This window comes from Saccharothrix sp. 6-C, from assembly GCF_016695385.1.
GTDB classification, from domain to species: domain Bacteria; phylum Actinomycetota; class Actinomycetes; order Mycobacteriales; family Pseudonocardiaceae; genus Actinosynnema; species Actinosynnema texasense.
Window position 1 is genome coordinate 8,244,950 of record NZ_CP064192.1, and the last position, 114,108, is coordinate 8,359,057.

Below are 114,108 nucleotides of genomic sequence, written 5' to 3' on the forward strand. Positions count from 1 at the left end.
CCGGCCAGTCGGCAGAGCCTGCGCACGCGGGTGCGCTACCACTACAGCGGCAACGCCGAGGGGTCCACTCTCCGGTTGACGTTGGGCTGCCACCTCGCCGAACAGCTGGGCATCCGGCTCCGCCGGGTCGGCAGCGGCACCCGGTTGACCTTCACCCCGGCCGGGGAGGCGAAGCTGAACGAGTGGATGGGCGCCCACGCCCGCGTGGCGTTCGTCGCCGACGACGAGCCGTGGAAGCTGGAGCACAGCCTCATCACCGACGAAGTGCTCCCGCTCAACCTCGAGCACAACGCCCACAACCCGTACTACCCGACGCTCAAGGCGCTCCGCGCACAGCACAAAGCCGCCGCGCGGGGCCTCCCCATCGCCTCCTGACCGCCGCGTTCCGAAGACGCCGGAGCACGCTCGTCAGGTCCGAGCGGTGAAGGCGGGTTCGAGCCTGTTATCCGTTCGAGTGGAGGAAGGCCCAGGTCAGTGCCGGTCCGACCGGACGGCCTGGGCCTTCGTCATGAGGTGGTCGGCAGGTGCGGGGCCGCCGTGCCGAAGGAGGGCCGGCCGGTTCGGCCGACCTCCCGGTCCGCGGCGGCTCACACGCCCCGCAGTGGTGGGTAGGGCTCGCCGGGCGGGTGCTGCGACCTGTTGGCGTCCCTGGCTTCCTGGAGCTGGTCCTCCAGGGTGACGATCCGGCAGGCCGCGTCCAGGCCCATGCCCTGGTCGACCAGTTCCCGGACGCGGGCGGCCAGGCGCAGTTGGGTTCGGGAGTAGCGGCGGTGGCCGCCGGTCGAGCGCTGCGGCTCGATCAGCTTGGCCTCGTCGAGGCTGCGCAGGAAGCCGGCGGAGGTGCCGAGCATCTCCGCGGCCCGCCCCATGGTGTAGGCGGGGTAGTCGTCGTCGTCGAACCTCGCGGCCGTGGGCCGCTCGTCCGACGACTGGTCTTGTGTTCCCTCTGGGGTCAACGCGCCTCCGCATCACGAGGGGCCCCGGCGCAGTAGCGCCGGGGCCCCGGGGTGTTGGGTTTCACTTCCACCTAGCCGACCGTGAGACCGGCTTCCTCTGTCCGCGCCACCCGCACTAGAAGCGGGCGCTGCGGGGATCGCTTGTGCGTAACCGAAGACCACCTTCCAATCCGATGGAACCGCGGTACCCGTCCGGCCGAGTTCAGCCGAAGGCGGGCGATCCGATGGTGTGCAACCCTTCCCTTCTCCTCTGATTACTGCTTCTTGCACTCTCACGCGACGGTCGGCACCGGTCCTGATGCACATGCCGGAATCACCTCACCGACCATCCTTGGCCACCCTGCCCGGAACCCCTTCCACTGATCGGCTCCGACAGACCTGGCCGTACTGCACCTTTCGACATCCACTGCAACTGCTTTAACCGTTTACCACTCCGTTCGGTCGCCGGCGCCGGGATCGTTCCCCCGGCATGACCGCCAACCCCTGGTCCACGGCCGCGGAGCCCCTTCCACTGACTGGCCCCAGCACGTCCGACCGTCTTGCCTCACTAGCTCACGGGCAGTTCGTCATCTCCCGTGCTACTGACTTTCTCTCTTCCAACAAGGAGAACTCTACACACAGTGGCGCGCGAATGTCTACTCCCGCCACCACAGATTTACTCATCCGGGTGCCCGAGCGTTCCTACCAGCGGCGATGGCGTCGCACCCCCACCGGGCGGGCGTCGTGGCCGCGGTCAGCGGAGGCGGGTGGTCCAGGACGGCAGCCTGCCCAGCGAGGTGCGCAGGTCGGCCAGGAGTTCGAGGGCGTGGGTGTGGGCCGCCGCGCGTTCGGCCGGTGTGACCGGGCGGTGGCCGAGGGCTCGCCACACCATCCAGGCGGCGCCGCCCAGGTAGACGTGGAGGAGACCGGCGAACGAGGTCGGTGACGCCGGGGGACGTCGGCCGCCGGCGGCTTCGTAGGCCCTGATCACGGTGTCGAAGGCGGCGCGGTCCTCGCCCAGTCGGCTGAAGTGGACCGCCGCACGGGTCACCTCCCACTCCGCGTACTCCGGGCCCGCGCCGTCCCAGTCCAGCAGCAACGGGCCGGCGGAGGTCTCCAGGACGTTGTCCGGCTTCACGTCGCGGTGGGTGCCGACGGGGGTCAGGTCACCGACGGCCGTGGCGATCGACCGGGCCTCGGCGATGTCGGGCAGGTAGGCGCGGACGGCGGCGGTGAAGTCGTCCGGCGCCTCGTCCAGCCACTCGCGCCACTCCTCGACCGGGTGCGGCGCGCGGTCCGGGGGCGTGTCGACGGTGTGGCGGTGCAGCGAGGCCAGGGTGGCGCCGACCCACGCCGACACGTCCCCGGTCGACGGCCTGCCGTCGTGCCACTCGTGCACCAGGTAGCTCGCCACCTCGTGGCCCACGCGCACGTCCGCCAGCAGGGGCGCGGCCGGTTCGAGCGGGTGCACCGGGCGTGGCATGGGGAAACCGCGCGCGTAGGCGTCGAGCTGGATCCCGGCGGCGACCAGGTGGTCCCGCATCCACCAGTCCTCGCGCGACCGGTTCAGGCGTTTGACCGCCCACGTGCCCTTCGCCGTGCGCAGGCGCCACACCAGGTGCGCCCGCCCGCCCGACACCGGCGTCCACGGCTCGACCACGTCACCGAGCCCGAACGCCGCGGCCACCGCCCGCTCCCACCGCACGTCACGGACGCTAGGGCATCCGGCCGTGAAGTCAGGACCCGTTTTCCGACGAGCGCCACACCCGCTCGTACCGCTCCTGGTCCTTCGCCGTCCGCTCCTTGCGCACGGCCGCCGCCGCGCCCGCCGGGTAGCCGTACTTCGTCATCCGGTGGTCCGTGCTCTCGATCGCGTACGACACGCCGAAGTAGACGCCGACCACCAGCCCCAACGACCCGCAGGCGATGGCCAGCGGCAGCGGCGAGCCGAGGCCCAGCACCAGGGCCAGCGTGATGGCCACCGTCAGCGGCAGCACCTGGAGGAACATCCGCACGCCGAACCAGACGAGCCACGTCGGTTTGGTGGCCTGCCGGAACACCCACTCCCGGTGCCGCTGGGGCAACCGGCCGCCGAGCAGGTACCAGATCCGCAGCGGCGCGGACGGGCCGGTCACGTCCGCTCCGTCGCGGCGATCACCTTGGTCAGCACGGCGTGCAGGTCGCGCAGCTCGGCCAGCGACATGCCGAGCTTCGCCACCACCGCCGGCGGGATGGCCAACGCCTGCTCGCGCAGCGCCGCGCCTTCCCGGGTCAGCGCCACGGCGAGCTGCCGCTCGTCCGCCGCGGCCCGCGACCGCGTGACGTACCCGATCGCTTCCAGCCGCTTGAGCAGCGGGGACAGCGTCGCGGGCTCCAGTGCCAGCAACCGGCTCAGCTCCTTCACCGACAGCGGCGCGCGACCCCAGAGCGCCAGCATCACCAGGTACTGCGGGTGGGTCAGGCCCATGGGTTCGAGCAGCGGCCGGTAGACGGCGACCACGTTCCTGGAGGCGATGGACAACGCGAAGCAGACCTGCCGTTCCAGGGCCAGCGGGTCCTCGACGTTTTGTGCGCTAATCATTAGTACACACACTATCTTGTGACGACGGGTCCGCGCACCGCGACGAGGACCACACGGGTCAGCCGCCGGCGCGCCGGGCCGCGGTGATCAGGTGGAGGACGCGCCGAGCACGGACTCCTCCTGCTCGACCTGCCGCAGGACCCACGTGCTGCTGTTCGGGCCACTCCACCACCTGATGGAGCGGGAGGACCGGCTGCGGGCGTGGCGGGAGGCGTGGCGCGTGGTGCGGCCCGGCGGGTCACGGGCGTCGCCCACGACGGCGGTCACCCCGGGCAGGCGCGGGCCACCTCCACGTGCGACGGCATGGCGTCGACGACGACCACGTCGTGCCCGTCCTGCGCCAACCACCCCGCGTGCACGCCGGTCGCGCCGCCGACGTGGAGCACCTGGGCGCGTCGGCCGACGAACCGCCGCACGATCTCCTGCGTCCGCAAGAACTCCAGCCGACCGTTCCCGCCCACGCGCAGCTGCTCCTCCTCGAAGCCCTGCGCGTAGAAGTCCCTGATCTCCTGGTCCATTTCCCGACCGCATGGGCCGGGGCAACCGCTTTACCGGGCTTCCAGCTCCGCCCAACCGCCGCCGCGCGCCAGGACCGCGCGCACCTCGGCGACGTGCTCGACCACGCCCGCGAGGTCGCTGTGCAGCAACGCGGCCCGGTCCACGTCCACCGGCAGCACGTCGTCCCGCCACAGCTCCAGCGGCAGGCTCACCACGAACACCACGGAGTCGACCAGTCGCAGCACCGCCGCCGACGGGTCGCCGGCGTACGCGCCGCGGATCGCGCCGCACCCGGCCAGCACCGCGCGCAGCCCGCCCAGGGCGGTCGCCGGTGTGCCGTCCCACTCGGCCGACGGCCACAGCCGTCCGCTCAGCGCGAGCCACAGCCGCCACCCGGCTTCCGACTCGGCCTCGTCCCGCGGCGCCCACCCGTCCATGACCCCACTGTGCGGGCGCACCGGAGCGCCCGCACAGCGGAGATGACCCATCGCACAAGCAACCCATCACACAAGGCGACCTGCCCCACATGGCCCGCTCAGGCGCGCGTGGGCACCTTCTCCTCGTCGGAGTCGGACCGCAGCGAGTCGACCAGGGCGGAGCGCTCCGCCGACGGCTCCGGCTTGATGACCAGGCCGATGAGCAGGTACAGCACCAGCGACACCAGCAGCGGCCAGGACACGATCACCGCCTGGGTGACGAACTCGACCTTGTTCTGCTGCAGCACGTACAGCACGGCCCACGTGCCGAGGCCGCCGACCACCGAGGCGGTCGCCGCGGTCGGGCCGACCTTCTTGAACCACGGCAGCATGCCCAGCATCAGCGGGATCGCGATCGGGCCCATCGTGGCCGCCACCAACGCGATGACCACCTTGAGCACGAAGCCCTTGGTGTCCGCGGTCAGCGCGATCGTCATGCTCAGCCCGATGAACGCGAACGTGGTGATCCGCGCCAGTTGCAGCTGCGCGGGCTCGCTGAGCCGCTTCACGCCCTTCCACAGCCGGGGCAGCATGTCCCGGGTGATGACCGCGGAGATCACGTTGGCGTCGGAGGACACCATCGCCATGGTGTGGGAGAAGAACCCGGCCAGCACCAGGCCGATCATGCCCGCGGGCAGCATGAGCTTGCCCATCTCGACGTACGCCTGCTCGGCGTTGGCCTCCATGCCCGGCACGATCAGCGGCGCGGCCCACATCGGGAAGAACAGCACCAGCGGCCACACCAGCCACAGCGCGCTGGACAGCAGCGCGGACCGCTTGGCCGCGGCGCCGGACGGCGCGGCCATGTAGCGCTGCGCCAGGTTCCACATGCCGCCGTTGTACTCGAGCGTCTTGATCAGGAACAACGCCATGAAGAAGATCAACGTGTAGTTGCCGGACAGCGGCTCGGAGTGCGACTCGGGCAGCTGGTCCCAGATCTTCCACATGAAGTCGATGCCGCCGAAGTGCGCGGCGACCGCGACGAACATCGCGATGCCCGCCGCGCCCTGGATGACGAACTGGCCGAAGTCGGTCAGCGCGTCGGCCCACAGGCCGCCCAGCACCGAGTAGACCATCGTGACGGCGCCGACGATGGTGATGCCCAGCCAGATCGGGACGCCCGCGAAGCCCTGCAGCAGCAACGAGACCGCGACCCACTTGGCCGCGATGTCCACGACCTTCAGCGCCGCGCCCGCCCACGCCATGATCTGCTGGGTCGGCACGTTGTAGCGGCGGGCCAGGTACTCCAGCGGCGACTTGACGCCGTGCTTGGAGCGCAGCCGGTTCCACGTGCCCGCCCACAGGAACGCGCCGATGCCGACACCGACACCGATCGTCAGCGCCCACCAGATGTAGACGGTCAGGCCGAGGCGGTAGGCCTCGGCGGCGAAGGCCACGAACATGACGGCGCTGTAACCGGACATGTGGTGCGAGATGCCGGACAGCCACCAGGGCATCTTGCCGCCCGCGGTGAAGAAGTCGGCGATGTTCTTGATGCGCCCGCGTGACCAGTAGCCGATCGCCACCATCACGAAGAAGTACCCACCGACGACGACCCAGTCGAGGGTTTCCATGAGGCCTCCACGAGTGTTCGGCCCACGGGTGGCAGCGCGTGTTCGAGCGGCGGCGGTGCGCGGCGTCCCACATGGGTGTGTGACGTACGTCTTACGAGGCCGTTGCGCCCGGCGGAAGGCCACGGACGGTCATTGAGTCACATTCGTGACTGTTGTTCACATACATGACAGAAGAGGGGTCGCGCGCACCCCTCAAGAACTCCCGCGGAACTGCGTCATGGCTGGTCGCCGGCGTGGTCGTACTCATATGCGAACCGGTGTCAACTTGCGTCCGCCCGTGCCAGGCGGGGACGGGCGCGCCCCCAGCCCCGCCCCTGGGCCGGGGGTCGCCCTCGTGGACCCGGTGCCCCTGTTCCGCGAAGGACTGGCCGCCGTGGTCCGGCGCACGCCCGCCATGCACTGGCTGGGCGCCACCGGGCACCTGCACACGGCGGTGCGGCTGCACGAGCGGCTGCGCCCCGACGTGCTGGTGGTGGACTCCGTCCTCGACCCGCAGGGCCACCTGGCCACCCTGCTGACCGGCAACGACTCGTCGCTGGTCGTGGTCTCCCTGGTCCGCGAGCCGCACCGGACGGCGAAGTTCGTGCGCTCGGCGCTGGCCGCGGGCGTGCGCGGGTTGGTGCCGCGCGAGGGCGACGTGAACGACGTGCTCCAGGCCATCGCCCGCACGCACGCCGAGCGCACCTACCTGGACCCGACGCTCGCGCCCCTGGCCGCCGGTTTCACCCCGACCGCCGAGGCGGGCACGCGCCGGACGCTGTCCCGCCGGGAGTACGAGGTGCTGCAGCTGATCGCGGACGGCATGGAGAACCAGGCGGTCGCGAACGAGCTGTACGTCTCGGTGGAGACCGTGCGCACGCACGTGAAGAACATCCTGCGCAAGCTCCGCGCCCGCGACCGGACGCACGCCGTGTCCCTCGCCTACCAGTCCGGTCTGCTCTCCGGTGGCGCCGTCCGCCCGGGTTGACCGGACCGGTCCGGAACACCGCAGCTCAGGCGCGTCTGATTCGCCACAACCCGATGGTCGGCCTTGCCGGGGTTACTGACAGGTAATACCCTGTTGTTACCGGTCAGTAGGGGGACCGCCCCGACCAGCATGGAGTGAGCGACGAGATGGGTCACTACAAGAGCAACGTCCGGGACCTCGAGTTCAACCTGTTCGAGGTCTTCAACGTGCAGGACCACCTCGGCACGGGGCCGTTCGAGCAGTCCGACGAGGACACCGCGCGCGGCGTGCTTGCCGAGCTCAACAACCTGGCGGTCGGCCCGCTGGCGGAGTCCTTCGCCGACGCCGACCGCAACCCGCCGGTCTTCGACCCGAAGACCCACTCGGCCACGCTGCCGGAGTCGTTCAAGAAGTCCTACCAGGCGGTCTGGGACGGCGAGTGGTACCGCCTGTCGCTGCCGAACGAGCTGGGCGGCTTCGGCATCCCGCCGTCGGTCCAGTGGGCGGCCTCCGAGCTGATCCTCGGCGCCAACCCGGCCGTCTACATGTACCTGGCCGGCCCGAACTTCGCCTCGGTCGTGTGGAAGAACGGCACCGAGCAGCAGCAGCGCTGGGCCGAGATCATGATCGAGCGCGGCTGGGGCGCCACCATGGTGCTGACCGAGCCGGACGCCGGCTCCGACGTCGGCGCGGGCCGCACGAAGGCCACGCTCCAGGACGACGGCACCTGGCACATCGACGGCGTGAAGCGGTTCATCACCTCCGCCGACCAGGACATGACCGAGAACATCATGCACCTGGTGCTGGCCCGCCCCGAGGGCCCCGGCATCGAGGCGAAGCCCGGCACCAAGGGCCTGTCGCTGTTCCTCGTGCCGAAGTGGCACTTCGACCCGGAGACCGGCGAGTCGACCGGTGAGCGCAACGGCGCCTTCGTCACCAACGTCGAGCACAAGATGGGCCTCAAGGTCTCGACCACGTGCGAGCTGACGTTCGGCCAGCACGGCGTCCCCGCCAAGGGCTGGCTGCTCGGCGAGGTGCACGACGGCATCGCGCAGATGTTCCAGGTCATCGAGTACGCCCGGATGATGGTGGGCACGAAGGCCATCGGCACCCTGTCGACCGGCTACCTCAACGCCCTGGCCTACGCCAAGGAGCGGGTGCAGAGCGCCGACCTGACCCGGATGACGGACAAGACCGCGCCGCGCGTCACCATCACCAACCACCCGGACGTGCGCCGCAGCCTGATGCTGCAGAAGGCGTACGCCGAGGGCCTGCGCGCGGTCTACCTCTACACCGCCACGCAGCAGGACAAGATCGCCCTGGGCGGCCCCGACAAGGAGCTGGCGGAGAAGGTCAACGACCTGCTGCTGCCGATCGTCAAGGGCGTCGGCTCCGAGCGCGCGTACGAGCAGCTGGCGCAGTCGCTGCAGACGCTCGGCGGCTCCGGCTTCCTGCAGGAGTACCCGATCGAGCAGTACATCCGGGACTCGAAGATCGACTCGCTGTACGAGGGCACCACCGCCATCCAGTCGCTGGACTTCTTCTTCCGCAAGATCATCCGCGACAAGGGCCAGGCGCTGGGCTTCCTCAACGGCGAGATCCAGGGCTTCCTGGACAACGAGGGCGGCAACGGCCGGCTCAAGGAGGAGCGGGCGCTGCTCAAGCGGGCGCTCGAAGACCTCCAGGGCATGCTCGGCGCGCTGGTCGGCTTCCTGACCAGCTCGCAGGAGGACGTCCGCAACCTGTACAAGGTCGGCCAGAACACCGTCCGCCTGCTGATGACCGCGGGCGACGTGCTCGTCGGCTGGCTGCTGCTGCGCCAGGCCGACGTGGCGCTGACCAAGCTGGACGGTCAGGTCTCGGCCAAGGACAAGGCGTTCTACGAGGGCAAGGTCGCGGTGGCGTCGTTCTTCGCCAAGTCCGTGCTGCCGGAGCTCACCGCCCGCCGCAAGATCGCCGAGGCCACCGACAACGCCCTGATGGACGTGGACGAGGCGTCGTTCTGACCCGGTCGACCACCCGGAATCGTCAGACCCTTCGGGCAGAATGAAAGCAGGGGTTCCCTTGGCGGGGACCCCTGCTTTGCCGTTGGGGCCGCACCGCTCCGGCGGTGAGGCATCCCGCTCCGGCGTCACCGGCCTTCGGCCCTCGCGGCGCGGGCGTCCCCGCGTCAGGAGTGCCTGGACGAGCCAAGGGCGACACCGGAGGTGCCGCCCTTGAGCCGTTCGTGCGAGCGCCGATCAGCCCTTGTGGGCCTTCGCGGCGGCGAAGCAGTAGGCGCCGAAGCCCAGGAACCCGACCGCGATGACCGCCAGCGCGAAGACGCCGTACGGCTGCGCGGCGAGCGTGTGCAGCGCCTTGTCCATCCCGCCGGACTCCGACGGGTCGGCGTTGATCGCGGCGAACGCGACCAGGATGCCGATCAGGACGTACGACGCGCCCTTGCCGATCCAGCCGATCCGGCCCAGCCGCTCGACCCACAACCGGGTGGCGGCGGGCAGCTCGGACATGTTCAGGTCGTCCTCGAAGGACTTCTTGACGCCCTTGCGCGCCACCATCACGCCGAGACCGATGACGAACGCCGCCACCAGACCGACCAGGACCTGCCCGAACGGCAGCGCGAGCACGCGCGCGGTCCACGCCTGGGACTGCTCGGTGCCGCTCTTCTGCGACGTGCCGGTCGCGTAGTTGATCGCGGCGATGCCGATGACCGCGCCGGTGACCGCGCGGCCGACCGAGCCGCACCGCCGGTAGAGGCGCTTGCGCTTCTTGGTCACCCACCCGTACCCGCCGGCGGCCATGCTGAGCTGCCACACCGCGAACGCGAACAGGCCGATGGCCAGGACCCACAGCAGGACCGGGCCCAGCGACGTCTGGGCCAGGGCGGAGACCGCGCCCTTCTGGTCCGTCTTCTCCCCGGTGTCACCCAGGACCACTTGCGCCGTCAACGCCGCCAGCAGGACGTGGACGAGCCCGTAACAGACCATCCCGGCGCGCCCCAGGAACTGCACGGCGGGATGTCTTCGCACCTCTTGCCCGGTGGTAGCCACGATCGGGTGATACCCAGTCGTGGCTACCGCGAACCGCGAGCCTCGCTCAGCCGCCCGGGGGCGGCGGCTCGCACACGATCTTGAACTGCGGGTCGTACCGGACGGTCCGGCTCTCCTGGCGGGACTGGCCGGTGCGCCGGTCGGTGATGGTGCGGGTGTCGGTGACGGAGAAGCCCGGCGCGCCGGCGCTCGGCTGGCAGTCCGGCTTGTCGACCTTGCGCTCCTGCGGCTGGGTCGGGTTGAACTCCGCGCTGGTCGACCCGCTCACGTCGTAGTTCTTGGTGCCCCACAGCACGATCCTGATGGTGGACGGGGTCCAGATCGTCTGGATCGCCACCCCGGTCTCGTCCGGGTTGGTGAACTTGATGTCGATCAGGCTGTTGCCCGCGCCGTCCATGAACACCGTGGCCTCGCGCCCCTTCGGGTACCGCGAGATCCAGTAGCTGTGCTCCTTGTGGCCCGCGTCTTTCATGCCCGCGTGGTAGGCCGCGTTGTAGAGCGTGGTGGCGAACTGCGAGATGCCGCCGCCGACCGCCTTGCCGGGCACGCCGTTCTCGATGATGCCCGCCTCGACGTAGCCCTGCGCGGTGCCGCGCGGACCGGTGTAGCTGTTGAGGCTGAACGTCTCGCCCGGCTTCACGATCGCGCCGTTGACCTTCTCGGCCACGACGCGGATGTTGGTGCCGGACGCGGCCACGAAGCCACCGGTCTGGAACTCGCCGATGATCTCCTTGATGCCCATCTTGTTCGCCTGCTCGGTGGTCACCTTCGCGGGCGTGTGCTTGTACTCGGCCTTGATCGCCCGCTCGTTGTCGCGCTTGAGCACGTCGAGGGCCGTGGCCAGGGTCTTCTCCCAGTCGACGCCGAGGCCGTCGACCGACTCCTTCACCACGGGCCGGCCGCCCTCGAACACGATCTGGGCGTCCTTGCCCTCCTTCTCCGTCTCCTTCAGCTGCGGCCCGGCGTGCTCGACGACCTTGGCCGGGTCGACCTTCGCGGTCAGGCCGCCGTCGTCGGCGGGCTCGAACACCAGCACGGTGGCCAGCTGCTCGGGCGTGAGCGTCGCGTCCTTGCCCTCGCCCTGGATGATCAGCGGCAGGGCGGTGGCGGGCTTGGCGACCTCGGCCAGCGCCTTCGCCACGCCTTCCTTGGTGGTCTTGACCGGGGTGGTGGCCACGGGCAGCTCGACCGTGCCGCCGTCGGCCCAGCCCGCGAGCAGCTTCTCCGACGCGCCGGCCACGTCCAGCTTCTGGCCCTGCTTCGGGTCGACCGCGACCGGGGTGGCGCCCTCGAAGCGGATGGCGCCCTCGGCGGGCTCGTGGTCGGTCTCGGCGCGCAGCGCCTCCAGCGCGGCCGACAGCTTGCCCGCGTCGCTGCGCGTGTCGAAGCCGACCTCGCGGGAGGTGAAGAACGAGGTGACGCGGGTGATCGGGGACAGCGGCTGGCTGCCCGCCCGGTCCAGCGTGGCGGTCCAGTCCAGCTCCAGGCCGGCGGCCTTGGGGTCGACGGCGGTCTCGACGTCGCCCGCGCGGGCCTTCACCGGAGCGGCCAGGCGGGGGCCGAGCTCGTCGCGCAGCTTCTGCTCCGCCTCGGGGTGGCTCAGGCCGCCGACGTCGACACCGGCCACGGTCACGCCGCGCGGCACGTTGCCGCCCGAGACGACCAGGTCCAGGCCGTAGAGGACGACCAGCACGCCCAGCACGGCGGCGGCGATCAGACCACCCTTGCGCAAGCGCTTGCGGCGGGCGTCGGCCTCGTCGGCCTCGGGGTCGCCGTCCACCATCACGGGGCCGTAGACGGTGGCCTCGGCGGGCTCCGGCTCGGGCGGTGTCACCGGCGCGGAGAACACCGTGGTGGCCTCCGACGGCGAGGGCGACGGGGCCGGCCTGCCGAAACCGCCGGGCGGCGTGGTGATCATCTGGGTCCGCTCGGCGGAGCCCGGCGGGGTGAGGGCGCGCGTCGGGTCGCCGGGCGGCGTGATGGCCCGGGTGGCGTCCACGCCCCTCGGCGGGGTGTGCGGCGCGTTGCGCGCCGGGTGCTGCTGCGTCACGTCGGGTGAGACGCCGGACGGGCCCGCCGCGTTGTCGCGGCCGTTCGACGGCGGCGTCACGTTGCGGACGGTGGCCGAGTGGTCCGGCTCCGCGTCCGGCTCCTCCTGCGGCCACGCGGCCTCCGCGGGCGCGCCCCCGGTGAGCTTCGTGGTCCGCTCCGAGGCGGTGCCCGACGGGCGGACCGGCTCCATGGCCTTGGTCCGCTCAGCGTCGTACTCCGGTCGCTGGTTCTCCGGCACCGCTCCCCCTCTTGCCACTCGCAAGGTCCTGGGACTGCTTACCCGAGCGCCGTCACGCGTCGATCACGTTTCGGGTGGCTCACAGGTCTCACCGCACTGGTCACAGGTAAAGCCCGGTCCCGTGGTCCGTCCGCTCGGTCGCGGTCGCGTGCACGTCCCGTTCCCGCATGACGAGGTAGGTGCCGCCCTGCACCTCGACCTCGAACTGGTCCTCCGGGTTGAACAGCACCCGGTCGCCGACCTTGACGTGCCGCACGTTCGTGCCGACCCCGAGCACGTCTCCCCAGGCCAGGCGCTTCGCCATCTGGGCGGTCGCCGGGATCACGATGCCGCCGCTGCTGCGGCGTTCGCCGTCCTCCGGCGAGATCCGCACCATCACGCGGTCGTGCAGCATCTGGATCTCGAGCTTGACATCGGGCACCAGCAGAGTCTAGATGCCTTCGTCGAGGCCACCCATCATCAGGGGTAGCCGCCGGGGCCCGTCCTTTACCACGCGGATCGGGACGCCCCAGTCCTGGCGGGCCAGCGTGCACGCCGGGTGCTCGACGGCCGGGTCGTCCGTGCAGCTCGCGGCCTGCGCGACGACGTGCAGGACGCCTTCGGCGAACCCTTCCGCGACGCGCAGCACGCGGACCAGGTCCGTGCCGACGCCCGCGCCTTCGACCAGCAGCCCGGGGGGCGAGCTGGTGATCTCCAGGCGGGTGGACGGGCCGAACCGGTCGTCCAGCTTCTGGCCGGTCGGCGGGGTGAACACGACCACGACCTCGACCTCGCCGGACGCGATCACCGACGGCGGCCGGCGCACCTGGTGCGCCTGCCCGCTGACCAGCTTCGCGCCGGGCGCGACCGGGCGTTCCAGGCGGTGGGCGGCGGAGGCGACGACGACCAGCTCGCCGTCGACCAGGACCGCGTCGGACGGCTCGGCGACGTCCGTGGCCAGGGTGGAGACCTCGCCGGTCGCCGGGTCGTAGCGGCGGATGGCGCCGTTGTAGGTGTCGGCGATCGCGACCTGGCCGCCGGGCAGGGCGGTGACGCCGAGCGGGTGCTGCAACAGCGCCTGGTCGGCCTGCCCGTCGCGGTGGCCGAAGTCGAACAGGCCCTTGCCGATGGCGGTGTGCACGGTGCGGTCGGCGTCGAGCCAGCGCAGCGCGGAGGTCTCCGAGTCGACCAGCCAGAGCCGGTCGCCGTCGGCGGCCAGGCCCGAGGTCTGGGCGAAGAACGCCTCCGCCGCCGGGCCGTCGTGCAGCCCTTCGACGGTGGTGCCGGCGAGGCGCTCGACGCGGCGCTCGCGCGGCTTGAACAGGCCGAGCGTGTGGTTGCCGGCCATGGCGACGACCACCCCGCCCGCGGGCTCCCACCAGGCGACGTCCCACGGGCTGGTGAGGTCGATCGCGTCGGCCGGGCCGTCGGTGGCGCCGTCGCGCCACTGCTCGCCGGTGCCCGCGACCGTGGTGACCTCGCCGGTGACGAGGTCGAGGCCGCGCAGCAGGTGGTTGACCGTGTCGGCGACGACCGCGTGGTAGCCGACCTCGGCGGCGACGTCGGCGGGCAGGAGCGCGATGCCCGCCGGTTCGGAGAAGGTGGGTTCGAGGCCGTCGCGGCGTCCGCGCTGACCGGTGCCGATGCGGCGGATCACGGTCTCGCCGTCGGTTTCCAGCTCGACCAGGCCGTGGTGCGCCGAGTCGCTGACCAGCAGGGTGTTGTGGCCGGTCAGGACCGCTTTCGCGGGGAAGCGCAGCTCGGTCTCGCGGGGCGGCGGGGCGACGTAGGGGCCGTCGCCCCGGTGCAGGGTGCCCTTGGCGTCGTGCTCGGCGACGACCTCGGACACGATCTGGCGCAGCGCGTCCAGGTGGCCCTCGCCGGAGGCGACGTGCACGACGTACCCCTCGGGGTCCACCAGCACCAGCGTGGGCCACGCCTTCACCGCGTAGTTCTGCCACGTCGTCAGCTCGGGGTCGTCCAGCACGGGGTGCTCCACCTCGTACCGCTCGACCGCCGCCTCCAGCGCCGCGGGCTCCGCCTCGTGGACGAACTTGGGCGAGTGCACGCCGACGGTGACCAGGACGTCGGCGAACTCGGCTTCGAGCGGGCGCAGCTCGTCGAGCACGTGCAGGCAGTTGATGCAGCAGAACGACCAGAAGTCGAGCAGCACCACCTTGCCGCGCAGGTCGGCCAGCCGGATGTCCCGCCCACCCGTGTTGAGCCAACCGCGGCCCACCAGTTCGGGGGCGCGGACACGGGCACGGCGTCGTTGTGCGGTCGTCACGTCCCGATCCAACACGACTCGGACACCGACCCTTTTCGGTGTCCACATCGTGGACGATCAGGGCGGGATCGCTAGCCGGGGCGGCGGACCGCGCGGGGGCCGAGCACGGCGGCGCCCAGGTCCGCGACGCGGTGGCGCAGGGCGCGGTCGGCGGTGACCACCGTGCACGGGCGCTGCGGCGGGTTGTCGCGGACCACGTCCACGATCGCGTCGTCGCCCGAACCGGCGGCGGAGACGACGCGGACACCGGGCACGGACTCGACGTGCCGCGCCCTGCCCTCGACCACGAGGACCACGTCCAGCGGGCCGGGCAGGTCCGGCAGGCCGTGCTCGGCCACGGCGACGAGGTCGTCGCGCAGGCGGGCGGCGGCGCTGGCGCGGTCACGCCACCAGCCGTCCGGGACGGAGCCGACGACGTTGGCCGCGTCCACGACCAGGAGCGGGTGCGTCATCGACCCATGCTCTCAGCAAACACTCATGACACTGTCGTACCCCGATGGCACCATGGAGTGGTCCATTGGGGGACAGACATGAACACGCAGGGGGACATAGTGATGATCAGGCGCGCCCGCAGGACGCCGGACGACACCTGGAACGGCTCGGCCACGACCAAGTAGCCGGACATGGGAAACCCCGCGGTGCTGCCAGGTCGGGGGTCCGACAGCATCGCGGGGTCACCTGGAACATCGATACACGATCGTGGTCCGTTACATCCCCTATAGGGTGTGACAGAGGTCACATTGTGACGTGACGAAGCCCTGCCGCGCGGGAGGTGCGGCAGGGCTTCGTCGTTCTCCTTCGCCGGTGCGCGGACGACGGGGCGGCGCACCCGGTGTCGATCGGGTGGTCGTCACGCGCGCCGGAGGAAGGTCCCCCCTCAGCGGAGGGTCGTCCCCTGAGCCTGGGCGATCGCCATCAGCTCGTGGCGCATGGCGGGGGTGGGCGCCATGTCGATCGCACGGGCGACAGCCTTGCGGTTGCGAGCCTCGACACGACGAGCGCGGAGCTTCGCAGTGAAGTTCATCGGGGGTTCATCCCTCTCAAAGGTTCTCTTCGGTGTGTGCCTCAAGTATGCACCCTCGCACGGGCAGATGCACCCGATTATCCGGTGAGGTGCCGCACATACCGGCGAATCGTCGGTGACTACCGCATAGCCCCCGATGATTCGCCTGCCGTACCCCTGCGGGGCCGGATGCGTGCCAGTCAACTCTCTAGCGTGCGCGCCAGATCACCCAATGCAACCGCAGAGAACACCCGACCGCAGGTCAGCGCACTCGTCAGTCCTCGCGGCCGAGCAGGAACCGGCCGAAGTGGGGCACGGTGAACGCGATCTGCCCGCGCTCGGCCGAGTACACGAGCCCCTTCTTGATCAGGCTGTCCCGGGCGGGCGACAACGACGACGGCTTGCGCCCCAGGAGGTCGGCCACCTGCGCGGTGCTCACGCCCGCGTCCTTGCCGTCGGTCAGCTCCGCCATCGCCCGCAGGTACTCCCGCTCCGCCGGCGTCGCCCGCTCGTAGCGCGACCCGAAGAACCCCACCGCCAGCTCGGCGTCCGCCTCCGGCGCGGCCACCGCCACGTCCACCGCGGTGATCGGGTCGGCCGGCGCCGCGTCCCACGCCGCCTTGCCGTAGGCCTGGATGAAGTACGGGTAGCCGCCGGAGGCGTCGAACAGCGCGGCCAACGCCTCGGGCTCGATGCCCGCACCCTCGCGGTCCACCGGCGCGAGCACGGCGCGGTCGGCGTCCTCCCGGCTCAACCGGTCGATCCGCACGTACCGGAACAACCGCTCCGAGTACGACTTCGACGCCGACAGCACGGCGGGCAGGTGCGGCAGCCCGGCGCCGACCACGACCAGCGGCGCGCCCGACTGCGACAGCTCGTGGCACGCCGCGCACAACGCCGAGACGTCGTCCGCCGGCACGTCCTGCATCTCGTCGATCAGCAGCGCGACACCCGTGCCGACGTCCTGCGCCAGCTCCGCGACCTCGGTGAACAGCTCCACCAGGTCGATCTCGATGTCGCCGGAGTCCGCCCGGCCCACCGCCGCGGGCACGTCGATGCCCGGCTGCCACCGGTCGCGCAGCTTCGCGTCCTCGGGGTTGGACCGCAGCGCGAACGCCTTCAGCACGCCGAGCACGGACTCCACCCGGTCCGGCGCGCGGTGCCGCACGGCCAGGTCGCGGATCGCCCGGTGCAACGCGGCCGACAGGGGGCGGCGCAACCCGGCCTCGGGCCGCGCCTCGACCTTCCCCGCGCCCCAGCCGCGCTTGAGCGCCATCGACCGCAGCTCGCCCAGCAGCACGGTCTTGCCCACGCCGCGCAGGCCGGTGAGCACGAGGCTGCGTTCCGGCCGGCCGCGCGCGACCCGTTCCAGCACGACCTCGAACGCGCCCAGCTCCTTGTCGCGCCCCGCCAGCTCGGGCGGCCGCTGGCCGGCTCCGGGGGCGAACGGGTTGCGCACCGGGTCCATCCTCGGACGGTATCGAGGTGTCTAGAGCCGATCCAATACTCACGCCGTGTCGACCGGTATTCGTCAATCTAGTGTTGAAGCTATATAGCGCTATCGAGTGACATCGCCGGTAGCGTCGTGCCATGGCTGAGGTGGTGACGAAGGGCGTCGGCAAGGTCGAGCGGACCGCCGACCGCGCCGAGGTGCAGGTGAGCTTCGAGACGCTGGGTTCGACGCGCGACGAGGCGGTGCGGCTGCTGACCGCGCGGATCGCCGAGGTGGAGCCGGCGCTCGGCCGGCCGGGCGTCGAGGTGCGGTCGCGGCAGCTCAACGTGCACGACAACTGGGACGGCAGGCGTCGCTCGGGCAGCCGCGCCATGCAGAACTACGTGGTGCGGGTCGACGACGTCACCGGGCTCGACGGGCTGCTGGGCGCGCTCGTGACCGCCGAGCCGACGTGGCTGAACGGGCCGACGTGGCAGCTCAAGGACGACGTGGAGGCCGTCCGGGAGGCGCAGGGAGAGGCCGTGCGCGACGCGCGGCGGCGGGCCGAGGGCTATGCGGAGGCCCTCGGCGCGCGGCTGGGTCCGCTGCACCGGCTGACCGACGGTGACGCCGAGGCGTGGGCCGCCGAGTCGAACCGGATGATGGCGGCCGGGTTCGGCGGCGCGCCGGGCGTGCCGCCGCAGATGGACCAGCTCAACCTGGAGGCGCAGCGGATCGTGGTCACGGTCCGCTGCACGGCCGCGTGGACCCTCCTCGACTGACGCCCCGCGGTGTGCTGAGCGTTCAACTCGGGTGTTCCGAACGCAGGACACGCGTGTCCTGAACGTAGGACACGCGCGGTCTGGAGGGTCAGCTGCTCGACTTGGGGTCGGCCAGCTCGACCACGACGGAGCGGTTGCGGGCGGCGGCGTCGGGGATCAGGTCGCCCGCGTCGTCGAGGTCGACGGCCAGCGGCGAGGTGAAGCCCGCACCGAACACCTCGGTGAACGCCGCCCGGCTCACGCCGAGCTCCACCAGCGTCGACACCACCCGCTGGCCGCGCCGCCGGGTCAGGTCGGCCGCCGCCTCGGCCGACACCGTGCTGGCCGTGCGGGCGATGACCCGCGCGGTGGTGCGGCCGTCGAACTTCTTCGCCACCTCGGCCAGCACCTCCCGCGCCCCCGGCGCGAGCTCGTCGCTCCAGGCCTTGAACAGCACGGCGCTCGGCAGGTGCACCAGCCCGTCCTGGTGCACGACCTGGCCCACGTCCACGACCGGCACGTCGGCCCGGCCGATCGACGCGCCGCCGGGCACCGGCTCGGTGTCGTGCGTGCAGCTCTTCGCGCCGAACTTCGCGCAGATCCCGAGCCACACCCCGACCAGCGACTCCCGCGCGGCGGGCGGCAGCTGCGGCTGGTCGCCGGCCACCTGGCCGAGCCCGGAGAAGATCACGTCCTTGCCGGTCAGCTCGGGCAGGGTGTCGTCCGGCACCGACGCCACCACGGCGGCCACGTCGAAGTCCAGCCCGAGCCGGGTCAGGTCGAGCGGCTCGGTGGTCTGCAACCCGCTGCTCTGCAGCACGAGCACCGCCGGCCCCGCCGTCGAGGCCATGTCCGCCAGCACCGACAGCGGGTCGAGGTCGCCGCTGCTGCCGCCGAGCCCGCTGAGCTGACCGGTGAGCCGGGCCAGGTTCTGCTCGAAGCCGAGCTCGCGCAGCGCCGAGTCGCTCTCGACGTCGTTGCCGTCCCGGACGGTGAAGTCCTCGTCCGAGTAGGCGCTGCCCGAGTCCTCGCCCTGCCGGTACACGACGACCCTGGTCGCGCCCTGGTCGACGGCCTCCGACAGCCGCTCGACGACGGTCCTGGTGAGTTCGACCCGGGGCTCGTTGGCCGACGCGGTCACCCCGATGCGCACGGTGGTGGCTTCGCGGGGAGCCTCCCCGCAGGCAGCACAAGCCGCCGCCACCAGCACGACTGCGGCGAAGAGCCGTGAGTGGTTCATGCATTGGAAACGGAATGAGAACGCGTTGTGTTACCAATAACACCCGTTCGGCCTAACGGAGGCGTCAACGCTCCACGATCGCCGTAACGCCCTGACCACCCGCCGCACAGATCGAGATCAGTCCGCGACCCGAGCCGCGCTCCGCCAGGAGCTTCGCCAGCGTGGCCACGATCCGCGCGCCGGTCGCGGCGAACGGGTGCCCGGCGGCCAGCGACGAGCCGTTGACGTTGAGCTTCGCCCGGTCGATCGGGCCGAGCGGCGCGTCCAGCCCGAGCCTGCCCTTCGCGAAGTCCGCGTCCTCCCACGCCTTCAACGTCGCCAGCACCTGGGACGCGAACGCCTCGTGGATCTCGTAGAAGTCGAAGTCCGCCAGCGTCAGCCCGGCCCGGGCCAGCATCCGAGGCACCGCGTAGGCGGGCGCCATCAGCAGTCCCTCGCCGCCGTGCACGTAGTCGACCGCCGCCGTCTCGGTGAACGTCAGGTAGGCCAGCACCGGCAGGTTCCGCGACGCCGCCCACTGTTCCGACGCCAGCAGCACGGTCGACGCGCCGTCGCTGAGCGGCGTGGAGTTGCCCGCCGTCATGGTCGCGCCGTCGCCGCGGCCGAACACCGGCTCGAGCCTCGCCAGCTTCTCCACCGACGAGTCCGGCCGCAGGTTCTGGTCCCTGGTCAGCCCGAGGTGCGGCGTGACCAGGTCGTCGAAGAACCCCCGGTCGTACGCGGCGGCGAGGTTGCGGTGGCTGGCGGCGGCCAGCTCGTCCTGGTCCTCGCGCGTGATGCCCCACTCGCGGGCGGTGATCGCCGCGTGCTCGCCCATGGACAGCCCGGTGCGCGGCTCGCCGTTGCGCGGCACGTCCGGCACGACGTGCCGGGGCCGCAGCTTCAGCGCCGCCTTGAGCTTCGCGCCCGCGCCGCGCGCCCGGTTGAACTCCAGCAGGACGCCGCGCAGGTCCTCGTTCACGCCGATCGGCGCGTCGCTGGTGGTGTCCACGCCGCCGGCCACGCCGACCTCGATCTGCCCGAGCGCGATCTTGTTCGCCACCGCGATCACGGCCTGCAAGCCGGTGCCGCACGCCTGCTGGAGGTCGTAGGCGGGCGTCTCGGCGGACAGCCTGCTGCCCAGCACGGCCTCGCGGACCAGGTTGAAGTCCCGGCTGTGCTTGAGCACCGCGCCCGCGACGACCTCGCCGAGCCGTTCGCCCCGCAGGCCGAACCGGCTGACCAGGCCGTCCAGGGTCGCGGTGAACATGTCCTGGTTCGACGCCGCGGCGTAGGGGCCGTTCGAGCGGGCGAACGGGATGCGGTTGCCGCCGAGGATGGCTACTCGGGCCATGTCGTCCTCCAGGGTGTGGCCGATGGGTGCGTGCAAGGTCAATGCTAGCTACTCATCAGTAGACTTACTAGCGAGTAGGGAGTGTGATGTCCGCATGGATCGTTACCAGTCGTTCGCCAGGTCCGGCCTCGGGCGGTTCGTCGTGGGCAAGCTAGGTCTGCCCGACCCTCACCCGTTGCGCCGCCACTCGCCCGGCAAGCCCCCGTTGGACGGACCCGTCCTGGTCGGCGGTGGCGGCCGGCTCGCCGACGCCGTCCGCGCGGCGGTGAAGTCCGCGGGCCTCGACCTGGCGCCCGACCCCGACGGCACGGGCCGCGGCGCGGCGGACGGCGAGCGGTACGGCGCGCTGGTGTTCGACGCGTCCGGCATCGACTCCGTCGAGCGGCTGCGCGAGCTGTACGAGTTCTTCCAGCCGGTGATCCGCTCCCTCGGGCCGTGCGGCCGGGTCGTCGTCTTCGGCACGCCGCCCGAGCAGGCCGGGTCGCAGATCGCGCAGCGCGCGCTGGAGGGCTTCACGCGCAGCGTCGGCAAGGAGCTCAAGCGCGGCGGCACGGCCCAGTTGGTGCAGGTCGCGCCCGGCGCCGAGACCGCGATCGAGTCCACCGTGCGCTTCCTGCTCTCGGGCCGCTCGGCGTACGTGTCCGGCCAGGTGGTGCGGATCGGACCGGCCGACGTCGAGCCGCCCACGGACTGGGACCGGCCGCTGGCCGGGAAGGTCGCGCTGGTCACGGGCGCGGCCCGCGGGATCGGCGCGGCGATCGCCGAGGTGCTGGGACGCGACGGCGCCGCGGTGGTGTGCCTGGACGTGCCCGCGCAGGGCGACGAGCTGTCCGCGGTGGCCAACCGGGTCGGCGGCACCGCGCTCCAGCTCGACATCACCGCGCCGGACGCGCCCGCGCGGATCGTCGAGCACCTCGTGCGGCGGCACGGCGGCGTGGACGTGGTCGTGCACAACGCGGGCATCACGCGCGACCGCACCCTCGGGCGGATGGACGCCGACCGGTGGGACGCCGTGGTCGCGGTGAACCTGGCGTCGCAGGAACGGGTCAACGAGGCCCTGCTCGCCGCCGACGCGGTGCGGCCCAACGGGCGGATCGTCGGCGTGTCGTCCATCGCGGGCATCGCGGGCAACGTCGGCCAGACCAACTACGCCACCACCAAGGCGGGGGTGATCGGCATGGTCGACTCGCTGTCGCGGCGGGTCGAGGGCCGGGCCACCGTGAACGCGGTCGCGCCCGGCTTCATCGAGACCAGGATGACCGCCGCGGTGCCGCTGGTCATCCGCGAGGCCGGGCGGCGGATGAACAGCCTGTCGCAGGGCGGCCTGCCGGTGGACGTCGCCGAGGCGATCGCCTGGTTCGCGCACCCGGCGTCGGCCGGGGTGACCGGCAACGTCGTGCGGGTGTGCGGGCAGAGCCTGCTGGGGGCGTGATGGCGAACCTGACCCTGCTCTACGCCAAGGCCGCGCTCACCGGGTTCACCCGGCGCGGCGACGCGCTGCCGCCGTCCTCTTCGGACGTCGAGGTGACCGTCGACCCCGGGCGCCTGGCCCGGTACAACCGGGTCTGCGGCTTCGGCGCGCGCGACGAGCTGCCGATCACCTATCCGCACGTGCTGGGGTTCGAGTCGCAGCTCAGGCTGATGACGGGCCCCGGTTTCCCGTTCCCGCTGCCCGGCCTCGTGCACGTGGCCAACCGGATCAGGCGGCGCCGGCCGCTGCGGGCGTCCGAGCCGCTGTCGCTGCACGTGGCGCTGGCCGACCTGCGGCCCCACGAGCGCGGGCGCCAGTTCGACGTGGTGACCACCGCGTCGGTGGACGGCGAAGAGGTGTGGGTCGATGTGTCGACTTATCTCCGCAGGGAAGGCAGGACGGCGAAGGAACCGGCGGCCCGGGCCGAACCGCCCGAGCCGACGGCCCGGTGGCGGCTGCCGGCCGACCTCGGGCGGCGGTACGCGGACGCGTCCGGCGACCGCAACCCCATCCACCTGCACCCGCTGACCGCCAAGGCGTTCGGCTTCCCCCGGGCCATCGCCCACGGGATGTGGTCGAAGGCGCGGTGCGTGGCCGCGTTCGAAGGACGGCTGCCCGACGCCTACGAGGTCGACGTGCGGTTCAAGGCGCCGATCCCGCTGCCGGGCGAGGTCGACTTCTCCGCCGCGCCCGCGGACGGCGGTTGGCGGTTCGCGCTGTGGTCGGACCGACCGCACCTGGAAGGCGTGATCAGCGGCTGACGTTGTCGGCCAGCGTGCGCAGGAGGACGCGCAGCCGGGCGGTGTCCTCCTCGCCCAGGTCCATCGCCTCGCCCATCGCGGGCGGCACGTCCTTGGCGCGCTCCCGCAGCCGGTCGCCCTCGTCGGTGAGCACCAGCCGGACCGAGCGCTCGTCGTCGGGACGGCGCTCGCGGCGGATCAGCCCCGCCGCCTCCAGCCGCTTGAGCAGCGGGGACAGGGTGCCGTAGTCGAGCTGGAGCGCGGCCGCGACGTCCTTGACCGGCACCGGGCCGCGTTCCCACAGCACCAGCAGCACCAGGTACTGCGGGTAGGTCAGGCCGAGGTCGTCCAGCAGCGGCCGGTACCGCGCGGTGACCGCCCGCGAGGCCGCGTAGAGCGCGAAGCAGAGCTGGTCGTCCAGGTCCAGGCTGAAGTCCCGCATGTGCGTCCCTCCCCTTGTGAGCGAGACCACGATACACCTGCACCCATTTAGATTGTGCACGATCTAATCGGGAGCTATGTTTTTGGTAGTCCGGTTCGACCGCACGACACCGAGGAGCCCGAGATGACCGTCCTGGAACCGGCCGCCGCCGAGTTCGCCGCCGCGACCGCCACCCCGCCGTACCTGTTCGACCTCGGCCCGGTCGAGGGCCGGCAGGCCGTGGACGGCGTGCAGGCCGGCGAGGTCTTCAAGCCCGAGGTCGACGAGGAGTGGGCGAGCGTCGGCGAGGTGCCCGTCCGGATCGTCCGGCCGGCCGGCGCGACCGGCGCGCTGCCCGTCGTCCTCTACGTCCACGGCGCCGGCTGGGTGTTCGGCAACGCCAAGACGCACGACCGGCTGGTGCGCGAACTGGCCGTCGGCACGGGCGCGGCCGTGGTGTTCCCCGACTACAGCCTCTCGCCCGAGGCGCACTACCCCGTCGCGCTGGAGGAGAGCTACGCCGTCGCCCGGTGGATCGTCGCCGAGGGCGCCGCGCGCGGGCTCGACGCGTCGCGCCTGGCCGTGGCGGGCGACTCGGTCGGCGGGAACATGGCGGCGGCGCTGACCCTGCTCGCCAAGGAGCGCGGTGACGTGGCGTTCAAGCAGCAGGTGCTGTTCTACCCGGTGACCGACGCGTCGTTCGACACGCCGTCGTACCGCGAGTTCGCCGAGGGCTACTTCCTGCGCCGCGACGCGATGCAGTGGTTCTGGGACCAGTACACGACGTCCGAGGCGCAGCGCGCGGAGATCACCGCGTCACCGCTGCGGGCCACCGCGGAGCAGCTCACCGGCCTGCCGCCGGCGTTGGTGATCACCGCCGAGGCCGACGTGCTGCGCGACGAGGGCGAGGCGTACGCGAACAAGCTGCGCGAGGCCGGCGTGCCGGTGACCGCGGTGCGCTACCAGGGCGTGATCCACGACTTCGTGATGCTGAACGCGCTGCGCGAGACCCACGCCGCCGAGGCCGCCATCGCCCAGGCCGTGGCCGTGCTCAAGAGCGCGTTGGCCTAGGCGTCCCCCTCCGGGTCGGAGCGCCGCGACGGCGGGTGCCACACGTCGCCCGCCACCAGGTCCCCGAAACCCATCCACACCAGGTTCATGAGCCGGGCGGCGACGACGCCGGCCGGCTCCTGGGGGTTGTCGAGCCACCAGTCGGCCAGCGACTCGCCCGCCCCGACCAGGGCCGCGGCCAGCGACTCGGCCTCCTTGTCGCCCGCCCGCGGCACGGTGGTGAAGTCCGACGAGTGCACCAGCAGCGCCGCCACCAGGCTGATCGCCCGGCCGCGCATGTCGGCCAGCTCCTCGGCGAACGGACCGCCCTGCGAGGACGCCTGCCGGTGCAGGACCTGCCAGCTCGCGCGGTTCTCGCCGACGAACCCGAAGAACGCCCGCAACCCGCTCCACAGCTGGACGTCCGGCGGCTCCTCGGCCTCGACGCCGGTCGCGATCGCCTCCATCATCCGGGTCGCCTCACGGCGGATGCAGGTGGCGAACAGCTCCTCCTTGGAGCCCAGGTAGGCGTACAGCATCGGTTTGGAGATGCCCGCGACCTCGGAGATCTCGTCCATGGACGCGGCGTGGAACCCCAACCGCGAGAAGACGTCCACCGCGGCGTCCATGATCTGCCGCTCGCGCACCGCGCGTGGCAGTCTCTTGGCCCGACCCGAGCGAACCGGTTGCTCTGCGTGCATCGCACCCCCTGGATGGCTGGGACAAGATTACTCTGAGCCCCTTGCCGCCTTACCTACTGGCCAGTAGGCTTACCTGCCAGTAGGTAGCGGAGGTGCCACATGACCATCGACCTCACCACCGAGGCGATCGCGAAGCTCGACCCGCAGGAGCTGATCTCGACGCTGCGGAAGGTCGATCCGGGCGACCCGGCGCTCAAGGACGTCGACATCGACGTCATCGCGCGCGGCATCGACCCGAAGAAGCTCGGCCGGGACGAGTTCGCCGACCTGCTCGACGCGCTGGGCGCGCTGGCCGACGGCGGGGCCGACCTCGACCTGGCCCGGATGGACCCGCAGAACTTCGCGCGGATCATCTCGCGCGCGTCCAAGGACCAGGTCGAAGCCGTGACGTCGCGGCCCGGCCTGCGCGAACGCGTGCTGGACGAGGTGTTCCGCCGCATGGAGGCGCACTTCCGCAGCGAACGCGCGGGCGCCACGCGCGCCGTCGTGCACTTCCGGCTGACCGGCGGGTTCGACGGCGACGACGTGTACGAGGCGATCATCGAGGACGCCGCGTGCACGATCAACAAGGAAGAGACCCGTGACCCCAGGGCCGTTGTCACGTTGGGACCGGTGGAGTTCCTGAAGCTCGCGACCGGCAACGCGTCGGCGCCGGTGCTGTTCATGACCGGCAAGCTGAAGGTCAAGGGCGACCTGGGCTTCGCGGCCGGGTTCATGAGCTTGTTCAACATTCCGAAGGCGTGAGGGGACCATGGGCGGTTTTTCGCTGGAGCTCAACGAGGACCAGGTCGACCTGCGCGAATGGGTGCACGGCTTCGCGAAGGACGTGATCCGGCCCGCGGCGGCGGAGTGGGACGAGCGCGAGGAGACGCCGTGGCCGGTGATCCAGGAGGCGGCGAAGATCGGCCTGTACGGGTTCGAGTCGCTGGCCACCTGGTTCGCCGACCCCATCGGCCTGTCGCTGCCGATCGCCACCGAGGAGCTGTTCTGGGGTGACGCCGGCATCGCGCTGGCGTTGATGGGCACCGGGTTGGCGGCGGCGGGGATCTTCGCGTCCGGCGCGCCCGAGCAGCTCGCCGAGTGGGTGCCCGAGTGCTTCGGCACGGAGGACGACCCCAAGCTGGCGGCGTTCTGCGCGTCCGAGCCGCAGGCGGGCTCCGACGTGGCGGGCTACCGGACGCGGGCGGTCTACGACGAGGCCACCGACGAGTGGGTGCTCAACGGGCAGAAGGCGTGGGCCACCAACGGCGGCATCGCCAACGTGCACGTGGTGACGGCGGTCGTCGACCCGGCGCTGGGCGCGCGCGGCCAGGCCGGCTTCGTCGTGCCGCCGGGCACGCGCGGGCTGTCGTCACCGGGGAAGATCAAGAAGCACGGGATGCGGGCGTCGCACACGGCGGACGTGTTCCTGGACGACGTGCGCGTGCCCGGCCGGTGCCTGCTGGGCGGCAAGGAGAAGCTGGACGCCCGGCTGGCCCGTGCCCGCGAGGGGCAGAAGGCCGGCGGGCAGGCGGCGATGGCGACGTTCGAGACGACCCGCCCGACCGTCGGCGCGATGGCGGTGGGCGTCGCGCGCGCGGCGTACGAGTACTCGCTGGAGTACGCGAAGGACCGCTCCGCGTTCGGCCGCAAGATCATCGAGAACCAGTCCATCGCGTTCGACCTGGCGAACATGAAGATGGAGATCGACGCCGCCCGCCTGCTGGTCTGGCGGGCGGCCTGGATGGGCCGCAACAACGTCCCGTTCACCGCGGGCGAGGGCTCGATGTCGAAGCTCAAGGCGGGCGAGGTCTCCGTGTGGGCGACGGAACGCGCGATCCACATCCTGGGCGGGGCCGGGTACACGCGCGAGCACCCGGTGGAGCGCATGCACCGCGACGCGAAGATCTTCACCATCTTCGAGGGCACGTCGGAGATCCAGCGGTTGGTGGTGGCCAGGGCCATTTCCGGGATGCACATCAAGTGAGTTGATCTCCCCAGGCCGTCGTCAGGCCGTCTGGGAGGTGGACGGGGTCTTCGGGACGCGGAAGACCCCGTCCACTGCTTTGCGGGCGCGTTCGTGGCTGGACGGCATCAGGTGCGTGTAGGTGCGGAGGGTGAAGCCGGGGTCCGCGTGGCCCAGGTACTCCGCCAGTTCCTTGATGGAGACGCCCTGCGCCAGGAGGACGGACGCATACAGGTGCCGCATGGCGTGCATGCCATCCTGCCGCTTGGCGTAGGTCAGCCCGGCCTGCTTGAACGCGGGCACCCAGACGACCTTGTTGAACAGGTCGCCGTTCCACGGCTTGCCGTCGTCGCGGACCATGAGCAGGTCGACCGTCGCTGGGTCACCGTTGGGCCGATCCCAGGGCAGCGTCACCGAGGTCGGCGGGAACATGTCCAGGTAGGCGTCAACGGCTGCCAGGACGCCTCTCGACAAGGGCACCTGGCGCGTCTTGTTCCGCTTGGGCAGCGAGAACACCAACGTGCGGTTGATCATCCTGACCTGGCGCTGGACGTTGATCACCATGGCGTCCCGGTCGATGTCGTCCGGCGAGAACGCCAGGATTTCGCCCTGCCGCAGGCCACAGCCAGCACCGAGCGGAGCCGTGATCTTGAAGCGCGGGTCCAGGGCCATCTGAAGCTTGTGGACCCGCGATTCCGCCCACGGTACGACCTTGCGTGACGACCGCTGAGGCCGCTTGATGCTGTTGACCTTGCACGGGTTGCGGTGGATGCGCCTGTCGTCCACGGCCGAGTTCATGATCGAGGACAGCGTCTCGAACAGCACGGCCTGATAGGTCGGCCCGAGGCCCTTCTCCTGCATGTCGCCCAGCCAGTCACGGACGAGCTGGGGAGTGATCGCGCCGACCTGGCGGTGCCCGAAGAACGGGTACACCTGACTGCGGAGCCGACTCTCGATCGTCTGCCTGGTGGCCACATCCGCCGAGTAGCCCTTCAGCCAGCTCTCCGCCTGGGCTTTGAACAGCACCTTTCCCGCGTTGGGGTCGATGTACTTCCCCTCGCGCTTGTCCGACTCCATTTCGATGAGGAAGTCTTCGGCCTTCTTCTTCTGCCGATCTGGGAAGCTCTTGGACCGCTCGACGCCATCCGGGTCGACATACCGCACCTTGTACCGCAGGCCGACGCCGTACAACGAGGTCTTGACCTTGGTGACCTGCTCAGTCACCGGGTCTTTGACCTCCTTCCACCAACGATCTTGAACATGCCCCATGGCACACCTCTCCCGTGTGTCGAATTGCCGAAATAGCTAGGCCGCGTCGAGGTCCAGGCCCTCGAACCACTCGCGGACCTTGGCCGGGTCCCACCGCAGGTGTTTGCCGACCTTCCGAGCCGGAGGCCCGTAGTTCTTGCTGCGCCAGCCACGAATGGTGTGCACCGGCACGCCGAGGAAGGCTGAGAGATCGTCAACGCCCCACAGCCGGTCGAACTCGTTCCCGCTCATTGCCGTCCCCCTCCCCACGTCTCAGGCCGCTTGTGGAACTGCCGAAAGATCGGGCGGTGCACCGCTGGCCGCCAGCAAGGCCCGGTCGTACTCCGCCTTCCAGGTCACGCGCTGGGCGATGGCGTGCATGAGCAGGTGCGCCCGAGGTGGCACGTTGGGGTCACCGGGCCGGACCTTGTGCCACACGAGCTGGGACGCGTCGGGTTCCGGCTTCTCGATGCCCACGGCCTTCAGCGCCTCGATGACGAACCGCTTCCGGTCGGCCCGGTGATCGGCCAGCGTCTTGCCCGACCACTTCCGCGACACCAACACCCGCCGACCAGGCAGGCCGAGCGTGGTCCGCCGATGTGCCCGCCCCTTGCAGTGGCCCGGAGTGGTCCGGGAGCCGACACCGCGCGGTTGGACGCCGTAGAGGAGCCAGACCGGGCAGCGATCGGAGCAGGGCGTCACAGCGAGCTCGTCCGCTAGTCGGTCAGCGTGTCGGCGCTGGCGGTCGGTGGACTGCTCGACCACTTCACCAATGGACTTGGTGAGGTACTTGGTCAGGTAGCCGATGTGGCGTCCGGCCTCTTCCGAGCCGCCGAGAATGCCCTTGGAGTGCACCTGCCGGCCGAAGGTCACCACGTGCGCCGGCTCCTCCACGGCCTCGACCGCATCGGCCCAAGCCGTCAGTGGCTTGCGCGTGTCCGGGTCGACGAACGCTTCCTCCCGCGCGTCCCAGACCGGCAGGTGGTCGCCGCCATAGAGCCGTTCGTCGTGGTTGGGCCACCAGACCTGGTGGTAGGTGGCAGCGGTGACCAGCCGGATGATCTCGTGGGGGATCGAACCGCGGATTGCCGCATGAAGGTGTGGCGCCGCTCGCTTCTGGGGTTCGACCGTGGCGAAGTACTGCACGTCCCACCCGACGACCCGCCGCAGGTTCTGCCACCACCGGTCCACCAGCGAGGCGAAGTGCACCGCGTCCCGAGCCGCCCGCCGGTAGTCATACGTGTCCGGGTCGACCGGAGTCCCGTCATCACGCACGCGCCCGTAGGTGTCCAGAGTGAGCGTGACGAACATCGAGGGCCGGAAGCCTCCCGCGTACTCCCGGCCCACCGTGCGCTTCTCGACCCGCCGCCGAGGCAGGTTCGGCGCGTCTTGCCGCCGCCTCGTGGACCGCTTCACCGGCCGCTTCGACGGTACGTCGGGCGAAGGGAAGCGGCCCCGGACGCCGAGTTGCCGAAGTTCCGCGTCGACCGAGTGAATCTCCTCCCGCAACTCGTCCGCGTCACCGGCCGCCCCGACGTCGACCGCCTCCCGGTACGCCTTGACCAGATCGGCCCGGAACGTCAGCAGCTCCTTCTGGTCCTCGGTCGGCGCGGTCGGGGTGAAGTCGGGTTCCTCGGCCATGTGCCAGCCCTCACGGCACTGAGCCATCCGCAACGCCTTGGCCTTCTTCGCGCACGGCGCACAGACACTCTCGACCGTCGACCCGCAGGGCACGGCGACGTAGCGGACTTCGTAGGTGGCACGGTCCTCGACCTCCATCGTGAACGGCCGCACGCACACGCCGTGCTGCTCCGCCGCAGCCTTGACCACGTCCAGCGCCATCGGCTGACGCATCCGCTCAGCCCGCGTACCCGTCGTCACGCCGCCACCTCCTCGGCACCGTCCGGCTTGGTCGGGAACGGCCGCACCTCGGCAGGCCGGAAGTAGTCGCGCAGCGTCGCCAGGTCCGCATCGGTGACGTGGAAGGCCCGAGCCCGGTCCGGTTCCCGCTGACCGTCCTGCTTGACCCAGGCGACACCGGGCGTGTTCTCGCTGATCTCGTGAGCCGCCGCCCCACGCTGGCGAACACCATCGCCAAGCACCATGTCCACCTGCTGTGGCTCATCGAGCCGCAGGGCAACGCGGGTGCTGAACAGGTGCCGGAAGGAGACGACCTCCTTGCGCGGGTCCTGGACCAGGCCGACGAGCACGTAGCCCGGAGCCCGTCCCTGGGAGGCGATCGTCTGCACAGCTCGTGCCGCACGTTCCCGGAGCTGCTTGTCCGTCTGGTAGGCGATGACGTCCGCCAGCTCGTCCACGATGAGCACGGTCAACGGCTCACCGGTGTCCCGAGCCCACAGCCGCCGAATGCCCCGGTATCGCGCCGCCCGTTCCTTCACCTCAGCGGCGATTTCCTCCAGCAGCTCGACCGCGTCCGCGCCGCTGCCGAACACCAAGCGATCGAAGGCGTCGGGCACCTGGCCCAGCTCCATGCCGCCCTTGGGGTCGATCCCGACCAGGCGAACCAGTCCCGCCCGAACCGCCGGCGCGAGCTGCCACACGATCGACCACAACACCGAGCCCTTACCGGCACCAGGCACGCCGACCACGAGCACCTGAGACCCGAGCAACCGCAGCCGCCACGGCTTACCGGTCTCCGTCCGCCCGACGACCACCCGCTTGAAGTCGACGTCGGCCGAGCCCTCCAACGCGGGGACGGACACCGGCCGCACCAGCGGGTCAGCGTGCACGAAGTCCAGTTCGAGCAGCCGTGGCCGCAGCACCCGAACCCGGCACGAGCGAGCGCCGAACGAGTGCGCCAGGCTGTCCCGCCGCAGCTCCCACGCCTCAGGCGACTGGGCCGGGATCATCCGCACCCGAACCCGGTCCCGCCATCCCTCCGACCGGACCCGCCGCAGCTTGGGCCGGTACTCACGGCCCCGGTCGCGCTTGGCCAGGTCCGACAGCCGCATCACCGAACGCCACTTCGGCACGTACACCGTCGCCCGCCGCCACTCGGTGACCAGCCGGTACCAGCCGTGCCGCAGGAACGACCCACGATCCAGACCAGCCCAGATCAGCAGAGCCGCGACCAGCGACAACAGCGCCAGCACGAGTGGTGAGAGCCCGAACCGCCACCAGCACCAGGCCGCTGACGCGGGCACCAGCGTGACGACCGGGTAGCGCACGACAACGAGCACCAGGCGCACGACGCCGACCAACACAAGCCACACCAGCGCCACCAACGCCGCGATCCACTTGGCATTGCCCGGCACCAACACCCACCACGGCACCCGAGGCCGCACACCCTCGAACGGAGCCGGGTCGACCCACTTGCCGCCATTCACAGCACACCGCCCACAGCGACGGTGAAGATCAGCGGCAACCATCCCAGGCAGGCGCAGCAGTCGAGTTGGTTCGGGGCGTAGACACCGAACCGCTTGCACGACTGGCAGCGCCGACCGTTGGGCAACTTCCACAGACAGGCGGGGCGTCGACTTGACGTACGTCCCCCACGTACCGATACCCTTGACATGACCGGAATCCCTTGTGTGTCAACAAAAACGCATGGCATAGCCAGTCAGGTGAGTCGCAGGGAGACAGCCGAGCCCGCCAAGACCTGGACCGTCTCCCCGCGACCACACCCACCAGCCGCAGACTGTTCAGTTGTCATCAAGGCGTGCGCCATCACCACGCGACCGCATCGATCACGCGTTCCAGAGCAGCGCTATAGCGTCCTACCGACGAGGCGTGAGCGACTCAGCCTTATCCGGTCGCCGCCTCAGACGAGCGTCCGAGCGGAACTCGCCCCATGCCTGCGCGCCCACCGGTGTCAGCCGATACAGGTACGGCCCAGGGGATGATGAGGCAGCGCCCGACATCCGAGCCGCGTGGCCAGCCGCGACCACATCCCGCACAACCATGCGGACGGTGCGCACGTTCAGACCCGACGCGACCGACAGATCCCTCACCGACCAGATCCGCAGCCGCTGCCCGACCCATGCGGCCATCACCTCGGCCAGAGCACCCGCCGAGTAGCCGACGTTCCCGGCCGTACGCGCAACGCCCTCCGGGAGGTGCGCTCCCATCACCACCCGGTCAGGCCGCTCCCCACTCATGACGTCGGCCAATTCGACTCGACCTCGAACAAGTCCTCGAACCGCACCTCGATCGGCGCGAACGCCGCCAGCGCACCGGCGATGAACGCCGCACCAGGCCGCAGCTCACCCGTCAGCACCCGAGAGATGGTCGAGCGATTGACACCCATCGCAGGTGCCAACGCGTAGTCAGAGGTCAGCGCCGACCGCCGCGCCGCCCGCTGGAACTCCGCCACCCGCAGCCGCACCGTGTACTGACTGCCCCGACCGGACGGCCCAGGAGCACCCATCACCTTGGGCTTGGGACCCGCCGTCATTCGCCGCTCCCATCATGACCAAGGGCACCAGGAGCCAACGCCTTCGCGATCTCCTCACCCTTCTCCCGCTCCCGCTTGGCCCAGTACAACGCCTCGTGGTGGTGCCCACGGTCGATCTCCGCGACCCGCCCGTACACCTCGGCCGACCCCAGGTAGAAGTCACGCCACCGCCTTCGATCCGCCGCCGGCGCGGGCATCACCTTCACCAGTGCGTCATGCGCACCCTGCAACGTCGTGACAGCTCTCGCCCTGCGCCACAGCTCGTCTTGCGAAACGCGCTGGTCCTTGCTCATGTCCCGTCCTCGTCCGGGTTGACACGGGCACGCTCGATCCGCGCCCGACGATCGAACTCCTCAGCAGCGACAGCACAGGCGTGACGAGCCCACAACGGCACGCCCAAATCAGCGGCCAGCACCCGCCACGCCCACGCCACCGCCGCGTAGCTGTCAGCCAGCCGAAGCACCGGTAACCGACCGTCCGAACCGGACGCCTCGAACAGGGCCTCGGTCTGCTCCGCGTACGCGAGGTTCCACCGGGCGACCGCCTCACGAGACGGCCGCACCACCTACGCCGCCTTCTGCTCGCCCTGGGGCTTCTCCGCACGCTTCGGAGCAGCACCCACCTGCGGCGACACGATCCCCGTAGCCCGGATCGTGAACCCCTGGTACTTGTACCGATCCCCCATCACCCGCGGCTCAACCGTCAGCCCCTCGAACGCCACCGGCCGCACCTCGACACCCGGCATCACCTGCACGGCCTGCGGCGGCACCGGCTGCACGTCCGCCAGGACCGTCACCGTCACCGACGCGTCCCGCTCCTTCTCTGCGGACGGGTCCGTCACCACGACCTTCCACTGCCGCTTACCCGTGCGCTCGTCCACACGCTGCTTGGCCTGCCGACCGCGCCCCTTGTCCTCCGCGCTCATGTACTCCATGTCCGGCGCGACCTCACCGACCATCAAGGCCCCTTGGGGGAAGACCTGGTCGAACGTCGCCTCGAACCGAGTCCCGTACGGAACCGCCACCAGCCACCTCCGTCACCTTGCCAGCCTGCCTATGCGGGCTAGCCATGTTCCGAGCGTAAGACAGCTTGGCTAGCCAAGTCAAGCAAGTGGGCTGCCGTCAGCCCATCGAGCTAGCTCTCTAGGCGGTCTAGCCAAGTGCGAACTGACGCTGCGAACATGGTGCGAACAGACCGCTTTGCGGCGCTTTGCGTCCCGCTTTGCACTGGACGACACCAGACGAGGAGTCATGGCACTCGACCCGGATGACCCGCGACCGCCGTACGTACAGGTCGCCAACGCCCTGCGCGCCGCCATCCTGACCAAGGTCTTCAAGGCAGGCGACAAGCTGCCGTCTCGCGCTGAGCTCGCGAAGAAGTACGACGTCGCACCGATGACCGTGCAGAGCGCCCTACGCGAGTTGCGCGACGAGGGCTTGATCGTCTCCCGACAGGGCAGCGGCGTGTTCGTCCGCGAGCGCACCGAGCGCCCGGTCGGCCTGCGCCCGCACATCGAGCAGGCGTTCACGTCCGACCGCGTGACGATCGACTTCGCCGGCTTCTCCGGCGAAACCCTCCACGGCATCCTTCAAGAGCCGCTGGACAAGATCCGCATCGGCCGACTCACACCAGAGACGATCCACGTCCGCATCCTGGTCCCAGACCCCACCGTCCCGTGGTCCGTCCCCTGCACCGTCGAGGACCGCTCCGACAGCCCAGCCTTCCGCGAACGCGCCGCCGAGATCATGCGCCGCCACACCCTCGCCATCGTGGACAACGTCACCGAACTGGGCGAGCTCGGCCTGGTCAAGGAAGCCACAGCAGAGATCCGCGTCCACCCAGCGGCACCACTCTTCAAGCTCTACCTCATCAACAACGCCGAAGCGTTTTTCGGCTTCTACCCGGTCCGTGAGCACGTCCTGTCGCTGGGCGGACAGCCTCAGGCCATCTACGACCTGATGGGCAAGGACGCCGTCCTCTTCCACCACAGCACCACCGACGACGACACCAGCACCGGCAGCCAATACGTCGACCAGGCCCGTACATGGTTCGACAGCCTGTGGAACACGATTGCCACGGAGTACCAGCGATGACCGATAGTCGCACCCAGATTGACGACGTTCGTTCTCTGCATGAGGTACTACACAAAGCGAAAGCACTCCTGCTGGATTTCGATGGGCCGCTCTGCTCGGTTTTCGCAGGTGTTCCAGCTAATCGCGCAGCAGGAGACCTCAAGGCTTTACTCGCGACCACTACTCAGGCAGATATCCCCCCGGCGCTCGAACTCTCCGACGACCCGTTCGACGTTCTGCACTACGCGAACACGCTCACAACAGAGGTCGCACGCCTTATCGAAGCTACGTTGACTTCACACGAAGTTGAGGCGATTTCGGTTACGCAACCCACGCCGTACTCCATCGAGTTTGTGAGCCGTAGTAGCCGTATCGGAAAGCTACTTGCAGTGGTCAGCAATAACAGCACCTCAGCGGTATCGGCTTACCTCAACCGGTTCGGACTGGCCCAGTTCTTCTCCGGTACATTTGCGAGGTCTTTCGACAATGCGACACTACTCAAGCCGAACCCGTTTCTGCTGACACAGGCGATCACCTCACTAGATGTGAGACCTGAAGACTGCATCATGATCGGAGACTCTTCTACCGATCTCATAGCGGCGCAAGCCGCAGGGATCCGGGCGATCGCCTATGCTAACAAGCCGAGTAAGCTGGCGCGACTAAGGGAACACCAATCAGCCGGAATCATAACGACGATGTCAACGCTGCTTACATCATGGGACACATAACGACGATCTGGTGCTATGCGGCGCGAGCTTGCGAACGAGCTCGACTTCCTCGCCTTCTAACAGGAAGGCTGGAAATGATCGTTTCACCGATACGTTGCGCTAGAAGTGGAGGGACCGCGTTGCCTACTTGACGCCCTTTCGATGTCAAAGTCCCATGGAACTTGAAGTCGCGCGGAAATGTCTGCAGACAAGCCGCTTCACGGAGACTAATGGCTCGCGGTTGATCAGGATGACCATAACGCCCGTTCGAGTAGCTTAGGCAGCGGGTTGTCATTGCGGAAGCGGGCCGGTCCCATGCCAGACGCCCATACACGTCCGAGTGTCCCGAGTGGCCGCGGTGGCAGTCAAGAAGCAGATCTTCGCCCCAGGTTTCACGGCCTTTACCTTCAGCGGTGGCAAGAATACGCTTAAGATTGATCGCCGATAGCGACATGGCGGCATGATCCGGGTCGTTAGGATCCGTTTCTCCGGCCTCAAGATAAGGAAGACCGCTAGCCCAATCACGGAATGTGGCGGCTTTCCTGCCACTACCCGGCCCGTGTGTCGGCTGCGGAATGAGCGCCATTGTTCCTCTTGCCGCAACTAGGACCAGGCGCTTCCTCATTTGTGGAACTCCGTAGTCAAGCGCCGAAAGCACCTTACATGCAACGTCATACCCGTGGCTTTCGAGAGCCTGGACAAAGCTGTTGAATGGGCCTGTATCACCGACCTTCTGCAGCCCCGGTACATTCTCGACCACGACGAAGTCCGGAGTCAACGCAAGAATAAACCTTTGAAACTCAGAGAGGAGAAACCGACGTGGATCATCCTGGGAAACGGATCTGTTCTGGGCGGAAAACGGCTGACACGGAGCGCAGCCCGAGAATAGGATCGGCGTTCGCTTCGGGAGGATCTTTTTGACCTCTTTAACCGTAAGCGTCCTGATGTCGCGCTCGAAGAAGTGCGCTTCAGGAAAGTTGGCACGATAAGTAGAAGCAGCATCAGGGTCATTATCAATACCCGCTACTATGGACATGCCAGCTTCACGGAAGCCAAGGCTGGTGCCTCCACAGCCTGAGAAGAAGTCCACTACTGCAACCGTCACGCTGGCCTCGTCCGTTCAGTCCCGCTCCAAGAAAGTCTGCACTTGCGTGCGGATGGACTCTAACACACTATCTGAATCGTCAATAGAGGCGAGTGCCCGTTCCTGTTCCAACAGGATCTCACCTGCGTCGACTTTCTCCCATTCAGCTCTGCCGAGCTGCTGGATCGTTCGCTGTACCCACACGGCCTTAGGATCGTCGGTCGGATTTCGGCCTTCCATCTGCAGGAGCAGAGCATCCGGGTTCACGCCCGGGAGGTACCCGACGTGTTCGGGAAGCCAGGCCAAGACCTTGCGAAGTTGGATGTGTCGATCGCCACTCGCCGCTTGATTGCCCTGGCCGTTGAGCGCGAGAACTGGTTTGCCGCCAAGCTGCTTCTGGACAACCTCATCCAAGTCGGCATCAGCAACCGCACTTGATAGAGGTACCGGCTCGCCCGGATGTTGATCCCCATCCAACAGTACTAGGGAGCGCTTATCTTCGGCGATCGCCAGAGCAGGGATGAACCGCACTCTCAGATTCGCCGCGCCTCCAGGATACGGTCGCACCTCGAACCGGGCATTGACTCCGGGACCAAGCGGTCGGGTCGCTCGCTTCACGAGGGCAGCGGCAAGCCGATCCTCGACGTAGATCACCTTGTCACACGTGATCTCAACGCCAAGTCGGAAGAACGCTTCAGATGCGTACGAAGCTTGCGCAACTAGCTCAACTTTCCCATCCACTGTGGACGGCTGGAGAACTTTGATTGCATCCGAAGGAAGATTCTTGATAATTTCTGGCGCGTGTGTAGATATGACCACTTGATGGTTGCGCTTTTTGACCTGCTCCACCAAGAACGCCATCAAGTTACGCTGGGCACCAGGGTGAAGTGACACTTCAGGCTCATCCAAAAGAATGAGTGAGCGCTTCGGTGCTTCCGTGACCTTTTTTACGAGAATTGCTGCGGCGAATTCACCACTGCCAGCGAAGGCTTCCGAGTACCTCAGATCGTGCGACCGTAGGATTACAGTGGACCCCGCGACGTCTAGATAGTTGTGCGTCATTATACGCACTGAACTGTAATCGCGTCCGATGATCCGAGAAAGCCAAACGCGCTGTTCCTCCGTTGCATCCTTCGCGGCTTCCATGACTCTATCCGAGCTGTACAGCTTATGCTTTTCACGACCGGTATTCAGGGATTCTGCCATGTGGCCTGCGCGACGGCGGATGAATGCCTTCTTCTCCGCAGGCGTAGCAAGCCCCTTCTTGTAGGGAACATGGAAGAAAAATTTATCGTATGCCGACAATTCTGATCTAAAATCCAGGTACGTGACGTGTTTCTGGATAGCTTTCCATCGAGTCTTGGTCCGCTCTGGAGGAGGTTCGACCCCCGGCTCCAACTCGGGCATGCGCTTCATGCCGTCACCGAGTAGCGGCCGCGATGGTTCGAAGTAGTCGGGGTTCTCGTCGCGCACAATACGAGTCTTAATGACTTCAACAACTTCCCCGATGCTTTGCGCGAGGTAGCCGTGAATGAATCTGTGCCTATCGACGTTGTCGATTGAGTCCAAGGATGTTGAAAACCAGTAGTTTCCAACATTGTAGTAGTCAGGACAGCCTTGCAAAGCGCGAAGGATCGCAGTCTTGTTCGTACCGTTTGGCCCCACAAGGGCGGTTATAGGATGCGTGAACTCGATCTGCGTGCCCTCACGAATGTTACGGAAGTGCGGAAAGCGGATGTGGCGAATAAACGGCTCGAATTTTTGGGCCGCCATCATTCCGGCCAACTTTCGGTGTTCTTCGTCCATACCGCTCTCCTGCCGATCCGCCATAGGCTCATGACTATGGAGTGATGCTAGAGGACCAGGCGCTGATGCGCGACGTTCTGAACATGAGCGGCGTGTTGTCGACCATCGGTAGGTGGTTGTAACGAAAACCGCTAGGCGTGCGATTTATATCGATCATTCATCGATGTCTTGAGTTAGGTTCGCAGCTATCCAGCTCTCTGTCTCGGCTGCCGAACTTGGCTCTATGGGATCAAGGCGCGCGCCGCCTGCGGCGGCGCGCGGTGCGGGGCGACGCACGTTGGCACCGACTCCCCGCATCACGGCACGCCGGGCTCCCGCTTCGCTCCGCCCGTCGGCCGTGCGCGGAGTCGGTGCACGTGGTCGGGTGGCGGCGCGCGACGACGGACGCCAGGACGACACGCTCCCAGCGGCACCGGTCGGGACGATCGCGCGGTCACGCGGCTTGGTCGGGCTGGGCACGGCGATCGACGCCCGCCGACGCTTCGCGCCTGCGGCCAACGAGGAGTGGTCCGGGCATAGCGGAGGGCACCACCACGGCACGGGAGGCGTCGCGGTTGGCGACAGCGTGCCGGGGTGGTGCCCGCAGTGAGTGATCGACTCTCAGGCCGTCTCCAGGCCGTGAGAGGTCGAAAAGGGTTGGTCAACGACGATGAACGTTGACCAGGTACGCCCAGGTCAGGCGGGCATTCCAGGTGATGTGGGCAGGTCAGGGCAACCCCGGCGCAAGATCTTCACCATCTTCGAGGGAACGTCGGAGATCCAGCGATTGGTGGTCGCCAGGGCCATTTCCGGGATGTACATCAAGTGAGGTGACTCCCAGGTCCGCCTGGGTCCGGGGCGGGGTCTTCAGGACGCGGGAGACCCCGCCTTCTCGCGTTGGCGGAGTGCCACGATGAGGTAGGCCGAGCGATCGGTGCGACACCCGAAGAGCCACCGTGTGGCGATTGCGGTCGGGTTAGGCTCGGGGGATGGTCGGGGTGTTGCAGTGCGTCGTGCTCGATTGTCCTGAGCCCAAGGTGCTGGCCGCGTTCTACCAGTCGGTCCTCGGCGGTGAGGTGGATCGGCCCGACCGGCGGTGGGGGTTGGATGACGAGTGGTCGACGTTGCACACCGACTCGATCGTGCTGGGGTTCCAGCGGGTCGCCGAGTACGTGGCGCCCCAGTGGCCCGACCCGCGCCGGCCGCAGCAGTTCCACCTGGACGTCGGGGTGAAGGACCTCGGCGTGGCCAAGGCCGAGGTCCTCCGGTCGGGTGCGACGTTGCTGGACGACTCGCACGAGGTGTGGTGGGTGTTCGCCGATCCCGCCGGCCACCCGTTCTGCCTCGTGTGGGAATGAGCCTCAGCGACCGGCTTCGGCGAGCCACGCCCGTTCGGCCGTGGTGTCGGGGATCGGCGTCTCCCAGCCGTTGACCGTGGCGATCAGCTGCCAGTAGCGCTCGGCCCTCGGGTCGCCGAACTCCTCCAGGCGCCGGGACAGTTCCGGGCCGACCGGGAGGTCCAGGGCGGACGCCCACACGTCGTTGATCCGGGCGACGATCTCCGCCGCCTCCGGCGAACGCGGGTCGACGCCGGCGTCCACCGCTTCACGCGCCCGCGTGAACGCGTGCTGGAACGCCTCCACCTGCGCCTGCGAGTAGGGCGCCAGGTCGACGCCTTCCGCCCGCATCTCCTGGTGCCGCTCCGACATCCGCCGGATCGACGCCCGGAAGTCCGGGTCGCGCACCAGGTTCACCAGCTCGATCCACGCCTCCAACTGCTCCGGCGTCGGGTCGTCCGGCAGGTCGACCCGGACCGACCTCATGCGCTCCAGGAACGCCTGGTCCATGTCGAACCCGCCGAACACCTCGTCGAAGAAGTCCTCCAGGATCGCCTGCCGCTCTTCCGCCGACAGCCGCGCGAACTCGTGCACCATCTCCACCTCCCCGTTCCGGGCCACGACCCGCAGCACGGCCCGGCGCAACCGGAGCGTGCGCATCTGCGCGTCGATGGCTTCCGCGTGCGTCCGGGCCACCTCGGCCACGGACACCTCCCGTGCCAGGACCCGCTGCGCGGTGGGCAGGTCGACGCCCAGTTCACGCAGGGTCCGCACGAGCTTCAGCCGCGCCAGCCCGTCGACGTCGTAGGTGCGGAACCCGCCCGTCGTGCGCCCCGCCACGGGGATCACGCCGGAGTCGGAGTAGAACCGGATCGTCCGCGTGGACAGCCCGGTCAGCCGCGCCAGTTCGCCGATCGAGTAGTGCGTCACGGGGACCACCTTGAACTTTCCAGTCACTGGAACTTCAACCTGTTTACCGGTGGACCTCGCGTCCCGCCGGCACGACCCCTCCAGCCCGCCCCTCGAACGGGAACGGGCCGGCGTCCGAGTGGACGCCGGCCCGCCGTTCAGCCGTTCAACCGATCAACCGTTCAGTACGTCATCGCCACGCCGGGGTCGGCGAGCAGCGCGCCCACGTCGGCCAGGAACTGCGAGCCCTGCTGGCCGTCGACCACGCGGTGGTCGAAGCTGAGCGCCAGCTGGCACACCTTGCGCGGCACGACCTGGCCGTCCACCACCCACGGCATGTCCCGGATCGCGCCGAAGGCCAGGATCGCCGACTCGCCCGGGTTGATGATGGGGGTGCCCGTGTCGACGCCGAAGACGCCGACGTTGGTGATGGTGATCGTGCCGCCCATCATGTCCGCGGGCGTCGTCCGGCCCTCGCGGGCGGTCGTGGCCAGGGCGTCCAGGGCCACGGCCAGCTCGCGCAGCGACATGCGGTCGGCGTCGCGGACCTTCGGCACCACGAGACCGCGGGGCGTCGCGGCGGCGATGCCCAGGTGCACGTAGTCCTTGTAGACGATCTCCTGCGCCGCCTCGTCCCACGTCGCGTTGACGTCGGGCGTGCGGCGGGCGGCCAGCACGACCGCCTTGGCCGCGAACGCGAGCGGCGTGAGCTTGACGTCGCGGAACTGCGGCGCGTTCTTCAGCCGGGCCCGCAGCTCCATCATCGGGGTCACGTCGACGGTCAGGAACTCCGTGACGTGCGGCGCGGTGAACGCGCTGTCCACCATCGCCTGCGCGGTCGCCTTGCGGACGCCCTTGATCGGCACGCGCCGTTCCCGCGACCCGGGGTCGGCGACCGCCGGGGCGGGGGTCGGGGACGCCACGGCCTGCTCGACGTCCTCCCGCGTGATCACGCCACCCGGGCCGGAGCCGGACAGGGCGTGCAGGTCGACGCCCAGGTCCTTGGCCAGCTTGCGCACCGGCGGCTTGGCCAGCGGCACGTAGCCGCCCGGCGTGGCCACCGGCTCCGCGACCACCGCGGCGGCGACGGGAGCGGGAGCCGGAGCCGGCGCGGGAGCCGGCGCGGCGACCGGTGCGGGAGCGGCGGCGACGGGAGCCGGCGCGTCCTTGCGCGCGCGGCGCTTCGCCGCACCGGCCCGCGGGCCGTAGCCGACCAGCGTGGCGATCCGGCCGCCCGGCATCTCCTCGCCGATCTTGCCGTTCGACGTCGACGCGGGCGCGGCCGCGGGTGTCGGCGCGGGCGCCGAACCGGTCGGGTCCACGTCGATCGTGATGATCGGGACGCCGACCTCGACCGTCTGGCCGACCTCGGCCAGCAGCTCGGTCACCACCCCGTCCCACGGGCACGGCAGCTCGACGGCCGCCTTGGCGGTCTCGATCTCCAGGATGATCTGGTTGACCTTCACCGCGTCACCCGGCTTCACGTGCCAGGTGAGGATCTCGGCCTCGGTCAGCCCCTCCGCCGTGTCGGGCAGGGGGAACTGCTTGAACTGCGGCACAGCTATCCCCTTACCAGGCCAGCGAGCGGTCGACGGCGTGCAGCACCCGGTCGAGGTCGGGGAGGAACTCCTCCTCCAACTTCGACGGCGGGTACGGGGTGTCGAACCCGGTGACCCGCAGCACGGGGGCCTGCAGGGAGTAGAAGCACTCCTGCTGCACCTTGGCCGCGATCTCGCTGGAGATGGAGGACTCGCTGGGCGCCTCGGTCACCACGACCAGCCGGCCGGTGCGCCGCACCGACTCGTACACGGGCGCGAGGTCGAGCGGCGACAACGAGCGCAGGTCGACGACCTCCAGCGAACGCCCCTCCTCCTCGGCCGCCGCCGCGGCTTCCAACGACGTGCGCACCATCGGCCCGTACGTCACCAGGGTGACGTCCGAGCCGGTGCGCAGCGTGCGCGAGGCGAACAGCGGTCCGGGCGCGGCGGTCGTGTCGACCTCGCCCTTCTCGTAGTAGCGGCGCTTGGGCTCGAAGAACAGCACCGGGTCGTCGCAGTCGATCGCCTGCTGGATCATCCAGTAGGCGTCGGCCGGGTTCGAGCACGAGACGACCTTGAGGCCGGCGGTGTGCGCGAAGTACGACTCGGGCGACTCGGAGTGGTGCTCGACCGCGCCGATGCCGCCGCCGAACGGCACCCGGATCACCATGGGCACCTTGATCCGGCCCTGGGTGCGGAAGTGCAGCTTGGCGACCTGCGACACGATCTGGTCGAAGCCGGGGAAGATGAAGCCGTCGAACTGGATCTCGCACACCGGCCGGTAGCCGCGGATCGCGAGGCCGACGGCGGTGCCGATGATGCCGGACTCGGCCAGCGGCGTGTCCAGCACGCGCTGCTCGCCGAAGTCCTTCTGCAGGCCGTCGGTGATCCGGAAGACGCCGCCGAGCTTGCCGACGTCCTCACCCATCACGATGACCTTGGGGTTGGCCTCCATCGACGCGCGCAGGCCGTTGTTCAGGGCCTTCGCGATGGTCAGCGTCTGCACCGCGGGCACGCCCGTGGCGTCGGCGGCGGGTCGGTCCATGGTCGGAGCGGCCATCAGTGCTCACCTCCCGCGAACCCGGCGTGGTAGGCCAGGAACTCGTCGCGTTGCGCCTCCAGGACGTGGTTGCCCTCGGCGTAGACCTCGCTGAAGATCCGCCCGGCGGGCGGGTCGGGCAGGGTGACGCAGTAGTCGCGCAGCTCGACGGCGATCCGCTCGGCCTCGGCCTCGATGGACTCGAAGAACGCGTGGTCGGCCCACTGCTGCTTGACCAGGTGCACCTTGACCCGCTCGATCGGGTCCTTGAGCTTCCACAGCTCCAGCTCGTCGGACAGCCGGTAGCGCGACGGGTCGTCGGAGGTGGTGTGCGCGTCCATCCGGTAGGTGAACGCCTCGATCAGGATCGGGCCGTTGCCCTGGCGGCACTCCTCCAGCGCCCAGCGGGTGACCGCGAGGGTGGCCAGCACGTCGTTGCCGTCGACCCGGATGCCGGGGAAGCCGTAGCCGCGCGCCCGCTGGTAGAGCGGGAGGCGGGACTGGCGCTCGGTCGGCTCGGAGATGGCCCACTGGTTGTTCTGGCAGAAGAACACCAGCGGCGCGTCGTAGACGGCGGCCCACACGAAGCCCTCGTGCACGTCGCCCTGGCTGGTCGCGCCGTCGCCGAAGAAGCAGATGGTGGCTTCGCCGTCGGAGTCGCCCACCTTGCCGTCGAACTTCTGGCCCATGGCGTAGCCGGTGGCGTTGAGCACCTGGTTGCCGATGACGATCGTGTACGGGTGGAACCGGGTCTCGACCGGGTCCCACGTGCCGTTGTCGGTGCCCCGGAAGATGCCGAGCAGGTCGGTCGGCTTGACGCCCCGCGTCCACGCGATGCCGTGCTCGCGGTAGCTGGGGAACGCCATGTCCTCCGGGCGCATGGCCCGGCCCGCGCCGATCTGCGCGGCCTCCTGGCCGAGCAGCGGCACCCAGATGCCGAGCTCGCCCTTGCGCTGCAGCGCGTTGGCCTCGCGGTCGACCCGGCGGACCAGGACCATGTCGCGGTACAGCCCGCGCAGCTCCTCGGCCGTGATGTCGATGTCGAAATCCGGGTGCTGGACGCGCTCGCCCTCGGGGGTGAGCAGCTGCACCAGGTCGGCGCCGCCCTCGTCTGTCGCTCGCAAGCCTGCGATCACCTGTTCCGCTGTCGGTTTGGCAGCAGTGGCCGGCGCGGCATCCGGCCCTGGGTGCGTCCATTTCTCAGGGGACGACATGCGCCTTGTCTCCTCGTCTACGAGGCCGCCCGGTCGCTTGTGGCGATCCTGCGCGGCTGCACCGCCAGTCGCCGTCGTCCCCGGGGTGTGGGGGTCGGGCAACCGTCGGCGCTGACGGTGTTCTCATCCACATCCTGACATGGTGTCACCCGACATGGTGAGCCCCGTCCCAGTTCGTGACCTCTCGTGCAACGTTCTGACGTGCGGTAACGGTTGGACGGCCAATCTTCGGCAGTCCGAGTAGAGCGTCCGCCTACCGAACGGCCGCGTCCCGGTTACCGATCGTTAACCACCATCCGTAGGGTTTCGGACACGCCGGGTCGACCGGAACGGCCCACGTCGGCACGGTCGCGTTGGATGGACTACCGACCATCGGCCGGACAGACCATTTCCACCACGCGAAACCCGTGCGGGGCGCCTTCACGGTGGGTTTCCCGGAGTCCCCGGCCGGTGGAGTCGTGACAGGATCGCGGCGTGGACCGTTCAGCGCTGACCCGTACCGTTCGCGGGCTCTGGGACGACGACATCCTCCCGAGCCTGTCCGCCTTGGTCGCGGTGCCCGCGATCTCCCCCGCCTTCGACCCCGCGTGGGCCTCGCACGGCCACCTGGCCGCCGCGGTGGAGCACGTGCGCGCCTGGCTCGCCGACCGCGACCTGCCCGGCGCGACCGTCGAGGTCGTCCAGCTGCCCGACCGCACGCCCGTGCTGCTGGTCGACGTGCCCGGCACCGCGCCGACGTCCGACACGGTGCTGCTCTACGGCCACCTGGACAAGCAGCCGCCGGTCGGCGGCTGGGGCGAGGGGCTCGGGCCGTGGACGCCGGTCGTGCGCGACGGGCGGCTCTACGGTCGCGGCGCGGCGGACGACGGCTACTCCGGGTACGCGGCGATCGCCGCGATCGAGGGCGTGCGGCGGTCCGGCGGCACGCACTCGCGGTGCGTCGTGCTGCTGGAGACCGGCGAGGAGTCCGGCAGCCCGGACCTGCCCGCCTACCTGGAGCACCTCAAGCCGCGGCTCGGCGACGTGTCGCTGGTGGTGTGCCTGGACTCGGGCGGCAACGACTACGACCGGATGTGGCTGACCACGTCGTTGCGCGGGTTGGCGCAGGTCACGCTGACCGTGCGGGTGCTGGAGAGCGGGCTGCACTCGGGCATGGCGAGCGGGATCGTGCCGTCGTCGTTCCGCATCGCCCGGCAGCTGGTCGACCGGCTGGAGGACTCCGCGACCGGCGAGGTGCTGGTGCGCGAGATGCACGTCGACATCCCGCCCGACCGGGTGGCCGAGGTGCGGGACGCGGTGGCGAGCGTGCCCGGCGTGCTCGTCGGCAGCGTGCCGTGGGCGGCGGGGACCCAGCCCATGGGCTCGGACGAGGTCGAGCTGGCGCTCAACTCCGGCTGGCGGCCCACGCTGTCGGTCACCGGCGCGTCCGGGCTGCCCGAGCCGGACGACGCGGGCAACGTGCTGCGGCCGTTCACCACCCTGGTGCTGAGCTTCCGGCTGCCGCCGACGGCCGACTCCCAGACGTCGATCGAGGCGGTGCGACGGGCGTTGACGACCGACGTGCCGTACGGGGCCGTGGTGGAGCTGTCGCGGGTGGAGCACGCGGACGGGTGGAACGCGCCGGAGCTCGCGCCGTGGCTGCGCGAGACGTTGGACCGGGTCGGCGAAGAGGTGTTCGACGCGCCCTGGCGGACGGTGGCGCTCGGCGGCTCGATCCCGTTCATGGGGCTGCTGCACGAGGCGTACCCGCGGGCGCAGTTCCTGGTCACGGGCGCGGTCGGGCCGGACTCCAACTGCCACGTGCCCGACGAGTGGCTGCACCTGGCGCAGGCGGCCCGGATCACCGAGGCCGTGGCCGTGGTGCTGGACGCGCACGCCCGGCGTTGACGGGCAGCCGGCAGGCGGGCCGGTCGCCGACCCGCCTGCCGGCCCCCCGGGTCGGTCCGACGGCCCGTCCACGGAGCGTGACGAACGCACCGCCCGGACAGGGTTTGCAAACACCGGTCAGGACTGTGACCTAACTCGCGGGTAACCGCTTTACTGAACCGATGCCGCACACTGGCCGAGTGAACGAGCACAGCCGGCAAGCCGAGCGGACGCGGTTGGCGGAGTCCGACTCCCCGACCGCACCCTGGCGCCTCTGGGGCCCCTACCTGGCCGGACGCCAGTGGGGCACGGTTCGCGAGGACTACTCGGCGGGCGGCGACGCGTGGACGTCCTTCCCGTTCGACCACGCCCGCTCACGCGCCTACCGCTGGGGCGAGGACGGCATCGCAGGCATCTGCGACGTGCACGGCTTCCTCAACTTCGCCGTCGCGCTCTGGAACGGCCGGGACCCGATCCTCAAGGAGCGCTACTTCGGGCTCACCAACAACGAGGGCAACCACGGCGAGGACGTCAAAGAGCACTGGTGGGTGACCGACGGCACGCCGACGCACTCGTGGATGCAGGTGGTCTACCGCTACCCGCAGGCCGAGTTCCCCTACGCCGAGCTGCGCGAGATGGCCTGGCGCGCGGGCCGCAACGAGCGCGAGCCCGAGCTGTCCGACACCGGCGCGCTGGACGAGAACCGGTTCTTCGACGTGCGGGTGAGCTACGCCAAGGCGGGCCCGCGGGACATCTGCGTCGAGCTGACCGCCACCAACCACGGCCCGGACCCGGCGCCGCTGCACCTGCTGCCCCAGCTCTGGTTCCGCAACACGTGGGCGTGGGGCCGCGACGACCGCAAGCCGAGCCTGCGCGCCAGCACGCGGGACGGCTGGCGGCGGATCACCGCCGAGCACGGCGCGCTGGGCCGCTACACGCTGCACGTCGAGGGCACGCCGACGCTGCTGGTCACCGACAACGAGACCAACGAGGTCGAGCTGTTCGGCACCGCGCGCAACCCGACCCGCCACACCAAGGACGGCGTCGACCGGTACGTCGTGGGCCAGGACGCCGCGGCGTGCGAGGTCGTCGGCCCGGACGACACCAGCGGTCCCGGCACGAAGGTCGCCGCCTGGTACTCGTTCGACCCGGTCGAGCCGGGCGAGTCGGTCACCGTGCGGCTGCGCCTGGTGGAGGGCGACGGGCACCTCGACGCGTTCGGGCCGAGCTTCCAGGACACGCTGGAGGAGCGCAGGGCCGAGGCCGACGAGTTCCACCACACCGACCTCGACCTCGACCCCAAGCGGGCCGCCGTGGTCCGGCGGGCGCTGGCGGGCCTGATGTGGACCAAGCAGCACTACCGCTTCCGCACCGCCGAGTGGCTGGACGGCGACCCCGCGCAACCGGCCGCGCCCACGTCCCGCAGGAACATGCACGCCCGCAACGCGCACTGGCGGCACTTCGACGTGGCCGACGTGATCTCCATGCCGGACGAGTGGGAGTACCCCTGGTTCGCGGCGTGGGACCTCGCGTTCCACACCGTGCCGTTCGCGAAGGTCGACCCGGCGTTCGCCAAGGAGCAGCTGCTCCTGCTGTGCCGCGAGTGGCTGATGCACCCCAACGGCCAGCTGCCCGCCTACGAGTGGGAGTTCGGCGACGTCAACCCGCCCGTGCACGCGTGGGCGGCGTTGCAGGTCTACCGGTCCGAGGAGGTCAAGGACCGCAAGTTCCTGGCCAAGGTCTTCCACAAGCTGCTGCTGAACTTCTCCTGGTGGGTCAACCGCAAGGACGCCGACGGCAGCTACCTGTTCGAGGGCGGCTTCCTCGGCATGGACAACATCGGCCCGGTGAACCGGTCGGAGCCGATGCTGGGCCAGTGGCGGCTGGAGCAGTCCGACGCCACCTCGTGGATGGCGGCCTACAGCCTGCACCTGATGCAGATCGCGCTGGAGCTGGCGCGGCACGACGAGTCGTACGAGGACGTGGCCACGAAGTTCGTGGAGCACTTCCTGAGCATCGCCGAGGCGTCCACCCAGTTCGGTTCCGGCGGGCGCGGCATCTGGGACGAGACGGACGGCTTCTGCTACGACGTGGTGTCGCGGCGCCTGCCGGACGGGCACGTCGAGTCCAAGCCGGTGCGGGTGCGGTCGATGGTGGGCCTGATCCCGCTGCTGGCGTGCGCGGTGCTGGAGCCGTGGGTGTTCGAGGAGCTGCCCGACTTCGCGCGGCGGCTGGAGCACCTGCTGGCCAAGCGGCCGGAGCTGCAGCAGTTCCTCAGCCGCAGCGGCGGCGGCGCGCTGCTCAGCCTGCTGGACGAGCGCAAGCTGCGGCGCGTGCTGAGCCGGATGCTGGACGAGGGCGAGTTCCTCTCGCCGCACGGCATCCGCAGCCTGTCCGCGGCGCACCGCGAGGGCCTGGAGGTGCAGGTCGCGGACCAGGAGCACCGGATGGGCTACGAGCCGGGCGAGTCGCGCACGCCGATGTTCGGCGGCAACTCCAACTGGCGCGGCCCGGTGTGGTTCCCGACCAACGCGCTGCTGGTGGAGGCCCTGCGCACGATCGAGGAGTTCCACGGCGGAAGGTTCCACGTGGAACTTCCCACGCGCAGCACGCGGCACGTGACGGCCGGCCAGGCGGCGGACGAGCTGGTCAGACGCCTGGTGTCGCTGTTCCTGCCCGACCACGACGGCCGCAGGCCCGCGGACGGCAAGCGGGTCGAGTCGACCGATTCACCCTTGTGGCGGGAGCACGTCACCTTCAGCGAGTACTTCGACGGCGACACGGGCGAGGGGCTGGGCGCGACCCACCAGACGGGGTGGACGGCGCTGGTCGCCAGCCTGTTGACGGATCGTCGTCAAACGGGCGCTCTGGGTGAATCTATTGTGTGATGAAGGCCAAGTCGCTGAACGATTTGCGGCCATTCGGGCCCTGTGACGCAAGATTCATGCACACCGAAGTTCTGTAACACGCACGTGCTGTGCACCCAGTCACCCAAGTGGCAGTATGCCGAACACTCGACCGACACAGTTACGAGGAGTGACGCCGTGGCCCGTCGTACCAGGCACGCTGCGCTCGCCCTGTTCCCCGTGCTCGCCTTGGCGGCCACGATGACGGCGTGCGCGACCAAGGTCAACACCGGCTCGCAGGACAACGGGTCGGGCATCTCCCTGGTCCAGAGCGGCAAGCTGGTCACCTGCACCCACCTGTCCTACAAGCCCTTCCAGTTCTCCGAGGGCGACAAGACCGTCGGCTTCGACGTCGACCTGGTCGACCTGGTGGCCAAGGAACTGGGCGTCACGCAGGAAATCTTCGACACCCCGTTCGAGACCATCACCTCCGGCGAGGTCTTCAACACCGGCAAGTGCGACCTGGCCGCCGCCGGCATGACGATCAAGCCGGCCCGCGCCGAGGTCATCGACTTCTCCGAGCCGTACTTCGACGCCTCGCAGGCGCTGCTGGTCAAGAAGGAGTCGCCGGTCAAGTCCCTGGACGACCTCAAGGGCAAGAAGATCGGCGTCCAGCTGGAGACCACCGGCGAGATCTACGCCAACGAGAACGCCGCGAAGCACGGCTACACCGTCGTGCAGTTCGAGGACCTGCCGCTGATGGAGACCGCCGTGCGCACCGGCGCGGTGGACGCGGCCATCAACGACAACGGCGTGCTCCTGGACTACGTCAAGGAGTTCCCGGACACCGCCGTGGTCGCGGAGTTCGACACGCAGGAGAAGTACGGCATCGGCCTCAAGAAGGGCAACACCACCCTGAAGGCCAAGGTCGACGAGGTCCTGAAGAAGGCCAAGGACAGCGGCGAGTACGACAAGATCTACGAGAAGTGGTTCGGCAAGAAGCCGGAGTCGAAGTAACTGGCTGACCCGCGGGGCCGGTGCCACCGCACCGGCCCCGCGCCTCGTCCACCCCACCCACGAGGTAACCCACACATGGCACTCTCCAAGCGACAACGGGCCAAGGCGTTCCGCGTCAGCCAGTACGCGCTGCTCGTCGTGGTGGCCGCCGTCCTGGCGCTGGTCGCCGACTGGCACGAGATCCAGCGCAGCTTCTTCAACTTCGGCGTCGCCGCGGAGATGTTCCCCAACGTCATCACCGTGGCGTTGAAGAACACGCTCGTCTACACCGCCCTCGGCTTCGCGTTCGGCTTGGCGCTGGGCCTGGTGCTGGCGCTGATGAAGCTGTCGCCGGTCGCGCCCTACCGGTGGATCGCCACCATCTACATCGAGTTCTTCCGCGGTGTGCCCGCGCTGCTGGTGTTCATCGCGCTGAGCTTCGGCGTGCCGCTGGCGTTCGGGCTCCAGTTCGACATCTACTCGACCGTCATGCTGGCGCTGGGCATCGTCGGCGCCGCCTACATGGCCGAGACGATCCGCGCGGGCATCCAGGCGGTGCCGAAGGGCCAGATCGAGGCCGCGCGGTCGTTGGGCATGTCGCAGGGCCGCACGCTGCTGACCGTGGTGATCCCGCAGGCGTTCCGGATCATCCTGCCGCCGCTGACCAACGAGCTGATCCTGCTCACCAAGGACTCGTCGCTGATCTACATCATCGGCCTGGCCCGCGACCAATACGAGCTGACCAAGTTCGGCCGCGAGACGCTGAGCCGGTCGCCGTCGCTGACCCCGATCCTGGTGGTCGGCCTGTGCTACCTGATCATCACGCTGCCGCTGGGCCACCTCTCGCGGTACCTGGAGCGGCGCACCGGCGGCAAGAAGCTCAGCACGCCGGAATCGACCGGGTTGGGGGTGTCCGCGTGAGCGAGCTCGCGGTCGAAGTCACCGGGCTGAAGAAGTCGTTCGGCACGCTCGACGTGCTCAAGGGCATCGACGTGCGGGTCGAGCGCGGTGACGTCGTGTGCATCATCGGGCCGTCCGGCTCGGGCAAGTCCACGCTGCTGCGCTGCGTGAACCTGCTGGAGGAGCCGACCGGCGGCACGATCGTGGTCAACGGCACCGAGCTGACCGACCCGGACGTGGACATCGACGCCGCCCGCACGAAGATCGGCATGGTGTTCCAGTCGTTCAACCTGTTCTCGCACTTGAGCGTGCTGAACAACCTCATGGTGGCGCAGCGCAAGGTGCTCAAGCGGGACGCGAAGCAGGCGCAGGAAGTCGCGTTGCGCAACCTGGAGCGGGTCGGGTTGTCCGACAAGGTCAACGCCATGCCGGCCCAGCTCTCCGGCGGCCAGCAGCAGCGCGTGGCGATCGCGCGGGCGCTGTCGATGGACCCGGACGTGATGCTGTTCGACGAGCCGACCTCGGCGCTGGACCCGGAGCTCGTCGGCGACGTGCTCGGGGTGATGCGGCAGCTGGCCGACGAGGGCATGACGATGCTCGTGGTGACGCACGAGATGCAGTTCGCCCGCGAGGTGGCCGACCGGGTGCTGTTCATGGACGGCGGGTACGTGGTCGAGGAAGGCCCGGCCGAGCAGGTCATCGGCGCCCCGCAGCACGAGCGCACGCAGTCGTTCCTGGCCCGCGTGCTCGACCCGACGCACCAGGGGCCCCGCGGCGCCTGATCCCCGGTGTGCCGATCCCGCCACGTGCGGCGGTCGGTGCCCCTATTGTCGGTCGCATGGCTGAGGTGGGGGCGCGGGGGCTGGACGTGTTCGACCCCAGCCCGCCGCGCTCCGCCCGGATGGCCGCGGCCGAGGTGCTGCGCGGCGTCGGAGAGCCGGACGGGACGTGGCGGTTACCCAGGCGGCGGGCCGGGATGCCGCCCGTGGTGCGGGTGGCGGACCGGTACCTGACCGGGACGCTGGACCTGCGCGCGGTGGAGTTCCCGTACCTGCTGGAGTTCGTGCGCTGCCGGTTCGAGGAGCCGCCGGACCTGCGGCAGGCCAAGCTGGCCGGGATCGAGTTCGCCGACTGCTGGCTGCCCGGCCTGTCCGCGCGGAACCTGGGCAGCGCCAACGAGGTCTCGCTGGCCGGCAGCACGGTCGAGGGCCTGGTCGACCTGGTCGACGCGGACGTGGCCGGCTCGCTGTCGTTGCGGGACAGCGCGCTGGTCGTGCCCGACGGGATCGCCCTGCACGCCGACCGGCTGAAGCTGGCGGGCGGGCTGCTGGCGCAGCGGGTCCGGGTCACCGGCGAGCTGCGGATGGCGGGCGCCCACATCGGCGGGTACTGCAACTTCAGCGGCGGGCGGCTGACCAACCCGCTCGGCCACTCGGTCAACGGCACCGGGCTGCACGTGGGCGGCAACCTGCTGATGAACGGCTGCGCGTTGCGCGGCACCGTGCTGCTCGCGGGCGCGCGGGTCGACTCGGCGCTGACCCTGCGCGGCTCGACCGCCGCCGAGGGCCGGGCCGACGAGGACGCGTTGGACCCGCACTCCGACCCGAACGCCACCCTCGTGTTCGACCGCATCGCGGTGGAGGGCGACGTGCAGCTGGACCGGGGTTTCAGCAGCGCGGGCACCGTGCGCATGGTCAACGCCGCGCTCGGCGGCACCCTGTCGCTGTCCGGCGGGAAGTTCGACGCGATGGGCGAGGCGGTCGGCGAGCCGACCGGCTACGGCCGCGCGCTGGCCACGGACACCGCCGAGCCCACGGGGTTCGGGCGGGCGCTGCACCTGGACGGCACGACGGTCGGCGGCGACATCATCGGCCGCCAGGCGACCGTGCGCGGCCAGCTGCGGATGGTCGACCTCCAGGCGAAGGGCAGCCTCATCCTCGACGGATCCACTTTGGACAACCCGCGTGCGGACGCCGTGCTGGGCAACCGGTCGCGCATCGGCAGCAACTTCGCCGCGCGCGAGGTCGAGGTGGCCGGCGGGCTGGAGCTGCGCGCGGTGCGCGTCGGCGCGAACCTCGACCTGCGCGGCAGCCGGATCACCGAGCCCGGCCGGTACCGGCACCAGCCGGCGGGCAAGCCGTCGCTGGACGTCGGCGGCGCGGTGATCGGGCGGGACCTGATCTGCGCGCGCGGGGCGAAGGAGTTCGTCGCGCACGGCGGCGTGCGGGCCAGGCGGGCGCAGGTGGGCCGGATGGCCACGTTCGCCGGCGCGGTGCTCGGCGACAAGCTCGACGCGCACGCGCTGAACCTGCTCGGGATGGCGGTGCAGGAGCTGGAGCTGACGCCGATCAGCCCGCCGCGCGGTGACGTGACGCTGCGGCAGGTGCGCTGCACGGTGTTGGACGACAACGAGTACTTCTGGGGCGCGACCGGGCGGATAGACCTGGAGGAGTTCCGCTACGACTCGCTGCGGCACCCGATCGACCTGCGTGACGACGGCGAGGTCGACCGGCGGCTGCGCTGGCTGCGGCAGGCGATGCGCCGCGCGTACCGGCCGGGTCCGTACGACCAGTTCGCCGAGATGCTGCGCGCGGGCGGCAACGAGGAGCACGCGGCCACCGTGCTGGTGGAGAAGCAGCGCCTGCGGTACCGGGCGGTCGCCGAGGGCCGCGGCTGGCTCCGGCCGCTGGTGCTGCTGTGGAGCTGGCTGCAACGCGCGATGGTCGGCTACGGCTACCGCCCGGCCCGCGCGCTGGCGTGGCTGGTGGTGGCGTGGCTGCTGGGCAGCCTCTGGTTCGCCGCCGGGCCGGAGCTGGCCGAGATCAACTCGGACGACGAGCTGTCGTGGAACCCGTGGCTGTACACCATCGACCTGGTGGTGCCGATCGTCGACTTCGGCAACAAGAACCGGTGGAACCCGCCGGGCGCGTCGCAGTGGATCGCGTCCGGGCTGATCGTGACGGGGTGGGTCCTGGCCACGACCGTCGCGGCGGGCGTCACGCGGCTGTTGAAGCGCTGACGGCTGACCTAGATGATTGATTCCAAGGGGTCAGTGGTCATAGGCGACCAGCGAGCGCTTGACCGGTTGTCCGGTCTTGTCGTTGTGCCAGATGGCGGTGGTCAGGGCGAGGATGCGCTGCAGGACGCGGACGATCACGCCTGTCGGGGTGCGTCCGCCGTGGCGTTCGAGGTCGAGTTGGGCCTTGAAGGTCTGGTTGATCGACTCGATGGTCTGGCGCAGCGGCTTGAACAGTGCCGCGCCGGGTCGTTCGGCCTCGCCCTTGCGGGCCGGGCGCAGCAGTTCCATCCCGGCGTCGGCCAGTGTCCGTTCGAAGTCGCGGCCGTGGTAGTGGCGGTCGGCGATCAGGGTCTGACCGGGCCGCTGCGCCGTGAGGGTGGGGTCGGCGTCGAGGATGTCGAGCAGGGTGGTGCGTTCGTCGGCCTTGGCGCCGGTCAACGCGAAGGCGACGGGGAGCCCGCCAAGGGTGCAGACCAGGTGGAGCCGCAGGCCCCAGAACCAGCGGGAGTGCGAGGCGCAGTAGCCGTACTGTGCCCATCCGGCCAGGTCCGAGCGTTTCGTGGTCTCGCGGGAGCGGCCGCATTCCACCGGGGTGGAGTCGGCCACCCACACGTCGTCGGTCCACAGCGTGGTGTCCACGGCCAATAATCGGATCACCTGGGTGATCAGGCCGGTGGCGCGGCGCAGCCGCTTGTTGTAGCCGGGCTGTCCGGGCAGGTGGCGGAACAGGTGGCCCAGGTGTGCACGGGCGTGGCGCAGCCACCTGGCCTCGGAGGTGAACCCGAGCAGCGCCTGCATCACCGCCAGGGTCACCAGCTCAGCATCGGTGAGCACCGGTGTGAAGCCCACCCTCGGCCGCCATGGGGCCAGGTGTGGGGCCTGCTTCAACAGGTCGTCGGTTCTGACATAGAGTGCGGTCGCGAGGGTGTCCAGGTCGTTCGTCACACAATGATCATGGACACCCTCGCCTCATGCCGTCAGCCCGGCCACCTCTTGGAATCAATCATCTAGGGTTGCGGCCGTGACGGATCTGGTGCTGGCGCTGGACGTCGGCGGCACGAAGGTCGCCGGGGCGTTGGTGGGCCGGGATGGCGCGGTGCGGCGGGCGGTTCGGGTGGGCACGCCCCTCGGGGACGCGGAGGAGACCTGGGGCGCGGTGGCGTCCGTGGTCGAGGAGGTCTTGCGCGGCGAGGGCGTGGCGGGGGTCGGCATCGCGTCGGCCGGGCCCGTGGACGCCGGCGAGGGCACGGTCAGCCCCATCAACGTGCCCGGGTGGCGTGGTTTCCCGCTGCGGGAGCGGGTGTCGGAGCTGGTGCCCGGGGTGCCGGTGGAGCTGGCCGGCGACGGGCCGTGCATGGCGCTCGGCGAGCACTGGCTCGGCGCGGGCCGGGACAGCCGGTTCATGCTCGGGCTGGTGGTGAGCACGGGTGTCGGCGGCGGGCTGGTGCTCGGCGGGCGGGCGTTCGGCGGGCGCACCGGGAACGCCGGGCACCTCGGGCACGTGGTGGTCGAGCCGGACGGCGAGCCGTGCGCGTGCGGTGGGCGCGGGTGCGCGGAGACGGTGGCCGGTGGGCCCCGGCTCGTGGCCTGGGCGCGTCGGCAGGGCTGGGCGGCGCCGGAAGGGGCGGACGCGGCGCACCTGGCGGCGGCGGCCGGGGCGGGCGAGGACATCCCGAAGGCCGCGTTCGAGCGGGCCGGGCGGGCGGTCGGGTTGGCGATCGCGGCGACGGCCGCCGTGGTCGACCTGGACCTCGCCGTGGTCGGCGGCGGCGTGGCGCAGGCGGGCGACCTGCTGTTCGACCCGATCCGCCGGACGGTCGCCGACCACTGCGGACTGTCCTACCTGGACGCGCTGCGCGTCGAGCCCGCCCGGCTCGGTGGCCGGGCGGGACTCGTCGGCGCCGCTCGGTTGGTGCTCGGCTAGCGGCGAGCCGGTGGGGCTAGTGGACGGCGACGGGCTTGACCCGGTCGCTGTCCTCGTCCACGTGGTAGTCGTCGGCCTGCGTCTCGTCGCTCCCGTTGAACCACCGGGCCTTCTTCGCGACCAGCGTCACGATGACCGCGACCAGCAGGTTCGCCACGACGGCGACCGCGCCGACGTAGATCTGCACGGCCGACCCGGCGAACGGGTGCCAGCCGAACAGGGACAGCTGGCCCAGCGGCAGCGCGGAGCCGGCGAAGTGCGACTTGCCGACGGCCGGGTTGCCGATGTTGTACAGCAGCCACATGCCCCAGCCCATGCCGACGACCCAGCCCGCGATGAGGCCCCACAGGTGGAACCACCGCGTGTAGAGCGCGATCGCCACGGCCGGCAGCGTCTGCAGGATCATCACGCCGCCGATGAGCTGGAGGTCGATGGAGAACTGCGGGTCGATGAACACGATGAACGCGACCGCGCCGAACTTCACCACCAGCGACGCCAGCTTGGCCTGCTTGGCCTCCTGGGCGGGCGTGGCGTCCTTCTTCAGGTACTCCTTGTAGATGTTGCGGGTCCACAGGTTCGCCGCCGCGATCGACATGATCGCCGCGGGCACCAGGGCGCCGATCGCGATGGCCGCGAAGGCCACGCCCGCGAACCAGCCCGGGAACTCCTGGCCGAACAGCACCGGGACGATCGTGTTGGTGTCCGGGCGGCCGGTGGCCTGGTTGGTGATGGGCTTCGCGCCCGCGCTGATGGCGACGAAGCCGAGCATCGCCAGCAGGCCGAGCAGCAGCGAGTACGCGGGCAGCGCGACCATGTTGCGCTTGATCACGTTGCGGCCGCGCGAGGCGAGGATGCCGGTCAGCGAGTGCGGGTACAGGAACAGCGCCAGCGCCGACCCCAGCGCCAGCGTGGCGTACTGGAGCTGGTTGTTGCCGGTGAGGAGGATCCCGTCGGCCTTGTTCTCGGTCGCGGCGTACTTCGCCTGCGCGGTGTCGAAGATCGCGCTCCAGCCGCCGAACTTCGACGGCAGGTAGATCACGGCCACCAGGATCACGATGTAGATCAGCGTGTCCTTGACGAACGCGATCAGCGCGGGCGCGCGCAGGCCGGACTGGTAGGTGTAGAGCGCCAGGATCACGAACGCGATGAACAGCGGCAGGTGGCCGAGGATGCCCGAGCCGTTGAGGCCCATCGTGCGCAGCACGGCCTCCAGGCCGACGAGCTGCAACGCGATGTACGGCATCGTCGCGACGATGCCGGTGACGGCGATGATCAGGGCGAGCCAGTGCGACCCGTACCGGCCGCGGACGAAGTCCGCCGGCGTCACGTAGCCGTGCACGCGGGACACCGACCACATGCGGACCAGCGGCAGGAACACGATCGGGTAGAGCACGATCGTGTAAGGCAGGGCGTAGAAGCCCAGCGCGCCGGCGCCGAAGACCAGGGCGGGCACGGCGACGAACGTGTACGCGGTGTAGAGGTCGCCGCCGACCAGGAACCAGGTGATCCAGGAGCCGAACTTGCGGCCGCCGAGGCCCCACTCGTCCAGGTGCTCGAGGGTGTCGCCCGCCTTCCACTTCGCCGCGAGGAAGCCCAGGACGGTGACCAGCAGGAACAGGGCGGTGAAGACCGCCAACTCGGTCCACTTCATTACTTGGCCCCCTCGTCCAGGTCATCGACGCCGAGCAGGTCGGGCTTGCCCTTGACGACGGGTTCGTCCTTGGTCTTCAGGTAGACGAGGCCCACGCAGACGACGCCCACCGGCACCCAGGCGAACTGGTACCAGTAGAAGAACGGCAGCCCCAGCACCCTCGGTCCGTCGGAGTTGAACCAGGGCGTGATGAGCATGAGCAACGGGATCAGCAGCAACAGGTTCCAGTTGCTCCAGCGGAGGCTGGATTTTCGAGCGGTCGGCATGTGCCCCTCCGTACGGCGGCCCGGTTACGCGGTGTCGCGCATGGTAGGTCGGAGGGGGGACAGTAGTCACCATGTCGGGTGGGTTACCGACGAATGACGTAGTTGGATCGTGACCAACTGGCTACCGCTCCGCGCGGAGGCCGGTGATCAAGTGCTGCTCAGCGCGGTCGAAGTAGGTCAGCAACGCTTCTTCGGCCTGCCGAACCTCGCCCGCGTCGAGCCGGTCCACGATCGACTGGTTCAACGTCAGGTAGTCCCGGTAGAACTCCTCGTGGTCGCCCATCACGTGGAACGCCAGCCGCAGCTCGGCGAGCAGCCGCTTCACCTCCTCGTCCAGCCGGGCGCTGCCGGCCAGCGCGGTGAGGGCCTGGTGGAACTTGACGTTCGCGGTGCCCACGCCGGTCCAGTCGTCGCGCTCGCGGCAGGCCAGGCCGAGGGCGACGGCGTCGCGGACGGCGCGCCTGGCGTCCTCGTCCACGTGCGGCCAGCGGCGGACCGCGCCGCACTCGATGACCCGGCGCGCGGCGTAGAGGTCCACGATGTCGGGCACGTCGGGGCGGCGGACGAACACGCCCTTGCTGTACTCGTGCACGAGCAGGCGTTCGTGGGTCAGCAGGCGGAACGCCTCGCGCAGCGTGTTGCGCGAGACCCGGAGGGCTTCGCCGAGGGCCTTCTCGTTGAGCTGCTGCCCGGGCTTGATGTCGCCGTCGAGCACGCTCGCGCGCAGCTTGTCCGCCACGCGCTCGGCGGTGCTGGAGCGGTCGAGGTCGCCGCGGTCCTTGGCGAGGGCGTTCAGCCAGCCATCCGCCTGAGCTGTGGTCATGGTGGACAAGTCTAGAGCCCGCCCGGTTCAAATGGAGTATTGAGGGATCGTTGAACAATCTCTACGTTGACTGACCGGTTCGGCTACCGGGACCTGCACGGCTCCGGCAGGCGGTTCGGCCTGCCGGTCCGGCACGAGGCGTTCGCGGACCGGGCGTCGGCCGACGCGGCGTGGCGCTGGGGCCGTTCCGGGCGGGGTGGACCGGCTCAGCGCCTGGGGGGTCAGCCCGCCGACGGCGGCCGGGCCGGCGCGACGCCCATCCGGTCGAGCAGGCCGAGGATCGCGTCGACCACGTCCAGGGTGTGGCCCGGACCGATCCGACCGGGCCGCGTGCCGAACACCAGTCCTGCCTCGAAGTGCAGGACGGAGGGCAGGCCGTGCGCCTGATCCAGCAGGTGCTCGGTGGTCTCGGGGTCGAGCAGGCGGGACACGGCGGCCGGGTCACCGGTGAACACGGCGAACTGGGCGTCGAAGGGACCGGGCGGGAACGCGACCCGGTGCCACTGGCCTCCCTCCGCCGCCACGGTGACCGGGACCTCGCGGACCAGTTCGCCGCCCTGGGCGGAGATGTCGTCCGCCCGCCGCGGACGACCCCAGGAGTTCGTGCCGCCGTGGTTGCGACGGCTGATCCTCATCGGCGCGAGTCGCGAGGTGGCCACCTCGATCCGGTGCTCGTGGTCCGTGCGGGTGCCGTTCTGGGCGACCTTCTTCACCGACGCCTCGCCCACCCGCACCGACCACTCGCCCCTGCGGAACTCCAGCGCGGTGTCGAAGCGCGGACGCGACACCGTGCCGAGGCGGTTGACCAGGCCGTCGGTCTCACCCCTCATCGGCGCCAGCAGGCCGGCCGACCAGGCCGCCGACTCGGCGGGATCGACCACCCTCCCCCCGAGCGTCCCGGCGAGCGCGGTCAGCGCATCGACGTGTGCGCGTTCTTCCTTGCGGTCGCTGCGCCACCGCCACCAGAACAGCAAGCCGATCAAGGCCGCCATGATGGCCAGGAGCGGGGAGAGTCGGATCCAGTACTCGTCCATGATCAGATGTCCAGGTACCCCTCGGTCCGCTCTTTCGACTGGTCCTCGCCGGTGCCGTCGTACCGGTTCGCCTTGTCGACCGCGCCGTAGTTGCGGATCGGCTTGTCGACACCGGCGTTCGCCTTCCCGCCGATGCCCAGCTGCGCCCGGGCCGCGTCGACGGCCGCGGTTCCCACGGACTTGCCGAACCCGTTCTGCACCCGGTCGCCGATCATGCCGTTGTTCGCCCACAGCTTCGTCAACGGCGACTTGTCACCGAGGTCCTTGCTGATGTTCGCGAAGTCGCTGTTGACCCGCTTGCCGGCCATGGAGCGCTGGAAGGCGGCCTTCACGTTCCCGGCGCGCTTGCTCAGGTTGCGCAGGAAGTCGAGGACCTTGGTCAGGAACTGCTTCAGCTTGGCCACGATCCGGGCCACCTTGCCGCCGGTGGTGGCGACCCGCACGCCCGTCGCGGCGCCCGCCGCCGCGGTCGACGCGCCGAAGCTGGGCACGGCCGCCGCCAGGGCGGGGATCCAGATCATGACCAGCCAGGTGATCAGCTCGGTGAGGATCGCCTTGATGAAGTCCTCGACGATCGTCATGATCATGCTGGAGATCTGGAGCGTCTGCGCGATCTCGCCAGCCTGACCCGCGACGCCGTCGATGCCGTTGGCGAACTCGCCCAGCTTCGTGCCGGCCGCCTCCGACGCGGGGCCGCCCCAGCTCGTCACCGAGTTCTTCAGGTCCTCGTCGAACTTCTCCCGCAGCTTGGCCACGCCCTGGCCGATGGCGTTGAAGTTCTCCGCCGCCTGGGCCAGCGCGGGGCCGTCGCCGCTGACGAAGTGGATCGCGTCCTCCAGCGGCTGGACCACGCTGATCAGGAAGTTCAGCCCCTGCCCGACCAGCCAGCCGATCGGGTCGACCGCGATGCTGTACGCGGACGTGCCGATCGCGCCGATCAACCCGGTCGCTTCGGAGGTCAGTCCCAGGACCTCGGACTCCCCCTTCTCGCTGACCTTGCCCCAGGCGTCCTTGGTCTTGAGGTAGTTGCCGTAGAAGGGGGCGGCTTCCGCCATCTTCTGGCCGGTGTCCTTCTCGCCGACGGTGATCTCGACGCCGCCGGCGCCGGTCTTCACTTCAGCCATTCCGGTTCCCCCGCCCCTACTGGTTGTCGAGCTCGACCTGGAGGCCGTTCAGCAACTGCTTCACGGCTTCTTCCTGGGCGTCGTAGTCCTGCGCCGCGCCGTTGAACTTGTCCGCGCCCGACTGCAAGCCGTCTTGAAGCGCCGTGAACACGTCGTTGAGGTCGCCGAGCATGTCCGTGTACCGGCTCTTCACGAACAGGCCGACCACGCCCCACGACTTGTCGCCCACGTCGGCCTTGGCCACGAGGCCCGCGATCTCCGAGGCGGTGCCGCGGTGGCCGTCGAGCTTGCCGGCGAACGCCCGCAGCTCCTCGGGGTTCACGTCGAAGCCGCTCATCGCGCGCTCACCGGTCCTCGTCGTCGTAGAGGTTCAGGAAACGGCCGTCGCCCTGGGCGGGGCCGGGGCGCGGGGGCGGCGGCGACTGGTCGTCGTCGCGCAGGAACCGGCGCTGCGAGAAGTCGTCCGGCTCCTCGGGCGGCGCCTGCCTGCGCGGCGGGGCCGGGCGGGTGGGCGGGCCGGGCGGCGGCACCCGGTTCGGGGCCGGGCCCGCCGTCGGTGGCGGTGGCGGTGGCGCGGCGTAGGGCGGTGCGGCGGGCAACGGGGGTGGCGGCGGGGCGGCCTGCTCGGTCATGGCCTTCAGCTCCTGCGGCGTGACGCCGAACAGCTGGGCCTGGGTCTCCAGCACCTGGTCGGTGAGGTGCAGGTCGTCGCCGAGCGCGTGCTCCACGATGCCCGCCTGGCGACGTGCGGCCTCGGCGACGGCCTGGCGCAGCGTGGCCATGATCGCGCCGGCCAGCGCGTGCGGCGGTCGGCGCATGGCGGCGTCGCCCAACCGGATGTCCTTGATCGCGCCGGAGGGACCGGCCACGACGGTCACGGCGCGGTCGGGCGAGGTCGCCACCACCTCCATCGCGGCCAGCTCCTGCTGCATCCGACCGATGCCGGCGACCTGCTGGTCGACCCGGCGCAGCTTGGACTGGAACTGCTCGAACTGGGCGACGAGCTGGTCGAACTCGGCCGACACGACAAGACCTCCGGGAACTTTCGAGCGCCGCGGCACGAGCGGCGCCGGTGAGCGGGCCTCATAGTGGCAAGTGGACGGGCCGCTTTGTGCCCGAACGGGTGAAAAGACGCCCCGGCCGGCCCCTCCGGACGTTCGGCGGGTTCCTCGCCCCCGCCGTGGCTGGGCAGCATCTTCGGGTGATCAGACGACTCCGCGCAGTGATGGCACTCACACTCGGTCTGTCCCTCCTGACCCTCCCGGCCGTGGCGCACGCCCAGCCCGCGCCGTGCTTCGACCCGAACGCGCCCCTCACCGTCGAGGAGCAGCGGTTGGGCGACCGGCTCACGCCCACCGGCCCGGCCGTGGGGCCCGAGCTGGTGCGGCTGGCCGGCTTCGAGGACGACGTCAGCCGGTTCACCACCCGGTTGTGCGAGCCGATGTCCCTGTCCCAGGCGCTGTACCACGCGGCCGGCCGCGGGACGGAGCTGTGGCAGGCGGCGGTGCGGCGGGCGCAGTCGCCGCAGACCTGGGACGCCTACGACGACCGGCCGCTGTACTGGGCCCGGCTGCTCGCGACGAAGGCGCTGCGGCAGTGGCAGCCGCGGGGCTGGCAGCTCGACGCCGCCGGCCGGGCTCGGCTCGTCGACGTGTTCGACCGCACGTCCCGGGGTGTGGAGGAGGTGCGGTTCGCGGACGGCGTCCGGCGGATCGCGGTCACCGGGTTCGACCCGTTCCAGCTCAGCGGCACGTCCGTGCGCCGCAGCAACCCGGCGGGCGCGTCGGCGCTGCGGCTGGACGGGAAGGTCGTCGACACGCCGTCCGGGCCCGCGGTGGTGCAGGCCGCCGTGCTGCCGGTGCTGTGGGGCTCGTTCGACCAGGGGATCGTCGAGCGGTTCTACGGCAGCGCGTTGCGCTCGACCCCCGACGCCCTGGTCACGGTCAGCCAGGGCAGGCCGGGGCAGTTCGACGTGGAGCGCTGGGCCGGGCGGTGGCGCGGCGGGTTCCCGGACAACAACGACGTGCCGGCGACGGGTGTCGTGCCGGACGCGGCCGGGTGGCCCCAGCCCGCGGTCGAGTTCATCGAGACGACGTTGCCGCACCAGCGCATGGTCGACGCCGGCACCACGCCGTTCCCCGTGCGCTACAATCGCGAGTTCTGCGAGTGGCCGCTGGGCACGGTCCCCGGCACGGGCACGCCCAGCTGCCGCACGGACGAGCCGACGCCCGGCGCGGCGGCGGCGGCCGGCAGCGGCGGCGACTACCTGTCCAACGAGTCGATGTACCGGGCCAACCGGCTGCGGCTGGGGCTGTCGGCCACCACGACCGCGGGCGGCCACCTGCACACGCCCGTGCTCGGCCAGCCCGCCGACCCGGCCGCGCTGACCGACGCGGCGTTCGAACACGACCGCCGGGCGATCGTCGACCAGGTGGTGGCGCTGGTGTCAGTAATCTGACCCGTGTGAAGGGCTGGCGGGCGGCGGTCGTGGCACTGGTCGCGCTGTCGCTCGCCGCCTGCACGGCCCGGGTGCCGGGCGTGCCGGACGCCGAGGTCGTCCGGCCCTCCCTCACCCCGACCGCCGACCAGCTGCCCCAGGCCGGCCAGTGCACGGGCGCCGGCCTGGACGTGGTCGACTGCACGGCCGAGCACGAGGCCGAGGTGACCGGCGTCGGCGTCCTGGAGGGCCTGGGCGCGGCCTACCCGAACGACCGCGACCTGCGGCGGGCCGCCCTGCCCGCGTGCCGGGCCGCCCTCACCGAGTACCTCGGCAGCCCCGACCACGACGCCACCCGGTTGCAGGCCCACGCGTTGTGGCCGAGCCGGGACGGCTGGGCGAAGGGCGACCGCTGGCGCGTGTGCACGGTGGTGGAGCTCGAGCCCGACGGTTCCCGGGCGCGGCGCAAGACCAGCGCCAAGGACCTCCTCAAGGCGGCCGGGTTCGGCACGGTGCAGCTGTGCGCGACCGCGTCACCGGGTGAGGCCAAGGACGCCGGGATCACCGCCTGCGACCAACCGCACAAGGCCGAGGCCGTACCGGGCGTGCTCGCGCTGGGTGATCACCGGGACCCGACGCCGTCTCTCGACCAAGTGAACGCCAAGGCGGCCGAGCACTGCGCGAAGGCGGTGACGAACTACGTCGGCGCGGCGCGCGAGGACGTCTTCGCGTCGTGGCGGGCGTTCGGCAGCCAGGCGTGGTCCGAGGGCTACACGACGGCGATCTGCTACGCCGAGGCGACGCGCCCGTTCACCGGCCGGCTGTGGGGCCTGGGCACCACCGCGCTGCCCGGCTGAGCCCGGTCGGGGGCCGGTTGTCCCCAGCTGTCCCCACCGACCCACAGGCTGTGCACAGTTCCATCCACAACCTGTGGACAACTAGCGCCGGCGCCAGGCGGACACCACGAGCAGCACGCCGACCAGGACCGGTCCACCGCTGTCGAACACCGGCCTGAGCACCGGCAAGAACGGGAGGGTACCCACTTCGTACACCACCGAACCCACCACTGCGGCGAGCCCGGCGGCGAGGGGCGCGGCTGGGGACAGCTTCCCCAGCGACACCAGACCCACCAGCAGTCCCGCGAGTCCCAACGCCACCAGCCCGCGCAGCCGGACCTCGTCGAACTGGTCCAGCGCGTAGCCCCACGCGACCGCCCCGAGCCCGGCGGCGACCACCCCGAGGAGGAAGCCGGTCACGTGCCACCACGCCGACACCCGCGGGCGCGCCCGCCCCGCCGGCCGTCCGACCGGGTGATACCGCACGACCCCCGGAGCGGGCCCCGCCTCCGCCGCCGGCGGGCGGTCGTAGTGCAGTCCGCCGAGGAAATCGTCCTGCTGGGTCACTCTTCCTTGGTACCTCCGGCCGAGCGGGAAATCACCCGGAGCAACCAAAAAGAGACCCGGTGGACGCCGTTGGCCACCGGGTCTCCCGCCATGGGGGTCTTGGGTTCGTCGATGCTCAGCCGAGGCGGAGCTTCAGGGCCTCCAGCTCGTCGCGCAGCGAGGTCGGCACCTTCTCGCCGATCTTGGCGAACCACTCCTCGATCATCGGGATCTCGGCGCGCCACTCGTCGGCGTCGAAGTCCAGCGCGGCCTCGATGTCCTCGCGCGGCGCGTCCAGGCCGTCCAGGTCCAGCTCGGCGGCGGTCGGGACGTGGCCGATCGGCGTCTCCACCGCGGCGGCCTTGCCCTCGATGCGCTCGACGGCCCACTTCAGCACCCGCGAGTTCTCGCCGAACCCGGGCCACAGGAACCGCTTGTCCTCGCCCCGGCGGAACCAGTTCACGTAGAAGATCTTCGGCAGCTTGTCCGCGTCGGCCGACTTGCCGGTGTCGATCCAGTGCTGGAAGTAGTCACCGGCGTGGTAGCCGATGAACGGCAGCATCGCCATCGGGTCGCGCCGCACGACACCGGTCTTGCCGACGGCCGCGGCGGTCGTCTCGCTGGACAGGGTGGCGCCCATGAACACGCCGTGCTGCCAGTCGCGCGACTCGGTGATCAGCGGGATCGTGGTGGCGCGGCGACCGCCGAAGAAGATCGCCGAGATCGGCACGCCCTTCGGGTCCTCCCACTCGGGAGCCTTGATGTCGCACTGGGCGATCGGCGTGCAGTAGCGGGAGTTCGGGTGCGACGACAGCTCCTCGCCGCCGGGCGTCCAGTCCTGCTTCTTCCACGAGGTCAGGTGCGCGGGCGGCTGCTCGCTCATGCCCTCCCACCACACGTCGCCGTCGTCGGTCAGCGCGACGTTGGTGAACAGCGAGTTCCCCTTCTCGATGGTGCGCATCGCGTTGGGGTTGGTGTGGTAGTCGGTGCCGGGCGCGACGCCGAAGAAGCCGTTCTCCGGGTTGACCGCGTACAGCCGGCCGTCCTCGCCGAACCGCATCCACGCGATGTCGTCGCCCAGCGTCTCGACCTTCCAGCCGGGGATGGTGGGCTCCAGCATGGCGAGGTTGGTCTTGCCGCAGGCGCTGGGGAACGCCGCCGCGATGTAGTAGGCCTTCTGCTCGGGCGAGGTGAGCTTGAGGATCAGCATGTGCTCGGCCAGCCAGCCCTCGTCGCGCGCCATCACCGAGGCGATGCGCAGCGAGTAGCACTTCTTGCCCAGCAGCGCGTTGCCGCCGTAACCCGAGCCGAACGACCAGATCATCCGCTCTTCGGGGAACTGCGTGATGTACTTCGTCTCGTTGCAGGGCCACGGCACGTCGTCCTGGCCCGGCTCCAGCGGCGCGCCGATCGAGTGCAGCGCCTGGACGAAGTCGGCGTCCTCACCGAATCGGGTGAGCGCCTTCGTGCCCATGCGGGTCATGATGTGCATCGAGACGACCACGTACTCGGAGTCCGTGATCTCCACGCCCAGCATCGGCTTCTCGGCGTCGAGCGGGCCCATGCAGAACGGGATCACGTACATCGTCCGGCCGCGCATGCTCCCGCGGTACAGGTCGGTCATCACCGACTTCATCTCGGCGGGATCCATCCAGTTGTTCGTGGGGCCCGCGTCCCGCGGGTCCACCGAACAGATGAACGTGCGCTCCTCGACCCGCGCCACATCGGTGGGATCGGACGCCGCCCAGAACGAGTTGGGTTTCTTCTTCAGCGGAACGAAGGTCCCCGCGTCCACGAGCTTGGCGGTGAGCCGGTTCCACTCGTCCTGGGAGCCGTCGGCCCACACCACTTCATCGGGGCAGGTCAGCTCGGCGACCTCGCGGACCCAGGACACCAGGCGCGCGTGGTTGGTCGGTGCGTGGTCGAGACCGGGAATGGTCACTGCCGTCATCTCGTCTCGTCTCCTAGCTGAGCGCCAGCCCACGGTGGACGCCGTTGTCCTGGTGGGACGTCCTCTGCGAATGGCTCCGCCCGCCCGGTGGAGGGCGTGCCGTTTAAGGGATAGACGGAGGTTAGCCGGGTTAATCCCGGGTAACGCACATCAGACCTGTCGGCTGGCTCACAAAACCGATTCTGGAATCGATTCAGCACCCGATCACCACAAATCGGCCTGTGACCTGCGCTTTAGTCGGCGGAATGCAAGGGCGGCCCGGTGCGTCGATCACCACACCACCGGGTGACAGACCGGTGAACCGTGAGAGCGCTCTCATGTTCACGTGGAGGAATTCCAGTGACGAATTGACCGAATTACTCGACCGTTCCAGAAGGCTGTTCTACGGCGCTTTCAGTTGCCCTGCAAGGGATTTGGCCCGTCCAGCCGGCGGTAGTGCTGGACCTGGGGGAACGCGGTGAAGCCGGCGCGTTCGTAGGTGCGGCGGGCGGGCGCGTGGCCGGGGTCGCCGCCCGTGTTGACGACGGCCGGCGTGACGCCCGCTTCGCGCAGGCGCTCGACGGCGAAGGAGGTGAGGGCGGAGCCGATGCCCTGCCGCTGGTGGTCGGGGTCGACGGCCGGCATGTGGATCTCGCCGTCCCCCACCCGGACCGCGACGAAACCCACGGCCCGGTCCAGTCGGTCGGCCACCCACACGGCTGTCGCGTCGTCCCGGCAGACGTCCTCGACGGCTCGGGCCTGGCTCGACTCCCAGTCCGGGAACAGCGCGGTGTAGATCGCAACGCCCAGTGCGGCCCGGAACGAGTCGAACACCGGAGCCCACGCGCGCAGCGAGAGCTCCACGACCGCGCCGATGTCGTCGGCCGTCAGCGGGCGGATGACCACGCGGCCATCATCGCGACAAGCGCACGACCCCCGCACCTGGTTTATCGGCGGTCAGGTCCGCCTCGGCACGGGCGATGGCCGCGTCGAACGCCGCCCGGAAGTCCGCGATCGAGGTGTCCTCGAGCTGGAAGCAGAACTTGTCGTCCGGGCCCAGCAGCTCCAGCACCCCGTTGTTGACGTTGATCGTGCACACGGCCGCTTCGCCCCGGTCGGTCTGGCACCGGAGCAGCCACTCCCGCCGCTCACGATCCTTGCGGATCACCCTCTGCGCCACGCTTCTCCTCCTAGCTGGTTGTATGTCCTCGGACACGCCGAGTAACCCCTATAGATTAGGGTTTCGATAGCCCGTTAGCGATAACCCGATGGAGTGGACACATGGCGCTGGCGCGGCAGACCATCGAGCGCCTTCAACTCGGGCTCGCCCTCACCCGGCTGCGCACCCAGGCGAAGAAGTCCCAGGGTGAAGCCGGCGCGGTGATCGGCCGCACGCCCGGCCGGATCAGCCAGGTCGAGAACGGCAAGGGCGGGCTCGGCGTCGACGAGTTGACCAAGCTCCTCGACTTCTACGGCGCTCACGGCCGGGAGCGCGAGACCATCCTGGCGCTCGGCGCGGCAGCCCGGCGGCGGGCACCTCGGCGCGGATACGTCGACAACCTGCCGGAACCCTTCCAACGCTTGGCGGAGTTGCAGGCCGCCGCCACCAGGGTCCGCTGGTACGAGTGCGGAGTGATCCCCGGCCTGGTCCAGTCGAAGGACTACGTCCGGGCGCTCATGGCGCTGTCCAACTCGATCTACTGGTCGGACTCGGAGTCGGAGACCGCCGAGCGCACCGCCTTCCGGCTCGACCACCAGCGCCGGGTGTTCGAAACCGGGGCCGCCAAGCGGATCGAGATCGTCTTCACCGAGGACTCGCTGGACAACGTGATCGGCGACGGGTCGGTGATGCGCGGCCAGGTGCTGCACCTGCTCCAGTTGCTGGAGAGCTACCCCGCACTCGACATCGGCGTGGTGCCGGCGGGCACGCCGGACAACCCGGCGCTGGGCGGCGGTCTGGTGGTGCTGGACTTCGCCCACTCCACCCCGGTCGGCTTCGCGACCAGCCTCCACGGTCCCGCGCCCTACTACGATCAACCCGAAGACGTCGAACCGATGCGGCGGATCTTCGCCCGGGTCAAGGAACTGGCGCTGAGCCGGGCGGACACCCGGGCGCTGCTGATCGGGCGGATCAAGGAGGGCACGTGACCGCGCGCGACACGGGGTGGACCAAGAGCAGCCGCAGCTCCGGCGGTAGCAATGCCTGTGTCGAGGTGCGGTTCGGCGAAGCGACCGTGGGCGTCCGGGACTCGAAGAACGCCGACGGGCCGCGACTGGTGTTCGCGGCCCGCGGGTGGCAGGCGTTCCTGGCGCGGGTCAGTTCGGGCTGATCCACTGGCCGGTGACGGAGTCGATGCGGACCACGCCCGACACCGTGACCTTCTGCTCGGACCAGGCCTCGTCGCTGTCCGGCGTGTACTTGCCGTCCTCGCCGATGCGGCCGTGCTCGACCTCGGTCCACTCGTCGTCACCGGTGTGCCGGGAGACCGTGACCTCGCCGTCCTGGGTGATCTCGGTGGCCAGGTCGGCGTTGCCGTCGCCGTCGGCGTCGGTGAAGAGCCAGGTGTCGCCGTCCTCGTCCTTCACCACCGCGGTGTCGGCGCGGCCGTCGCCGTCGGTGTCCTCGGTGGCCGGCCCGACGTTCTGGTCGGCGCCGCCCTCCATGTCGACCACGATGGCCTTGCCGGCGTTCGTGTTGGTCTGCTCGGTCCGGTCGTCCGACGGGTCGACGGCCACCCACTCGCCGGAGTCCTCGTCGAACTCGGCCTGGGAGGTGAGCTCGCCGTCCGAGTCGAACGTGCTCATCAGGTCGGCGTCGCCGTCACCGTCGGTGTCGCTGAACGCGAGGTGGCCGCCGTCGTCGGTCTCCACGACCGCGCTCTCCTCGATCCCGTCCTGGTCGAGGTCGAAGGTCGCCTCGGCGGTGTACTCCTCGTCGCCGACCGTGACCTTCAGCTCGCCGTCGGCCGCGCCTGTCTCGTCGATGTACACCGTGTCCCACCCTCCTGCGTGCTGTACCGGTTGGACTCACGTTATGCCTGTTCGGTTCCACTGCGGAAGCGTCGGCGCCCGCTCTCGGCACCCGAACCGGAATGACCTGGGGTGATGTGCGGAAGTGGCGTTCTGATCACGCAGAGTCAGGTGCGGTCGCGGACGGCTCGGATGCGGGCCAGCAGCTCGTCCACCTTCGTGCGGCCGGCGGTCAGCTCGGCCAGGCGGCGCGTGACGGCTTGGAGCGCCTTGGTGCGTTCGCCCGCTTCCATGCGCAGCGCCTTGTCGACCTCGCGCAGCTCCGCCTCGATCGCGTCGACCCGCTTGCCCAGCGCGTCGTCCAACGCCAGCGACAACTGCTGCTCGGCCTCGATCAACTGCTCGGCCACCAGCTGGTCCACGGTGGACCGGGCGTCCGCGATGGCGTCCGACAGCCACTGCTTGAGGTGCTGCTTGTCGGCCGAGTGCTTCCTGGTCCGGGCCATCCACCAGCCCGCGCCCAGCCCCAGCGCGATGGTCACCGGCAGCACGATCGGGTTCAGCGCCGCCACCCCGAGCCCGGCCAGCGGCAACGCGGCCAGCCGGCCCGCGCCCAACCCGCCGGACACGCCCATGAACACCAGCAGCTTGTCCTCCGCCGTGGGCGCGCGCTTCTCCGGTGGCCGCAGCACGACCGGCGGTGTCACGCCGCGCGCGAACTGGCCCCGGATCACGGCCAGCTCCTCGGGCGAGAACAGGTCCGCCAACGCCGAGTCGGCGACCCGGGACAGCCGCACGCCCAACCCGGCGCTGATCCGCCCCGACACCACCTGCAACGCCGTGTCGACCTCGTGCGGCAGCGCCGCCAGCCGCTCGCGGTCGGCCGAGTCGATGGCCGTGCGGAACCACGTCTGCACGTCCCTCATCTGGCGGCTCACCTCGTGCGCGCCCTCCACCCGCGCCCGCTGCACCTCGCCGCGCAGCCGCACCTGCCAGCTGCGCGTCGACGAACGGCGCTGGGAGTTCAGCTCGTCGCGCCGCCCGCGCAGCGTCTCCGCCTCCTCCTCGCCCGACGACAGGGCGCGCTTGTCCGCCTCGTTGCGCGCGATCAGCTCGTCCAGCACGGTGGCCAGCGCGCGCAGCCCGTTGGCCTCGCCGAGCATCGCCGCCCGGCCGACCACCAGCTCCTGCAACGCCTCCTGCAACGCGCCGATCCCGGACCGGTCGCGCAGCATCGCCGCCGCGTCCGGGTTCGGCGTCTTGGCCGCCAGCTCGAACATCCGCGAGGACACCGGGTGGAACGTCGCGCCGCGGAACCTCGGCGCGTGCTCGGCCAGCAGCGCCTGGTCGGCCTCCAGCACCTGCCGCCAACCCCGGTACTGGTCGACCTTCGCCAGCGCGAAGACCACGGTCTCGACGCGTTCGCCGACCGTGCGGAGGAAGTCCAGCTCACCGCGCGTGAACGGGGCCGAGGCGTCGACCACGAACAGCAGCGCGGTCGCGGTCGCGGCGGCTTCGGCGGCCAGCTCGCCGTGCACCGAGTCGAGGCCGCCGACACCCGGGGTGTCCACCACGGACAGGCGTTCCAGCAGCGGGATCGGGGCCTCGACCTCGACGTACCGGGGCGGCAGCATCCCCTCGGGCAGCTCGTGCGCCGCCGACACCCAGTTCACGATCTCGGACCGCTCGAACGGCACCGGCGACATCGACCCGGCGTAGCAGGCGCGGGCCGACCACTCCTGCCCGTGCCGGAACACCAGGTAGGTCGCGGTGGCCACCTCGGCGTCCACCGGTGACAGGTTCGGCGTCGCCAGCATGGCGTTGACCAGCGAGCTCTTGCCCCGGTTGGTCTCACCGACGACCACGACGGACGCCGGACCGGCCCGGCGGGTCTCCACGAACGACGCGGCCGACGGGTCGAGCGAGCGGACCAGGGCGGTCAGCTTCTCCCTGGTCTGCCGGACGACCTGCGGCAGGGTGCTCATCGGGCGGTGTAGACGGTGACGACGGGCGCGCGCAGCGTCCGGCCGCGATCGGCGAAGCCCACCACCTCGGTCTCGGCGACCACGCCGTCCAGCGACGCGTCCGGCGTCGGCACGGTGCCGCCCGCCTCGTGCCGCGACGGGTCGAACCGCTCGCCGTCGGGCCGCAGCGCGGTCACGCCGATCGCCGCCAAACCCTCTTCGAGCCGTTCCACCACCCCGGCGCTGCGGGCGCGGTCCAGCGCGTACAGGCACAGCTGGACCAGGGCGCGCCGTTCGGCCAGCGCCTGGTCGAGCAGCTCGTCGGCGATGGTCTTCTCCAGCGTCGCTCCCGGGTGCGTCTCCACAGCGTCATCCGACGCCGTGCCGCCCTGTTCCGTTCCGCTCATCGCCGTCCCCGCAGTTGTTGCCAGATCAGGAAATACGCCCGGTGCACCACGTGCGCCACCCGGCTCTGCGCGGGCGTGGCGCCGAACGACGCGAAGGAACGCCACCAGCCCGCCCGCTCCAGGGCGTAGGCCAGCAGCTCCTGCGGGGGTCTGCCGCGCAGGCCGAGCTGCTCGGCGAGGTCCGGCGAGCTGCCGAACCGCAGCACCTCCTCCACCAGGTCGCCGGGCATCGCCACGGCGCCGGACGCGACCAGCGTCAACGCCTCCAGCAGCCGCAGCTGGTGCGCCTCGGGCTTCGCCAGCAGCACCTCGATCGCGTCGTGCACGCGCTGCCGCTCGTTCGGGTCGCCGGAGGCGGCGGCCAGCGACGTCACCGACGCCAGCGCGGCGGCGGCCTTGATCCCGTCGGCCCGGGACCGGAACACCGCGTTGAGCTTGGCCCGCACGCCGTCCAGCCCGGAGGCGTCGAGCAGCTTGCGGCGCAGCGCGCCCGCGGTGATGCCCGGTTCGGCGTCCACGGCTTCCAGCGCCTTGCGGATGCCGTAGAGGTCCAGCTTCTCCAGCAGCCGGGTGCGGGTGCCGACCGGCACGTCGCACTCCCAGCCAACGAACAGGTCGGCCGAGATCAGCATGGTCTCGCGGGTCGCGTCGTCCAGCTCGGCCAGCTTGCGCAGCGCGTCCGCGTCGGCCGAGGTGAAGCCGCCCGTCTCGGTGGACTCGGCGACCAGGCCGATCACCGGCAGCACGTCCGCGACGCGCGGCTTGAGGGTCAGCGCCTGCCGCTCGGCGAGCAGCACCGCCGCTTGCCACGTGTCGCCGCCCGAGCCCGCCACGGTCTCGGCGGCGATCGTGTCGGCCTTGTTCAGCACCGCGATCGCGTTGACCGGCCCGGCCTCGCGGCCGGCGGTCGCGGCGGTGAACGCGGCGAGCGCCTGCTGGTCGTCCGCCCGCACGCCCTGCGTGACCACGTACAGCACCGCCTCGGCGCCGGCGACCGCGTTGCGCGACACCGCGTCCAGGCCGTCGGCCTCGGCCACCGCGCCGAGCAGCGCCTCGGTGCGCGCCACCGACGCCGCGTCGAGCGAGCCCAGGCCGGGGGTGTCGATCACGGTCAGGTCCCGCAGCACGGCGTTGGTGAGGTAGGCCTCGATGTGCGAGACCCGCTCGACGTCGACACCCAGGTCCGGCGGGATCGAGCCGTTCGCCTCGAACGGCAGCACCTGCTTGCGGCCGTCGGTGAACACCACCTCGATCCGGTCCACCGTGCCGTACTGGAAGCGGGTGACCAGCCGGGTGCACTCGCCGACGTCCGTGGGCGCGACGCGGCGGCCGATCAACGCGTTGACCAAGGTCGACTTGCCGGACTTGATCCGACCCGCGACGGCCACCTGCAACGGCGCGGACAACCGCCGCAGCACCTCGCCCAGCCCGGCCGCGGTCGCCGGCGAGACCTGCGGGCGCAGGCCGGCGCAGAGGTTCGCGACCGCCGCCGAGAGCGGACCGGCGAGCTGCTTGGCCTGCGTCGTCACGCCCGAGATCGTGCCACGTACGGGTGGCGCGCGGTTTGCGAACGCGGCGACGGGGGTATTTCCGCGACCGACGAGGGAGGTCACGCATGGAACAGGGATATGCGGTGTTCCTGCTGCTCGGCGTGGTGCTGGTGCTGATCGACGGCCAGCTCATCTACCGCAGCGGGAGGGGGTACATGAGCCGGGCCTACGGCGACCCGGAAGCAGCCAGGTCCATGACCCGCCTGGCGACCGTGCTGTTCCACCTCGTGGTGCTCGGGCTGCTGGCCATGGTGTCGATCATCACCATCCAGACCGGCGATCCGGTCAAGGACGTCGTGGTGAAGCTCGGCGTCATGCTCCTGGTCCTGGCCCTGGTGCACGCGGTGACCATGATGATCCTCGGCCGCATCCGCGACCGGCAGCTCCAGCAGCAGCTGGCCGACGAGATGTCCGAGGAGCACCGCCAGTACGAGCAGCAGCGGTCGGTGCCGCCGCAGACGCGCGTCGAGCCGGTGCGCGGCGCGCCCGCGCCGCGCGTGCCGGACGCCGTCGACGGCAAGATCGACCCGACGCAGATCAAGACCACCAGGTAGCCCGCGCCGGTTCATCCGCCTGTGGGATTAGGGCGGGTCAACCCGTGGCGCGACGCGCGGCGCCGCGACCCCTACCTAACCTGGTCACGTGCGGCGGCTGAGCCTGTGGATGCGAGCGCACCCGGTCTTCGGGGATTCCCTGATGGCCGGGTTGCTGCTCGTGTTCGACCTGGGCGTGCTCGGCGCGAACCAGTCCACCGTGCCGGGCTCCACGCTGCTGTTCGTCGGCGCGATGCTGATCGTGCCGGTGGTCTTCCGCCGCAAGCACCCGCTCGGCTCGTCCTACGTGATCCTGTTCGGCGGGGCGCTGCAACTGCTCACCCACGGCGACCTGGCCACCGGCATGCCGGTCCGGCTGGCGGACTTCTCGCTGGCCATCGCGCTGTACACGATGGTCGCCTACGTCGGCAGGCGGCAGGGCCTGCTGTACGCGATCTGGCTGGCCGTCGGCACGTTCGTGTGGGCCCTGTGGCCCATGAGCGCGGGCGTCGAGGCCGCGTTCATGGTGTTCGTGATCGCGGCCGTGTTCGGGTTCAGCTGGGCGATGGGCGAGTTCGTCGGCGCCCGCCGCGCCTACAACCGGGAGCTGGAGCAGCGGCTGAAGCTGCTGGAGACCGAACGCGACCAGCAGGCGCGGATCGCGGTCGGCGAGGAGCGGTCCCGGATCGCGCGCGAGCTGCACGACGTGGTCGCGCACGCGGTGAGCGTGATGGTGGTGCAGGCCGACGGCGCGAGCTACGCGATCAAGTCCGACCCCGACCTGGCCGAGGCCGCCGTGCGGACCATCGCCGACACCGGGCGGCAGGCGTTGACCGAGCTGCGGCGGCTGCTGGGCGTGCTGCGGTCGGAGGACCAGTCCGGCACGCAGTGGGTGCCCCAGCCCGACGCGGGCGACCTGCACGAGCTGGCCGAGAACTGCCGGGCCGCCGGGCTGCCCGTCCGGCTGGAGACGCTGGGCGACCTCTCCGCGCTGCCCGCGGGCCTGGGGCTCGGTATCTACCGGATCGTGCAGGAAGCGCTGACGAACACGTTGAAGCACGCGGGCGCGGGAGCCTCGGCCACCGTCCGCGTCACCCAGGCAGGTGATCAGGTGGAGGTGGAGGTGGCCGACGACGGGTTCGGCACGCCGCACGACCTGGTCGCGGTATCCGGCGGCAACGGCCTGATCGGCATGCGCGAGCGCGCCGGCGTGCTCGGCGGCGCGCTGGAAGCGGGACCCAACCCCGGCGGCGGGTGGCGGGTCCGGGCCGTGCTGCCGTTGGTCCCGTCGTAGGGTGCCGGTCTGGCTGGGAAAGGTGACTTCGTGATCCGGGTACTGCTCGTGGACGACCAGGAGCTCATGCGCATGGGCTTCCGGATGGTGCTCGGCGCGCAAGAGGACGTCGACGTGGTCGGTGAGGCGGCCAACGGGCTCGACGCCGTGCAGCTGGCCGAACGGCTGCGGCCGGACGTGGTGCTGATGGACGTGCGCATGCCCGTGCTCGACGGGGTCGAGGCGACCAAGCGGATCGCCGAGGCGGGCACCGCGAAGGTGCTCGTGATGACCACGTTCGACCTGGACGAGTACGCGCTGTCGGCGTTGCGCAACGGCGCGTCCGGCTTCCTGCTGAAGGACACGCCGCCGGGCGACCTGGTGTCGGCGTTGCGCGCGGTGGCCAGCGGCGACGCGGTCGTGTCGCCCTCGGTGACCAAGCGGCTGCTGAGCCGGTTCCTCGGCGAGGGCGGCGGCGAGCTGCGGGACGCGGCCGTGCTGGAGGCGTTGACCGAGCGGGAGCGCGAGGTGCTGGTGCTGATCGCCAAGGGGCTGTCGAACACCGAGATCGCGCGGAAGCTGTTCCTGTCGGAGGCCACGGTGAAGACGCACGTGGGGCGCATCCTGGCGAAGCTGGAGCTGCGCGACCGCGTGCAGGCCGTGGTGCTGGCGTACGAGACGGGGCTCGTCCGGCCGGGCGACGTGTGACCGGCCGGACGAGCCCCGCGCGGGTCACCGGTACTTCGACACGTCCGCCGTCGTCGGGTCGACGCCCGCCTTGAAGACCTCCTCGAACCAGCGGCCCCAGTCCGGCCGCGAGCCGTCCACGTCGGTGAAGCCGTACTCCCGCATGAGGGTCCACGAGGCGAGCGCCTTGCCGGTGAACCGCCGGCGGTCCGGGTCGGCGGCCAGCGCCGCCACGCCGCGGCCCACGTAGCGGGGCGTCTCCGACATCGCGTAGTGCGGTTCCCGGGCGATGGCGTCGCGCCAGTTCTCCTCGGTCACGCCGAAGTGCTCCAGCATCTGCTCCGACCGCAGGAACCCCGGCGTGACGGCGACCGACGTGCCGCCGAACGCCTCCAGCTCCTTCGCCATGACCGTGCCGATCCGCCGGATGCCGACCTTCACCGAGTCGTAGGCCAGCGACTGGCTGTAGAACTCGTCGCTGTCGCCGTCGGTCATCTCGACCAGCAGCCCGCCCGGCTCGCGGATCAGCAGCGGCAGCAGGCGGTGCAGGGTGACGAAGTGCGCCTCCATGCTGTTGCGCCACATCCGCAGCTGCCGGTCCAGGTCCTGCTCCCAGAACACCTTGAACTCGGTGTCCGCCTCGCCGCCCCACACGTCGTCCACCAGGACGTCCAGCCGACCGTCCCCTTCGGACTCGACGCGGGCCCGGAACGCGTCCACGTCCGCCGGCACGGTGAAGTCGCACCGCACCGGGATGCCGCGCCCGCCCGCCGCCGTGACGAGCTCCGCCGTCTCCTCGATCGTCTCGTCCCGGCCGATCGGCGACTTGTGCCCGCGCGTCGACCGCCCGCCGACGAACACCGTCGCGCCCGCCGCGCCCAGCTCGACCGCGATGGCGCGCCCCGCGCCCCGCGTCGCGCCCGTGACCGCCGCGACCTTGCCCTCCAACGCCGACATCATCTCCCCTTCCACGCGTCCAGCACCGCGTCCACGTCCTCCGCCAGCCGGTCGGCCAGCTCGCCGCGCGGTCGGACGGACCAGTCCATCGACACGCCGTAGAGCAACCCGGTGAGCACCCGCGCCGCGCGTTCCGGCGGCGGGCCGTGCGGCAGGTCCACCGGGCGGGTGAGCTCCACCACGGTCCGCTCGGTCGCCGCGTACAGCTCGGCGAGCAGCGCCCGCAGCTCCGGGTCGATCAGGTCGACACCGAGCTGGGCCAGGTGGTTCTGCGCCGCGGCCGGGTCCGTCATGCCCTCGAACCAGGTCAGCAACGCCGCCCGCAGCCCTTCGGCCGGGTCCGCCGCGGCGGCCGCCGCGGCGTGCATCCGCCGGACGTTCCCGTCCATGGTCTGCCTGGTCAGGGCTTGGAGCAGGCCGCTCTTCGAGCCGAACCGGCCGGCCACCGTGCCCACCGAGACGCCCGCCCGCTCGGCGACGTCGGCGACGGTGAACCCCGGCCCCTTGCGGCCGATCACCTCCGCCGCCGCGGCCAGCAGCCGTTCGTCCGTGATCGTCTTCGGTCGTGCCACGGGATTATTGAACCATGGTTCATTAATGCTCGCCCAGTAGGGTGACACCAGTGACCTGGAGACCACGCCTCATCGCCCTGGACATCGACGGCACGATCACCCCCGTGGGTCGCGAGGACATCGCGCCGGCCGTGCGCGCGGCCATCGGCCGGGCCGTGGACGACGGCGCGCACGTCGTCCTCTCCACCGGCCGCAGCCTCATCGGCACCCGGCCGATCATCGACGACCTGGGCCTGCGCGGCACCACCGCGATCTGCTCCAACGGCGCGGTGTGGTGGGACACGACCACCCGCGAGGTGATCCGCAAGGTCGAGTTCGACCCCGGGCCGTCGGTCGAGCACCTGCGCGGCCTGCTGCCCGACGCGGTGTTCGCGGTCGAGCTGACCGGGGTCGGCAACCTGGCGTTCGGCCGGTTCGCGGACGGCGACCTGTGGGGCGAGGTGCGCCAGGTGCCGTACGAGGAGCTGGTGGCCACCACGACGTCCCGGCTGGTCATGCGCTGGGTCGGCCGCACGCCGGAGGAGCTGGCGCTGCGGATGCTCGACGTCGAGCTGCCGGGCGTGACGGCGTCGTGCGACCACAACGAGGCGTGGCTGACGTTGTCGCCTCCCGGCGTGACCAAGGGCGCGGCGCTGGAGGACCTGCGTGCCGCGCTCGGCGTGTCCGAGCGGGACACGCTGGCCATCGGCGACGGGTCCAACGACGTCGAGATGCTGCGGTGGGCCGCGCACGGCGTCGCGATGGGCCAGGCGCCGGTCGCCGTGCAGGAGGTGGCCGACGCGGTCACCGGCACGATCTTCGACGACGGCGCGGCGGCCGTGCTGGACCGCTACTTCGCGGCCTAGCCGGGCCGTCCCACCGCCCGGCGTCGCGGTCCGCCGCGGTCCGCCGCGGTCCGAGCGTTCAACTCGGGTGTCCTGAACGTAGGACTCACGCGTTCCGAACGTAGGACACGCGCGTTCTGGAGGTAGGACACGCGCGGATGCCCGCTTCGGTCCCGGCCGCGGCCGTCCCATCCCTGAGAACGACCCGGTGAACGCCTAGGGGACAACTCAGGGTGAACACGGATTACTACAACCGAGGTAGCGACCACGATAAGACTGAAGTCGCACCGACGAGTCAACTACAGACCGATGTGCGAGACCCGGTGGACCGGGCAGGGTTCTGCCTAGTCCGGGGGATGTGTCGTCCAGGGGAGAAATCATGATCGAGGCTGTCGGCCTCACCAAGCGCTACGGGAAGACGGTGGCGGTGGACAACCTGTCCTTCACCGTCGAGCCCGGTCGGGTCACCGGGTTCCTCGGCCCGAACGGCGCGGGCAAGTCCACCACCATGCGCATGATCCTCGGCCTCGACCGGCCGAGCGCGGGCCAGGTGCTCATCGGCGGCAAGCCGTACGCGCAGCTCGACCGCCCGCTGCGGACCGTCGGCGCGCTGCTCGACGCCAAGTGGGTGCACCCGAACCGCTCCGCGCGGGCGCACCTGCAGTGGTTGGCCAAGTCGAACGGCCTGCCCGACCGCCGGGTGGACGAGGTGCTGGACATGGTCGGCCTGACCAAGGTCGCCAAGCGCCGCGCCGGCGGGTTCTCCCTCGGCATGTCCCAGCGGCTCGGCATCGCGGGCGCCCTGCTGGGTGACCCGAAGGTGTTGCTGTTCGACGAGCCGGTCAACGGCCTCGACCCCGAGGGCATCCTCTGGATCCGCCAGTTCATGCAGGGGCTGGCCGCCGAGGGCCGCACCGTGCTGGTGTCGAGCCACCTGCTCTCGGAGATGGCGCTGACCGCCCAGGACCTCGTGGTCATCGGGCGCGGCAAGCTCATCTCGCAGTCCAGCACCACCGAGTTCGTGGAGCGGTCGACCGAGAACACCGTCCGGGTGCGCAGCCCGCACGCGGACAAGCTGGGCGCGATGCTCATCGACAAGGGCTTCACCGTCCGTGAGGACGCCGACGGCTCGCTCACCGTGTCGGGTGTGCTCAGTGACGAGATCGGTGACATCGCGGCGGCCAGCGGCGTGGTGCTGCACGAGCTGAGCCCGCAGCGCGGTTCGCTCGAACAGGCATTCATGCAGCTCACCGGCGATTCTGTCGAGTACCACGCCGAACTCGCCGAGACGGGGAAGTGACCACCGATGACTCTGCTCGCCGTTGAACGGATCAAGCTGTTCTCCACCCGCTCGCCGTGGTGGTGCATGCTGCTGGCGCTCGGCCTGACCCTCGGTCTGACCGCGATCATCGCCGCCAACTGGGACAACGCCCCGATGCCGGTGATCGGCGCGGTGTTCACCCACACGTTCGGGCTCTACGTGATCATGGTGATGGCCGCGCTGGCGGTCACCACCGAGTACCGCTTCGGCACGATCAAGTCGACGTTCCAGGCGGCCCCGGACCGCACCTCGCCGATGGTCGCCAAGGCGGTCGTCGTGGTGCTGCTGTCCGCCCTGGTCGGCCTGGCCGCCTCGTTCGGGTCGTGGGGCCTGAGCTGGGTGCTCGCGTCCGACAACTCGCAGCTCGCGCTGACCTCCGCCAACGACTGGCGGCACGTCGCCGGCGTCGGCCTGATCTACGGCGCGGGCGCGCTGCTCGCCCTGGGCATCGGCGCGCTGGTGCGGCAGACCGCGGGCGCGGTGTCGATCATCCTGGTGTTCGCGCTGGTGCTCGAGAACGTGGTCGGGCTCATCCCGAACATCGGCGACGACATCCAGAACTGGATGCCGTTCCTGGTGGCCCAGAAGTTCATCCTGGGCGACCCGGACGCGAGCGCCATCCCGGACGGCGCGGGCCCGCCCGCGATCGGCGAGCTGAGCCCGTGGGGCTCGTTCGCGTACTTCGCCGCCATCGCGCTGGCGATCTACGTCATCTCGCTCGTCGTGGTGAAGCGGCGGGACGCGTAACGGGCACTCCCGCGCCGCCGGCATTCGGGGGCCGGCGCGCGGGCAGCCGGGGGAAAAGGGGGAGCTCGGGTCACCTTCGGGGGGTGGCCCGGGCTCTTCTGCTTTAGGTTTCGCCACAAGCGTTAGATCGGACGGGAGATGTCATGATCGAAGCGACCGGCCTCACCAAGCACTACGGCAGGACCGTGGCCGTGGACGACCTGTCGTTCAGCGTGCAGCCGGGCCGGGTCACCGGTTTCCTCGGGCCCAACGGCGCCGGCAAGTCCACCACCATGCGGATGATCCTGGGCCTCGACCGCCCCACCCGCGGCAAGGTCACCGTGAAGGGCCAGGACTACCGGTCCCTGCGCGAGCCGTTGCGCGTGGTCGGCGCGCTGCTGGACGCGAAGTGGGTGCACCCCAACCGCTCCGCGCGGGCGCACCTGCAGTGGCTCGCCCGGTCCAACCGGATCCCGGACAAGCGCGTGGACGAGGTGCTGGACGCGGTCGGCCTCACCCAGGTCGCCAAGCGCCGCGCCGGCGGGTTCTCGCTGGGCATGTCCCAGCGGCTCGGCATCGCGGGCGCCCTGCTCGGCGACCCCGAGGTGCTGATGTTCGACGAGCCGGTCAACGGCCTCGACCCCGAGGGCATCCTCTGGATCCGCCAGTTCATGCACCGGCTGGCCGCCGAGGGCCGCACCGTGTTCGTGTCGAGCCACCTGCTCTCGGAGATGGCCCAGACCGCGCAGGACCTGATCGTGATCGGGCGCGGCAAGCTCATCTCGCAGACCAGCACCGAGCAGTTCATCGCCGACGCCACCGAGGACACCGTGCGCGTCCGCTCGCCGCAGCTGGACCGGCTGCGCGAGCTGCTCGACGGCCGGGCCCGCATCGCCGAGGCCACCGCGTCCGACGGCGCGCTCGTCGTGCACGGGGTGGAACCCGCGTTCATCGGCGAGCTGGCCGCGTCGAACGGCATCACGTTGCACGAGTTGAGCCCGCAACTCGGCTCACTCGAAGAGGCCTTCATGCAACTCACGAAGGAATCCGTGGAATATCACGCGACCGAGTGACCGGCGCTCTCCCGGAGCACCGGGAAACCGATTCGCCGACCGCGTCACGGCTCAGAACCGGTCGTCGCGCCAGAAGTCGTCGGACGGCGGCGGGATTTCGGTGACGACCGGCACCGGCGCGCGGCGGACCCGACTGCGCCGGGCCAGCAGCAGGCTCACCGCCGCCACCACGATCCCCACCGCGGTCAGACCGCCGAACGCCACCAGCAGCCGGGTGCCGCCGTCCGCCTCGGCCGGCGGCGCGGCCAGGTCCTCGCCCGAGGTCGGCGGCGGTGCGGCCGACGAGGTGCGCGGCGGCGGCGCCAGCGGGTTGCGCTCCACCCGCGGCACCTCGGCGGTCAGCGCGGCGACCGGGTCGACCTGGCCGAACCCGGTCACGTCGTCCCGGCCGGGCGCGAGCAGGTCGGTGGCCGTGGCGATGAGCCGGTTCACCACGTTGCCCGCGTCCAGTTCCGGGTAGCGGGCGCGCACCAGCGCCGCCGCGCCCGAGACCAGCGCCGTCGCCGCGCTCGTGCCGTCCACCTCGGCGTAGCCGGTGTCCACGACCGACACCGGCACGGCGGTGACGATGCGCTGCGCGGGCGCGGCCAGCACGGTCTCCGGGCCGGTGTTGGACTCCGGCCACGGCCCGTTGCCCTCGATCGTGCCGGAGACCGCGATCACGCCCTTGATGTTCGCGGGCGCGCCCACGTGCTCGTCACCGTCGTTGCCGGTGCCGGCGACCACCACGGCGTCGTTGTCGAACGCGTAGTTGACCGCCCGCAGCAGGTCCGGGGTGAGCGTCGCGAGCGAGGTCAGGGACAGGTTGATGACGTCGGCGCCCTGGTCGACGGCCCAGGTCACGCCCTCGGCGACGGACGCGGTGGTGAACTTGTCGCCGTCCGCGCCGACCGAGACCGGCATGATCATCGCGCCGGGCGCCACGCCGAGCGCGCCGCCGTCCACCGCCCGTCCGGCGATCAGCGTCGCCATCGCGGTGCCGTGGCCGTCGTTGTCCTCGGTGCCGTCCGTGCCGCTCGCCGAGCCGAAACCGGTGCCCGGCAGCAACGCGCCCGCCAGGTCCGGGCGGGTGTCGTCCACGCCCGAGTCGACCACCGCCACGACCACGCCGTCACCGCGCGTGATGGCGTGCGCGGCGGACACCTCCAAGGCGGCCAGGTGCCACTGCTGCTCCTCGATCGTCTGCGCCCGGGCCACTCCCGGCGCCAGCAACGCGAGCAGGACCGCGGCGACAACCGCTCTCCCCGTCACCAATTCCCCCTGTGTTCGGCATCACAGATATTCCAGGTCGACGATGTTTCACACTTCCGGATTCCGGCAAGCGGAGTAAGGCGTTCGTTAAGACGTCGTGAACTCCGGCACAGCCCCATGACAAGCGCTTCTGAACCGGGTCAGATGGAAAGCGCGAATCGTGAGGCAGGCGCCTGCCCGCACGCGAATTCGGATGTCCCCCGTCAAGGAACCCCCCGGAGGTGAACCCGTGACGGTGCTTGATCCGGACCTGAACGCCGACCACTCGGCAACCGGGTCCAAGAAGCTGCCACGGCAACGCGACCACGCCCTTCGCGTCGAACCGATGTTGGCGTTGGAATGGTCGCACGCGATCGAAGCCGCGGGAGGCGTCGGCCTCGCCGACTCACCCGCACAGACGCGTCGAGCCTGGATCCACCGGGCCGACGAGCAGCAAGTGCTCGCCATGTTCCGCGCGGTGGGTCCCGAGGCACCCGCACCTTGGTGGCTCAGGGCCCTGGACCGGGGCCGCATCGCCTCGCGCGCGGCGGCGTTCGCCCTGGAGGACGAGGTGACCCGGTTGCTGGGCAGCCGGCCGGGTTGGGTGTTCGTCCCCTGGGCGACCGAGGGCGAGGTCGGTTACTGGGAGTTCGTGCCGTCCGAGAGCGGCGTCTACGGCCCCGCCGAACCGACCACCGTGCAGTTCACGGACCGGCACCCCGGTTTCGTCGACCTGCTCCCCGCGCACCGGGGCCCCGGTCAGCGCCAAGCCATCGAGTTCACCCCCGCCGAGCTGCGCGAGCAGATCGAGGACCTGGAGAACATCGCCTAGCGCACCACCTAGGCTGTACGCCCGTGACGTCCAGCCGCCAGCGACCGCCCCACCACCGATCCGTCGTCAGCTACGTCCAACGCGGCGAACGGATGACCGTGGGGCAGCAGCGCGCATGGGACCGCCACTGGGAGCGCTTGGGCCGCGAGGTCAAGGCGCTCCCGGCCGGTCCCGTGCACTTCGACGAGTGGTTCGGGCGCGAGGCGCCCGTCGTGCTGGAGATCGGTTCCGGCATGGGTGAGACCACCTCCCAGCTGGTCGCCGCCGCGCCCGAGCTGAACTACGTGGCCGTCGAGGTCTACAAGCCCGGCCTGGCGCAGCTGCTGCTGCGCGCCGAGGCGCTCGAGGTGACGAACCTGCGGGTCCTGCGCGGTGACGCGGTCGACCTGCTCACCGAGCACGTGGAGCCCGCCTCGCTCGCCGAGGTGCGCATCTACTTCCCCGACCCGTGGCCGAAGAAGAAGCACCACAAGCGCCGGCTCGTGCAGCCGGAGTTCGTGCGGCTCGTGGCGTCGCGCCTGCGGCCCGGCGGCACGCTGCACCTGGCGACGGACTGGGAGGAGTACGCCGAGCAGATGCTCCGGGTGTGCTCGGCCGAGCCGCTGCTGCGCAACCGGTTCGACGGTTGGGCGCCCCGGCCGGGGTGGCGGCCCGTGACGAAGTTCGAGCAGCGGGCGGTCGAGGAGGAGCGGATCAGCCACGACCTGATGTTCGAGCGGGTCGAGCTCACCTGACCGAGGCATAAAGTCACGGTCCCGGACGACCGATGCGGCGACTGCGCGTGGATTCGTCACCGGATCGGGTGGGATTTGTGGATCACCCGATGTGCCCCGTCTGGCAGTGACGAGTCACACCGATCCACAACTACGGTTGCCGCCCGTGACCGCAGTAGACAACGAACCGATAACGTTCGACGTGGACGCGGCGGAGGGGTTCCTCCGCATGTTCCACATCGCCCACCCCGAAGCCGGACCGGTCGGACCACGCCTGGCCCAGGTCCGCGACGAGGTCGCCCGCACCGGCACCTACCGGCACACCGCCCACGAGCTCGCCTACGGCGCGCGGATCGCCCTGCGCGACTCCGGCTGGTGCACCAGCGGCGTGCCGTGGCGCCGGCTCAAGGTCCGCGACCTGCGCGGCCTGCGCAACGCCGCCGCCGTGGCCGGCGAGTGCGTCGAGCACCTGCGCCAGGCGACCAACGGCGGCGAGATCCGCCCGCTGGTCACGGTGTTCGCGCCGGACACCCCGACCGCGCCGGGGCCGTGCATCTGGAACGAGCAGCTGGTCCGGTACGCGGGCCACGGCGACGGCTCGGGCGACCTCCGCTACCGGGGGTTCACCGACGCCGTGCGCGCCATGGGCTGGCAGCCGCCCGAGCCGCCCGGCCGCTTCGACCTGCTGCCGCTGGTGGTGGAGACCGCGCACGAGGGCGCGCGGCTGTTCACCGTGCCGCCGGACGCGGTGCACGAGGTCGTCCTCGAACACCCCGACCTGCCCTGGTTCGGGCAGCTCGGCCTGCGCTGGCACGCCGTGCCCGTGATCAGCAACACGCGGCTGACCATCGGCGGCGTCACCTACCCCGCCGCGCCGTTCAACTCGTGGTTCGTCGGCTCCGAGATCGGCGCCAGGAGCCTGGCCGACGAGAACGCCTGCGGCGCCACCCGGTCCGTCGCCGAGGCCCTCGGCCTGGACACGTCCACCGAGCGCTCGCTGTGGCGCGACCGCGCCGTGGTCGAGCTGAACCGGGCCGTGCTGCACTCCTTCGACCTGGCGGCCGTCACCATCACCGACCACCACGCCGAGTCGCGGCACCGGCTGTCGTGGCTGCGCTCGCGGCAACGCCACTCCGGCAACCGGCCCGCGTTCCGGCTCGACCCGGCGGCGGCCCACCGCGCCCGCGCCGGCGGACCCGCCCGCTTCTCCGCCACCCCCGAGGAAACGACCCTGCCCCACTCACCCGGACGCCTGGCCGAACTGCTCCGGCGGCGCGCCGGGGGACCCGGCGACTGAGCCGCGGCACACCCCGGCTCAGCGCTGGGAATCGATCAACACGCCCGCCAGCGCCATCAGGACCAGCACCAGCAGGCCGAGCACCGCGCCCGCCCAAGTAGCGACCACTCCGAACATCGTGCACCTCCCGTTCCCCGACTCACCACTCAAGAGTCACCCCGGGATTCGTCATCCGACATCGGCCACTGGTGTGTTTAACCGGGCGTTCGGGTCAGCCTCCCGGTTGACGGGCCACCCGACCGGGGTCGGACGCGCCGCGCGCCGCGACCACCTACCGTGAGGTCCCGTGGAGAGCACTCAGCTCGGGTGGCGGGCCCTGCTCCGCCGCCAGTGGCCGCTGGCGTGCGCCCTGCTCCTCCTCGTCGGCATCGGGTTCCTCGGCGAGGGCGGCTGGTGGCACATCCCCGGCGCGGTCGTGGTGTGCGCGCTGGCCGTGCTCGCGCCCCGGCGCCCGTTCGACGCCGTGCTGACCGCCGCGACGGCGGTGGGCGCGAGCTCGGTCGTGCTGCTCGTGGCGGGTGCCGCGCCCGTGACGCCGATGATCGGCGGCCTGGTGGTGGCCGAGGTGGCGGCGCTGATGGCGATCGTCGCGGTGGTGGTGCGGCAGGCCCCGCCGGCGCGCGCGGTGGCCGGGGTCGTGCTGGTCGTCGCGGTGACCGCGCTCGCCGCCGTCGTGCGGCCGGAGTACCGGTCGCCGTACTGGCCGGACGACTACAGCGGGCCCGGGTTCTGGCCGCAGTCGGTGTTCGGCGGGGTGCTGCTGGCGCTGTCGCTCGGCACCGGGCTGTACTTCCGCGCCCGCGACCGGGAACGCGCGACCGCCGTGCGGGCCGAGGTCGCGGCGGCGCAGCACACCGAGCGGATGGCGCTGGCCCGCGAGCTGCACGACGTGATCGCGCACTACGTGACCGGCATGGTGGTGCACGCGCAGGCGGCGCAGGCCGTGCCGGCCGCGGCGGGCGAGGCGCTGCCGATCATCGTGCGCAGCGGCAACGAGGCGTTGGCCGAGATGCGCCGCCTGGTCGGCACGCTGCGCGACACCGAGGCCGATGCGCCGACCGCGTCCAGCGACCTGGCCGACGACGTGCGCGGGGTGGTGGAGCGGTCCGGCCAGCCCGTGCGGCTGCACGTCGACCTGCCGGCGCCCGTGCCGCCGTCGTTGGGCCGCTCGGTGCTGCGGCTGGTGCAGGAGTCGTTGACCAACGCGCGCAAGCACGCCGAGGGCGCGTCCACCGTGGACGTTTCGGTGTCCGTTTCGGACGGTGAGGTGCACGTGCTGGTGGCCGACGACGGGCGGGCGCGCAAGGCGGCGCCGGTCGGCGGGTCCGGTGGTTACGGGTTGGTGGGCATGCGGGAGCGCGTCGAGCTGCTGGGCGGCCGGTTCAGCGCGGGCGCCCGCGCCGGCGGCGGCTGGGAGGTGCGCGCCGTCCTGCCGGTGACGCGGTGACACCTCCCAGCCGCGCGGTCAGCCGGCGGACGGTTGGGACGCGGGCAGCTCGACGGGCAGCGGGTAGGTGAAGGACCGCGCCGGGTCCTCCTCCGGGCGGTGGCGGTCGGCGAGGTGGCGGTCGGCGACGGGACGGCGGCGGGACCCGCGGTCCTGGTCGGGGATCGCCGGCCGGTAGTCGCCCAGCCACGTGGTGACGTCGCCGGAGAGCCGGGCGTTCTCCTCGTGCAACTGGCGCACCTGGTGCTCCAGCTCGGCGATCCGCGCCTCCGCGTCGCGGTGCACCCGCACCACCGTCCACAACATCTCGTACGCCCTCGCCTCCCGGGTCGGGAGGCCCCCGCCGCCGGCCGCGGCGTCACCGGACCCCCGGTCCGCGGGTGCGGCCAGGCCGTGCTTGCGGGCCCACTCCGGGCCGCCGATCATCGTCGTGGTGATGTCGTCGACCTCCGGGTCGAGCCAGCGCGGACGGGGGTCGTCGGTCGCCACGCCGACGACGAGGCCGTGCAGGTAGCGGGCGGTCGCCACCACCTCGGGCACGAGCGTCGGGTGCACGGCGGCGTGGACCAGGCTCGCGACCCGCTCCCACGGCGGCACGCACTCGGGCCTGGCCTGCGCGCCGATCCAGCGCGTCACCTCGGCCCGGACCGCGCCGAGCGAGCGGCCGTGCGCCCAGTGCCCGGGTGTTCGCGCCGCCCGTCGGAGCACCCGCCGGTACGCGGTGCTCATCCTGCCGTTGTCGTCCACCAAGTGCACCAACAGGAACAGCGCGAGCCATCGACGTTCCCGGGACAGGCCCGGCTCGGAGAAATCGGCCTCCGATCGCAGGACCGCCGCCGCGGGCTCCCCCCTGCCGCGGCGCTCGCCGGGTTGGGCACTTCCACCGTTACGAGCCACTGTCACTCCTTCGCCGGATCAGCGGGACCACCACCTCTCCCAACGTTTCGGAGATTACGTCCATCCAGCGGGTGAACACCGCCCCAGAAGGTCAAACCCACTGTTCGGGTTACGGGGTGACGCGTGGCCCGCCACGTTGTGTGTCGCTCGATCGAGTGCGGCAGGATCGGGGCATGTCGCTGCGCCTGCACGCCCCCGTCGTCCTGCCCTGCGATCCCGCCTGCACCGTCCTGCGCGACGCCGTGGTCGACGTCGTCGACGGCCGGGTCGCCCACGTCGGCGCGGAGGCCGACGCCCCCGCGTTCGACGGCGAGGTCCGCCGGCTCAGCGGCATCCTGCTGCCCGGCCTGGTGAACACCCACGCGCACAGCCCGATGGTGCTGCTGCGCGGCCTGGGCGGGGACCTGCCGCTGCTGCGCTGGCTGCGCGAGGCGATGTGGCCGGCCGAGGCGAAGATGAAGCCCGAGGACATCCGGGTCGGCATGCTGCTCGGCGCGGTGGAGATGCTGCGCAACGGCGTGACCACCAGCGCCGAGATGTACTTCCACGGCGAGCAGCTCGCGGACGCCGTGCTGACCGCCGGGTCGCGCGTGCTGTTCGGTGCGGCGATCATGGACCTGCCGGGGATGCCGTGGCGGCCGATGACCGACGAGATCACCCGGTGGATCGACGCCGACGGGCTGCGGTTCGGGCCCGACGAGCGGGTCGAGCTGAGCTACGGGCCGCACTCGGCGTACATCCTGTCGCCGGAGGCGCTCGGTGAGATCGCCGGGCAGGCGCGTGACCGCGGCGCGCTGGTGCAGGTGCACGTGGCCGAGTCGGCGGAGGAGGACCTGGCGCAGCGGGCGTCGCACGGGTCCGTGCCGCGGCTGCTGGAGCAGGCGGGCGTGCTGGGCGGGCGGGTGCTGTCGGCCCACTCCGTGCACCTGTCGCCGGAGGACGTGGCCATCTACGCCGCCCACGGGGTCGGCATCGCGCACTGCCCCGGCTCGAACACCAAGCTGGCGTCGGGCATCGCGCCGCTGCGGTCCTACCTGGACGCGGGCGTCGCGGTCGGGTTGGGCACGGACGGGCCGGCGTCCAACGACGACCTGGACCTGTTCGAGGAGGCCAGGCTGGCGGCGCTGCTGGCGCGCGTGACGTCGGGGGACGCGACGGCGATGCGGGCGGCGGACGCGTTGCTGCTGGCCACGCGCGGTGGTGCGGCGGCGTTGGGCCGCGACGACCTCGGCGCGCTGGAGCCCGGCCGGTGGGGCGACGTGGTGCACGTGGACGTGGACGACCCCGCGTTCGCCACGGGGTTGGACGCGCCGGACGAGCAGGTGCTGGCGAACCTGGTGTGGGCGTCGGGCACGCGGCGGGTCAAGGACGTGTGGGTGGCGGGCAGGCAGGTGGTGGCCGACGGCGAGACCACGAACGTGGACCGGCGGGCGGCGCAGGCGGGCGTGCGCGAGGCGGCGGCCCGGCTGCGGTAGGTCAGCGGGGGCGGGGGCGGACCACGACCTCGGTGAAGTGCGCGTCCTCGCCCGCGTTCACGGCGGTGGCGACGGCACGTGCCACGGAGTCCGCGCGCAGGTAGAGGTGCGGCTGGTAGTCGCCGCTCTCCTGCTCGCGGACGCCGCGCTGCATGTCGGTGTCGACGCGTCCGGGGTGGACGGACGTGACGCGGAGGTCCTCCTCCTCGGCGCGCAGGGCGTCACCGAAGGCGCGCAGCGCGAACTTGCTCGCCGCGTAGACGCCCCAGTCGGGGTTGGCGCGCAGGCCCGCGCCGGAGTTGATCAGCACGACGTGGCCGCGGGCGGCGCGCAGCAGCGGGAGGGTCAGCCGGGTGAGCTCGGCGACGGCGACCACGTTGACGTCGAGGGTGCGGCGCCAGACGTCCGCCGTCGCCTCGGCCAGCGGGCCGAGCTCGGCGACGCCCGCGCTGTGCACGAGGACGTCCAGGCGGGTGAGGCCCGCGGTGGCGGCGGCCAGGGCGTCGGGGTCGGTCAGCTCGACCGGCCAGGGGCGGGCGGAGCCCAGCGACCCGGCCAGCTCGGCCAGCGCGCCCTCGTCCCGGCCGCCCAGCAGCAGGTCGTGCGTCGGCGCGAGGGCCCGTGCCACCGCCGCGCCGATCCCACGCGACGCACCGGTCACCAACGCAACGGGTCGACTCATACCCGCACCCTAACCACCCCCCGAGAGTCCTACCTCCAGAGCTCGAGAGTCCTACGTCCAGGCGCCCTGAGTTCAACACTCGACAGACCGGGTGGTCGGTCGAGTGTTGAACTCAGGTGCGCTGAACGTTGGACTCTCGCGGCGTCAGCGTTGGACTCTCGGGTCAGCCGCAGATGCGGCCCTTGTCCTGCTTCCACACGGCGACGACCGACGGGCGCGGCTGGGACGTGCCGCCGTCCGGCCAGTGCGACAGCGGGTTGGCGGCCGACGCGCCGTCGATCTCACCGGGGTGCTGCACGGACACGAGCACGAAGTCGTCCTCGACCACCGGGCCGCACGTCTCGGCGCCCTTCGGCACGGTCAGGAACTGCTTCACCCGGCCCCGGTACGGGCCCTCGACCGGCACGGCGAACAAGCCGTCGTTGGACTTCAGGGCGTTGCCGTCGGTGGAGATCCACAGGTTGCCCCGCGCGTCGAACGCCACGTTGTCCGGGCACGAGATCGGCGAGACCTGGGTCTTGTCGTACCCGCCGAAGTACGTGTCGGCCGACGCCGGGTCGCCGCACACCAGCAGCAGCTTCCAGGAGAACGACGTGGCGGTGTTGTCGCCCCGGCGCTCCTCCAGCTCCAGCACGTGCCCGTGGCGGTTGTTCGGGCGCGGGTTCGGCTCGGTCGGGCCTTCCTTGCCCGCCTTGCCGCGGTCGGTGTTGTTGGTCAGCGCCGCGTACACCCGGCGGTTGCGCGGGTTCGGCTCCACGTCCTCGGGGCGGTCCATCTTGGTCGGGCCCACGGCGTCCGCCGCGAGCCGCGTGAAGACGTAGACCTCCTCGGCGGTGAAGCCGGGCACGAACGAGCGGTTGCCCGCGGCCAGCGGGATCCACTCGCCGGAGCCGTCGAACCCGCCGTCGGCGGGCAGCGCGCCGGAGCCGTCGATCTCGGCGACCGGACTGTCGCCGGTAAACTTGGCGACGTACAGCGTGCCCTTGTCCAGCAGCGTCCTGTTGTGCTCACGAGCGTGCTTGCTGTTGCCCGGCTTGACCTTCTCGTCGGACACGAACTTGTACATGTAGTCGAAGCGCTCGTCGTCGCCCATGTACGCGACCGCGCGGCCGTCGCGGGCGATGATCACGTTCGCGCCCTCGTGCTTGAAGCGGCCGAGCGCGGTGTGCTTGACCGGGGTCGAGTCCGGGTCGAGCGGGTCGATCTCGACGACCCAGCCGAACCGGTTGACCTCGTTGGGCTCCTGCGCCACGTCGAAGCGCTTGTCGAACCGCTCCCACTTGCGGGTGGACGCCGCGCCGGACAGGCCGTAGCGGGCCAGCCGCGCCTTGGCGACCGGGTCGGTGACCGAGCCCGCGTTGGCGAAGTACTGGTTGAAGTTCTCCTCGCCGGACAGGATCGTGCCCCACGGCGTCACGCCGCCCGCGCAGTTGTTCAGCGTGCCCAGCACCTTCGTGCCCGTCGGGTCGGCCGACGTCTTGAGCAGCTTCGAGCCCGCCGCCGGGCCGGTGACCTTGAACGGCGTGGTGGCGGTGATGCGGCGGTTGTAGCGCCGGTCGAGCTTGGGCACGAGCTTGCCGCTGCGCCGGTCGCGCTCGACCAGCACCACCGACGCGCCGTGCGCGGCCCAGGCGATCTCGGTCTGCTCACGGGTGGGGTTGTTCGCGTCCCAGTCCTTGAAGAGGAACTCCTCGGTGGTGTACTCGTGGTTGGCCACGAGCACCCACTGGTCGTGCCCGCCGACGGGGACCAGGCCGAGGAAGTCGCAGTTGTAGCCGAACTGCTTCGCCTGCGCCGCCGGGGTCTGGCGGTCGAAGTCGAACGTGGGCGCGCCGGGCACCACCGGGTCGCCCCAGCGCAGCACGACGCCCTGCTCGTAGCCCTCGGGGGTGACGACGCGGTCCTCGGTGTTGGGCGCGACGGCGGCGAAGTTCAGGCCGTCGCGGCGACGACCGCCGCCCAGGTCGACGTCGAGTTCGACCTGGGGCTTGGCGGCGGCGCTGCCGGCACCGACCAGCCCGACACCCGCGCCCGCGACGGCGAGCACCGCGCCCGCCTTGAGCAGGCCGCGCCGGCGCACGACCTCGCCGACGACGTCGCCGAAGTAGGCGTTGTCGGACGTGTTGGGCGCCTCGTGGGCGCACGCGTCACCGCAGCGGTACTTGCAGGTGATCGCCGAACGCCCGAGCGGGTGGTTGGGCAAGAGGGGCAGCAGGCGCCGCCCCCGATCGGTGGATGAGGACACGCGGACCTCCGAGATCGCTCAGTGGGAACCGGGCGACCGTAAGAGGGCAAGCCCTCCACCAGCGGACTTCGAGGTGAACGCGAGGCGAACACCTCGATCGTCACCGGACCGGGACCACAGGTTCGCACGCGGTGTGGTCGCCCGGTCGCGCCGGGCGACCACACCGGTGGCCTCACTCGCCGACGCGGCGTCCTTCCCGCCACACCGCGACCACCGACGGCCGCGGTTGCGAGTCGCCGCCGTCCGGCCAGTGCGAGGCCGGGTTGTCCGCGCTCGCGCCGTCGACCTCGCCGGGGTGCTGCACGCACACCGTGACGACGCGTTCGCCGATCACCGGGCCGCACGTCTCCGCGCCGCGCGGCACGGTGAGGAACGCCTTGAGGTGGCCGCGCTGCGCACCGGACACGGGCACGGCGTAGAGGCCGTCGTTGTGGCCGTCGAGCGCGCCGGCGGAGTCGCTGGAGATCCACAGGTTGCCGTGCCGGTCGAACGCCACGTTGTCGGGGCTGGAGATCGGCGACACCCGGCTCTTGTCGTAGCCCGCGAAGTAGGTGTCCGGCGACGCCGGGTCGCCGCACACCAGCATGAGGTTCCAGGAGAACGCGAGCGCGAGGGCGTCGCCGCCGCGCTCGGTCAGCTCCAGCACCTGGCCGTGCTTGTTGGCCACCCGCGGGTTCGGCTCGGTCGCGCCTTCCTTGCCCGCCTTGCCCCGGTCGACGTTGTTGCTCAGGGCGCAGTAGACGACACCGGTGTGCGGGTGGGTCTGGATGTCCTCGGGGCGGTCCATCCTGGTCGCCCCGACCTTGTCGGCGGCGAGCCGGGTGAAGACGTAGACCTCCTCGGCGGTCATGCCCGGCACGAACGACCGGTCGCCGGACGCGAGGGGCACCCACTCGCCGCGGCCGTCGAACCTGCCGTCGGACGGCAGGCGGCCGGTGCCGTCGATCTCGGCGGGCGGGCTGTCGCCGGTGAAGCGGGCGACGTAGAGGGTGCCGTCGTCCAGCAGGGTCATGTTGTGCCGGCGGGCGGCCTTGCCGTCGCCCTTGCGGACCTTGCCGGTGGAGATGAACTTGTAGATGTACTCGAACCGCTCGTCGTCACCGGAGTAGGCGACCACTCGTCCGTCGGCGGCGAGGCGGACGTTGGCGCACTCGTGCTTGAAGCGGCCCAGCGCGGTGTGCTTGACGGGGGTGGAGTCGGGGTCGGTCGGGTCGAGCTCGACGACGTAGCCGAACCGGTTGACCTCGTTCGGCTCGCGGGCGAGGTCGAACCGCTCGTCGAACCGCTCCCACTTGCGGGTGGTGGCCGTGCCGGTGACGCCGTAGCGGGTCAGGCGCGGGTCGGCGAGCGCCTCGGCGTTGGCGAAGTACTGGTTGAAGTTCTCCTCGCCGGACAGGATCGTGCCCCACGGGGTGACACCGCCCGCGCAGTTGTTCAGCGTGCCCAGCACCTTCGTGCCCGTCGGGTCGGCCGAGGTCTTGAGCAGGTCCGAGCCCGCCGCCGGGCCGGTGATCTTGAACGGCGTGGTGGCGGTGATGCGGCGGTTGTAGCGGGAGAACCGGGTGGTGAGGCGGCCGTCGCGGGCCTGCTCGACCTGCACCACGGACAGGCCGTGCGCGGCCCACGCGATCTCGACCTGCTCGCGGGTGGGGTGGGCGGCGTCGTAGCCGCGGAACATGAACGGCTCGCCGGTGTACTCGTGGTTGGTGACGAGCAGGTTCGTCCGGCCGGTGGCGTCCAGCGGCAGCAACGCGGCGAAGTCGCAGTTGTAGCCGAACTGCCTGGCCTGGGCGGCGGCGGTCTGGTGGTCGAAGTCGAACCGGGGCGCGTCCGGGAAGAGCGGGTCGCCCCAGCGGATCACGACCTCGTGGCGGTAGCCCTCGGGGACGACGACGGCGTCGAGCGCGTTCGGCGCGACGGGGGCGAAGTCCAGGCCGAGGGGGTGCCGTCCCGCCGTCCCGGGTTCGGCCGCGGCGGTGGCGGCCCCGCTCGTGACGCCGCTCGCGACGCCGCCGAGCGCTCCGACGACCACGGCCGCCTTGATGGCGGTGCGCCGGTCGACCAGGTCGCCGAAGTACGGGTTGCCCGAGGTGTTGGGCACGTCGTGGAAGCACGCGTCACCGCAGCGGTACTGGCAGGTGACGGCCGCGCGTCCGGGGGAGTGGTTGGCCAGCAGTGGAAGGTGTCTCACCACTAGAACGCCTCCTATGGTCAGTTGGGACCAACGGACCGTAAGCCGGCGTTCACTTCTTGTTAACCCACCAGGTCCTCTCCGACCAGGATCGCTTCGGTCGGCACGGCGCGCCCGGAGGTCCGGCCGAGGGCCAGCAGGCCGGCTGCGAGGACGCAGCACACCGCGGCGACCACGAACGGCTGGGCCAGGTGGCCGACGAACGTGGCGGCCAGCGCGCCGCCGAGCCAGCGCAGGAAGTTGTAGCCCGCGCTGGCCACCGGGCGCGGCGCCGGGCTGACGCTCATCGCGGCGCTCGTGAACAGGGTGTTGAGCAGCCCGGAGACCACGCCGCTGACGATCACCGCGACGACCAGCAGCGGCTTGTTCGGCACCGCCATGACCAGCATCAGCGCCCCGAACGCGAGCACCGCGGCGATGGTGGCGCGGCGGTCGCCGAAGCGGCCGGCCAGGCGTGGCGCGAGCCAGACGCCGGAGACCGCGACGCACGCGCCCCAGCCGAAGAAGACGAGCCCGATCCGCACCGCGCCCCAGCCCAGCACGAACGGCGACCAGGCCAGCACGGCGAAGAACGCGGCCGTGTAGAGGGCGGAGCCGAGGGCGGTGCGCAGCAGGCCGGGGTGGCGCAGGGCGCGCAGCGGGTCGAGGAGCCGGATCTCGTGCTGCGGCTTGTCGTCGGCGAGGAAGACCGCGCACAGCGCGAACGCGGTCGCCATCAGCACGGCGGTGCCGATGAACGGCCCGCGCCACGAGAAGCTGCCGAGCAGCGCGCCCAGCAGCGGCCCGACGGACAGGCCGAGGCCGAGGGCGGCTTCGTAGAGCAGGATCGCGCCCTTCTGGCCGCCGGTGGCCGCGCCGACGATCACCGACAGCGCGGTGGCGATGAAGAACGCGTTGCCGAGGCCCCAGACGGCGCGCAGGCCGACGAGCTGGCCGATGCTGCCGGCGAGGGCGCAGAGGGCGGTGGCGACCACGATGAGGGCCAGGCCGCCGACGAGGGTGCGCTTGGCGCCGAAGCGGGCCGACGCGACGCCGGTGAACAGCATGGCGACGACCTGGACGCCCAGGTAGGAGGAGAAGAGGAGGGTGACCTGCGACGGTGTGGCGTGCAGGCCCTCGGCGATGGACAGCAGGATGGGGTCGACGAGCCCGATGCCCATGAACGCGATCACCGCGGCGAACGCCGTGACCCACACCTGACGGGGTTGGTCGAGGAAATTCACTTAGCCATCCTAACCGAATTTGGTTAGCTTAGCGAAGTAAGGCCGTTCACACTACGGTCTCGGGTGTGGATGCGGTGGTGTTCGACCTCGACGGCGTGCTGGTGGACTCCGAGCGGATGTGGGACGAGGTGCGGCAGGCCTTCGCCGCCCGGCACGGGGGCACGTGGCGGCCCGCGGCGACCAGGGCGATGCAGGGCATGAGCACACCCGAGTGGGCCGCCTACCTGGTGACCGAGGTCGGCGTGCGGCTGACCCCGGCCGAGGCGGCGGCCGGCGTGATCGGCGAGATGGCCGAGCGCTACGCCGAGGGCCCGCCCGTGCTGCCGGGCGCGGTGGACGTCGTGCGCGCGGTGGCGTCGCGCTACCCGGTCGCCATCGCCAGCTCGTCCCCGCCGGTCCTGATCAAGTCGTTCCTCGCCGCGACCGACCTGACCGACGTCGTCGAGGTGGCGATCTCCAGCGAGCAGGCGGGCGCGGGCAAGCCCGCCCCGGACGTCTACCTCCTGGCCACGTCGAAGCTGGGCGTCGACCCGACCCGCAGCGCGGCGGTGGAGGACTCGACCAACGGCCTGCGCGCCGCCCTGGCCGCCGGCATGGCCGTCTACGCCGTCCCGAACCCCCACTTCCCGCCGGACCCGGCCGTCTTGACGCACGTCACCGTGTTGCGGCGACTGTCGGACCTGCCCGGAGCGCTGCCGACGCCCTAGCGTGCCCACCATGGAGCGACGAGTTGCGGTGGTCACCGGTGCGGCCCAGGGCATCGGGGCGCGGGTGGCCGAGGTGTTGCGCGCGGACGGGTACGAGGTGGTCGGGTTCGACCTCACGGAGACCGACGGCGGCGTGGTGGGCGACGTGTCCTCGCCGTACGACGTGGCCAGGGTGGCCGAGCGGGTCGGCGACCGGGTCGACGTGCTGGTCAACAACGCCGGGATCGCGGGGATCGTGCCGTTCGAGGACACGTCCCTGGAGCTGTGGGAGCGGATGGTGGCGGTCAACCTGACCGGGCCGTTCCTGCTGACGCAGGCGCTGGGGCGGGTGATGCTGGCGCGCGGGCGGGGCGCGGTGGTCAACATCGCGTCCGTGGCCGGGTTGCGCGGTGTCGCCGACCGGGCCGTCTACAACACCACGAAGCACGGGTTGATCGGCATGACGCGCACGCTCGCCGTGGAGTGGGGCGGGCGCGGCGTCCGGGTCAACGCGGTGTGCCCGGGGTGGGTGAAGACCGAGATGGACGTCGAGTCGCAGGCGGGCGGGCACTACGACGACGCCGACATCACCGACCACGTGCCGATGGGCCGGTTCGCGGCGCCTGACGACATCGCGCAGGCCGTCGCCTTCCTGGCCGACCCGGACCGCAGCGGCTTCGTCAACGGCGTCGCGCTGCCGGTGGACGGCGGCTGGACGGCCGACGGGTCGTGGCAGTCGCTGCGACTGTCCAAGCGCTGACCTGCGAGAAGACCCCCTGCACCGAGAGGTGCGGGGGGTCCGTCGCGGTAGGGCTCAGCGCTCCACGTCACCGCGGATGAACGCCTCGACCGCCTCGTGCGCCTCGGAGTCCGAGTACTGCACGGGCGGCGACTTCATGAAGTAGGACGACGCCGACAGGATCGGGCCGCCGATGCCCCGGTCCAGCGCGATCTTCGCGGCGCGCACCGCGTCGATGATGATGCCCGCCGAGTTCGGCGAGTCCCACACCTCGAGCTTGTACTCCAGGTTCAGCGGCACGTCGCCGAACGCGCGGCCCTCCAGCCGCACGTACGCCCACTTGCGGTCGTCCAGCCACGCCACGTAGTCGGACGGGCCGATGTGGACGTTGCGCTTGCCCAGGTCGCGGTCGACCTGCGAGGTCACCGCCTGCGTCTTGGAAACCTTCTTGGACTCCAGCCGCTCCAGCTCCTTCATGTTCAGGAAGTCCATGTTCCCGCCCACGTTGAGCTGCATCGTCCGGTCGAGCTGGACGCCGCGGTCCTCGAACAGCTTGGCCAGCACGCGGTGCGTGATGGTGGCGCCGACCTGCGACTTGATGTCGTCGCCGACGATCGGCACGCCGGCCGCGCGGAACTTCTCCGCCCACTCCGGGTCGGAGGCGATGAACACCGGCAGCGCGTTGACGAACGCCACACCGGCGTCGATGGCCGCCTGCGCGTAGAAGCGGTCCGCCGCCTCGGAGCCGACGGGCAGGTAGGACACGAGCACGTCGACCTCGGCGTCGCGCAGCGCCCGAACCACGTCGACCGGCTGCTCGTCGGACTCCTCGATGGTCTCCCGGTAGAACCGGCCGAGCCCGTCCAGGGTGTGACCGCGCTGCACGGTGACGCCCAGCGGCGGCACGTCGGCGATCTTGATCGTGTTGTTCTCGCTCGCCCCGATGGCCTCGGACAGGTCCGTACCGACCTTCTTGGCGTCCACGTCGAACGCGGCGACGAACTCGATGTCGCGCACGTGGTAGTCACCGAACCGGACGTGCATCAGACCGGGCACGCGGGTGCTCGGGTCGGCATCGCGGTAGTAGTGGACGCCCTGCACCAGCGACGCCGCGCAGTTGCCGACCCCGACAATGGCCACTCGAACAGTGCGGCGGTTGTCGCCCATGCCGAGTCCTCCTTAGTTCTTCCGTGCTCGTATCCGGGGTGTTATTGGTCCTGCTCGCGCTGTTCGGCCTGTTCATGGGCGATCAGCTCGTTCAACCACCGCACTTCGCGCTCGGTGCTCTCGAGCCCGAGCCGGTGCAGCTCCCGGGTGTACCGGTCGATGCGTTCGCTGGTAGCCGATAACGAGGTGCGCAGCCCCTCGCGGCGCTCTTCGACGCGGCGCCTGCGGCCTTCGAGGATGCGCATCCTGATCTCGACGGGGGTCCTGGAGAAGAACGCCAGGTGGACGCCGAACGAGTCGTCGTCCCACGTCTGGGGTCCGGCGTTGGCCAGCAGTTCGGCGAACCTCTCCTTGCCCTCCGCGGTGAGCTTGTAGACCTTGCGCGCCCGACGGCCCCACCGGGCCGAGTCGTCCTCGGGCACTTCCTCGACGATGAGGCCGCCGCGTTGCAGCTTGCGCAACGTGGGGTACAGCGTCCCGTAGGAGAACGCGCGGAACGCACCCAGCAGCTCGTGCAGGCGCTTGCGCAGCTCGTAGCCGTGCATGGGCGCCTCGTGCAGCAGGCCGAGCACCGCGAACTCCAGCACGGCACCTCCCTCGCTCGGTGAGCGCCGATGGGTGCGGTCAGTATATCGGTGCGATACATCCACGCACGCCGATGCCGTGTCGCGTGGCACACAGCGACCCCTGCCTTTCGGCCCACTGCCCTGAACGGCCCATCGACGCGGTTGGGGCGGCACGTACTCTGGTCGTCGTGTCGACCCAACGCCAGGTCGTGGACTACGCCTTGCAGCGCCGTGCGCTGCTGGCGGAGGTCTACGCGGGCCGAGTGGGCACGATGGAGGTCTGCGACGCGAGCCCGTACCTGCTGCGGGCCGCGAAGTTCCACGGCCGGCCGAGCGACGTGACCTGCCCGGTGTGCCGGAAGGAACCGCTCACCCACGTGTCCTGGGTCTACGGCGACGAGCTCAAGCACGCGGCCGGATCCGCGCGCACCGCCGACGAGCTGGCCCGCATGGCGACCCTCTTCGAGGAGTTCACCGTGTACGTGGTCGAAGTTTGCCGCACATGTAGTTGGAACCACCTGGTGCAGTCATACGTCCTGGGAACGCGTGGCCTGAACACTCGCAAGCCACGCAGGAGGACCGCGGCGGAGTGAACGTGCTCCGACCACGGGCGCCGCTCCGGCGAGGAGCAGCGGCGTACGACCACCGAACCGCGTGCAACGGCACGCCGGTCTGGGAGGCCATTTCGTGAACGACCAGCATGACGACAGGCATCGTGGCGCGGAGCCGCAATGGCCGACCGGGGAGGACCCGGACGGCGGCGGGCACCCACCGCGCCACGGCGCCGGGGATCAGCCGGAGCGTCCGAACACCCCGCCAGGTGGTTTCGCGCGCACTCCGGTGGACGGCCCCGGCCCCGCGCCCAGGCACGGCACGCCGCCGGGCGGGTTCGCCCGTCCCGGCACGCCGCCCGCGGGAGGCCCACAGGTGGGCGGCACGCCACCCGGCGGCATCCCCCGCGGCGGCCCGCCGCCCGCAGGCCGGGCGGACCCGTCCCCCCACGGCAGGCCGGGCGGCCCCCGGTCGGCCCCGGCGGCCCCGCGGTGGGCCCCGCGGTCGCGGGCAGCGTGCCCGGCGGCCCCGGCCAGCGACCCCCCACGCCTCCCGGCGGTGTGCGCGGACCCGGAGGTCCCGTGCCGCCCGGCGGCCGGCCACCGGTCGGTGGTCCGGGCGGCCCCCGCCGACCCGGCGGCCCGACGGGTCCGGGCGGTCCCCCTCGGCGTCCCGGCGAGGAGCCGACGGACCTGCTGCCGCCCGTCTACCAGACCACGCCGCGCGAGCCCGAGCTCCTCACGCACCGCGAGGACGAGGTCGAGCTGGAGCCGTTCTACGACGACGAGTACGACGAGGAGCTGACCGAGGAGGAGGCCCGCGCCGTGCGCCGCAAGAAGGTCTGGCGCCGCGTGCGCCGCGCCACCTACGTGGCCTTCGGCCTGATGCTCCTGGCGCCGGTCGCCGCGTTCGCCATCGCCTACCAGGTGGTGGAGGTGCCGAACCCGGAGGTCGTCGCGGCCGACCAGGGCAAGGCGATCACGGTCCTCTACGCCGACGGCACCGAGATGACCAAGATCGCGCCCGGCGAGGCGAACCGGACCCTGGTCAAGTACGAGGACCTGCCGGACTCGATCAAGCACGCGGTGTTCGCGGCGGAGGACCCGACGTTCGAGACGAACGTCGGCTTCGACCTCACCGCCATCGCGCGCGCGGCTTACTACCAGCTCAAGGGTGAGCAGAGCGGCGGCTCGGGCCTGACGCAGCAGTACGTCAAGAAGGCCACCGACCAGTCGGACATGACGCTGACCCGCAAGTTCACCGAGGCCGTCACCGCCTACAAGATGTCCGAGCAGCAGGACAAGGAAGACATCCTCACCGCCTACCTGAACACGATCTACTTCGGCAAGGGCGGCTACGGCATCAAGACGGCGGTGAAGGCCTACTTCGGCGTCAACGAGCTGAAGGACGTCACCCCGTCCCAGGCGGCGCTGCTCGCGGGCATGATCCAGAACCCGAGCCGCGACTGGCAGCAGGCGTACATGGAAGAGCGCTGGAACTACGTGATGGACCAGATGCTCAAGTACAACTGGATCGACCAGGCCTACCGGGACGCCGAGAAGTTCCCGCAGCCGGTCGAGCAGGTCGACCAGTCGGGGTTGAGCTCGATCCGCCTGCACATCCGCGAGCAGGTCGTCCAGGAGATGGCCAAGGTCGACTGGGGCATCGAGAAGGCGCAGAAGGTCGGCGTCACCGTGCACACCACCATCGACCCGCCCAAGCAGCAGGCGGCCGAGGACGCGGTGCACGAGGTCCTCGGTCCCCAGCCCCCGGAGCTGCGGTCCTCGCTCACCGCGATCGACCCGCAGACCGGCGCGGTGAAGGCGTACTACGCGGGCGAGGACGGCACCGGCCTGGACTACGCGACGAACACCCTCCAGGAGGCGGGCTCGTCGTTCAAGCCCTTCGACCTGGTCGCCGCGCTGAAGAACGGCAAGGGCCTCGGCTCGACCTACGACGGCCGCTCGCCGAAGACGTTCGAGCTCGGCGACACCAAGATCACGATCCGCAACGCGTCGGACCGGAACAACACCTGCGGCGAGCAGTGCCCCATCCGCAAGGCGATGGAGATGTCGCTCAACACGGTGTTCTACGAGATGGTGATCGACATCGGCACCCAGCCGGTCGCCGACGCCGCCCACGCGGCGGGCATCCCGAAGACGGTCGAGGTGCAGGGCCAGAAGAGGGACCTGCTGGTCAACGAGAACGGCGGCCCGCCGAACGTCGGTATCGCGATCGGCGGCGGCGAGGCGCAGGTCCGGCCGTTCGACATGGCCTCGGCCTACGCCACGTTCGCCGCGCGCGGCATCTACCACGAGCCGTTCTTCATCTCGAAGATCACCAACGCCGAGAACAAGGCGGTCTACCAGCACGTCGACGTGACGCGGCCGGCGTTCGCCCCGAACGACCAGCAGCTGAACCAGGACATCGCGGACAACGTCACCGAGTCGCTCAAGCCCGTGCTCACGTACTCGAAGATCCCGTGCGCGGGCCGCGAGTGCGCCGGCAAGACCGGCACGCACGAGCTGCCCGACGACGCCAGCCAGAACTCGAAGGCGTGGATGGTCGGCTACACGCCGTCGCTGTCCGCGTCGGTGTGGCTGGGTCGCGACGAGGGCAACGTGGCGCTGAGGGACAACAGGGGCAACCCGATCTTCGGTGGTGGCCTGCCCGGTCAGATCTGGAAGAAGTTCATGGACAAGTCGCTGGAGGGAACGCCGGCGGAGCCCTTCCCGAAGCCGAGGAAGCTCCACCAGTTCGACGACCCGAAGCCGACGACGACCACGACCACGACCACCACGACCACGACGAAGCGGGACGAGGAGAACCGGTCGACGACGACCGAGCCGACCACGACCAAGCCGACGACCACCAAGCCGACGACCACCACCCGTCCGTGCGTGGGCCTGGCCTGCCCGCCCACGACCACCACGACGGAGGAGAACGATCCCAACCCGATCGGTGGCGGCGGCAGACCGCCGACGGGTTAGCGATCGGAGTCAGCGCACGTGAAGAGGGGTCCGGCCGAGTGCCGGGCCCCTCTTCGCGCACCGGGCCCGGAGCGGGGCCGCGACGATCCCCCGGGGTTCGCGACGACCTCACAACGTCCGTTGACCCCTGCCCGTAGCATCCGTCACCGTGGCCAGCCCCTCGCAGCACTCGCAGGCGACCCCCGACGGCTCGCGGGCGAACGACGACGACACCGACTCGCTCCGGCCCGACGAGCGGGTCAACCCGACGTGGACCGAGCCGCTGGCGAGGGCGGCGAGCAAGCCGCTGGGCGGACCGGTCGGCAGGCACGCGTCGGTGGGGCGGCAGTGGTTCTGGACGCCGCTGCGGGTCGTGCTGCTGTTCGCGGTGGTGACGCTGGCGCTGGCGTGGTTCCAGAAGTCGCCGTGCGTCCAGCAGTACGTGGACGACAACGGCGTGGTGCAGCTCGACTGGCGCGGCAGCAAGCAGTTCACCGCGATGTGCTACTCCGACACCGTGCCGCTGTACACGGCGGAACGGCTGGACAAGCCGGACACGTTCCCCTACAAGACCTCGTGGGTGGACGACGAGGGCAAGCCCACCGCGCACGTGCGGTACATGGAGTACCCCGTGCTGACGGGCATGTTCCAGCTGCTCAACGCCCGGATGGCGCAGGGCTGGACGGTCATCGCCTCTTCCGGGTGGCTGCCCAACCCGATGACCGTGATCGTGTACTTCAACATCACCGCGCTGTGGCTGGCGCTGGCCTGGCTGGTGACCGCGTTCGCGGTGGCGCAGCTGGCCAGGCGACGGCCGTACGACGCGGTGCTGGTGGCGGTGTCGCCGCTGGTGGTCGTGCACGCGTTCACCAACTTCGACACGCTGGCCACCGCGTTCGCCACGGCGGGGATGCTCGCGTGGGCGCGCAAGAAGCCGGTGCTGGCGGGCGTGCTGCTCGGGCTGGGCGGCGCGGCGAAGCTGTACCCGCTGTTCCTGCTCGGACCGTTGCTGCTGCTGTGCTGGCGCGCGGGCAAGCTGCGGGCCGGGTGGACCACGTTCGGCGCGACGCTGGTGACGTGGGGGCTGGTGAACGCGCCGATCGCCTGGCTCTACCCGGACGGCTGGCGCGAGTTCTTCCGGCTCAACACCGAGCGCGGCGTCGACCCGGACTCGCTCTACAACGTGGTCGCGCAGTGGACCGGGTGGCCGGGCTTCGACCCCGGGCTGCTGCACGGGCAGGCGCCCGAGGTGTTGAACACGGTCAGCGCGGTGCTGTTCCTGGTGTGCTGCGCGGCGGTCGGGTTCGTGGCCCTGTCCGCGCCGCGCCGGCCCCGGTTCGCGCAGCTGGCGTTCCTGGTGGTGGCGGCGTTCCTGCTGACGAACAAGGTGTGGAGCCCGCAGTACTCGCTGTGGCTGGTGCCGCTGGCCGTGCTGGCGCTGCCGAGGTGGAAGCTGCTGCTGGTGTGGATGACCGTGGACGCGCTGGTCTGGGTGCCGCGGATGTTCTTCTACCTGGGCGTGGACAACAAGGGCCTGCCGATCGACTGGTTCCTCGGCGCGGTGGTGGCGCGTGACGTCGCGGTGCTCGTGCTGTGCGGGCTGATCGTGCGCGAGATCTACCGGCCCGACCTGGACAAGGTGCGCCAGGCCGGCGACGACGACCCGTGCGGCGGGTTCGTCGACGAGGCGCCGGACCGGTTCGCGCTGCGGTGGCGGCGACGGCGCCCGGACGACGCCCCGGTGCCCGCCGGCGTGGGCGGCTGAACCGCGGCGGTCGCGGGCGGCGGGGCTACGCGGTGGTCGCGGGCGCCGGCCGGCGACGGGCCGGGCGGCGGTCGGCGAACGTGACCTCGGAGCGCAGGAAGACGAAGAACAACGCCACCAGCAGCGCCGCCCGGCCCCACACGCCGATCACCACGGCCTGCGCCGAGAACCCGTCGTAGATCCCGGACGGCTCGCCGAACTCGATCGCGTAGAACCAGCGGAAGATGCCGACGCCCATGGCGAGGTCCGCCGCGAAGTACGCCGCCACCCAGCCCCAGTGCACCCGCAGCAGCACGAACATCGGCACCAGCCACAGCGTGTACTGCGGCGAGTGCACCTTGTGCAACAACAGGAAACCGCACAGCATCGCCGCCGACACGGCCACCCACGGGTAGCTGCCCTCGGCCAGGTGGCGCCGCCACCCGAGCAGGCACGCCAGCGCGAACGACCCCGCGATCGCGAGCGGCGACAGCACCGACACCAGCGGCTGCATGACGTCGTCGGCCAGGAACGGCCGCATCGACCAGAACCAGACCGAGTTCGTGGTGATGTCGACCCGCCGCAGGCCCTGGAACGCGAACGACGCCCGCCAGCCCTCCACGCCGGCCAGCGCGAACGGCAGGTTGACCAGCACCACCGTCACCACGCACGCCAGCGCCACCTTCACCGCGCCCGCGACGTCGTGCCGGGCGCCGCGCGGCAACCACCGGCCGCCGGGACCACCGGTGAGCACGTACAGGCACAGCGGCAGCACGAAGATCGCCGGGTAGACCTTGAACGCGAACCCGAGGCCCAGCAGCACGGACGCGACCACCGCGCGGTCGACCAACGGCCGCTCGCGCCGTCCCCAGCCCCGGTGCACCACGTACACCGCCGCCACGGCGCAGCACACGACCGGCAGGTCCCAGTTGTGGAACGCGTACAGCACCATCGGCGGGCCCAGCGCCCAGATCAGCGCGCGCCACCGGCTCAGCTTGCCGAGCAACCACCCGGCGGCCAACCCGAACGGCGCCATCAGCAGCGCCGAGAACAGCAGGAACGCGGCGTCGGTGCGCGCGGGGATCGCGCCCGCCCAGATCATCAGCCCGGTCAGCACCGGGTACTCGACCACGCCCCCGACCAGCGCGCCCTCGCTGTCGATGCTCCCGTTCACGTACGGGAAGACGTGCCGGTCGATGTCCCGGCCGATCCACAGGTGCTGGATGTCGGAGTAGCAGACCTCGGCCTTGTTGCGGCGCTCGTAGTCCGGCCCGCTGCGGCCCCACTGGTCGAACTCGGGCCCGGTGCAGCGGTCCTTGTTGAGGAAGCCGGCGAGCATCGTCAGCCCGCACAGGAGGACGACCGCGGCGAGCGCGGCCCGGCCGAACCGCGACGTTGACGACGCGGCGTCCGCGCGCTCCGGCACGGCCACCGCCTCCCGGGTCACGCTCAACGACCCAGGTGCTCGCGGAGGAACGCGATGTCCGCCGCCTGCCCTTCGTCCGGGGTCTCGACCAGCACCGGCGAGCCGGCGGCGGCGGCCACGGCGACCAACTGGTCGGGATCGATGGTGCCGGACGCGATGTTGGCGTGCCGGTCGCGCGAGGAGCCGAACTCGTCGCGGGAGCTGTTGAGGTGGACCAGGTCGATGCGCCCGGTGATGGCCTTCACCCGGTCCACGATGCCGACCAGGTCCTCGCCGGAGGCGAACGCGTGGCAGGTGTCCAGGCAGAACCCGGCGCCGAACTCGCCGACCGCGTCCCACAGCCTGCCGAGCATGTCGAACGTCCGCGCCATGGCGTTCTCGCCGCCCGCGGTGTTCTCGATCAGGATCGGGACCGCGAAGCCGCCGCTCTCGGCCTGCCGCTCGAACATCTTGCGCCAGTTGGCGATCCCGTCGCCCGGGTCCTCGCCCTTGGCGACGTGCCCGCCGTGCACGATCAGGCCCTTGGCGCCGACCTCGGCCGCGCCGTCGGCGTGCTGGAGCACCATCTTCCGCGACGGGATGCGGATGCGGTTGTTGAGCGACGCGACGTTGGCCAGGTACGGCGCGTGGATGAAGACTTCCAGGTCGGCGGCCAGCAACCCCTCGGTCTGCGGGTGCGGCTTCGGCGCCTTCCACCCCTGCGGGTCGGCCAGGAAGAACTGCACGACGTCGGCGCCGCGGGCGACAGCGGCGCCGAGCGGGTCGTCGTCGCGGACGTGGGCCCCGATGCGCATGGGTGCAGAGGGTAGTCCGCCGGCGAAACGCGCCGACGACCGCCGGCGATACGAAATTTGTCGTCGAGGGGGATGGCTCGCGTCACTATCAGCACCTACGCTCGTTACTTGTAAGTAGGAACAAGGAACGCAGCCGTCACGCCAGGAGGCCAGACATGCGGACCCGGCTCACTCGACTGGTGAGCGCGGCGGCTGTCGTGTTCGCGGTCGGCACGGCCGGCGCCGCCGCCGGCTCGGGTTCGGCAGCGGCCGCCGAACCCCTCGTGGTGGGCAGCTGCGCGACCACCGTGCAGGGCGTGCCGGGCACCCCGGTGGCGCTGAGCCCGGTCGCCGTGCTCGACCCGATCGTCCAGCTGATCCGGGCGGTCCCGCTGCTCGGGCCGCCGCTCGCGGAGCCGTTCCGCCAGGTGTTCTCGGTGCTGCCGCCCATCCCGATCGGCGCGATCCCCACCGGCTCCGGCGTCATCACCGGCGGCGAGATCGCGAACAAGGTCAACGCGGAGCTGGTCAAGCTGCCGCTGCTCGGGCCGATCGTGGTCACGCTCGCCAACGGGGTGCGCACCGAGCTGACCAAGCTGTGCGGCGTCACCGTGCAGGGCGTCAACACCGCCGCCGCGCCCGTCCAGGACGGGTCGAAGGCGCTCGCGGACGCCTCGCAGCAGGCCACCGGCCAACTGCCGGGCCTGCCGAACCTGCCCGGTCAGCCCGCGCCGAACCAGCCGCCGCCGACCGGCCGGCCGGGCACGAACCCCGGCACCGGGAACCCCGGCGCCACCCCCGGCGCCCAGTCGCCCGCGACCAACCCCGTCGGCGGTGTCGGCGGGCTCGACGTGCCGCTGTACGGCGCGAACCCGTGGGGCGGCAACTTCGGCCGCGTGCCGCTGTTCAGCTACGGCGCCCTGCCGTTCGCCGTGCCCGGCCGGTACGCGCCGTCACCCGGCGTGCGCTACGGCGGCGGGGTCAGCGGCTACCGGCCCGGCTACGGCGTGCCGGGCGCGGACGACTCCGACAGCGTGCAGACTGCGGGCCGGGCCCAGGCGCTGCCCGGCTCGGGCCGGATGGGCGGCGGTGTGGCGGCGCCCGTGCTGCTGGCCGTGCTGCTGCTGTCGTGCGTGACGGGCGCGCTCGTGCGCACCTGGGTGCTGCGCCGCGCCGTCGCGTAAGACGCCGGAAGGACCAACCGGACCCGGGTTCTTGCTGCGTCCGCCCCCTGCCCGGCTGCCCACCGCGGTGGAAGCGTTGCGGAACGTGATCGGGAAAACGTTCTCCGCGCTGTGCCTCGCCCTGACGTTGACCGCGGTGCAGGCCTCGGCCTCCACCGCGGCCCCCGCCCTCGACCCCGACACGCCGGTCTCCGACGACGGCCGCGTCGGCGCGCCGGTCCAGCGGGACCCCGGCGGACCACGCCCCACCGGCCGCGGGTTCGCGGGCACCGGCGACCTGTCCGACGCCGCGGGCGTCCGCCGGGTCACCGGACCCGGACCGGCGACGGTGGACCCCGACGACCTCTCGACCCAGTCGATCATCGCGCCGGACGGGCGGGTGCAGGTCACCGACACGACCACCTACCCGGCCCGCGCCACGGTCCGCTTCACCTACACCAAGCCCACCGGCTCGACGAGCTGGTGCACGGGCTGGCTGTACGCGGCGAACGCGGTGGCGACCGCGGGCCACTGCGTCTACAACCCCGCCGCCGCCGCGTGGAACACGAACTTCACCGTGTACCCCGGCCGCAACGGCAGCTCGTCGCCGTACGGCAGCTGCGGCGTGTCCAACGCCTACAGCGTCACCGGGTGGACCCAGGACGGGAGCACCGAGCACGACTACGCCGCCCTCAAGCTCACGTGCACCGTCGGCAACACCACCGGCTGGTTCGGCCTGACCACGTCCACCGCGTCGCTCAACGGCACCACCGCCACCACCGCGGGCTACCCGCAGGACAAGCCCTCCGGCACGCAGTGGACCACCTCCGACACCGTGACCGGCACCACCGCGCGCCAGCTCTCGTACCTGATGGACACCATCGGCGGGCAGAGCGGTTCGGCCGTCTACAACACGGGCTGCGGCACGTACTGCGCGGTGGCCGTCCACGCGTACGGCCACACCTCCCACAACCGGGGCACCCGGATCATCGAGGAGGTCCGCCGGAACCTCCTCGCCTGGGCGCGCTGACCCGGCGCGCCGACCTGCGCCGACCTGCGCCGACCGACCGCCGGCGGAGGCGGCCGAACAGCCTGTTACCCTTCACGGGTTGCTGACGCGACGACCCTCCTGCCACGGAACGTCCGTGGCCGCCGAGTCCACAGGAGGTGAGTGGTCTTCATGCGTCATTACGAAGTGATGGTCATCCTCGACCCCAGTCTCGACGAGCGCACGATCGCGCCGTCCCTTGACACGTTCCTCAACGTCATCCGCACCACGGGTGGCAACGTGGAGAAGGTCGAGGTGTGGGGCAAGCGCCGGCTGAGCTTCGAGATCAACAAGAGCGCCGAGGGCATCTACGCCGTCCTCGACCTGATCTCGACCCCCGACGCGGTGAAGGAGCTGGACCGCCAGCTCGGCCTGCAGGAGACGGTGCTCCGGACGAAGGTCATCCGGCGCGATCCCGCCAAGGCCGCGAAGACCGCGGCGAGGATCGCCGCCAAGGCCGCGGCCAAGGCCTAGGAGCCCCGAACATGGCAGGCGAGACGACGATCACGGTGGTCGGCAACCTGACCGCCGATCCCGAACTCCGCTTCACCCAGTCCGGCGCCGCGGTGGCGAGCTTCACCGTGGCCTCCACCCCCCGCACGTTCGACAAGAACAGCGGTGAGTGGAAGGACGGCGAAGCGCTGTTCCTGCGGTGCAACGTGTGGCGGCAGGTCGCGGAGAACGTGGCCGAGTCCCTCACCCGCGGTTCGCGCGTGCTCGTTTCCGGGCGGCTGCGCCAGCGTTCCTTCGAGACGAAGGAAGGCGAAAAGCGCACCGTCATCGAGCTTGAGGTCGACGAGATCGGCCCCTCGCTGCGCTACGCGACCGCGAAGGTCAACAAGGTGAGCCGTGGAGACGGCGGCGGCGGCTTCGGCGGCGGCGGTCAGTCTCGCGGCGGTGGTGGCGGCGCACCGGCCGACGACCCGTGGGGCTCCGCGCCCCCGGCCGGCTCCGGTGGCTTCGCCGACGAGCCCCCCTTCTAGACCCGGCACCGGTCCACCCCACACTTCACTGCGTAATACCAGGAGTCCACACATGGCCAAGCCGCCTGTGCGCAAGCCCAAGAAGAAGGTCTGCGCGTTCTGCAAGGACAAGAACGCCAACCTGATCGACTACAAGGACACCACCCTGCTCCGGAAGTACATCTCGGACCGGGGCAAGATCCGCGCCCGCCGGGTCACCGGCAACTGCTCCCAGCACCAGCGCGACGTCGCGGTCGCCGTCAAGAACGCCCGCGAGATGGCGCTGCTGCCCTACACCTCGACCGCTCGCTGAGAAAGGGGACGGCATCGTGAAGCTCATCCTCACCGCTGACGTGACCGGCCTCGGTGGCCCCGGCGACATCGTCGAGGTCAAGGACGGCTACGGCCGCAACTACCTGCTGCCGCGCGGCCTGGCGATCGTCGCCACCAAGGGCGCGACCAAGCAGGTCGAGGTCATCCGCCGGGCGCAGGACACCCGCCGGGTGCGGGACCTGGACCACGCCAAGGAGATCAAGGCCACGCTCGAGGGCCTCGGCTCCGTGACGCTGAAGGCCAAGTCCGCGACGGGCTCGAAGAAGCTGTTCGGCTCCGTCACCTCGTCCGACGTCGTGTCGGCCGTGCGCGCGGCCGGCGGGCCGACGCTGGACAAGCGGTCCGTCGAGATCGCGGGCCACATCAAGACCCTCGGCAAGCACTCGGTGAACGTCCGGCTCCACCCGGAGGTCACCGTGGCGCTGTCCGTCGAGGTCGCGAGCGTCTGACGTTTTCCCGGAAGCGCCGTTCGACCAGGTGTTCTGGTCGGGCGGCGCTTTCGCACGTCCGGCTGTGGACAACTCGTGTGACACGTTGGGCGCGACACGCCGTGCAGCCGGTTACACGCGACACGCCGAAGGTGTGACGCACTACTTTTCCACAAACTTATCCACAGGCCTTGACCTGCGCTGACTTTTGTCTGGACCCAAGTTGTACCCAGGTTGTCCACAGGTTTCCCCAGCCTTGTGGTCAGCTGGGCGCGACCATCCCCAAGCTGTCCACCGAGTTGTCCACAGGTGGGTTTGCCTACGCCATCCAGGTGGCTCTAGCGTCGCTGGACCACGAGGCGTGGCGTGGCGGACTTTGTCGGACCCACGAGGTACAACATCCGCACGGCAGCAGATTGGGGTGAGCTCACGGTGGCGCTGGTGGACGACCGGGGCATGGCCGAGCCCGGCTTCGAACGGCAGCCGCCGCAGGACCTCGCCGCCGAGCAGTCGGTGCTCGGCGGGATGCTGCTGAGCAAGGACGCGATCGCCGACGTGGTCGAGGTCCTGGCGCCCAACGACTTCTACCGGCCCGCCCACCAGGCCGTGTACGACTGCGTCCTCGACCTGTACGGGCGCGGCGAGCCGGCCGACCCGATCACGGTGTCCGCCGAGCTGGAACGCCGGGGCGAGCTGCTGCGGGTGGGCGGCGCGCCGTACCTGCACACCCTGATCGCCACCGTGCCGACCGCCGCCAACGCCTCCTACTACGCCGAGATCGTGGCGGAGAAGGCCGTGCTGCGGCGGTTGGTGGAGGCGGGCACGAGGATCGTCCAGCTCGGCTACAACGGCGCCGAGGGCGCGGACGTGGACGAGGTGGTCGACCGGGCGCAGGCGGCGATCTACGAGGTCACCGAGCGCCGCACCACCGAGGACTACGTGGTGCTGGAGGAGCTGCTCCAGCCGACCATGGACGAGATCGACGCCATCGCCTCGCGCGGCGGCTCGTCACTGGGCATCCCCACCGGTTTCGCGGACCTGGACGAGCTGACCAACGGCCTGCACCCGGGTCAGATGATCATCGTCGCGGCCCGACCGGGTGTCGGCAAGGCGCTCGCGCTCGACACCCCGCTCGCCACGCCGACGGGGTGGACGACCATGGGCAAGGTCGCCGTCGGCGACCAGCTCATCGGCGCGGACGGTCGCCCCACGACCGTGGTGGCCGCGACCGAGGTGATGCGCGGGCGGCCGTGCTACGAGGTCGAGTTCTCCGACGGCTCGGTGCTGGTGGCCGACGCCGAGCACCAGTGGCTCACCGAGACCCGGGCCTCACGGCGCTCGGCGCAGGGGTCGGCGACCGGCCGCGGCCGCCGGGCGTTCGGCGAAGTCAGGACCACGCGCGAGATCGCGGAGAGCTTGCGCTGCGAGACCGCCGACCGCCGCCTCAACCACTCGGTGGCCAACGCCGAACCCCTCGACCTGCCCGAATCCGCCCTCCCGCTCGGCCCCTACACGCTCGGTGTGTGGCTCGGGGACGGCCACTCCGCCGGTTCCCGGTTCACCACGGCGGACCCGGAGATCGCGTGGCACGTCGAGGCCGAGGGGTACGACGTGGTGCCGCAGAGCGGCGAGCTGCTCTACGGCATCGAGCTGCCGGCACCGGAGCCGATCGCGACGCGCGACTGCGTCGTCTGCGGCACGCCCTTCACGCCGAGGACCGCGCAGGTGAAGACCTGCGGTCGCAGCTGCGGCGGCAGGTCCCGGTTCACCTCGGCCCCGGTCCCGGCCCCGACGTGCCCGGACTGCGGTCGGCCGTCGAGCGGCCTGCGCCTGTGCCAGGAGTGCCACCGCGACCACGGCACCGCGCAGGGCGTCCTCCGCGGCATCGGGGTGCTCGACGACAAGCACATCCCGGCGGTGTACCTGCGGGCGTCCATCGCTCAGCGGCGCGCGCTGCTGGCCGGGCTGCTGGACACCGACGGCACCGTGACGACCGGCGGGTCCGTGCAGTTCGCGGTCACGAACCGGCGGCTGGCCGAGGACGTGCGCGAGCTGATCGTGAGCCTCGGCTACCGGTGCTCGACCAGCACCAAGCAGGTCCGCGGGCGCGGCGACCGCAGCTCCACCACCTACACGTTGACCTTCGGCGCCGACGACGACGTGTTCCGGCTGGAGCGCAAGCGGCTGGTGCTGAAGGAGCGTCGCCGGGCCACGGGCCTGGCCCGGACGGGGTCGCGGTTCATCGTCGACGTGCGCCCTGTTCCGAGTGTGCCGGTGCGTTGTGTCGAAGTGGACAACCGGAACCACCTGTACCTCGCGGGCCGGTCGATGATCCCGACCCACAACTCGACGCTGGGACTGGACTTCGCCCGGTCGTGCTCGGTGAAGCACGGGTTGACCAGCGCGATCTTCTCGCTGGAGATGTCGCGCACGGAGATCGTCATGCGCATGCTGTCGGCGGAGGCGCGCATCCGGCTCGGCGACATGCGCGGTGGGCGGATGAGTGACGACGACTGGACGCGGTTGGCACGGCGGATGAGCGAGATCAGCGAGGCGCCGCTGTTCGTCGACGACTCGCCGAACCTGACCATGATGGAGATCCGGGCCAAGGCGCGGCGGTTGAAGCAGCGCCACGACCTGCGGCTGGTGGTGGTCGACTACCTCCAGCTGATGTCGTCGGGCAAGCGCACCGAGTCCCGTCAGCAGGAGGTCTCCGAGTTCTCCCGGAACCTGAAGCTGATCGCCAAAGAGCTCGAGGTGCCGGTGATCGCGATCAGCCAGCTCAACCGCGGCCCGGAGCAGCGCACCGACAAGCGCCCGCAGCTGTCCGACCTGCGCGAGTCCGGCTCGCTGGAGCAGGACGCCGACATGGTCATCCTGATCAACCGCCCGGACGCCTGGGAACGCGACGACCCGCGCGCGGGCGAGGCGGACCTGATCATCGCCAAGCACCGCGCCGGCCCGACGGCCACCATCACCGTCGCCCACCAGTTGCACTACAGCCGCTTCGCCGACCTCGCCCAGGGCTGACCCCGCGGTCAGCCGGGTTGGAAGAAGGCGAGCATCCGGCGGGCGGCGTCCGGCGCCACCAGCAATTCCTGGATCCGGGCGGACATCCGGGCGGCGGCCCCGGCGCGCTCGAACATCTCCCGCTCGTACTCCCGGACGGCGGTGGCGTGGTCGTCCGGGTGCGCGGCCAGGGCGAGGCCGAGCAGGGCGCCGTCGAGCAGCGCCATGTTCGCGCCCTCGCCCACCGGTGGCATCAGGTGCGCGGCGTCGCCGACCAGCGTGACGTCCGGTCGTGACGGCCAGGTCAGGCCGACCGGGAGGGTGGTGATCGCCCGCGGCACGATCGTGTCGTCGCAGGCCGCGACCAGGGCGGTGAACCGCGGGTGCCAGCCGGCGAGCAGGTCGATCAGCCGCGCGCGGGCGGCGGCCGGGTCGTCGAACGGGATGCCGCTGGTGGCGAACCAGTCCTCGCCGGTGCGGTAGAAGCTCAGGCCGATGCGGACGCGACCGTCGCCGTTGCGCTGCGCCCCCAGGGACAGCCCGTCGCCGAGGACCCAGTAGTTGCCGCGGCCGACCATCGCCGCGAGGTCGGGGTGGGTGCGGTCGATGTCGGGGATGCCGATCTCGACCACGTTCTGGCCGAGGTGCGTCGGGCGGGCGTCGGTGAGCAGCGGGCGGACCCGGGACTGCGCGCCGTCCGCGCCGACCAGCAGGTCGTAGGTCGCGCTACCGCCGTCGGCGAAGCGGAGCACGCCGTCGGCGGCGGACCCGAGCGCGTGCCCCCAGCGCACCACGCCGTCGGGGAGCGAGTCCAGCAGCAGGTCGCGGAGGTCGGCGCGGTCGACCTCGGGTCGGGCGAGCGGGGCGTCGTCGGGCGTGTCCTCCTGGAGCAGCAGGGTGCCGTCGGGCTCCAGCAGGCGCATGTCCTGGCCCTCGCCGCGGGCTATCGCGAAGAACCGGTCGATCAGGCCGGCTTCGCGCAGCGCCCGCTGGCCGGAGTGGATGTCGAGCATCCCGCCCTGGCCACGCGCGTGGCGTGACGCCTCGCGCTCGTAGACCACGGACTCGATGCCGTGCACGTGCAGCACCCGGGCAAGGGCCAGACCGCCCAAGCCGGCTCCGACGATCGCTATGCGCATGGCCATCCCCCGATTCACTGTATCTATTCGATACACTGTATCAGGACGAGCGCTGTA

107 protein-coding genes (1 of these 107 running past the window's edge) are annotated in these 114,108 nt (G+C 70.8%); 47 read left to right on the forward strand and 60 right to left on the reverse strand.

Translation table 11 applies throughout. From position 1 onward, the window contains the following. A protein-coding gene (locus IOD16_RS35920) for a GIY-YIG nuclease family protein (protein WP_236594579.1) crosses the window boundary here: on the forward strand, window positions 1-375 show its 3' portion. It extends 234 nt beyond the left edge of the window; only the last 375 of its 609 coding nucleotides appear in the window; its start codon lies off the left edge, out of view; the stop codon is at window positions 373-375. Between the two features lie 212 nt (window positions 376-587). Here IOD16_RS35920 and IOD16_RS35925 read toward each other — a convergent pair whose 3' ends face one another. The 8 genes from IOD16_RS35925 to IOD16_RS35960 form a co-directional block, all read right to left on the reverse strand. Next, a complete protein-coding gene (locus tag IOD16_RS35925) occupies window positions 588-956 on the reverse strand; it encodes a helix-turn-helix domain-containing protein (protein WP_123744945.1) in 369 nt (122 codons plus the stop codon). Window positions 957-1,689: 733 nt separating this feature from the next. Beyond that, window positions 1,690-2,640 carry a phosphotransferase gene (locus IOD16_RS35930; protein WP_201437932.1) on the reverse strand — a complete coding sequence of 317 codons (951 nt, stop codon included), beginning with the start codon at window positions 2,638-2,640 and terminating at the stop codon, window positions 1,690-1,692. Window positions 2,641-2,671: 31 nt separating this feature from the next. Beyond that, window positions 2,672-3,070, reverse strand: coding sequence for a DUF5313 family protein (locus IOD16_RS35935; protein WP_201437933.1), 399 nt, complete (start codon window positions 3,068-3,070; stop codon window positions 2,672-2,674). Then, window positions 3,067-3,516 carry a MarR family winged helix-turn-helix transcriptional regulator gene (locus IOD16_RS35940; RefSeq protein ID WP_201437934.1) on the reverse strand — a complete coding sequence of 150 codons (450 nt, stop codon included), beginning with the start codon at window positions 3,514-3,516 and terminating at the stop codon, window positions 3,067-3,069. The genes IOD16_RS35935 and IOD16_RS35940 overlap by 4 nt, the downstream gene beginning before the upstream one ends. A gap of 87 nt (window positions 3,517-3,603) precedes the next feature. Further along, the gene (locus IOD16_RS35945; RefSeq protein WP_201437935.1) at window positions 3,604-3,783 is read right to left on the reverse strand and encodes a hypothetical protein; all 180 of its coding nucleotides are present in this window, start codon (window positions 3,781-3,783) and stop codon (window positions 3,604-3,606) included. Beyond that, the gene (locus tag IOD16_RS35950) at window positions 3,780-4,034 is read right to left on the reverse strand and encodes a class I SAM-dependent methyltransferase (RefSeq protein WP_201437936.1); all 255 of its coding nucleotides are present in this window, start codon (window positions 4,032-4,034) and stop codon (window positions 3,780-3,782) included. Before IOD16_RS35950 ends, IOD16_RS35945 begins: the two co-directional genes overlap by 4 nt. A 30-nt stretch (window positions 4,035-4,064) precedes the next feature. Next, window positions 4,065-4,451: a hypothetical protein gene (locus tag IOD16_RS35955; protein ID WP_236594580.1), complete on the reverse strand. Its 387-nt coding sequence runs from the start codon at window positions 4,449-4,451 to the stop codon at window positions 4,065-4,067. 98 nt (window positions 4,452-4,549) lie between these two features. Then, on the reverse strand, window positions 4,550-6,064 hold the full coding sequence (locus IOD16_RS35960; RefSeq protein ID WP_123744939.1) for a sodium:solute symporter family protein: 1,515 nt from the start codon (window positions 6,062-6,064) through the stop codon (window positions 4,550-4,552). A gap of 334 nt (window positions 6,065-6,398) precedes the next feature. Between IOD16_RS35960 and IOD16_RS35965 the strand changes: the two genes are divergently transcribed. Both IOD16_RS35965 and IOD16_RS35970 read left to right on the forward strand, forming a co-directional pair. Further along, window positions 6,399-7,031, forward strand: a complete 633-nt coding sequence (locus IOD16_RS35965; protein WP_236594581.1) for a response regulator transcription factor — start codon at window positions 6,399-6,401, stop codon at window positions 7,029-7,031. A gap of 146 nt (window positions 7,032-7,177) precedes the next feature. Then, window positions 7,178-9,016, forward strand: coding sequence for an acyl-CoA dehydrogenase (locus tag IOD16_RS35970; protein WP_201437939.1), 1,839 nt, complete (start codon window positions 7,178-7,180; stop codon window positions 9,014-9,016). Between the two features lie 234 nt (window positions 9,017-9,250). On the opposite strand, the gene IOD16_RS35975 is transcribed toward IOD16_RS35970, so the two are convergent. From IOD16_RS35975 to IOD16_RS36000, 6 genes are all read right to left on the reverse strand, one after another. Continuing rightward, on the reverse strand, window positions 9,251-10,060 hold the full coding sequence (locus IOD16_RS35975; protein ID WP_236594582.1) for a DUF1206 domain-containing protein: 810 nt from the start codon (window positions 10,058-10,060) through the stop codon (window positions 9,251-9,253). A gap of 46 nt (window positions 10,061-10,106) precedes the next feature. Then, window positions 10,107-12,350: a VanW family protein gene (locus IOD16_RS35980; protein ID WP_236594583.1), complete on the reverse strand. Its 2,244-nt coding sequence runs from the start codon at window positions 12,348-12,350 to the stop codon at window positions 10,107-10,109. Between the two features lie 100 nt (window positions 12,351-12,450). Continuing rightward, the gene (locus tag IOD16_RS35985) at window positions 12,451-12,744 is read right to left on the reverse strand and encodes a GroES family chaperonin (RefSeq protein WP_053714672.1); all 294 of its coding nucleotides are present in this window, start codon (window positions 12,742-12,744) and stop codon (window positions 12,451-12,453) included. Window positions 12,745-12,780: 36 nt separating this feature from the next. Beyond that, the gene (locus IOD16_RS35990; RefSeq protein WP_201437940.1) at window positions 12,781-14,664 is read right to left on the reverse strand and encodes an NHL domain-containing thioredoxin family protein; all 1,884 of its coding nucleotides are present in this window, start codon (window positions 14,662-14,664) and stop codon (window positions 12,781-12,783) included. A gap of 23 nt (window positions 14,665-14,687) precedes the next feature. Next, the gene (locus tag IOD16_RS35995; protein ID WP_201437941.1) at window positions 14,688-15,068 is read right to left on the reverse strand and encodes an NTP pyrophosphohydrolase; all 381 of its coding nucleotides are present in this window, start codon (window positions 15,066-15,068) and stop codon (window positions 14,688-14,690) included. Window positions 15,069-15,893: 825 nt separating this feature from the next. Further along, window positions 15,894-17,087 carry an ATP-binding protein gene (locus IOD16_RS36000; RefSeq protein WP_201437942.1) on the reverse strand — a complete coding sequence of 398 codons (1,194 nt, stop codon included), beginning with the start codon at window positions 17,085-17,087 and terminating at the stop codon, window positions 15,894-15,896. A 122-nt stretch (window positions 17,088-17,209) separates the two neighbouring features. Between IOD16_RS36000 and IOD16_RS36005 the strand changes: the two genes are divergently transcribed. Then, window positions 17,210-17,833: an SIMPL domain-containing protein gene (locus tag IOD16_RS36005; RefSeq protein WP_201437943.1), complete on the forward strand. Its 624-nt coding sequence runs from the start codon at window positions 17,210-17,212 to the stop codon at window positions 17,831-17,833. Window positions 17,834-17,921: 88 nt separating this feature from the next. On the opposite strand, the gene IOD16_RS36010 is transcribed toward IOD16_RS36005, so the two are convergent. Together IOD16_RS36010 and IOD16_RS36015 are read right to left on the reverse strand one after the other, a co-directional pair. Further along, the gene (locus tag IOD16_RS36010) at window positions 17,922-19,052 is read right to left on the reverse strand and encodes an OmpA family protein (protein ID WP_148088900.1); all 1,131 of its coding nucleotides are present in this window, start codon (window positions 19,050-19,052) and stop codon (window positions 17,922-17,924) included. A gap of 64 nt (window positions 19,053-19,116) precedes the next feature. Beyond that, window positions 19,117-20,385, reverse strand: a complete 1,269-nt coding sequence (locus tag IOD16_RS36015; RefSeq protein ID WP_201441712.1) for an acetyl-CoA C-acetyltransferase — start codon at window positions 20,383-20,385, stop codon at window positions 19,117-19,119. A 94-nt stretch (window positions 20,386-20,479) separates the two neighbouring features. Here IOD16_RS36015 and IOD16_RS36020 point away from each other — a divergent pair, with 94 nt between their 5' ends. After that, a complete protein-coding gene (locus tag IOD16_RS36020) occupies window positions 20,480-21,817 on the forward strand; it encodes a 3-oxoacyl-ACP reductase (RefSeq protein ID WP_201437944.1) in 1,338 nt (445 codons plus the stop codon). Further along, window positions 21,817-22,617 (forward strand): MaoC family dehydratase, encoded by an 801-nt coding sequence (locus IOD16_RS36025; RefSeq protein ID WP_201437945.1) that lies wholly within the window; start codon window positions 21,817-21,819, stop codon window positions 22,615-22,617. Before IOD16_RS36020 ends, IOD16_RS36025 begins: the two co-directional genes overlap by 1 nt. On the opposite strand, the gene IOD16_RS36030 is transcribed toward IOD16_RS36025, so the two are convergent. Continuing rightward, on the reverse strand, window positions 22,607-23,038 hold the full coding sequence (locus IOD16_RS36030) for a MarR family winged helix-turn-helix transcriptional regulator (protein ID WP_170185181.1): 432 nt from the start codon (window positions 23,036-23,038) through the stop codon (window positions 22,607-22,609). The genes IOD16_RS36025 and IOD16_RS36030 overlap by 11 nt on opposite strands. A 123-nt stretch (window positions 23,039-23,161) precedes the next feature. Here IOD16_RS36030 and IOD16_RS36035 point away from each other — a divergent pair, with 123 nt between their 5' ends. Further along, entirely contained in the window at window positions 23,162-24,088 is a 927-nt protein-coding gene (locus IOD16_RS36035) for an alpha/beta hydrolase (protein WP_201437946.1), read from the forward strand. Here the strand turns inward: IOD16_RS36035 and IOD16_RS36040 are convergent. Continuing rightward, window positions 24,085-24,768, reverse strand: coding sequence for a TetR/AcrR family transcriptional regulator (locus IOD16_RS36040; RefSeq protein ID WP_201437947.1), 684 nt, complete (start codon window positions 24,766-24,768; stop codon window positions 24,085-24,087). The two genes, IOD16_RS36035 and IOD16_RS36040, sit on opposite strands and share 4 nt — an antisense overlap. Before the next feature lie 99 nt (window positions 24,769-24,867). On the opposite strand from IOD16_RS36040, the gene IOD16_RS36045 reads away from it, so the two are divergent. Together IOD16_RS36045 and IOD16_RS36050 are read left to right on the forward strand one after the other, a co-directional pair. Further along, window positions 24,868-25,512, forward strand: coding sequence for an SCP2 sterol-binding domain-containing protein (locus tag IOD16_RS36045; RefSeq protein WP_201437948.1), 645 nt, complete (start codon window positions 24,868-24,870; stop codon window positions 25,510-25,512). 7 nt (window positions 25,513-25,519) lie between these two features. Next, window positions 25,520-26,734, forward strand: coding sequence for an acyl-CoA dehydrogenase family protein (locus IOD16_RS36050; RefSeq protein ID WP_201437949.1), 1,215 nt, complete (start codon window positions 25,520-25,522; stop codon window positions 26,732-26,734). Window positions 26,735-26,755: 21 nt separating this feature from the next. On the opposite strand, the gene IOD16_RS36055 is transcribed toward IOD16_RS36050, so the two are convergent. The 7 genes from IOD16_RS36055 to IOD16_RS36085 form a co-directional block, all read right to left on the reverse strand. Next, window positions 26,756-27,937 (reverse strand): tyrosine-type recombinase/integrase, encoded by a 1,182-nt coding sequence (locus tag IOD16_RS36055; RefSeq protein WP_328809386.1) that lies wholly within the window; start codon window positions 27,935-27,937, stop codon window positions 26,756-26,758. Between the two features lie 81 nt (window positions 27,938-28,018). Further along, complete coding sequence (locus IOD16_RS36060; protein WP_184926377.1) at window positions 28,019-28,213, reverse strand: helix-turn-helix transcriptional regulator; 195 nt, start codon at window positions 28,211-28,213, stop codon at window positions 28,019-28,021. 21 nt (window positions 28,214-28,234) lie between these two features. Then, window positions 28,235-29,803, reverse strand: coding sequence for a replication initiator (locus IOD16_RS36065; RefSeq protein WP_328809387.1), 1,569 nt, complete (start codon window positions 29,801-29,803; stop codon window positions 28,235-28,237). A 35-nt stretch (window positions 29,804-29,838) separates the two neighbouring features. Next, window positions 29,839-31,350: an FtsK/SpoIIIE domain-containing protein gene (locus IOD16_RS36070; RefSeq protein ID WP_201441714.1), complete on the reverse strand. Its 1,512-nt coding sequence runs from the start codon at window positions 31,348-31,350 to the stop codon at window positions 29,839-29,841. A gap of 725 nt (window positions 31,351-32,075) precedes the next feature. Next, window positions 32,076-32,294, reverse strand: a complete 219-nt coding sequence (locus IOD16_RS36075) for a transcriptional regulator (protein ID WP_236594584.1) — start codon at window positions 32,292-32,294, stop codon at window positions 32,076-32,078. A gap of 77 nt (window positions 32,295-32,371) precedes the next feature. Continuing rightward, window positions 32,372-32,668: an AMED_5909 family protein gene (locus IOD16_RS36080; protein WP_201437951.1), complete on the reverse strand. Its 297-nt coding sequence runs from the start codon at window positions 32,666-32,668 to the stop codon at window positions 32,372-32,374. A gap of 272 nt (window positions 32,669-32,940) precedes the next feature. Then, entirely contained in the window at window positions 32,941-33,399 is a 459-nt protein-coding gene (locus IOD16_RS36085; protein ID WP_201437952.1) for a hypothetical protein, read from the reverse strand. A gap of 226 nt (window positions 33,400-33,625) precedes the next feature. Between IOD16_RS36085 and IOD16_RS36090 the strand changes: the two genes are divergently transcribed. Both IOD16_RS36090 and IOD16_RS36095 read left to right on the forward strand, forming a co-directional pair. Further along, on the forward strand, window positions 33,626-34,468 hold the full coding sequence (locus tag IOD16_RS36090; protein WP_201437953.1) for a GntR family transcriptional regulator: 843 nt from the start codon (window positions 33,626-33,628) through the stop codon (window positions 34,466-34,468). Further along, entirely contained in the window at window positions 34,465-35,175 is a 711-nt protein-coding gene (locus tag IOD16_RS36095) for an HAD family hydrolase (protein WP_201437954.1), read from the forward strand. The genes IOD16_RS36090 and IOD16_RS36095 overlap by 4 nt, the downstream gene beginning before the upstream one ends. Window positions 35,176-35,188: 13 nt before the next feature. On the opposite strand, the gene IOD16_RS36100 is transcribed toward IOD16_RS36095, so the two are convergent. Both IOD16_RS36100 and IOD16_RS36105 read right to left on the reverse strand, forming a co-directional pair. Further along, a complete protein-coding gene (locus tag IOD16_RS36100; RefSeq protein WP_201437955.1) occupies window positions 35,189-36,259 on the reverse strand; it encodes a DNA cytosine methyltransferase in 1,071 nt (356 codons plus the stop codon). Between the two features lie 15 nt (window positions 36,260-36,274). Further along, the gene (locus IOD16_RS36105; protein ID WP_201437956.1) at window positions 36,275-38,044 is read right to left on the reverse strand and encodes an ATP-dependent nuclease; all 1,770 of its coding nucleotides are present in this window, start codon (window positions 38,042-38,044) and stop codon (window positions 36,275-36,277) included. A gap of 968 nt (window positions 38,045-39,012) precedes the next feature. Between IOD16_RS36105 and IOD16_RS36110 the strand changes: the two genes are divergently transcribed. Continuing rightward, the gene (locus tag IOD16_RS36110; protein ID WP_201437957.1) at window positions 39,013-39,381 is read left to right on the forward strand and encodes a VOC family protein; all 369 of its coding nucleotides are present in this window, start codon (window positions 39,013-39,015) and stop codon (window positions 39,379-39,381) included. 3 nt (window positions 39,382-39,384) lie between these two features. On the opposite strand, the gene IOD16_RS36115 is transcribed toward IOD16_RS36110, so the two are convergent. From IOD16_RS36115 to pdhA, 4 genes are all read right to left on the reverse strand, one after another. Beyond that, entirely contained in the window at window positions 39,385-40,290 is a 906-nt protein-coding gene (locus IOD16_RS36115; RefSeq protein WP_201437958.1) for a helix-turn-helix domain-containing protein, read from the reverse strand. A gap of 161 nt (window positions 40,291-40,451) precedes the next feature. After that, a complete protein-coding gene (locus IOD16_RS36120; RefSeq protein WP_201437959.1) occupies window positions 40,452-41,828 on the reverse strand; it encodes a dihydrolipoamide acetyltransferase family protein in 1,377 nt (458 codons plus the stop codon). A gap of 10 nt (window positions 41,829-41,838) precedes the next feature. Beyond that, window positions 41,839-42,867, reverse strand: coding sequence for an alpha-ketoacid dehydrogenase subunit beta (locus tag IOD16_RS36125; protein WP_123744920.1), 1,029 nt, complete (start codon window positions 42,865-42,867; stop codon window positions 41,839-41,841). Continuing rightward, window positions 42,867-44,060, reverse strand: coding sequence for a pyruvate dehydrogenase (acetyl-transferring) E1 component subunit alpha (pdhA, locus tag IOD16_RS36130; RefSeq protein WP_201437960.1), 1,194 nt, complete (start codon window positions 44,058-44,060; stop codon window positions 42,867-42,869). Before pdhA ends, IOD16_RS36125 begins: the two co-directional genes overlap by 1 nt. Window positions 44,061-44,534: 474 nt before the next feature. Between pdhA and IOD16_RS36135 the strand changes: the two genes are divergently transcribed. The 6 genes from IOD16_RS36135 (at window position 44,535) to IOD16_RS36160 (ending at window position 53,687) form a co-directional block, all read left to right on the forward strand. Beyond that, complete coding sequence (locus IOD16_RS36135) at window positions 44,535-45,947, forward strand: M20/M25/M40 family metallo-hydrolase (RefSeq protein ID WP_201437961.1); 1,413 nt, start codon at window positions 44,535-44,537, stop codon at window positions 45,945-45,947. A gap of 179 nt (window positions 45,948-46,126) precedes the next feature. Continuing rightward, on the forward strand, window positions 46,127-48,814 hold the full coding sequence (locus tag IOD16_RS36140; RefSeq protein WP_236594586.1) for an MGH1-like glycoside hydrolase domain-containing protein: 2,688 nt from the start codon (window positions 46,127-46,129) through the stop codon (window positions 48,812-48,814). Window positions 48,815-48,970: 156 nt separating this feature from the next. Continuing rightward, window positions 48,971-49,789, forward strand: coding sequence for a transporter substrate-binding domain-containing protein (locus tag IOD16_RS36145; protein ID WP_201437963.1), 819 nt, complete (start codon window positions 48,971-48,973; stop codon window positions 49,787-49,789). Between the two features lie 75 nt (window positions 49,790-49,864). After that, window positions 49,865-50,689, forward strand: a complete 825-nt coding sequence (locus tag IOD16_RS36150) for an amino acid ABC transporter permease (RefSeq protein WP_123744915.1) — start codon at window positions 49,865-49,867, stop codon at window positions 50,687-50,689. Further along, on the forward strand, window positions 50,686-51,450 hold the full coding sequence (locus IOD16_RS36155; protein WP_201437964.1) for an amino acid ABC transporter ATP-binding protein: 765 nt from the start codon (window positions 50,686-50,688) through the stop codon (window positions 51,448-51,450). The genes IOD16_RS36150 and IOD16_RS36155 overlap by 4 nt, the downstream gene beginning before the upstream one ends. A 56-nt stretch (window positions 51,451-51,506) precedes the next feature. Continuing rightward, the gene (locus IOD16_RS36160) at window positions 51,507-53,687 is read left to right on the forward strand and encodes a hypothetical protein (protein WP_201437965.1); all 2,181 of its coding nucleotides are present in this window, start codon (window positions 51,507-51,509) and stop codon (window positions 53,685-53,687) included. Between the two features lie 30 nt (window positions 53,688-53,717). Here IOD16_RS36160 and IOD16_RS36165 read toward each other — a convergent pair whose 3' ends face one another. Continuing rightward, a complete protein-coding gene (locus IOD16_RS36165; RefSeq protein WP_201437672.1) occupies window positions 53,718-54,632 on the reverse strand; it encodes an IS982 family transposase in 915 nt (304 codons plus the stop codon). A gap of 76 nt (window positions 54,633-54,708) precedes the next feature. Between IOD16_RS36165 and IOD16_RS36170 the strand changes: the two genes are divergently transcribed. Further along, window positions 54,709-55,611 carry an ROK family protein gene (locus IOD16_RS36170; protein WP_123744912.1) on the forward strand — a complete coding sequence of 301 codons (903 nt, stop codon included), beginning with the start codon at window positions 54,709-54,711 and terminating at the stop codon, window positions 55,609-55,611. A 16-nt stretch (window positions 55,612-55,627) separates the two neighbouring features. On the opposite strand, the gene mctP is transcribed toward IOD16_RS36170, so the two are convergent. The 7 genes from mctP to IOD16_RS36205 all read right to left on the reverse strand — a co-directional run bounded on the left by mctP (window position 55,628) and on the right by IOD16_RS36205 (window position 61,534). Then, complete coding sequence (mctP, locus tag IOD16_RS36175; protein ID WP_201437966.1) at window positions 55,628-57,262, reverse strand: monocarboxylate uptake permease MctP; 1,635 nt, start codon at window positions 57,260-57,262, stop codon at window positions 55,628-55,630. Beyond that, window positions 57,262-57,528, reverse strand: coding sequence for a DUF3311 domain-containing protein (locus IOD16_RS36180; protein WP_123744910.1), 267 nt, complete (start codon window positions 57,526-57,528; stop codon window positions 57,262-57,264). The genes mctP and IOD16_RS36180 overlap by 1 nt, the downstream gene beginning before the upstream one ends. A 121-nt stretch (window positions 57,529-57,649) precedes the next feature. Then, entirely contained in the window at window positions 57,650-58,351 is a 702-nt protein-coding gene (locus tag IOD16_RS36185) for a GntR family transcriptional regulator (RefSeq protein WP_201437967.1), read from the reverse strand. A gap of 221 nt (window positions 58,352-58,572) precedes the next feature. After that, window positions 58,573-59,385: a hypothetical protein gene (locus tag IOD16_RS36190; protein ID WP_201437968.1), complete on the reverse strand. Its 813-nt coding sequence runs from the start codon at window positions 59,383-59,385 to the stop codon at window positions 58,573-58,575. A 2-nt stretch (window positions 59,386-59,387) separates the two neighbouring features. Further along, on the reverse strand, window positions 59,388-60,509 hold the full coding sequence (locus IOD16_RS36195; protein ID WP_201437969.1) for a hypothetical protein: 1,122 nt from the start codon (window positions 60,507-60,509) through the stop codon (window positions 59,388-59,390). A 16-nt stretch (window positions 60,510-60,525) separates the two neighbouring features. Then, entirely contained in the window at window positions 60,526-60,846 is a 321-nt protein-coding gene (locus tag IOD16_RS36200; protein WP_201437970.1) for a WXG100 family type VII secretion target, read from the reverse strand. A gap of 7 nt (window positions 60,847-60,853) precedes the next feature. Then, window positions 60,854-61,534, reverse strand: coding sequence for a YbaB/EbfC family nucleoid-associated protein (locus IOD16_RS36205; protein ID WP_201437971.1), 681 nt, complete (start codon window positions 61,532-61,534; stop codon window positions 60,854-60,856). A 200-nt stretch (window positions 61,535-61,734) separates the two neighbouring features. Between IOD16_RS36205 and IOD16_RS36210 the strand changes: the two genes are divergently transcribed. Further along, complete coding sequence (locus IOD16_RS36210; RefSeq protein WP_201437972.1) at window positions 61,735-62,967, forward strand: hypothetical protein; 1,233 nt, start codon at window positions 61,735-61,737, stop codon at window positions 62,965-62,967. Between the two features lie 5 nt (window positions 62,968-62,972). Further along, the gene (locus IOD16_RS36215; protein ID WP_201437973.1) at window positions 62,973-63,803 is read left to right on the forward strand and encodes a septum formation family protein; all 831 of its coding nucleotides are present in this window, start codon (window positions 62,973-62,975) and stop codon (window positions 63,801-63,803) included. 81 nt (window positions 63,804-63,884) lie between these two features. On the opposite strand, the gene IOD16_RS36220 is transcribed toward IOD16_RS36215, so the two are convergent. The 4 genes from IOD16_RS36220 to IOD16_RS36235 all read right to left on the reverse strand — a co-directional run bounded on the left by IOD16_RS36220 (window position 63,885) and on the right by IOD16_RS36235 (window position 67,438). Next, window positions 63,885-64,349 (reverse strand): hypothetical protein, encoded by a 465-nt coding sequence (locus tag IOD16_RS36220; RefSeq protein WP_201437974.1) that lies wholly within the window; start codon window positions 64,347-64,349, stop codon window positions 63,885-63,887. A 115-nt stretch (window positions 64,350-64,464) separates the two neighbouring features. Continuing rightward, entirely contained in the window at window positions 64,465-66,279 is a 1,815-nt protein-coding gene (locus IOD16_RS36225; RefSeq protein WP_123744901.1) for a phosphoenolpyruvate carboxykinase (GTP), read from the reverse strand. Window positions 66,280-66,672: 393 nt separating this feature from the next. Then, window positions 66,673-67,164, reverse strand: a complete 492-nt coding sequence (locus tag IOD16_RS36230) for a GNAT family N-acetyltransferase (RefSeq protein WP_201437975.1) — start codon at window positions 67,162-67,164, stop codon at window positions 66,673-66,675. Window positions 67,165-67,171: 7 nt separating this feature from the next. Continuing rightward, window positions 67,172-67,438, reverse strand: a complete 267-nt coding sequence (locus IOD16_RS36235; RefSeq protein WP_123744899.1) for a hypothetical protein — start codon at window positions 67,436-67,438, stop codon at window positions 67,172-67,174. Window positions 67,439-67,539: 101 nt separating this feature from the next. Here IOD16_RS36235 and IOD16_RS36240 point away from each other — a divergent pair, with 101 nt between their 5' ends. Both IOD16_RS36240 and IOD16_RS36245 read left to right on the forward strand, forming a co-directional pair. Next, entirely contained in the window at window positions 67,540-68,406 is an 867-nt protein-coding gene (locus IOD16_RS36240; protein ID WP_123744898.1) for a helix-turn-helix domain-containing protein, read from the forward strand. Further along, on the forward strand, window positions 68,403-68,588 hold the full coding sequence (locus IOD16_RS36245) for a DUF397 domain-containing protein (protein WP_201437976.1): 186 nt from the start codon (window positions 68,403-68,405) through the stop codon (window positions 68,586-68,588). Before IOD16_RS36240 ends, IOD16_RS36245 begins: the two co-directional genes overlap by 4 nt. Here IOD16_RS36245 and IOD16_RS36250 read toward each other — a convergent pair. The 4 genes from IOD16_RS36250 to IOD16_RS36265 all read right to left on the reverse strand — a co-directional run bounded on the left by IOD16_RS36250 (window position 68,575) and on the right by IOD16_RS36265 (window position 73,128). Further along, window positions 68,575-69,249 carry a hypothetical protein gene (locus IOD16_RS36250; protein WP_123744896.1) on the reverse strand — a complete coding sequence of 225 codons (675 nt, stop codon included), beginning with the start codon at window positions 69,247-69,249 and terminating at the stop codon, window positions 68,575-68,577. The two genes, IOD16_RS36245 and IOD16_RS36250, sit on opposite strands and share 14 nt — an antisense overlap. 146 nt (window positions 69,250-69,395) lie before the next feature. Further along, window positions 69,396-71,213 (reverse strand): dynamin family protein, encoded by a 1,818-nt coding sequence (locus IOD16_RS36255; protein ID WP_201437977.1) that lies wholly within the window; start codon window positions 71,211-71,213, stop codon window positions 69,396-69,398. Further along, window positions 71,210-71,599, reverse strand: coding sequence for a nucleotide exchange factor GrpE (grpE, locus tag IOD16_RS36260; RefSeq protein WP_201437978.1), 390 nt, complete (start codon window positions 71,597-71,599; stop codon window positions 71,210-71,212). Before grpE ends, IOD16_RS36255 begins: the two co-directional genes overlap by 4 nt. Beyond that, window positions 71,596-73,128: a dynamin family protein gene (locus IOD16_RS36265; RefSeq protein WP_123744893.1), complete on the reverse strand. Its 1,533-nt coding sequence runs from the start codon at window positions 73,126-73,128 to the stop codon at window positions 71,596-71,598. The genes grpE and IOD16_RS36265 overlap by 4 nt, the downstream gene beginning before the upstream one ends. Before the next feature lie 86 nt (window positions 73,129-73,214). Between IOD16_RS36265 and IOD16_RS36270 the strand changes: the two genes are divergently transcribed. From IOD16_RS36270 to IOD16_RS36280, 3 genes are all read left to right on the forward strand, one after another. Further along, window positions 73,215-73,703, forward strand: coding sequence for a hypothetical protein (locus tag IOD16_RS36270; protein WP_201437979.1), 489 nt, complete (start codon window positions 73,215-73,217; stop codon window positions 73,701-73,703). Between the two features lie 109 nt (window positions 73,704-73,812). Continuing rightward, complete coding sequence (locus tag IOD16_RS36275; protein WP_123748241.1) at window positions 73,813-74,976, forward strand: sensor histidine kinase; 1,164 nt, start codon at window positions 73,813-73,815, stop codon at window positions 74,974-74,976. A 30-nt stretch (window positions 74,977-75,006) separates the two neighbouring features. Further along, a complete protein-coding gene (locus IOD16_RS36280; protein ID WP_053714464.1) occupies window positions 75,007-75,663 on the forward strand; it encodes a response regulator in 657 nt (218 codons plus the stop codon). A 24-nt stretch (window positions 75,664-75,687) separates the two neighbouring features. On the opposite strand, the gene IOD16_RS36285 is transcribed toward IOD16_RS36280, so the two are convergent. Both IOD16_RS36285 and IOD16_RS36290 read right to left on the reverse strand, forming a co-directional pair. Next, on the reverse strand, window positions 75,688-76,599 hold the full coding sequence (locus tag IOD16_RS36285; protein ID WP_442978140.1) for an SDR family oxidoreductase: 912 nt from the start codon (window positions 76,597-76,599) through the stop codon (window positions 75,688-75,690). Further along, window positions 76,599-77,171: a TetR/AcrR family transcriptional regulator gene (locus IOD16_RS36290; protein ID WP_201437980.1), complete on the reverse strand. Its 573-nt coding sequence runs from the start codon at window positions 77,169-77,171 to the stop codon at window positions 76,599-76,601. Before IOD16_RS36290 ends, IOD16_RS36285 begins: the two co-directional genes overlap by 1 nt. Window positions 77,172-77,221: 50 nt before the next feature. On the opposite strand from IOD16_RS36290, the gene IOD16_RS36295 reads away from it, so the two are divergent. From IOD16_RS36295 to IOD16_RS36310, 4 genes are all read left to right on the forward strand, one after another. Beyond that, a complete protein-coding gene (locus IOD16_RS36295; RefSeq protein ID WP_123744889.1) occupies window positions 77,222-78,016 on the forward strand; it encodes an HAD family hydrolase in 795 nt (264 codons plus the stop codon). Window positions 78,017-78,374: 358 nt separating this feature from the next. Continuing rightward, complete coding sequence (locus IOD16_RS36300) at window positions 78,375-79,295, forward strand: ABC transporter ATP-binding protein (RefSeq protein ID WP_201437981.1); 921 nt, start codon at window positions 78,375-78,377, stop codon at window positions 79,293-79,295. Window positions 79,296-79,301: 6 nt separating this feature from the next. Then, the gene (locus IOD16_RS36305) at window positions 79,302-80,063 is read left to right on the forward strand and encodes a hypothetical protein (protein ID WP_123744887.1); all 762 of its coding nucleotides are present in this window, start codon (window positions 79,302-79,304) and stop codon (window positions 80,061-80,063) included. 143 nt (window positions 80,064-80,206) lie between these two features. After that, a complete protein-coding gene (locus IOD16_RS36310) occupies window positions 80,207-81,115 on the forward strand; it encodes an ABC transporter ATP-binding protein (RefSeq protein ID WP_123744886.1) in 909 nt (302 codons plus the stop codon). Between the two features lie 51 nt (window positions 81,116-81,166). Here IOD16_RS36310 and IOD16_RS36315 read toward each other — a convergent pair whose 3' ends face one another. Further along, window positions 81,167-82,366 (reverse strand): S8 family serine peptidase, encoded by a 1,200-nt coding sequence (locus tag IOD16_RS36315; protein ID WP_236594587.1) that lies wholly within the window; start codon window positions 82,364-82,366, stop codon window positions 81,167-81,169. Between the two features lie 325 nt (window positions 82,367-82,691). Here IOD16_RS36315 and IOD16_RS36320 point away from each other — a divergent pair, with 325 nt between their 5' ends. The 4 genes from IOD16_RS36320 to IOD16_RS36335 all read left to right on the forward strand — a co-directional run bounded on the left by IOD16_RS36320 (window position 82,692) and on the right by IOD16_RS36335 (window position 86,634). Beyond that, window positions 82,692-83,177, forward strand: coding sequence for a hypothetical protein (locus IOD16_RS36320; protein ID WP_236594588.1), 486 nt, complete (start codon window positions 82,692-82,694; stop codon window positions 83,175-83,177). A gap of 92 nt (window positions 83,178-83,269) precedes the next feature. After that, window positions 83,270-83,911, forward strand: a complete 642-nt coding sequence (gene trmB, locus IOD16_RS36325; protein WP_236595268.1) for a tRNA (guanosine(46)-N7)-methyltransferase TrmB — start codon at window positions 83,270-83,272, stop codon at window positions 83,909-83,911. Window positions 83,912-84,056: 145 nt separating this feature from the next. Beyond that, window positions 84,057-85,187 carry a nitric oxide synthase oxygenase gene (locus IOD16_RS36330; RefSeq protein ID WP_268957660.1) on the forward strand — a complete coding sequence of 377 codons (1,131 nt, stop codon included), beginning with the start codon at window positions 84,057-84,059 and terminating at the stop codon, window positions 85,185-85,187. Between the two features lie 286 nt (window positions 85,188-85,473). Continuing rightward, complete coding sequence (locus IOD16_RS36335) at window positions 85,474-86,634, forward strand: sensor histidine kinase (protein WP_201437983.1); 1,161 nt, start codon at window positions 85,474-85,476, stop codon at window positions 86,632-86,634. 18 nt (window positions 86,635-86,652) lie between these two features. Here IOD16_RS36335 and IOD16_RS36340 read toward each other — a convergent pair whose 3' ends face one another. Then, window positions 86,653-87,531 carry a hypothetical protein gene (locus IOD16_RS36340; RefSeq protein WP_201437984.1) on the reverse strand — a complete coding sequence of 293 codons (879 nt, stop codon included), beginning with the start codon at window positions 87,529-87,531 and terminating at the stop codon, window positions 86,653-86,655. 173 nt (window positions 87,532-87,704) lie between these two features. Here IOD16_RS36340 and IOD16_RS36345 point away from each other — a divergent pair, with 173 nt between their 5' ends. Continuing rightward, window positions 87,705-89,006, forward strand: coding sequence for an amidohydrolase family protein (locus tag IOD16_RS36345; RefSeq protein WP_123744880.1), 1,302 nt, complete (start codon window positions 87,705-87,707; stop codon window positions 89,004-89,006). 1 nt (window position 89,007) lies between these two features. On the opposite strand, the gene IOD16_RS36350 is transcribed toward IOD16_RS36345, so the two are convergent. The 4 genes from IOD16_RS36350 to IOD16_RS36365 all read right to left on the reverse strand — a co-directional run bounded on the left by IOD16_RS36350 (window position 89,008) and on the right by IOD16_RS36365 (window position 95,347). Further along, on the reverse strand, window positions 89,008-89,688 hold the full coding sequence (locus IOD16_RS36350) for an SDR family oxidoreductase (protein WP_123744879.1): 681 nt from the start codon (window positions 89,686-89,688) through the stop codon (window positions 89,008-89,010). A gap of 163 nt (window positions 89,689-89,851) precedes the next feature. After that, entirely contained in the window at window positions 89,852-91,933 is a 2,082-nt protein-coding gene (locus IOD16_RS36355) for a PhoX family protein (protein WP_201437985.1), read from the reverse strand. Window positions 91,934-92,105: 172 nt separating this feature from the next. After that, complete coding sequence (locus IOD16_RS36360) at window positions 92,106-94,124, reverse strand: PhoX family protein (protein WP_201437986.1); 2,019 nt, start codon at window positions 94,122-94,124, stop codon at window positions 92,106-92,108. A gap of 62 nt (window positions 94,125-94,186) precedes the next feature. Beyond that, complete coding sequence (locus tag IOD16_RS36365) at window positions 94,187-95,347, reverse strand: MFS transporter (protein WP_201437987.1); 1,161 nt, start codon at window positions 95,345-95,347, stop codon at window positions 94,187-94,189. 65 nt (window positions 95,348-95,412) lie between these two features. On the opposite strand from IOD16_RS36365, the gene IOD16_RS36370 reads away from it, so the two are divergent. Beyond that, window positions 95,413-96,054, forward strand: coding sequence for an HAD family hydrolase (locus tag IOD16_RS36370; RefSeq protein WP_201437988.1), 642 nt, complete (start codon window positions 95,413-95,415; stop codon window positions 96,052-96,054). A 10-nt stretch (window positions 96,055-96,064) separates the two neighbouring features. After that, complete coding sequence (locus IOD16_RS36375) at window positions 96,065-96,793, forward strand: SDR family NAD(P)-dependent oxidoreductase (protein WP_123748237.1); 729 nt, start codon at window positions 96,065-96,067, stop codon at window positions 96,791-96,793. Window positions 96,794-96,847: 54 nt separating this feature from the next. On the opposite strand, the gene IOD16_RS36380 is transcribed toward IOD16_RS36375, so the two are convergent. Then, window positions 96,848-97,939: an inositol-3-phosphate synthase gene (locus tag IOD16_RS36380; protein WP_123744876.1), complete on the reverse strand. Its 1,092-nt coding sequence runs from the start codon at window positions 97,937-97,939 to the stop codon at window positions 96,848-96,850. A gap of 41 nt (window positions 97,940-97,980) precedes the next feature. Beyond that, on the reverse strand, window positions 97,981-98,526 hold the full coding sequence (locus IOD16_RS36385; protein ID WP_201437989.1) for a PadR family transcriptional regulator: 546 nt from the start codon (window positions 98,524-98,526) through the stop codon (window positions 97,981-97,983). A gap of 167 nt (window positions 98,527-98,693) precedes the next feature. On the opposite strand from IOD16_RS36385, the gene IOD16_RS36390 reads away from it, so the two are divergent. The 3 genes from IOD16_RS36390 to IOD16_RS36400 all read left to right on the forward strand — a co-directional run bounded on the left by IOD16_RS36390 (window position 98,694) and on the right by IOD16_RS36400 (window position 103,791). After that, window positions 98,694-99,098: a DUF5318 domain-containing protein gene (locus tag IOD16_RS36390; RefSeq protein WP_201437990.1), complete on the forward strand. Its 405-nt coding sequence runs from the start codon at window positions 98,694-98,696 to the stop codon at window positions 99,096-99,098. A gap of 540 nt (window positions 99,099-99,638) precedes the next feature. Beyond that, entirely contained in the window at window positions 99,639-102,047 is a 2,409-nt protein-coding gene (locus tag IOD16_RS36395) for a transglycosylase domain-containing protein (protein WP_236594589.1), read from the forward strand. Window positions 102,048-102,195: 148 nt separating this feature from the next. After that, window positions 102,196-103,791, forward strand: coding sequence for a glycosyltransferase family 87 protein (locus tag IOD16_RS36400; protein WP_123744873.1), 1,596 nt, complete (start codon window positions 102,196-102,198; stop codon window positions 103,789-103,791). Between the two features lie 25 nt (window positions 103,792-103,816). Here the strand turns inward: IOD16_RS36400 and IOD16_RS36405 are convergent, their stop codons facing one another. Next, the gene (locus IOD16_RS36405; protein ID WP_442978141.1) at window positions 103,817-105,217 is read right to left on the reverse strand and encodes a glycosyltransferase family 87 protein; all 1,401 of its coding nucleotides are present in this window, start codon (window positions 105,215-105,217) and stop codon (window positions 103,817-103,819) included. A gap of 2 nt (window positions 105,218-105,219) precedes the next feature. After that, window positions 105,220-105,990 carry a deoxyribonuclease IV gene (locus IOD16_RS36410; protein WP_201437993.1) on the reverse strand — a complete coding sequence of 257 codons (771 nt, stop codon included), beginning with the start codon at window positions 105,988-105,990 and terminating at the stop codon, window positions 105,220-105,222. A gap of 155 nt (window positions 105,991-106,145) precedes the next feature. Here IOD16_RS36410 and IOD16_RS36415 point away from each other — a divergent pair, with 155 nt between their 5' ends. The 7 genes from IOD16_RS36415 to dnaB all read left to right on the forward strand — a co-directional run bounded on the left by IOD16_RS36415 (window position 106,146) and on the right by dnaB (window position 112,933). Beyond that, window positions 106,146-107,153, forward strand: coding sequence for a hypothetical protein (locus tag IOD16_RS36415; protein WP_201437994.1), 1,008 nt, complete (start codon window positions 106,146-106,148; stop codon window positions 107,151-107,153). 85 nt (window positions 107,154-107,238) lie between these two features. Continuing rightward, window positions 107,239-108,162: a trypsin-like serine peptidase gene (locus IOD16_RS36420; RefSeq protein ID WP_201437995.1), complete on the forward strand. Its 924-nt coding sequence runs from the start codon at window positions 107,239-107,241 to the stop codon at window positions 108,160-108,162. Between the two features lie 150 nt (window positions 108,163-108,312). Next, window positions 108,313-108,654, forward strand: a complete 342-nt coding sequence (rpsF, locus tag IOD16_RS36425; protein ID WP_123748234.1) for a 30S ribosomal protein S6 — start codon at window positions 108,313-108,315, stop codon at window positions 108,652-108,654. 11 nt (window positions 108,655-108,665) lie between these two features. Continuing rightward, window positions 108,666-109,163, forward strand: a complete 498-nt coding sequence (locus tag IOD16_RS36430; RefSeq protein ID WP_123744870.1) for a single-stranded DNA-binding protein — start codon at window positions 108,666-108,668, stop codon at window positions 109,161-109,163. Between the two features lie 52 nt (window positions 109,164-109,215). Further along, complete coding sequence (gene rpsR / locus IOD16_RS36435; protein WP_015805710.1) at window positions 109,216-109,455, forward strand: 30S ribosomal protein S18; 240 nt, start codon at window positions 109,216-109,218, stop codon at window positions 109,453-109,455. Window positions 109,456-109,468: 13 nt separating this feature from the next. After that, entirely contained in the window at window positions 109,469-109,924 is a 456-nt protein-coding gene (gene rplI, locus IOD16_RS36440) for a 50S ribosomal protein L9 (RefSeq protein ID WP_170185452.1), read from the forward strand. 411 nt (window positions 109,925-110,335) lie between these two features. Beyond that, complete coding sequence (gene dnaB, locus IOD16_RS36445) at window positions 110,336-112,933, forward strand: replicative DNA helicase (RefSeq protein WP_442978142.1); 2,598 nt, start codon at window positions 110,336-110,338, stop codon at window positions 112,931-112,933. Window positions 112,934-112,941: 8 nt separating this feature from the next. Here dnaB and IOD16_RS36450 read toward each other — a convergent pair whose 3' ends face one another. Continuing rightward, the gene (locus tag IOD16_RS36450) at window positions 112,942-114,051 is read right to left on the reverse strand and encodes an FAD-dependent oxidoreductase (protein ID WP_201437996.1); all 1,110 of its coding nucleotides are present in this window, start codon (window positions 114,049-114,051) and stop codon (window positions 112,942-112,944) included. Between the last annotated feature and the right edge of the window lie 57 nt (window positions 114,052-114,108).

Bases quoted from the DNA above. Each gene is read 5' to 3' on its own strand.
- IOD16_RS35940 (WP_201437934.1), bottom strand. From the start codon at position 3,516: ATGATTAGCGCACAAAACGTCGAGGACCCGCTGGCCCTGGAACGGCAG.
- IOD16_RS35950 (WP_201437936.1), bottom strand. From the start codon at position 4,034: ATGGACCAGGAGATCAGGGACTTCTACGCGCAGGGCTTCGAGGAGGAG.
- IOD16_RS35955 (WP_236594580.1), bottom strand. From the start codon at position 4,451: ATGGACGGGTGGGCGCCGCGGGACGAGGCCGAGTCGGAAGCCGGGTGG.
- IOD16_RS35960 (WP_123744939.1), bottom strand. From the start codon at position 6,064: ATGGAAACCCTCGACTGGGTCGTCGTCGGTGGGTACTTCTTCGTGATG.
- IOD16_RS35970 (WP_201437939.1), top strand. From the start codon at position 7,178: ATGGGTCACTACAAGAGCAACGTCCGGGACCTCGAGTTCAACCTGTTC.
- IOD16_RS35985 (WP_053714672.1), bottom strand. From the start codon at position 12,744: ATGCTGCACGACCGCGTGATGGTGCGGATCTCGCCGGAGGACGGCGAA.
- IOD16_RS35990 (WP_201437940.1), bottom strand. From the start codon at position 14,664: ATGTGGACACCGAAAAGGGTCGGTGTCCGAGTCGTGTTGGATCGGGAC.
- IOD16_RS35995 (WP_201437941.1), bottom strand. From the start codon at position 15,068: ATGACGCACCCGCTCCTGGTCGTGGACGCGGCCAACGTCGTCGGCTCC.
- IOD16_RS36000 (WP_201437942.1), bottom strand. From the start codon at position 17,087: ATGGACCCGGTGCGCAACCCGTTCGCCCCCGGAGCCGGCCAGCGGCCG.
- IOD16_RS36005 (WP_201437943.1), top strand. From the start codon at position 17,210: ATGGCTGAGGTGGTGACGAAGGGCGTCGGCAAGGTCGAGCGGACCGCC.
- IOD16_RS36010 (WP_148088900.1), bottom strand. From the start codon at position 19,052: ATGAACCACTCACGGCTCTTCGCCGCAGTCGTGCTGGTGGCGGCGGCT.
- IOD16_RS36015 (WP_201441712.1), bottom strand. From the start codon at position 20,385: ATGGCCCGAGTAGCCATCCTCGGCGGCAACCGCATCCCGTTCGCCCGC.
- IOD16_RS36020 (WP_201437944.1), top strand. From the start codon at position 20,480: ATGGATCGTTACCAGTCGTTCGCCAGGTCCGGCCTCGGGCGGTTCGTC.
- IOD16_RS36025 (WP_201437945.1), top strand. From the start codon at position 21,817: ATGGCGAACCTGACCCTGCTCTACGCCAAGGCCGCGCTCACCGGGTTC.
- IOD16_RS36030 (WP_170185181.1), bottom strand. From the start codon at position 23,038: ATGCGGGACTTCAGCCTGGACCTGGACGACCAGCTCTGCTTCGCGCTC.
- IOD16_RS36035 (WP_201437946.1), top strand. From the start codon at position 23,162: ATGACCGTCCTGGAACCGGCCGCCGCCGAGTTCGCCGCCGCGACCGCC.
- IOD16_RS36040 (WP_201437947.1), bottom strand. From the start codon at position 24,768: ATGCACGCAGAGCAACCGGTTCGCTCGGGTCGGGCCAAGAGACTGCCA.
- IOD16_RS36045 (WP_201437948.1), top strand. From the start codon at position 24,868: ATGACCATCGACCTCACCACCGAGGCGATCGCGAAGCTCGACCCGCAG.
- IOD16_RS36050 (WP_201437949.1), top strand. From the start codon at position 25,520: ATGGGCGGTTTTTCGCTGGAGCTCAACGAGGACCAGGTCGACCTGCGC.
- IOD16_RS36060 (WP_184926377.1), bottom strand. From the start codon at position 28,213: ATGAGCGGGAACGAGTTCGACCGGCTGTGGGGCGTTGACGATCTCTCA.
- IOD16_RS36065 (WP_328809387.1), bottom strand. From the start codon at position 29,803: ATGGCGCTGGACGTGGTCAAGGCTGCGGCGGAGCAGCACGGCGTGTGC.
- IOD16_RS36070 (WP_201441714.1), bottom strand. From the start codon at position 31,350: ATGGTTGCCGCTGATCTTCACCGTCGCTGTGGGCGGTGTGCTGTGAAT.
- IOD16_RS36080 (WP_201437951.1), bottom strand. From the start codon at position 32,668: ATGAGCAAGGACCAGCGCGTTTCGCAAGACGAGCTGTGGCGCAGGGCG.
- IOD16_RS36090 (WP_201437953.1), top strand. From the start codon at position 33,626: ATGGCACTCGACCCGGATGACCCGCGACCGCCGTACGTACAGGTCGCC.
- IOD16_RS36095 (WP_201437954.1), top strand. From the start codon at position 34,465: ATGACCGATAGTCGCACCCAGATTGACGACGTTCGTTCTCTGCATGAG.
- IOD16_RS36105 (WP_201437956.1), bottom strand. From the start codon at position 38,044: ATGGACGAAGAACACCGAAAGTTGGCCGGAATGATGGCGGCCCAAAAA.
- IOD16_RS36110 (WP_201437957.1), top strand. From the start codon at position 39,013: ATGGTCGGGGTGTTGCAGTGCGTCGTGCTCGATTGTCCTGAGCCCAAG.
- IOD16_RS36125 (WP_123744920.1), bottom strand. From the start codon at position 42,867: ATGGCCGCTCCGACCATGGACCGACCCGCCGCCGACGCCACGGGCGTG.
- pdhA (WP_201437960.1), bottom strand. From the start codon at position 44,060: ATGTCGTCCCCTGAGAAATGGACGCACCCAGGGCCGGATGCCGCGCCG.
- IOD16_RS36150 (WP_123744915.1), top strand. From the start codon at position 49,865: ATGGCACTCTCCAAGCGACAACGGGCCAAGGCGTTCCGCGTCAGCCAG.
- IOD16_RS36160 (WP_201437965.1), top strand. From the start codon at position 51,507: ATGGCTGAGGTGGGGGCGCGGGGGCTGGACGTGTTCGACCCCAGCCCG.
- mctP (WP_201437966.1), bottom strand. From the start codon at position 57,262: ATGAAGTGGACCGAGTTGGCGGTCTTCACCGCCCTGTTCCTGCTGGTC.
- IOD16_RS36180 (WP_123744910.1), bottom strand. From the start codon at position 57,528: ATGCCGACCGCTCGAAAATCCAGCCTCCGCTGGAGCAACTGGAACCTG.
- IOD16_RS36185 (WP_201437967.1), bottom strand. From the start codon at position 58,351: ATGACCACAGCTCAGGCGGATGGCTGGCTGAACGCCCTCGCCAAGGAC.
- IOD16_RS36190 (WP_201437968.1), bottom strand. From the start codon at position 59,385: ATGGACGAGTACTGGATCCGACTCTCCCCGCTCCTGGCCATCATGGCG.
- IOD16_RS36195 (WP_201437969.1), bottom strand. From the start codon at position 60,509: ATGGCTGAAGTGAAGACCGGCGCCGGCGGCGTCGAGATCACCGTCGGC.
- IOD16_RS36200 (WP_201437970.1), bottom strand. From the start codon at position 60,846: ATGAGCGGCTTCGACGTGAACCCCGAGGAGCTGCGGGCGTTCGCCGGC.
- IOD16_RS36210 (WP_201437972.1), top strand. From the start codon at position 61,735: ATGGCACTCACACTCGGTCTGTCCCTCCTGACCCTCCCGGCCGTGGCG.
- IOD16_RS36225 (WP_123744901.1), bottom strand. From the start codon at position 66,279: ATGACGGCAGTGACCATTCCCGGTCTCGACCACGCACCGACCAACCAC.
- IOD16_RS36240 (WP_123744898.1), top strand. From the start codon at position 67,540: ATGGCGCTGGCGCGGCAGACCATCGAGCGCCTTCAACTCGGGCTCGCC.
- IOD16_RS36255 (WP_201437977.1), bottom strand. From the start codon at position 71,213: ATGAGCACCCTGCCGCAGGTCGTCCGGCAGACCAGGGAGAAGCTGACC.
- grpE (WP_201437978.1), bottom strand. From the start codon at position 71,599: ATGAGCGGAACGGAACAGGGCGGCACGGCGTCGGATGACGCTGTGGAG.
- IOD16_RS36270 (WP_201437979.1), top strand. From the start codon at position 73,215: ATGGAACAGGGATATGCGGTGTTCCTGCTGCTCGGCGTGGTGCTGGTG.
- IOD16_RS36275 (WP_123748241.1), top strand. From the start codon at position 73,813: ATGCGAGCGCACCCGGTCTTCGGGGATTCCCTGATGGCCGGGTTGCTG.
- IOD16_RS36285 (WP_442978140.1), bottom strand. From the start codon at position 76,599: ATGTCGGCGTTGGAGGGCAAGGTCGCGGCGGTCACGGGCGCGACGCGG.
- IOD16_RS36300 (WP_201437981.1), top strand. From the start codon at position 78,375: ATGATCGAGGCTGTCGGCCTCACCAAGCGCTACGGGAAGACGGTGGCG.
- IOD16_RS36305 (WP_123744887.1), top strand. From the start codon at position 79,302: ATGACTCTGCTCGCCGTTGAACGGATCAAGCTGTTCTCCACCCGCTCG.
- IOD16_RS36310 (WP_123744886.1), top strand. From the start codon at position 80,207: ATGATCGAAGCGACCGGCCTCACCAAGCACTACGGCAGGACCGTGGCC.
- IOD16_RS36320 (WP_236594588.1), top strand. From the start codon at position 82,692: ATGTTGGCGTTGGAATGGTCGCACGCGATCGAAGCCGCGGGAGGCGTC.
- trmB (WP_236595268.1), top strand. From the start codon at position 83,270: ATGACCGTGGGGCAGCAGCGCGCATGGGACCGCCACTGGGAGCGCTTG.
- IOD16_RS36345 (WP_123744880.1), top strand. From the start codon at position 87,705: ATGTCGCTGCGCCTGCACGCCCCCGTCGTCCTGCCCTGCGATCCCGCC.
- IOD16_RS36350 (WP_123744879.1), bottom strand. From the start codon at position 89,688: ATGAGTCGACCCGTTGCGTTGGTGACCGGTGCGTCGCGTGGGATCGGC.
- IOD16_RS36375 (WP_123748237.1), top strand. From the start codon at position 96,065: ATGGAGCGACGAGTTGCGGTGGTCACCGGTGCGGCCCAGGGCATCGGG.
- IOD16_RS36380 (WP_123744876.1), bottom strand. From the start codon at position 97,939: ATGGGCGACAACCGCCGCACTGTTCGAGTGGCCATTGTCGGGGTCGGC.
- IOD16_RS36410 (WP_201437993.1), bottom strand. From the start codon at position 105,990: ATGCGCATCGGGGCCCACGTCCGCGACGACGACCCGCTCGGCGCCGCT.
- IOD16_RS36415 (WP_201437994.1), top strand. From the start codon at position 106,146: ATGCGGACCCGGCTCACTCGACTGGTGAGCGCGGCGGCTGTCGTGTTC.
- rpsF (WP_123748234.1), top strand. From the start codon at position 108,313: ATGCGTCATTACGAAGTGATGGTCATCCTCGACCCCAGTCTCGACGAG.
- IOD16_RS36430 (WP_123744870.1), top strand. From the start codon at position 108,666: ATGGCAGGCGAGACGACGATCACGGTGGTCGGCAACCTGACCGCCGAT.
- rpsR (WP_015805710.1), top strand. From the start codon at position 109,216: ATGGCCAAGCCGCCTGTGCGCAAGCCCAAGAAGAAGGTCTGCGCGTTC.
- IOD16_RS36450 (WP_201437996.1), bottom strand. From the start codon at position 114,051: ATGCGCATAGCGATCGTCGGAGCCGGCTTGGGCGGTCTGGCCCTTGCC.